Annotated in this window: 109 protein-coding genes and 6 tRNA genes (2 of these 115 only partly in view); 70 read left to right on the top strand and 45 right to left on the bottom strand. The window is 67.8% G+C overall.

The window, feature by feature from the left end; genetic code table 11:
• The 3 genes in view from dinB to F6B43_RS03285 are tightly spaced (at most 9 nt apart) and all read left to right on the top strand, a layout consistent with a single transcriptional unit that may run on beyond the window.
• A protein-coding gene (gene dinB / locus F6B43_RS03290) for a DNA polymerase IV (protein WP_150447461.1) crosses the window boundary here: on the top strand, positions 1-1,179 show its 3' portion. It extends 78 nt beyond the left edge of the window; the window shows 1,179 of its 1,257 coding nt (coding positions 79-1,257); the start codon falls outside the window, past its left edge; its stop codon occupies positions 1,177-1,179.
• A gap of 9 nt (positions 1,180-1,188) precedes the next feature.
• A complete protein-coding gene (locus F6B43_RS19825; RefSeq protein ID WP_246159771.1) occupies positions 1,189-1,509 on the top strand; it encodes a hypothetical protein in 321 nt (106 codons plus the stop codon).
• On the top strand, positions 1,484-2,077 hold the full coding sequence (locus F6B43_RS03285; protein ID WP_246159770.1) for a nucleoside/nucleotide kinase family protein: 594 nt from the start codon (positions 1,484-1,486) through the stop codon (positions 2,075-2,077). Before F6B43_RS19825 ends, F6B43_RS03285 begins: the two co-directional genes overlap by 26 nt.
• Before the next feature lie 12 nt (positions 2,078-2,089).
• Here F6B43_RS03285 and F6B43_RS03280 read toward each other — a convergent pair whose 3' ends face one another.
• From F6B43_RS03280 to F6B43_RS03255, 6 genes are all read right to left on the bottom strand, one after another.
• Positions 2,090-2,593 (bottom strand): DUF2017 family protein, encoded by a 504-nt coding sequence (locus F6B43_RS03280; protein ID WP_150447459.1) that lies wholly within the window; start codon positions 2,591-2,593, stop codon positions 2,090-2,092.
• Positions 2,590-2,889, bottom strand: a complete 300-nt coding sequence (gene clpS / locus F6B43_RS03275) for an ATP-dependent Clp protease adapter ClpS (protein ID WP_150447458.1) — start codon at positions 2,887-2,889, stop codon at positions 2,590-2,592. The genes F6B43_RS03280 and clpS overlap by 4 nt, the downstream gene beginning before the upstream one ends.
• Complete coding sequence (locus F6B43_RS03270) at positions 2,889-3,239, bottom strand: metallopeptidase family protein (protein ID WP_150447457.1); 351 nt, start codon at positions 3,237-3,239, stop codon at positions 2,889-2,891. The genes clpS and F6B43_RS03270 overlap by 1 nt, the downstream gene beginning before the upstream one ends.
• Positions 3,240-3,315, bottom strand: a tRNA-His gene (locus tag F6B43_RS03265). It abuts the gene before it with no gap.
• Between the two features lie 37 nt (positions 3,316-3,352).
• Entirely contained in the window at positions 3,353-3,979 is a 627-nt protein-coding gene (gene orn / locus F6B43_RS03260) for an oligoribonuclease (protein ID WP_150447456.1), read from the bottom strand.
• 137 nt (positions 3,980-4,116) lie between these two features.
• Positions 4,117-4,189 (bottom strand) — tRNA-Arg (locus F6B43_RS03255).
• Positions 4,190-4,394: 205 nt separating this feature from the next.
• Between F6B43_RS03255 and F6B43_RS03250 the strand changes: the two genes are divergently transcribed.
• From F6B43_RS03250 to F6B43_RS03240, 3 genes are read left to right on the top strand one after another with little or no spacing between them, the layout of a single operon-like run.
• A complete protein-coding gene (locus tag F6B43_RS03250) occupies positions 4,395-7,319 on the top strand; it encodes an alpha-mannosidase (protein WP_170285542.1) in 2,925 nt (974 codons plus the stop codon).
• A 45-nt stretch (positions 7,320-7,364) separates the two neighbouring features.
• Positions 7,365-8,687: an MFS transporter gene (locus F6B43_RS03245; protein WP_170285541.1), complete on the top strand. Its 1,323-nt coding sequence runs from the start codon at positions 7,365-7,367 to the stop codon at positions 8,685-8,687.
• Entirely contained in the window at positions 8,684-8,896 is a 213-nt protein-coding gene (locus tag F6B43_RS03240) for a methyltransferase (protein WP_150447453.1), read from the top strand. Before F6B43_RS03245 ends, F6B43_RS03240 begins: the two co-directional genes overlap by 4 nt.
• On the opposite strand, the gene yczE is transcribed toward F6B43_RS03240, so the two are convergent.
• Complete coding sequence (gene yczE / locus F6B43_RS03235; RefSeq protein ID WP_150447452.1) at positions 8,832-9,488, bottom strand: membrane protein YczE; 657 nt, start codon at positions 9,486-9,488, stop codon at positions 8,832-8,834. The two genes, F6B43_RS03240 and yczE, sit on opposite strands and share 65 nt — an antisense overlap.
• Before the next feature lie 61 nt (positions 9,489-9,549).
• On the opposite strand from yczE, the gene yczR reads away from it, so the two are divergent.
• The gene (gene yczR, locus F6B43_RS03230) at positions 9,550-10,974 is read left to right on the top strand and encodes a MocR-like transcription factor YczR (RefSeq protein WP_150447451.1); all 1,425 of its coding nucleotides are present in this window, start codon (positions 9,550-9,552) and stop codon (positions 10,972-10,974) included.
• Positions 10,975-11,003: 29 nt separating this feature from the next.
• On the opposite strand, the gene F6B43_RS03225 is transcribed toward yczR, so the two are convergent.
• Positions 11,004-11,270, bottom strand: a complete 267-nt coding sequence (locus F6B43_RS03225) for a hypothetical protein (RefSeq protein ID WP_246159769.1) — start codon at positions 11,268-11,270, stop codon at positions 11,004-11,006.
• 226 nt (positions 11,271-11,496) lie between these two features.
• Between F6B43_RS03225 and F6B43_RS19735 the strand changes: the two genes are divergently transcribed.
• From F6B43_RS19735 to F6B43_RS03205, 4 genes are all read left to right on the top strand, one after another.
• Complete coding sequence (locus F6B43_RS19735; protein ID WP_211368006.1) at positions 11,497-12,084, top strand: single-stranded DNA-binding protein; 588 nt, start codon at positions 11,497-11,499, stop codon at positions 12,082-12,084.
• Between the two features lie 41 nt (positions 12,085-12,125).
• Positions 12,126-12,656 carry a DUF6993 domain-containing protein gene (locus tag F6B43_RS19730; protein WP_246159768.1) on the top strand — a complete coding sequence of 177 codons (531 nt, stop codon included), beginning with the start codon at positions 12,126-12,128 and terminating at the stop codon, positions 12,654-12,656.
• Between the two features lie 114 nt (positions 12,657-12,770).
• Complete coding sequence (gene ettA, locus F6B43_RS03210; RefSeq protein ID WP_150447450.1) at positions 12,771-14,453, top strand: energy-dependent translational throttle protein EttA; 1,683 nt, start codon at positions 12,771-12,773, stop codon at positions 14,451-14,453.
• Positions 14,446-14,964, top strand: a complete 519-nt coding sequence (locus F6B43_RS03205) for an acyl-CoA thioesterase (RefSeq protein WP_246159767.1) — start codon at positions 14,446-14,448, stop codon at positions 14,962-14,964. Before ettA ends, F6B43_RS03205 begins: the two co-directional genes overlap by 8 nt.
• Positions 14,965-14,968: 4 nt before the next feature.
• Here the strand turns inward: F6B43_RS03205 and F6B43_RS03200 are convergent, their stop codons facing one another.
• A complete protein-coding gene (locus F6B43_RS03200; protein ID WP_150448394.1) occupies positions 14,969-15,817 on the bottom strand; it encodes an acyl-CoA thioesterase in 849 nt (282 codons plus the stop codon).
• A gap of 117 nt (positions 15,818-15,934) precedes the next feature.
• On the opposite strand from F6B43_RS03200, the gene F6B43_RS03195 reads away from it, so the two are divergent.
• Complete coding sequence (locus tag F6B43_RS03195) at positions 15,935-16,606, top strand: DUF8185 domain-containing protein (RefSeq protein ID WP_150447448.1); 672 nt, start codon at positions 15,935-15,937, stop codon at positions 16,604-16,606.
• A gap of 14 nt (positions 16,607-16,620) precedes the next feature.
• Here the strand turns inward: F6B43_RS03195 and F6B43_RS03190 are convergent, their stop codons facing one another.
• Genes F6B43_RS03190 through F6B43_RS03180 form a run of 3 tightly spaced genes read right to left on the bottom strand, consistent with a single transcriptional unit; the run spans position 16,621 to position 19,945 of the window.
• Complete coding sequence (locus tag F6B43_RS03190; RefSeq protein ID WP_150447447.1) at positions 16,621-18,285, bottom strand: FAD-binding dehydrogenase; 1,665 nt, start codon at positions 18,283-18,285, stop codon at positions 16,621-16,623.
• Positions 18,282-18,746 (bottom strand): globin, encoded by a 465-nt coding sequence (locus tag F6B43_RS03185; RefSeq protein WP_150447446.1) that lies wholly within the window; start codon positions 18,744-18,746, stop codon positions 18,282-18,284. The genes F6B43_RS03190 and F6B43_RS03185 overlap by 4 nt, the downstream gene beginning before the upstream one ends.
• Positions 18,743-19,945, bottom strand: coding sequence for a mechanosensitive ion channel family protein (locus F6B43_RS03180; RefSeq protein ID WP_150447445.1), 1,203 nt, complete (start codon positions 19,943-19,945; stop codon positions 18,743-18,745). Before F6B43_RS03180 ends, F6B43_RS03185 begins: the two co-directional genes overlap by 4 nt.
• 308 nt (positions 19,946-20,253) lie before the next feature.
• Here F6B43_RS03180 and F6B43_RS03175 point away from each other — a divergent pair, with 308 nt between their 5' ends.
• From F6B43_RS03175 to F6B43_RS03160, 4 genes are all read left to right on the top strand, one after another.
• Positions 20,254-21,093, top strand: a complete 840-nt coding sequence (locus F6B43_RS03175; protein WP_150447444.1) for an AfsA-related hotdog domain-containing protein — start codon at positions 20,254-20,256, stop codon at positions 21,091-21,093.
• A gap of 161 nt (positions 21,094-21,254) precedes the next feature.
• Positions 21,255-21,932: a TetR/AcrR family transcriptional regulator gene (locus F6B43_RS03170; protein ID WP_170285540.1), complete on the top strand. Its 678-nt coding sequence runs from the start codon at positions 21,255-21,257 to the stop codon at positions 21,930-21,932.
• A gap of 37 nt (positions 21,933-21,969) precedes the next feature.
• On the top strand, positions 21,970-23,019 hold the full coding sequence (locus F6B43_RS03165; protein ID WP_150447442.1) for an alpha/beta fold hydrolase: 1,050 nt from the start codon (positions 21,970-21,972) through the stop codon (positions 23,017-23,019).
• Between the two features lie 31 nt (positions 23,020-23,050).
• A complete protein-coding gene (locus tag F6B43_RS03160; RefSeq protein WP_150447441.1) occupies positions 23,051-23,710 on the top strand; it encodes a class I SAM-dependent methyltransferase in 660 nt (219 codons plus the stop codon).
• A gap of 24 nt (positions 23,711-23,734) precedes the next feature.
• On the opposite strand, the gene F6B43_RS03155 is transcribed toward F6B43_RS03160, so the two are convergent.
• Positions 23,735-25,075, bottom strand: coding sequence for a flavin monoamine oxidase family protein (locus F6B43_RS03155; protein WP_150447440.1), 1,341 nt, complete (start codon positions 25,073-25,075; stop codon positions 23,735-23,737).
• Positions 25,076-25,185: 110 nt separating this feature from the next.
• On the opposite strand from F6B43_RS03155, the gene F6B43_RS03150 reads away from it, so the two are divergent.
• The gene (locus tag F6B43_RS03150) at positions 25,186-26,580 is read left to right on the top strand and encodes an HNH endonuclease signature motif containing protein (protein ID WP_246159766.1); all 1,395 of its coding nucleotides are present in this window, start codon (positions 25,186-25,188) and stop codon (positions 26,578-26,580) included.
• A gap of 62 nt (positions 26,581-26,642) precedes the next feature.
• Here the strand turns inward: F6B43_RS03150 and F6B43_RS03145 are convergent, their stop codons facing one another.
• Positions 26,643-27,719, bottom strand: a complete 1,077-nt coding sequence (locus F6B43_RS03145) for a DUF916 domain-containing protein (protein WP_150447439.1) — start codon at positions 27,717-27,719, stop codon at positions 26,643-26,645.
• 87 nt (positions 27,720-27,806) lie between these two features.
• The gene (locus F6B43_RS03140; protein ID WP_211368003.1) at positions 27,807-29,786 is read right to left on the bottom strand and encodes a lamin tail domain-containing protein; all 1,980 of its coding nucleotides are present in this window, start codon (positions 29,784-29,786) and stop codon (positions 27,807-27,809) included.
• 199 nt (positions 29,787-29,985) lie between these two features.
• On the opposite strand from F6B43_RS03140, the gene F6B43_RS03135 reads away from it, so the two are divergent.
• On the top strand, positions 29,986-30,651 hold the full coding sequence (locus F6B43_RS03135; protein WP_150447438.1) for a VOC family protein: 666 nt from the start codon (positions 29,986-29,988) through the stop codon (positions 30,649-30,651).
• 122 nt (positions 30,652-30,773) lie between these two features.
• Positions 30,774-32,495 carry an AMP-binding protein gene (locus F6B43_RS03130; RefSeq protein WP_150447437.1) on the top strand — a complete coding sequence of 574 codons (1,722 nt, stop codon included), beginning with the start codon at positions 30,774-30,776 and terminating at the stop codon, positions 32,493-32,495.
• Positions 32,496-32,502: 7 nt separating this feature from the next.
• Here F6B43_RS03130 and F6B43_RS03125 read toward each other — a convergent pair whose 3' ends face one another.
• From F6B43_RS03125 to F6B43_RS03090, 8 genes are all read right to left on the bottom strand, one after another.
• Complete coding sequence (locus tag F6B43_RS03125; RefSeq protein WP_150447436.1) at positions 32,503-34,233, bottom strand: amylo-alpha-1,6-glucosidase; 1,731 nt, start codon at positions 34,231-34,233, stop codon at positions 32,503-32,505.
• 47 nt (positions 34,234-34,280) lie between these two features.
• Entirely contained in the window at positions 34,281-36,224 is a 1,944-nt protein-coding gene (locus F6B43_RS03120; RefSeq protein ID WP_246159765.1) for a glycoside hydrolase family 127 protein, read from the bottom strand.
• A gap of 4 nt (positions 36,225-36,228) precedes the next feature.
• The gene (locus F6B43_RS03115) at positions 36,229-37,047 is read right to left on the bottom strand and encodes a carbohydrate ABC transporter permease (RefSeq protein ID WP_150447435.1); all 819 of its coding nucleotides are present in this window, start codon (positions 37,045-37,047) and stop codon (positions 36,229-36,231) included.
• The gene (locus tag F6B43_RS03110; RefSeq protein WP_150447434.1) at positions 37,047-38,015 is read right to left on the bottom strand and encodes a carbohydrate ABC transporter permease; all 969 of its coding nucleotides are present in this window, start codon (positions 38,013-38,015) and stop codon (positions 37,047-37,049) included. Before F6B43_RS03110 ends, F6B43_RS03115 begins: the two co-directional genes overlap by 1 nt.
• 61 nt (positions 38,016-38,076) lie before the next feature.
• Positions 38,077-39,339: a sugar ABC transporter substrate-binding protein gene (locus tag F6B43_RS03105; RefSeq protein WP_150447433.1), complete on the bottom strand. Its 1,263-nt coding sequence runs from the start codon at positions 39,337-39,339 to the stop codon at positions 38,077-38,079.
• A gap of 85 nt (positions 39,340-39,424) precedes the next feature.
• Positions 39,425-40,447, bottom strand: a complete 1,023-nt coding sequence (locus F6B43_RS03100) for a LacI family DNA-binding transcriptional regulator (RefSeq protein ID WP_150447432.1) — start codon at positions 40,445-40,447, stop codon at positions 39,425-39,427.
• Between the two features lie 207 nt (positions 40,448-40,654).
• Positions 40,655-41,230, bottom strand: coding sequence for a hypothetical protein (locus F6B43_RS03095; RefSeq protein WP_150447431.1), 576 nt, complete (start codon positions 41,228-41,230; stop codon positions 40,655-40,657).
• The gene (locus tag F6B43_RS03090) at positions 41,227-42,078 is read right to left on the bottom strand and encodes an inositol monophosphatase family protein (RefSeq protein WP_246159764.1); all 852 of its coding nucleotides are present in this window, start codon (positions 42,076-42,078) and stop codon (positions 41,227-41,229) included. The genes F6B43_RS03095 and F6B43_RS03090 overlap by 4 nt, the downstream gene beginning before the upstream one ends.
• 103 nt (positions 42,079-42,181) lie before the next feature.
• On the opposite strand from F6B43_RS03090, the gene F6B43_RS03085 reads away from it, so the two are divergent.
• The 3 genes from F6B43_RS03085 to F6B43_RS03075 all read left to right on the top strand — a co-directional run bounded on the left by F6B43_RS03085 (position 42,182) and on the right by F6B43_RS03075 (position 44,107).
• Positions 42,182-42,257, top strand: a tRNA-Lys gene (locus tag F6B43_RS03085).
• A 162-nt stretch (positions 42,258-42,419) separates the two neighbouring features.
• Positions 42,420-42,875, top strand: a complete 456-nt coding sequence (locus F6B43_RS03080) for an SRPBCC family protein (RefSeq protein WP_150447430.1) — start codon at positions 42,420-42,422, stop codon at positions 42,873-42,875.
• 143 nt (positions 42,876-43,018) lie between these two features.
• Entirely contained in the window at positions 43,019-44,107 is a 1,089-nt protein-coding gene (locus F6B43_RS03075; protein ID WP_150447429.1) for a fatty acid desaturase family protein, read from the top strand.
• A gap of 15 nt (positions 44,108-44,122) precedes the next feature.
• Here F6B43_RS03075 and F6B43_RS03070 read toward each other — a convergent pair whose 3' ends face one another.
• Both F6B43_RS03070 and F6B43_RS03065 read right to left on the bottom strand, forming a co-directional pair.
• Positions 44,123-45,352 carry an MFS transporter gene (locus F6B43_RS03070; protein ID WP_150448390.1) on the bottom strand — a complete coding sequence of 410 codons (1,230 nt, stop codon included), beginning with the start codon at positions 45,350-45,352 and terminating at the stop codon, positions 44,123-44,125.
• Positions 45,352-45,786 carry a MarR family winged helix-turn-helix transcriptional regulator gene (locus F6B43_RS03065; protein ID WP_150447428.1) on the bottom strand — a complete coding sequence of 145 codons (435 nt, stop codon included), beginning with the start codon at positions 45,784-45,786 and terminating at the stop codon, positions 45,352-45,354. The genes F6B43_RS03070 and F6B43_RS03065 overlap by 1 nt, the downstream gene beginning before the upstream one ends.
• 99 nt (positions 45,787-45,885) lie before the next feature.
• Between F6B43_RS03065 and F6B43_RS03060 the strand changes: the two genes are divergently transcribed.
• Positions 45,886-46,638, top strand: a complete 753-nt coding sequence (locus F6B43_RS03060) for a 3-hydroxybutyrate dehydrogenase (protein WP_150447427.1) — start codon at positions 45,886-45,888, stop codon at positions 46,636-46,638.
• Complete coding sequence (locus tag F6B43_RS03055) at positions 46,635-47,534, top strand: alpha/beta hydrolase (RefSeq protein ID WP_150447426.1); 900 nt, start codon at positions 46,635-46,637, stop codon at positions 47,532-47,534. The genes F6B43_RS03060 and F6B43_RS03055 overlap by 4 nt, the downstream gene beginning before the upstream one ends.
• A gap of 23 nt (positions 47,535-47,557) precedes the next feature.
• Here the strand turns inward: F6B43_RS03055 and F6B43_RS03050 are convergent, their stop codons facing one another.
• Positions 47,558-48,346, bottom strand: a complete 789-nt coding sequence (locus F6B43_RS03050) for an IclR family transcriptional regulator (RefSeq protein ID WP_150447425.1) — start codon at positions 48,344-48,346, stop codon at positions 47,558-47,560.
• Between the two features lie 101 nt (positions 48,347-48,447).
• On the opposite strand from F6B43_RS03050, the gene F6B43_RS03045 reads away from it, so the two are divergent.
• The 3 genes from F6B43_RS03045 to F6B43_RS03035 are packed head-to-tail and all read left to right on the top strand — an operon-like array spanning position 48,448 to position 51,115.
• Positions 48,448-49,233: a CoA transferase subunit A gene (locus tag F6B43_RS03045; RefSeq protein ID WP_150447424.1), complete on the top strand. Its 786-nt coding sequence runs from the start codon at positions 48,448-48,450 to the stop codon at positions 49,231-49,233.
• A 3-nt stretch (positions 49,234-49,236) separates the two neighbouring features.
• Positions 49,237-49,887 (top strand): 3-oxoacid CoA-transferase subunit B, encoded by a 651-nt coding sequence (locus F6B43_RS03040; protein WP_211368000.1) that lies wholly within the window; start codon positions 49,237-49,239, stop codon positions 49,885-49,887.
• Between the two features lie 43 nt (positions 49,888-49,930).
• Entirely contained in the window at positions 49,931-51,115 is a 1,185-nt protein-coding gene (locus F6B43_RS03035; RefSeq protein WP_150447423.1) for an acetyl-CoA C-acetyltransferase, read from the top strand.
• A gap of 12 nt (positions 51,116-51,127) precedes the next feature.
• Here F6B43_RS03035 and F6B43_RS03030 read toward each other — a convergent pair whose 3' ends face one another.
• Positions 51,128-51,382 (bottom strand): hypothetical protein, encoded by a 255-nt coding sequence (locus F6B43_RS03030; protein WP_150447422.1) that lies wholly within the window; start codon positions 51,380-51,382, stop codon positions 51,128-51,130.
• Positions 51,383-51,478: 96 nt separating this feature from the next.
• Here F6B43_RS03030 and F6B43_RS03025 point away from each other — a divergent pair, with 96 nt between their 5' ends.
• From F6B43_RS03025 to serA, 11 genes are all read left to right on the top strand, one after another.
• The gene (locus tag F6B43_RS03025; RefSeq protein ID WP_150447421.1) at positions 51,479-52,984 is read left to right on the top strand and encodes an alpha,alpha-trehalose-phosphate synthase (UDP-forming); all 1,506 of its coding nucleotides are present in this window, start codon (positions 51,479-51,481) and stop codon (positions 52,982-52,984) included.
• Positions 52,981-53,778 carry a trehalose-phosphatase gene (gene otsB / locus F6B43_RS03020; RefSeq protein WP_150447420.1) on the top strand — a complete coding sequence of 266 codons (798 nt, stop codon included), beginning with the start codon at positions 52,981-52,983 and terminating at the stop codon, positions 53,776-53,778. The genes F6B43_RS03025 and otsB overlap by 4 nt, the downstream gene beginning before the upstream one ends.
• Before the next feature lie 9 nt (positions 53,779-53,787).
• On the top strand, positions 53,788-55,509 hold the full coding sequence (gene ilvD, locus F6B43_RS03015) for a dihydroxy-acid dehydratase (protein ID WP_150447419.1): 1,722 nt from the start codon (positions 53,788-53,790) through the stop codon (positions 55,507-55,509).
• Positions 55,510-55,578: 69 nt separating this feature from the next.
• Positions 55,579-57,387 carry an acetolactate synthase large subunit gene (locus F6B43_RS03010; RefSeq protein WP_150447418.1) on the top strand — a complete coding sequence of 603 codons (1,809 nt, stop codon included), beginning with the start codon at positions 55,579-55,581 and terminating at the stop codon, positions 57,385-57,387.
• Between the two features lie 2 nt (positions 57,388-57,389).
• Entirely contained in the window at positions 57,390-57,899 is a 510-nt protein-coding gene (gene ilvN, locus F6B43_RS03005; protein ID WP_150447417.1) for an acetolactate synthase small subunit, read from the top strand.
• A gap of 71 nt (positions 57,900-57,970) precedes the next feature.
• On the top strand, positions 57,971-58,996 hold the full coding sequence (gene ilvC / locus F6B43_RS03000; protein WP_150447416.1) for a ketol-acid reductoisomerase: 1,026 nt from the start codon (positions 57,971-57,973) through the stop codon (positions 58,994-58,996).
• Between the two features lie 101 nt (positions 58,997-59,097).
• Entirely contained in the window at positions 59,098-59,502 is a 405-nt protein-coding gene (locus F6B43_RS02995) for a DUF6855 family protein (protein WP_150447415.1), read from the top strand.
• 14 nt (positions 59,503-59,516) lie between these two features.
• A complete protein-coding gene (locus tag F6B43_RS02990; RefSeq protein WP_150447414.1) occupies positions 59,517-60,068 on the top strand; it encodes a DNA polymerase III subunit gamma/tau in 552 nt (183 codons plus the stop codon).
• Complete coding sequence (locus F6B43_RS02985; protein ID WP_150447413.1) at positions 60,065-60,418, top strand: bacitracin resistance protein; 354 nt, start codon at positions 60,065-60,067, stop codon at positions 60,416-60,418. The genes F6B43_RS02990 and F6B43_RS02985 overlap by 4 nt, the downstream gene beginning before the upstream one ends.
• Before the next feature lie 29 nt (positions 60,419-60,447).
• Positions 60,448-61,254 (top strand): CPBP family intramembrane glutamic endopeptidase, encoded by an 807-nt coding sequence (locus F6B43_RS02980; RefSeq protein WP_150447412.1) that lies wholly within the window; start codon positions 60,448-60,450, stop codon positions 61,252-61,254.
• A gap of 156 nt (positions 61,255-61,410) precedes the next feature.
• Positions 61,411-63,015 (top strand): phosphoglycerate dehydrogenase, encoded by a 1,605-nt coding sequence (serA, locus tag F6B43_RS02975; RefSeq protein ID WP_150447411.1) that lies wholly within the window; start codon positions 61,411-61,413, stop codon positions 63,013-63,015.
• Between the two features lie 24 nt (positions 63,016-63,039).
• On the opposite strand, the gene F6B43_RS02970 is transcribed toward serA, so the two are convergent.
• On the bottom strand, positions 63,040-63,585 hold the full coding sequence (locus F6B43_RS02970) for a TetR/AcrR family transcriptional regulator (RefSeq protein ID WP_150447410.1): 546 nt from the start codon (positions 63,583-63,585) through the stop codon (positions 63,040-63,042).
• 66 nt (positions 63,586-63,651) lie between these two features.
• On the opposite strand from F6B43_RS02970, the gene F6B43_RS02965 reads away from it, so the two are divergent.
• From F6B43_RS02965 to F6B43_RS02950, 4 genes are all read left to right on the top strand, one after another.
• Positions 63,652-65,211, top strand: a complete 1,560-nt coding sequence (locus F6B43_RS02965; RefSeq protein ID WP_150447409.1) for an MFS transporter — start codon at positions 63,652-63,654, stop codon at positions 65,209-65,211.
• A gap of 74 nt (positions 65,212-65,285) precedes the next feature.
• Complete coding sequence (locus F6B43_RS02960) at positions 65,286-66,380, top strand: 3-isopropylmalate dehydrogenase (protein ID WP_246159763.1); 1,095 nt, start codon at positions 65,286-65,288, stop codon at positions 66,378-66,380.
• A 49-nt stretch (positions 66,381-66,429) separates the two neighbouring features.
• Positions 66,430-67,530, top strand: coding sequence for a branched-chain amino acid aminotransferase (locus F6B43_RS02955; protein ID WP_150447408.1), 1,101 nt, complete (start codon positions 66,430-66,432; stop codon positions 67,528-67,530).
• 13 nt (positions 67,531-67,543) lie between these two features.
• Entirely contained in the window at positions 67,544-68,308 is a 765-nt protein-coding gene (locus tag F6B43_RS02950; protein ID WP_150447407.1) for a fumarylacetoacetate hydrolase family protein, read from the top strand.
• Positions 68,309-68,342: 34 nt separating this feature from the next.
• Here the strand turns inward: F6B43_RS02950 and F6B43_RS02945 are convergent, their stop codons facing one another.
• Positions 68,343-69,419: an aminotransferase class V-fold PLP-dependent enzyme gene (locus F6B43_RS02945; RefSeq protein ID WP_150447406.1), complete on the bottom strand. Its 1,077-nt coding sequence runs from the start codon at positions 69,417-69,419 to the stop codon at positions 68,343-68,345.
• A 148-nt stretch (positions 69,420-69,567) separates the two neighbouring features.
• Positions 69,568-70,152, bottom strand: coding sequence for a hypothetical protein (locus F6B43_RS02940; protein WP_150447405.1), 585 nt, complete (start codon positions 70,150-70,152; stop codon positions 69,568-69,570).
• Positions 70,153-70,282: 130 nt separating this feature from the next.
• Between F6B43_RS02940 and F6B43_RS02935 the strand changes: the two genes are divergently transcribed.
• The 3 genes from F6B43_RS02935 (at position 70,283) to F6B43_RS02925 (ending at position 72,980) form a co-directional block, all read left to right on the top strand.
• Positions 70,283-71,284: a LysR family transcriptional regulator gene (locus tag F6B43_RS02935; protein WP_246159762.1), complete on the top strand. Its 1,002-nt coding sequence runs from the start codon at positions 70,283-70,285 to the stop codon at positions 71,282-71,284.
• Between the two features lie 11 nt (positions 71,285-71,295).
• Positions 71,296-72,813 (top strand): glutamate--tRNA ligase, encoded by a 1,518-nt coding sequence (gene gltX / locus F6B43_RS02930; RefSeq protein WP_150447403.1) that lies wholly within the window; start codon positions 71,296-71,298, stop codon positions 72,811-72,813.
• Between the two features lie 95 nt (positions 72,814-72,908).
• Positions 72,909-72,980 (top strand) — tRNA-Gln (locus tag F6B43_RS02925).
• Between the two features lie 62 nt (positions 72,981-73,042).
• Here F6B43_RS02925 and F6B43_RS02920 read toward each other — a convergent pair.
• Positions 73,043-74,983: an ArnT family glycosyltransferase gene (locus tag F6B43_RS02920; RefSeq protein ID WP_246159761.1), complete on the bottom strand. Its 1,941-nt coding sequence runs from the start codon at positions 74,981-74,983 to the stop codon at positions 73,043-73,045.
• A 177-nt stretch (positions 74,984-75,160) separates the two neighbouring features.
• Between F6B43_RS02920 and F6B43_RS02915 the strand changes: the two genes are divergently transcribed.
• The 4 genes from F6B43_RS02915 (at position 75,161) to F6B43_RS02900 (ending at position 79,320) form a co-directional block, all read left to right on the top strand.
• Positions 75,161-75,946, top strand: a complete 786-nt coding sequence (locus F6B43_RS02915) for a DeoR/GlpR family DNA-binding transcription regulator (protein WP_150448386.1) — start codon at positions 75,161-75,163, stop codon at positions 75,944-75,946.
• Entirely contained in the window at positions 75,943-76,893 is a 951-nt protein-coding gene (gene pfkB, locus F6B43_RS02910; RefSeq protein WP_170285539.1) for a 1-phosphofructokinase, read from the top strand. Before F6B43_RS02915 ends, pfkB begins: the two co-directional genes overlap by 4 nt.
• A gap of 45 nt (positions 76,894-76,938) precedes the next feature.
• Positions 76,939-78,978: a PTS fructose transporter subunit IIABC gene (locus tag F6B43_RS02905; protein ID WP_150447401.1), complete on the top strand. Its 2,040-nt coding sequence runs from the start codon at positions 76,939-76,941 to the stop codon at positions 78,976-78,978.
• A gap of 72 nt (positions 78,979-79,050) precedes the next feature.
• Positions 79,051-79,320, top strand: a complete 270-nt coding sequence (locus F6B43_RS02900; protein ID WP_150447400.1) for an HPr family phosphocarrier protein — start codon at positions 79,051-79,053, stop codon at positions 79,318-79,320.
• Between the two features lie 57 nt (positions 79,321-79,377).
• Here the strand turns inward: F6B43_RS02900 and F6B43_RS02895 are convergent, their stop codons facing one another.
• Positions 79,378-80,016, bottom strand: a complete 639-nt coding sequence (locus F6B43_RS02895; RefSeq protein ID WP_150447399.1) for an MBL fold metallo-hydrolase — start codon at positions 80,014-80,016, stop codon at positions 79,378-79,380.
• 109 nt (positions 80,017-80,125) lie between these two features.
• On the opposite strand from F6B43_RS02895, the gene F6B43_RS02890 reads away from it, so the two are divergent.
• Positions 80,126-80,201, top strand: a tRNA-Glu gene (locus F6B43_RS02890).
• 116 nt (positions 80,202-80,317) lie between these two features.
• On the opposite strand, the gene F6B43_RS02885 is transcribed toward F6B43_RS02890, so the two are convergent.
• Positions 80,318-81,184, bottom strand: coding sequence for an SGNH/GDSL hydrolase family protein (locus tag F6B43_RS02885; protein WP_150447398.1), 867 nt, complete (start codon positions 81,182-81,184; stop codon positions 80,318-80,320).
• Positions 81,185-81,422: 238 nt separating this feature from the next.
• Here F6B43_RS02885 and F6B43_RS02880 point away from each other — a divergent pair, with 238 nt between their 5' ends.
• The 5 genes from F6B43_RS02880 to F6B43_RS02860 all read left to right on the top strand — a co-directional run bounded on the left by F6B43_RS02880 (position 81,423) and on the right by F6B43_RS02860 (position 86,850).
• A complete protein-coding gene (locus tag F6B43_RS02880; RefSeq protein WP_150448385.1) occupies positions 81,423-83,240 on the top strand; it encodes a DEAD/DEAH box helicase in 1,818 nt (605 codons plus the stop codon).
• A gap of 112 nt (positions 83,241-83,352) precedes the next feature.
• A complete protein-coding gene (locus F6B43_RS02875) occupies positions 83,353-84,441 on the top strand; it encodes a VIT1/CCC1 transporter family protein (RefSeq protein ID WP_246159760.1) in 1,089 nt (362 codons plus the stop codon).
• An 88-nt stretch (positions 84,442-84,529) separates the two neighbouring features.
• Positions 84,530-84,613: transfer RNA gene (locus F6B43_RS02870), tRNA-Leu, on the top strand.
• A 93-nt stretch (positions 84,614-84,706) separates the two neighbouring features.
• The gene (locus F6B43_RS02865) at positions 84,707-86,008 is read left to right on the top strand and encodes a M20/M25/M40 family metallo-hydrolase (RefSeq protein WP_150447397.1); all 1,302 of its coding nucleotides are present in this window, start codon (positions 84,707-84,709) and stop codon (positions 86,006-86,008) included.
• An 11-nt stretch (positions 86,009-86,019) separates the two neighbouring features.
• A complete protein-coding gene (locus tag F6B43_RS02860; RefSeq protein WP_150447396.1) occupies positions 86,020-86,850 on the top strand; it encodes an undecaprenyl-diphosphate phosphatase in 831 nt (276 codons plus the stop codon).
• A gap of 23 nt (positions 86,851-86,873) precedes the next feature.
• Here the strand turns inward: F6B43_RS02860 and F6B43_RS02855 are convergent, their stop codons facing one another.
• The gene (locus F6B43_RS02855; protein WP_150447395.1) at positions 86,874-87,737 is read right to left on the bottom strand and encodes a PAC2 family protein; all 864 of its coding nucleotides are present in this window, start codon (positions 87,735-87,737) and stop codon (positions 86,874-86,876) included.
• Between the two features lie 68 nt (positions 87,738-87,805).
• Here F6B43_RS02855 and F6B43_RS02850 point away from each other — a divergent pair, with 68 nt between their 5' ends.
• The 9 genes from F6B43_RS02850 (at position 87,806) to lnt (ending at position 97,812) form a co-directional block, all read left to right on the top strand.
• Positions 87,806-88,489, top strand: coding sequence for an HAD family hydrolase (locus F6B43_RS02850; RefSeq protein ID WP_281349491.1), 684 nt, complete (start codon positions 87,806-87,808; stop codon positions 88,487-88,489).
• On the top strand, positions 88,489-89,508 hold the full coding sequence (locus tag F6B43_RS02845; protein ID WP_150447394.1) for a tRNA (adenine-N1)-methyltransferase: 1,020 nt from the start codon (positions 88,489-88,491) through the stop codon (positions 89,506-89,508). Before F6B43_RS02850 ends, F6B43_RS02845 begins: the two co-directional genes overlap by 1 nt.
• A 9-nt stretch (positions 89,509-89,517) precedes the next feature.
• The gene (locus F6B43_RS02840; protein WP_150447393.1) at positions 89,518-90,489 is read left to right on the top strand and encodes an FKBP-type peptidyl-prolyl cis-trans isomerase; all 972 of its coding nucleotides are present in this window, start codon (positions 89,518-89,520) and stop codon (positions 90,487-90,489) included.
• Between the two features lie 50 nt (positions 90,490-90,539).
• The gene (locus F6B43_RS02835; RefSeq protein WP_150447392.1) at positions 90,540-91,535 is read left to right on the top strand and encodes a helix-turn-helix transcriptional regulator; all 996 of its coding nucleotides are present in this window, start codon (positions 90,540-90,542) and stop codon (positions 91,533-91,535) included.
• On the top strand, positions 91,532-92,494 hold the full coding sequence (locus F6B43_RS02830; protein WP_211367997.1) for a helix-turn-helix transcriptional regulator: 963 nt from the start codon (positions 91,532-91,534) through the stop codon (positions 92,492-92,494). The genes F6B43_RS02835 and F6B43_RS02830 overlap by 4 nt, the downstream gene beginning before the upstream one ends.
• Before the next feature lie 107 nt (positions 92,495-92,601).
• Positions 92,602-92,871, top strand: coding sequence for a twin-arginine translocase TatA/TatE family subunit (tatA, locus tag F6B43_RS02825; RefSeq protein ID WP_150447391.1), 270 nt, complete (start codon positions 92,602-92,604; stop codon positions 92,869-92,871).
• A gap of 38 nt (positions 92,872-92,909) precedes the next feature.
• Positions 92,910-93,692, top strand: coding sequence for a twin-arginine translocase subunit TatC (gene tatC / locus F6B43_RS02820; RefSeq protein WP_246159759.1), 783 nt, complete (start codon positions 92,910-92,912; stop codon positions 93,690-93,692).
• Entirely contained in the window at positions 93,689-96,217 is a 2,529-nt protein-coding gene (locus F6B43_RS02815; protein ID WP_150447390.1) for a DEAD/DEAH box helicase, read from the top strand. Before tatC ends, F6B43_RS02815 begins: the two co-directional genes overlap by 4 nt.
• Before the next feature lie 14 nt (positions 96,218-96,231).
• A complete protein-coding gene (gene lnt, locus F6B43_RS02810) occupies positions 96,232-97,812 on the top strand; it encodes an apolipoprotein N-acyltransferase (protein ID WP_150447389.1) in 1,581 nt (526 codons plus the stop codon).
• Positions 97,813-97,818: 6 nt separating this feature from the next.
• Here the strand turns inward: lnt and F6B43_RS02805 are convergent, their stop codons facing one another.
• The 4 genes from F6B43_RS02805 to F6B43_RS02790 all read right to left on the bottom strand — a co-directional run bounded on the left by F6B43_RS02805 (position 97,819) and on the right by F6B43_RS02790 (position 100,607).
• On the bottom strand, positions 97,819-98,202 hold the full coding sequence (locus F6B43_RS02805) for an RNA polymerase-binding protein RbpA (RefSeq protein ID WP_150447388.1): 384 nt from the start codon (positions 98,200-98,202) through the stop codon (positions 97,819-97,821).
• A 130-nt stretch (positions 98,203-98,332) separates the two neighbouring features.
• Entirely contained in the window at positions 98,333-99,133 is an 801-nt protein-coding gene (locus F6B43_RS02800; protein WP_150447387.1) for a glycerophosphodiester phosphodiesterase family protein, read from the bottom strand.
• Positions 99,130-100,095 (bottom strand): SPFH domain-containing protein, encoded by a 966-nt coding sequence (locus F6B43_RS02795; RefSeq protein ID WP_150447386.1) that lies wholly within the window; start codon positions 100,093-100,095, stop codon positions 99,130-99,132. Before F6B43_RS02795 ends, F6B43_RS02800 begins: the two co-directional genes overlap by 4 nt.
• Positions 100,092-100,607, bottom strand: coding sequence for an NfeD family protein (locus F6B43_RS02790; protein ID WP_150447385.1), 516 nt, complete (start codon positions 100,605-100,607; stop codon positions 100,092-100,094). Before F6B43_RS02790 ends, F6B43_RS02795 begins: the two co-directional genes overlap by 4 nt.
• Positions 100,608-100,738: 131 nt before the next feature.
• Between F6B43_RS02790 and F6B43_RS02785 the strand changes: the two genes are divergently transcribed.
• Positions 100,739-101,497 carry an SDR family oxidoreductase gene (locus tag F6B43_RS02785; protein ID WP_150447384.1) on the top strand — a complete coding sequence of 253 codons (759 nt, stop codon included), beginning with the start codon at positions 100,739-100,741 and terminating at the stop codon, positions 101,495-101,497.
• Positions 101,497-103,506 carry a S9 family peptidase gene (locus F6B43_RS02780; RefSeq protein WP_150447383.1) on the top strand — a complete coding sequence of 670 codons (2,010 nt, stop codon included), beginning with the start codon at positions 101,497-101,499 and terminating at the stop codon, positions 103,504-103,506. Before F6B43_RS02785 ends, F6B43_RS02780 begins: the two co-directional genes overlap by 1 nt.
• A gap of 65 nt (positions 103,507-103,571) precedes the next feature.
• Here F6B43_RS02780 and F6B43_RS02775 read toward each other — a convergent pair whose 3' ends face one another.
• The 4 genes from F6B43_RS02775 to F6B43_RS02760 form a co-directional block, all read right to left on the bottom strand.
• Complete coding sequence (locus tag F6B43_RS02775) at positions 103,572-104,132, bottom strand: HdeD family acid-resistance protein (RefSeq protein ID WP_150447382.1); 561 nt, start codon at positions 104,130-104,132, stop codon at positions 103,572-103,574.
• 109 nt (positions 104,133-104,241) lie between these two features.
• A complete protein-coding gene (locus tag F6B43_RS02770) occupies positions 104,242-105,162 on the bottom strand; it encodes an AEC family transporter (RefSeq protein ID WP_150447381.1) in 921 nt (306 codons plus the stop codon).
• Between the two features lie 636 nt (positions 105,163-105,798).
• A complete protein-coding gene (locus tag F6B43_RS20090; RefSeq protein WP_150447380.1) occupies positions 105,799-106,029 on the bottom strand; it encodes a PLDc N-terminal domain-containing protein in 231 nt (76 codons plus the stop codon).
• A gap of 94 nt (positions 106,030-106,123) precedes the next feature.
• Positions 106,124-107,026: a patatin-like phospholipase family protein gene (locus F6B43_RS02760; protein ID WP_150447379.1), complete on the bottom strand. Its 903-nt coding sequence runs from the start codon at positions 107,024-107,026 to the stop codon at positions 106,124-106,126.
• A 208-nt stretch (positions 107,027-107,234) separates the two neighbouring features.
• On the opposite strand from F6B43_RS02760, the gene F6B43_RS02755 reads away from it, so the two are divergent.
• The 4 genes from F6B43_RS02755 to F6B43_RS02740 all read left to right on the top strand — a co-directional run bounded on the left by F6B43_RS02755 (position 107,235) and on the right by F6B43_RS02740 (position 110,323).
• Complete coding sequence (locus F6B43_RS02755) at positions 107,235-107,834, top strand: TetR/AcrR family transcriptional regulator (protein ID WP_150447378.1); 600 nt, start codon at positions 107,235-107,237, stop codon at positions 107,832-107,834.
• Complete coding sequence (locus tag F6B43_RS02750; protein ID WP_150447377.1) at positions 107,831-108,322, top strand: FBP domain-containing protein; 492 nt, start codon at positions 107,831-107,833, stop codon at positions 108,320-108,322. The genes F6B43_RS02755 and F6B43_RS02750 overlap by 4 nt, the downstream gene beginning before the upstream one ends.
• A 62-nt stretch (positions 108,323-108,384) precedes the next feature.
• On the top strand, positions 108,385-109,707 hold the full coding sequence (locus tag F6B43_RS02745) for an MFS transporter (RefSeq protein ID WP_150447376.1): 1,323 nt from the start codon (positions 108,385-108,387) through the stop codon (positions 109,705-109,707).
• A 40-nt stretch (positions 109,708-109,747) separates the two neighbouring features.
• Positions 109,748-110,323 (top strand): dihydrofolate reductase family protein, encoded by a 576-nt coding sequence (locus tag F6B43_RS02740; protein WP_150447375.1) that lies wholly within the window; start codon positions 109,748-109,750, stop codon positions 110,321-110,323.
• A gap of 9 nt (positions 110,324-110,332) precedes the next feature.
• Here the strand turns inward: F6B43_RS02740 and F6B43_RS02735 are convergent, their stop codons facing one another.
• The 3 genes from F6B43_RS02735 to F6B43_RS02725 all read right to left on the bottom strand — a co-directional run.
• On the bottom strand, positions 110,333-111,094 hold the full coding sequence (locus tag F6B43_RS02735) for an SGNH/GDSL hydrolase family protein (RefSeq protein WP_150447374.1): 762 nt from the start codon (positions 111,092-111,094) through the stop codon (positions 110,333-110,335).
• A 33-nt stretch (positions 111,095-111,127) separates the two neighbouring features.
• Positions 111,128-112,165: an LLM class flavin-dependent oxidoreductase gene (locus F6B43_RS02730; RefSeq protein WP_150447373.1), complete on the bottom strand. Its 1,038-nt coding sequence runs from the start codon at positions 112,163-112,165 to the stop codon at positions 111,128-111,130.
• Positions 112,166-112,243: 78 nt separating this feature from the next.
• Positions 112,244-113,757 carry the 3' portion of a DUF885 domain-containing protein gene (locus F6B43_RS02725; protein WP_150447372.1) on the bottom strand. The gene runs 163 nt beyond the window's last position, so the window shows 1,514 of its 1,677 coding nt (coding positions 164-1,677); the start codon falls outside the window, past its right edge; its stop codon occupies positions 112,244-112,246.

Below are 113,757 nucleotides of genomic sequence, written 5' to 3'. Positions count from 1 at the left end.
GACATGGATGCGTTCTACGCATCCGTAGAAGTTCTCGACGACCCCACGTTGAGGGGCAAGCCGATCATCATCGGCGCGCCCGACGGCCGGTCGGTGGTCTCCAGCGCCTCGTACGAGGCGCGACGGTTCGGAGTGCGCTCGGCGATGCCGGTGGGGCAGGCGTTGCGCCTCTGCCCGAACGCGATCGTCGTGCTCCCGCACTTCGATCGCTACCTGGCGAAATCGGCGGAGGTGATGGAGATCTTCCACTCCTTCACGCCCCTGGTCGAGCCGCTGTCGATTGACGAGGCATTCCTCGATGTGCGCGGGGCACGACGGCTCTGGGGGAGCCCCGGCGAGATCGGCCGCGCGATCCGGCGCCGTGTGCTCGCCGAGACGGGGCTGGTCTGCAGCGTCGGAGTGGCTGCGACCAAGCATGTCGCGAAGATGGCGTCGACACTGAGCAAGCCGGACGGCATCCTCATCGTCGCAGAGGCCGACACCGCCGCCTTCCTCGCGCCGCGGTCGGTGCGGACGATGTGGGGCGTCGGGCCGAAAGCATCGGAGGTGCTCGAGTCGCGCGGGCTGCGGACGATCGCAGACGTCCGCGATGCCCCGCGTGCGTCGCTCGATCGCGCCGTCGGGGTGGCCATGGGGGACCGGCTCTGGCACCTCGCGCGCGGCATCGACCCGCGTGAGGTCTCGACGTCGCGCGTCGAGAAGAGCATCGGGCACGAAGAGACCTTCCACACCGACATCGCCGACCCCGCGGTGCTGCGCGCGGAGTTGCGTCGGCTCGCCGATCGTGTGGGTGCGCGGCTGCGCAAGAGCGGCTGGGAGGCGTCGACGATCGCCCTGAAGCTGCGATTCGCCGACTTCACGACGATCAGCCGATCGCAGACGCTCGAGGCGCCGACTGCGGTGGGCCAGCGGATCGGGGATGCCGCGCATGAGTTGTTCGACAGCATCGACCTTCACCAGCCGGTGCGCCTCGTGGGTGTGCGGGCAGAGAAGCTCCAGGAGTCCGGGGGCGCGGCGCTCGCCCTCTGGGACGACGATGAAGAGTGGCGCAATGTGGAAGGCGCGCTGGACGATGCGACCGCCCGGTTCGGAAAGGGGGCGGTCACTCGTGCCGCCTTCCTCGGCCGGACGCCCGCGATGGGTGCACTCCCGTCGCATCCGAAGCCTCCGCAGGGGTAGCGTGGGCTCATGCCCAACATCGCACTCGAGCTCGGCAAGCAGTCCGCATCATTCGGCGTGAAGAGCGCCTACGGTGAGCAGCAGGACGTCGACGGAATCCGCATCGTTCCCGTCGCCCTCACGTGGACGGGGTTCGGTGGCGGATCCGATGAGGTCGGCAACGGTGGCGGTGGGGGCGGCGGGTACGCGATTCCCCTGGGCGCCTACATCCGCCGCGGTGGAGATCTGCGCTTCGAGCCGAACATCGTCGTGTTCCTCGCCGTCGCGATCCCGTTCGTGTGGGTCGCCGGCCGCGCGTTCAGCCGTGTCGTCCGCATCCTCAAGAAGTAGCAGCGACCCGCTCGCGAACGCGCGCCATGCGGCGGCCGCGAGGATCCTCGAGGCTGTCATCGCGGTCGAGGCGGCCAATCCGGTCGTCCTCATCGACGGTCGCAGCGGATCGGGCAAGTCGACTCTCGCCAGGGAGCTCGTGCAGCGCTGGCCGCTTCGCGGACGAGTCCAGCTCGTCGGTCTTGACGCGATCTATCCGGGATGGGACGGGCTCGACGAGGGCGTGCGCACAGCGACCGACACCATCCTGAACGCGCACGCCCGAGGGTTCATCGGCGTATGGGAGCGATGGGACTGGGCGGCCTCACAGCACGCGGAAGCCCATGCCGTCGATCCGGCGCTGCCGTTGATCGTCGAGGGCTCGGGCATCCTCACCCCGGTCACCGCGCGTCTCGCGGACGTGCGTGTGTGGCTCGAATCGCCGACCGCGTCGCGCAAGAGTCGTGCGCTGGCGCGGGACGGTGAGACCTTCCGCCCGCACTGGACGCGATGGGCCGAGCAGGAAGAGCGCCATCTGACTCGCGACGATCCGCGGGCTCACGCAACCCTGACCTTCGAGATCCCTTAGCGTGCTCGGGGGTCAGTCCTCCGTGACGGCGCGCACGAGGCCATCGAGGCGGTACCCGAGCCAGTCGTAGATCCCGAAGCGCGTGTCATCCTCGTCGTGGTCGTCTTCGGTCTCGATCCCGAGGCGTGAGGCAAGGACGAGGCGGATGGCGGCCAGCGTGCGCAGCCAGGCACGCGACTCGTCCGCGTCGATCGTAATCGAGACGAGCTCGGTGAATCGCGGGTCATCCAGGGGTGTGCCGGCAGGCACGAGCACGATGCCGCCCAGCGTGGAGAGGACGATGCCCGCATCGTCGATCCGCCGCGTGATCAGATCGGTCTGTGTGACGTCTCTGAACTCGCGTGCGGCATGCGGGTCGTCGGTGTAGGCGTCGGGCACGAGTCTTGCGATCGCGGGATCGTCGGTCGGGCGAGCGTCATCGCTCGACTGGAGGAGCTCGAGGAATTGCGTCACGAGCCCAGAGAGGTGCGCCGCCTCTATCCGCGAGATCTCCAGGGTGACGAGTCTCTCGCTCATTGGGGAGCCTTTCGTACGGTCGCCCACAGACCGTAGTCGTGCATCGCCTGGGTGTGCAGTTCCATCTGTTCGCGAGCTCCTTCCGCCACGATCGCGTGCCCCGTGTTGTGCACCGCCATCATGAGCTGAGTCGCCTGATCGAGGGAGAACCCGAAGTATTCGCGGAAGACGTGCACCACGTAGCTCATCAGATTGACCGGATCGTTCCAGACCACGGTCTGCCACGGGCGCGCCCTGTCCGCCGATTCGTGGACGTGCAGATCCTCACGCGTGTCGGGGAGCGCCGCTGCCCTCATCACGCCCACCCCAGCTCGTGGAGGCGCTCATCATCGATTCCGTAGAAGTGCGCGATCTCGTGCACGAGCGTCGTATGGATCTCATCCCGGAGTTCGTCGAGGGAATCGCAGACCTGAAGGTGCGGTTCCCGGTAGACGATAATGCGGTCGGGCAGTTCGCCCGCACCGTACCGGTCGCGCTCCGTCAACGCCCACCCGTCGTAGAGGCCGAGCAGGTCGAGGCTGCCGTCCTCGGGGCGGTCTTCGACGACGAACACGACGTTGTCGAGCCCGTCGATCATATCGACGGGCAGCGAATCCAGCTCCGCGACGACGAGCGCCTCGAAGGCGGCGGCATCCGCCTCAATCATTGGGGTGAGTAACGGGGCTCGAACCCGCGACATCGGCCACCACAAGGCCGCGCTCTACCAACTGAGCTATACCCACCATGTCTCCCGCACGTGCGAGCAACCCGAAGATTCTCTCATACTTCGGGTGCAAACGCCGACACGACGGATGCGGCGACCGCACGTGCCCCGTCGCTCGTCGGCCCGGGCTGGGGCACGAACACGGCCTGCCGGTAGTAGGCCAGCTCGCGGATCGATTCGCGGATGTCGGCGAGCGCGCGGTGGCCCCCGTCCTTCGACGGAGCGTGGATGTAGGCCCTCGGGTACCAGCGGCGCGAGAGCTCTTTGACGCTCGAGACGTCGACGTTGCGGTAGTGCAGCCAGCGATCCAGCCGTGGCATGTACTTGGCGAGGAACATCCGATCGGTCCCGATCGTGTTGCCCGCGAGCGGCGCCTTGCCCTCCTGCGGGACGAACCGCTGGATGTACTCCAGCGCCAGGAACTCCGCCTCGGCGGCGCTGACTCCGTTCGGGATCTCGTCGATGAGTCCTGAGGTCGTGTGCATCTGAGTGACGAACTCGTTCATGTGCGCCAGGGCGGTGTCGTCGGGCTTGATCACGATCTGGAAGCCGGGGTCGAGCACCCTCAGCTCGAAGTCGGTCACGACGACCGCGATCTCGACGAGCTCGTCGACTTCGAGATCGAGCCCTGTCATCTCGCAGTCGATCCACACGAGTCGGTCGTTCTCAGAAGCCCCCACCATGCGCACCATCCTAATGAGCGGCGCCGACGCCGAGCCGCCGGGGTGTGTATCCAGCGCAGTCATCGCACGTTTGAACGTCGGCGGTGCGGTCTCCATCGCATCCATGACGGTCGATCGCGCCAGCTGTCGGTCACAAGCCCCCCTGGAGAGATTCGAACTCCCGACCAGCCGGGTAGAAACCGGATGCTCTATCCACTGAGCTACAGGGGGTGACCGATTCAGGGTACCCGTCGCATCGGCGGGGCAGGAAGTCGACAACCTCGGCATCCCCAAACCCCGATCGATCCATCGAGTCGGGGTTTGTGATCCGGATAAGATCACCGGAGCTGTCCGGATGGATCACCGGAACTATCCGGATGCCCGCCTGAGTCGGTGGTTCGAATCCATCCGGGGGCACAACGCACGAAAGGCACGCATGATCGGGTTCGCCGTCGAGCTCATCGGATTCGCGGCACAGCATCCTCGCGAGTACCGGCGACTGCTCAGCATCCGCTCGCGCATCTATCAGCGCGTCGCGGGGCTGAAGGCCGAGATCCTTCGGTCGGACGAGCCGATCCCGTTCGACGCGGTCGACCGCGCGGCCTTCCGTGCGCTGCGCCCAGGCACCGCGTGGGGCGGCGTGGGTGACTGCGCGTGGCTCCGGATCACCGGCGCCGTCCCCGCTGCGACGGGTGAGCTGCACCTGATGCTCGGGATCCGCGGTGAGGGTCTCGTCTTCTCGCCCGAAGGCGTGGTGCTCGATTCGGTCAGCACGGTATGGCAACAGGGCGATCTTCCCCACAGCGGCGGGAGGTTCCGTCCGGTGCGCGATGTCGATCTGTCGAACGGGCGCATCGAGCTCTACGCCGACGTCGCCTACAACGGGTTCCTGCTCTACGAGGTCGGCAAGGCCGTCTATCACGGCGCGCACCTCGCGACCCGAGACGACGAGATGTTCGCGCTGTACTACGACATGCTCACGCTGTCGGTCCTGGCCGTGTCGACCGACGACGAATCCCTGTCACGCGAGGTGCATGCCGCGCTGGATGCTGCGTACCGGCGGTTCGGGGCGGGCGATGCCGCGGGCGCGCGCCAGGCCCTCGCGCCGTCGCTCGCCGCCCCCTCCGAGAGCGAATTCGTCTACACCGCGGTCGGCCACGGCCATCTCGATATGGCCTGGCTCTGGCCGCTCCGCGAGACGCACAGGAAGGCGGCGCGGACGTACGCGAAGGCCCTCGGCAACATCGATCGCACCGATTCGCTCGTCTACGGCACGAGCCAGCCGCAGCAGATGCAGTGGATGAAGGAGCAGCAGCCCGCGCTCTTCGAGCGGCTGCGCAACGCCGCCGCGGCCGGCCGGGTGGAGCTGCAGGGCAGTTTCTGGGTGGAACCCGACACCAACCTCCCGGGTGGCGAATCGCTCGTCCGTCAAGCGCTCGTGGGCCGTCGATTCCTCCAGGACGAGTTCGCACTCGACGCGGACGACCTCAGGATGTGCTGGCTGCCCGACACCTTCGGCTACAGCGGCAATCTGCCGCAGATCCTCAAGAAGAGCGGGATGGATTGGTTCTCGACCATCAAGCTCGCGTGGAACAAGGTCAACACCTTCCCGCACCGCACCTTCCACTGGGAGGGCATCGACGGCTCATCCGTGCTCGTCCACATGCCGCCCGAGGGCGATTACAACGCCCGAGGCGCTGCCGACGGGCTTCTGAAGGGAATCGCCCAGTACCCCGAGCGCGACCTCGGAACCGCGCTTCTGGTCTACGGCTCGGGCGATGGTGGAGGCGGTCCGGGTGAGGTGCACGTCGAGGTCACCGGACGAGAGATGAATCTGCGCGGACTCCCTCGGATCGAGTTCGGGTCTGCGACGAGCTTCTTCCGCCGACTCGAGACGATGGAGATCGCACACACCCACGTGGGGGAGCTGTACCTCGAGACCCATCAGGGCACGTACACCACCCAGGCGCGGATCAAGCGGTTCAACCGCATCGTGGAGCGCAAGCTTCACAACGTCGAGTCGCTCGCAGCCATCGTGGGTGCCGACATCCGGGCCGACCTCGCCCCGATCTGGCGCGATGTCCTGCTGAACCAGTTCCACGACATCATCCCGGGTTCATCCATCGAGCGGGTGAATCGCGAGGCGGTGTCGGCGTATCGACGCATCGAGCGTGAGCTCGACGCACACCTTGGAGTGCTCATCGAAGCATTGCCGGCCGGCCCGGCCGGCAGGACCGCGCTGAACCTCACGAACTTCCCCCGTCGCGAGCACATCCGCATCGACGGTGAGTGGTTCCACGCAGAAGCCGCGCCCTACGCGGCCGCGGTCGTCGAGCCCGCGCAGCCCGCGCCCGAACTGGCCTTCACCCCCGACACGATGACGAACGGCATCCTCACGCTGCGCTTCGATGCATCGGGCGAGATCGTCTCGTGCACGGATCGCGAGGGAGCGGAGCTGGCCGGCGCAGGTCTGAACCGGCTCGTCCTGCACGACGATCCGTACCAGTTCCCCTTCGATGCCTGGGATATCGGGATGGACTACGTCGACAAGCCACCGCAGGTCCTGTCGGCCGCTCACGTTCGCACGTGCCTCGACGGTCCGACCGTCGTCCGCAGCGCTCTGTATCGGTACCCGAAGGTATTCATCGAGCAGAACGTGATCCTCGAAGCGGGAAGCGACGTGGTCCGGTTCGACACGGTCGTCACCTGGCGCGAGACGCACAAGATGCTCCGCGCCGAATTCCGCCCCGAGCACTACGGGGAGTCGGTGCAGAGCGAGATCCAGTTCGGCCACATCAGCCGCCCGACGACGGAGCGCGACTCGGTCGAGAGGGCGCAGTTCGAGATCTGCGCCCACAAGTGGATCGCGACGGATGACGGCACCGCCGGGTTCGCGCTGCTGAACGATTCGAAGTACGGGCATCGCGCGAAGAACGGGCTCATCAGCCTCAACCTGTTGCGCGCGCCCACCTTTCCGGACAAGACCGCCGATCGCGGTATCCATCGATTCACCTACGCGTTCACGCCCTACGCGCCGGCTGACCTGGGGAAGGTCATCCGTGAGGGATATCGCCTGAACAACCCGTTGGTCGTCACAGCGGGTGCAGAACTGCCGACGTTCGCATCGACGGATCAAGCGGGGATCGTGATCGAGACGATCAAGCCCGCCGAGAGCGGCAGCGGTGTGGTGCTGCGGTTGTACGAGAGCCTCGGTGTGCCGACGGTCACCCGGCTGAACGTGTCGCGGCCGTATGCGTCCGCGCGGGAGACGAATCTGATGGAGATCCCGCAGGGGGATGCCGATCTCGCCCGGCTGGAGTTCAGTCCGTTCGAGATCAAGACGATCCACCTGGAGGGCTGAGCCATCGTCCGCGCAGCGGTCCCGCAATCGGCGGTCGCGCCGGCTGTGCAACGCCGGTCGATCATCGCCGCAGGCTTCGGCCAGAACATCGTCCTCACGACGGTGACGACGTTCATCCTGGTGTACCTGCTGCAGTACGCGCACATCAGCACGCAGGGCATGGCGGTCGTGACGGCGATCATCACCGCCGCGAAGATCTTCGACGCCGTCAGCGACCCGGTCATGGGAAGCATCGTCGACATGACGCGCAGTCGCTGGGGCAAGCTGCGACCGTACATCCTGTACTCCGCCGCCCCCGTGGCCATCCTCTCGACCCTCCTGTTCTGTGTGCCGGATGGGCCGGAAGTCTGGCAGCTCGTCTTCTTCGGCGTCTGCTACTTCCTGTGGGGGTTCGCCTACACGGTGTGCGACGTGCCGTACTGGGGACTCATCGGCTCGGCGTTCCCGAATCCCACCGAGCGCACCGGGGTGATCTCTCACGTACGGGCCTTCGGGTCGATCGCCCTCGGCGTCGCGACGCTCGGAATGCCGTGGTTCGCTCGGCTGCTGAGCGGCGGCGGCGAGACCACCGGGCTCGGCTGGTCGCTCGCGGTCGGCATCGCGTCGGTGATCGGCATGGGTCTCTTCCTGCTGGCGTTCTTCAACACGCGGGAACGTCACGACCCCGCAACGCAGGAGCGACTGAGCTTCCGCGTGCTGTTCACCACACTGCTCAGGAACACGTCGCTGCTCATGGTCCTGCTGGGCTCGGTCCTGGGGTTCGGCCGCTACATCGTGCAGGCGGGGGGAGCGGTCTTCGTGGTCGTGGCCTACGGCGATGAGGCGTACTTCACCCTCGTCGGTGCGGCGATCATCGTCGGCATGGTGCTGTCCTCGTTCACCGCGCCTCTCCTGCTGAGAGTGGTCAGCGGACGCGCTGCGATCATCGGCAGCTCGTTCATCGGAGCCACCCTCTACATCGGAATGTACTTCGCGGGCTATCAGAATCTGATCGTCATGATGGTCTTCATCTTCCTCACCGGACTGACTCTCGGGATCTTCCTCGTCGTGCAGGCGACGATGATCGCCGACTCCGTCGACGACGTCGAACGGCGCACGGGCGTACGCAATGACGGCATCTCGTTCTCCACCCTCACGTTCGTCTCGAAGATCATGAACGCGCTCGCGGTGCTGGTCTTCGGCATCTTCATCGTGGTGGCCGGGTACCAGAGCGGGGTCACGGTCACGCCGCAGATGCAGCAGACGCTCTTCGTATCGATCACGCTCGTCCCGGCCCTGAGCTGCGTTTTGTCCGCCGTGCCGTTCTTCTTCTACCGGATCGGATCGGCTGGGCGTAACGTCGGAGCATCGGAAGGAGTTCGACGATGAGCGCAACCGACACGCACCACGCATTGTGGGTCGCCTACGGACAGGCGGGGGTGACCGGCACCATCCGCCGCTCCGAGAACGGCTATCTGGTCACCATGGCCCGCGCGGACGAATCTGCGGGGGTGTACCCGACGATGGAGATCGCTAAGAATGCGCTCTACTCGCGGATGACTCCGGGGAGCGACTGGCCTCAGTTCCGCCAGCACTGACCTTGAGCGCCTCGCCGCGACCCCCCGCGCGGAGCAGGGGGAGTGCGACGTGCACCAGCGGCCCGATGAGCACGGCGAACAGCACGGTGCCGATCCCGACTGTCCCGCCGAGCAGCCAGCCCACGAGCAGCACGGATGCTTCGACGGACAGCCGACAGGCCCAGATCGGCCATCCGAACCTCGCGTGCATCCCGGTCATGAGACCGTCACGAGGGCCAGGCCCGAAGCGCGCGCCGATGTACAGGCCCGAGGCGACGGCCACGAGCACGATTCCGCCACCCAGCACGGCGAACTGCGCAATCGGTCCGGAGATCGGGGGGATGACGGCGAGCGTGGCCTGCATGCTCGTTCCGACCAGCAGGATGTTGGCCACCGTGCCGACGCCCGGCTTCTGGCGGAGGGGGATCCACAGCAGAAGGACGAGCAGCCCGACGATGTTGGTGATCCAGCCGATCCCGATCCCGGTCCGCACCGACAGCCCCTGCGCGAACACCGTCCACGGGTCGACGCCCAGCCCGGCTTCGACGGTCAGTGCGCATCCGACGCCGTACAGGGCGAGGCCGACGAGGAGTTGGAGGATGCGGCGAGTCATGAGGTAATCCAATCGCAGTATTGGATCTCATGAGCAATGCCAATCACGCTACGCTGGCCTCATGGACTCTCGCATCTCGGCGCGGATGCTCTCGGCGTCGCTCGGTGGATGGCGGACCCGCGAACCCGCATACGAGGCGCTGGCGGACGGCATCCGCCTGCTGTGTCTCGACAATCGACTCGCCCCGCGGACCGCGCTCCCCGCAGAACGAGAGCTTGCAACGGCGCTCTCACTGAGCAGGACGACGGTCGCTGCCGCGTATCGCAGTCTGCGCGACACCGGCCACATCCAGAGTGTGCGCGGATCGGGAAGCATCACACTCCCGCTCGGTCGGGACGATCCAGGACGGGCGTTCTGGACCGAAGGCACGATCGACCTCCAACAGGCGAGCCCGCCGGCGTGGCCAGGGCTCGCGGGAGTGATGGCCGAGGTGGCGGCCGGCTCGGCGGCCCTCATCAGTCGCTCCGGTTACGACGTGGTCGGCAGGCCAGAGCTACGTGAAGCGATCGCCGCGCGCTACACGGCTCGCGGGATTCCGACCGACTCCGACGACATCCTCATCACGACCGGTGCGCAGAGTGCGATCCACCTGCTCGCCACGGTGCTGGTCAGCCGGGGTGATCGTGTGCTCGTGGAGACGCCGACCTACCCGCACGCCGCCGACGCCTTGCGGGAGGCCGGGGGGCGGCTCGTAGGGGTGCCCGTGACGACCGACGGAGGGTGGGATCTGGATCGGGCCGAGCAGGCCTTCGCCCGCGCGCTGCCGATCCTCGCATACCTCATGCCCGATTTCCAGAACCCGACCGGTCGCTCGATGACAGCGCACGAGCGGGAGGTGATGCTCGCGGCGGCACAACGCAGCGGAGCGATCATCGTCGTGGACGAGACGACGGCCGACCTCGACATCGATCGGGGCCCCGCGCCGGGGGTCTTCGACTCCGCCGACTCCGCAGGCGTCGTCCGGCTCGGGTCCCTCGGCAAGACCGTGTGGGGCGGCCTTCGGATCGGATGGATCCGCGCCGAACGCGACCTCGTCCGCCGGCTCGCGGCTGCTCGATCCACGCACGACCTCGGCACCCCGGAGTTCGAGCAGGCCGTCGCCGAGAAGCTCTTCGCACGCATGCCCGAGATCATCGCGCAGCGCTCGCACGTCCTCCGCGAGGGCCGCGACGCGCTCGTCACGGCGCTCGAGCGGCAGCTGCCCGAATGGAGGATCCCGAGGGTCGATGGAGGTGTGTCGCTCTGGGTGGGGTTGGATGCTCCGCTCAGCGCCGCGCTCGTGATGGAAGCCCGGTCGCGCGGGCTGCTGCTGTCAGCGGGCCCGCGCTTCTCCGTCGATGGCGGCCACGACCGGCACCTGCGGATCCCGTTCACGGCGTCGGCGGATGACCTTCGACGCGGTGCGGAGACGCTGGCGTCGGTGTGGCCGCGCGTGCGTGCCGAGGCGCCGGGAGCACTCGTGGATCGTCTCGAGACCGTCATCTGATTCCTGGCGCCGAGTGGCGTACGAACGAGTCATCGAGCGAATCGAAGGCAATCCACCGCGTCGTCGGCCGACCAGAAATCGCCGAGGTCACGGAATCCCTTCGACGCAGCGTGGTAGCGACGTGCACGGAACCGCACGGAATCGCCGAGCGACAGCGCCTGGACATGGCCGATCACGATGCCCCTGGGGTCGATCACCCGCCAGAGGGACTCGGTTACCGAGACGAGCCGCGCAGGCGTCAGGGGAGAGAGCGCGGGTGCCGCCGAGACGGGCGGTCGGTCCAGAGTGATGGTCATGTCGCCTCCTATAGTTTCGAAGATACGTGCGACCTCCGACATCGATACGACCGGGCTGTCGCCCCCTCCCCAGGCGGCCCGGAGGCCCGGGGCATCCACAAACCGGCGACGGTGCGGTGAGTGCCGGTGCTGAGTGCGCGACGGTTGTCTCGGCGCCGGTGTCCGTGGGGCACGCGGGCACCGGCGCCTCCCGGGGATCGTCCTCGGGCTGGAGAAAGGATGCGACATGAGCGACACCATCACCGTCACCGGCAACATCGCCACCGAACCCGACTACAAGCGCACCCCGGCGGGCATCACCATCACGAGCTTCCGGGTGGCCAGCAGCCAGCGGCGCTTCGACAGGAACTCGGGAACATGGGTCGACGGCGTGACGAACTACTACTCCGTATCGACGTTCCGGCGCCTGGCGGAGCACGCGTTCGCTTCCTTCAAGAAGGGCGATCGCGTGCTGCTGACCGGCCGACTCAGGCTCCGGGAGTGGGACAACGGCACGAGGCGGGGCACGAGTGCCGAGATCGATGCCGAGGCGATCGGGCACGATCTCCTCTGGGGAACCACGACGTTCGTGCGCGCGGCGCCATCGGCGAGCGCGCCGCGAAGCGATGCGCCTGGAACGGAGGAGTGGCCGGCTGCGGTCGCCGCCGCGCAGAGCGCGGACGGCCCGCTCGACCCGCACCGCGCCGATCCGCATCACGCCGCGGACGCGTGGGCCGTGCCCGGAGCCGTGAGCGGAGAGGCCCGCTCCGATCTGTCCGGTGACCTGCACGCCGAGCGACACATCCTCGTCGCGGGCGCGGATGTGCCGTTCTGAGGAGGGACGGGCTCCCATTCCCTCGGCCGTAGACTCGCTGAGTGACCCAACGTCCTGCACCTCGCCGCCCGCGTAGAGTCCGCGGCGTCGTCGTGCCGTTCACCGCGGCCATCGTGACGGCAGCACTCATCACGATCCTCTCCGGCTGTGTCTCCACAGCTCCGACCCCGTCGACGCCCGCCCCGACGGCTGAGCCGACGACGGCTGCGGGGACGGCGACCCCGGCTCCGACGCAGAGCACGGTCCTGTTCGTTCCGGGCGGAACCGCCGCAGACAACCTCCCGATCTTCACCGCGACGGTCGATTCCGTCTGGGGTTCGCCGCAGAACGTCACGGGCCGTGCCTACATCGACGCGTTGGCGGCGGTGGGCTTCGACAAAGCCGCGATGCAGCTGACCAGCGACACCACGACAGTCGGCAATCCAGCAGAGAGCATCCAGTTCTCCGTCCGATGGGGAGATCAGTGCCTCGTCGGTCAGGTGGGACCGGCGACGGGCAAGGCCGTCACCGTCATCCTGCCCGGGCTTGCGGACGGTACGTGCCTGATCGGCGCGACAGTCCCGATCGACTGACACGCAGAGACAGGCCCATCGGCCACGCGGGCAGGCAGGCTGGCCCGGAAGGCAGGCGCGCCCGGAAGGCAGGCGCGAGGCGGTGATCGATCGCGCCCGTAGACTGGAGGCGCTATGGCTGAATACATCTACCAGATGGTCCGTGCCCGCAAAGCGGTCGGCGACAAAGTGATCCTCGACGACGTCACGATGTCGTTCCTCCCCGGCGCGAAGATCGGGGTCGTGGGGCCGAACGGTGCGGGAAAGTCGACGATCCTCAAGATCATGGCGGGGCTCGACCAGCCCAGCAACGGAGAGGCGAAGCTCACGCCCGGCTTCAGTGTCGGCATCCTCATGCAGGAGCCGGAGCTCGATGAGGATCTGACGGTCCTCGAGAACGTCCAGCAGGGTGTCGGACCGATCATGGGCAAGATCGCGCGCTTCAATGAGATCTCCGGCCTGATGGCCGACCCGGACGCCGACTTCGATGCGCTCCTGGCGGAGATGGGCACACTGCAGGAAGACATCGACGCCGCCGACGCGTGGGATCTCGACTCCCAGCTCGAGCAGGCTATGGACGCGCTGCGCACGCCACCGTCGGACGCGATCGTGAAGAACCTCTCCGGCGGCGAGAAGCGCCGTGTCGCCCTCTGCAAGCTTCTGCTGCAGAAACCCGATCTGCTGCTTCTGGATGAGCCCACCAACCACCTCGATGCCGAGAGCGTGCAGTGGCTCGAGCAGCACCTCGCCAAGTACCCCGGCGCGGTCCTCGCGGTGACCCACGACCGGTACTTCCTCGACCACGTCGCCGAATGGATCTGCGAGGTCGACCGCGGCCGCCTGTACCCCTACGAGGGCAACTATTCGACATACCTGGAGAAGAAGCAGGAGCGCTTGCAGGTCCAGGGCAAGAAGGACGCGAAACTCGCCAAGCGCCTCGCCAGCGAGCTCGAATGGGTGCGCAGCAACGCGAAGGGCCGGCAGACCAAGTCCAAGTCGCGACTCGCTCGGTACGAGGAAATGGCGGCCGAGGCCGATCGCACCAGGAAGCTCGACTTCGACGAGATCGTGATTCCGCCGGGACCGCGCCTCGGCCAGGTGGTACTGGAGGCGAAGAAGCTCGAGAAGGGCTTCGATGGCCGGATGCTGATCGACGGATTGTCCTTCAGCCTGCCCCGCAACGGCATCGTCGGGATCATCGGCCCCAACGGCGTCGGAAAGACCACGCTCTTCAAGACGATCGTCGGGCTCGAGCCCCTCGACGGCGGCGATCTGAAGATCGGTGAGACCGTCGAGGTGTCGTACGTCGATCAGAGTCGCGGCGGGATCGACCCGAACAAGAACCTGTGGGAGGTCGTCTCCGATGGGCTCGACTGGATCCAGGTCGGGAAGGTCGAGATCCCGTCGCGGGCGTATGTGTCGCAATTCGGTTTCAAAGGTCCTGATCAGCAGAAGAAGGCCGGTGTGCTTTCCGGTGGTGAACGCAACCGCCTGAACCTCGCGCTGACGCTCAAGCAGGGCGGCAACCTCCTGCTGTTGGATGAGCCGACCAACGACCTCGATGTCGAGACGCTCGGCAGCCTCGAGAACGCGCTGCTCGAATTCCCCGGCTGCGCCGTGGTCATCACCCACGACCGGTGGTTCCTCGACCGCATCGCGACACACATTCTGGCGTACGAAGGCACGGAAGAGAATCCGGCGTCGTGGTACTGGTTCGAGGGAAACTTCGAGGCGTACGAGCAGAACAAGATCGAGCGTCTCGGCGCTGATGCCGCCAATCCGCACCGGTCGACCTATCGCAAGCTCACGCGTGACTGAGGCTGCCGGCCAGGTCGTCGCATCCCACCCTCGCCTCCACGTTCCCATCCACCTGCGATGGGGTGACCTCGACGCGTTCAATCATGTGAACAACACGTCGATGCTGAAGCTCCTCGAAGAGGTGCGGGTGAGGGCGTTCTGGCGACCGGCCGCAGGCGAAGACGCGCCCCCTACCGCGGTCCTGGATTCGAGTCTGCTGGCCGGGGTCCTGACCCTGATCGCCCGGCAGGAGATCGAGTACCTCGCGCCGGTGCCGTACCAGCGGCATCCCCTCGATGTGCATCTGTGGTTCGGCAAGCTCGGCGGATCCAGCATCGAGGTCTGCTACGAGGTCTACAGCCCCCGCGAGACGGCCCCCGCCCCAGGAGCGCAGACGCTGTATGCGCGCGCGACGGCGGTGGTGGTCAAAACGGATGCTCTGACCGGCCGGCCGCTGCGTCTGAGCGCCGAAGAGCGTGCGGCGTGGGCGCCCTACCTCGACGAACCGATCGTGTACGCCCACCGGCGCTGACCGGTCAGGCGTCTTGCGGAACCCGCACCATGATCTCTTGGGCGACGGTGGCGAGCAGCAGTCCTTCGCGCGAGTAGATCCGGCCGGTGGCCAGGCCCCGCCCCCCGCGCGCGCTGGGGGATTCCTGCACGTACAGGATCCACTCGTCGACGCGACCGAACCGGTGCCACCACATCGCGTGGTCGAGGCTCGCCACCTTCAGCCCCGGTCTGGCCCAGGTCAGGCCATGGGCGCGCAGGATCGGCTCCTGGATCGTCAGGTCGCTGAGGTAGGCGAGCGTGGCCCTGTGCACCGCCGGGTCGTCGGGGAGGGCGCGCCGGGTCCGCATCCAGACCGCCTGGTGCGGCTGCGCCGCGTCATCGGCCGTGAGGTAGATCGGCGAAGGGGCGTGTCTGAGCTCGACGGGGCGATCGGTGAAGATCCGCTTGGTCATGGGGTGAGCACCCTCGAGCGAGGCCTCGAAGTCGGGCAGCGACTCCGGTGCGGGTATTCCCTCGGGCATCGGGGTCTGGTGGTCGAACCCTTGATCCTCGTCTTGGAAGGACGAGATCATCGAGAAGATCGGCACACCCTGCTGAAATGCCTGCGTGCGGCGGGTGGAGAACGAGCGCCCATCGTGGATGCGATCGACCGAGAAGGTGATGCCTTGCGACGCGTCGCCGGGGCGGAGGAAGTAGCCGTGCATGGAGTGCGGGATCCGCTCCGGCGGGAGCGTCCGGGACGCGGCGACGAGCGACTGCGCGAGCACCTGACCGCCGTACACACGGCCCATCGGCATCGCCTGCGAGGCGCCCGTGAAGATGTCTTCAGACGTTCGCGCCCCCGAATCGTCGAGGTCGAGCACATCGAGCATCGAGGCGACCGGATCGAAACCCAGGGGATCGTCGGGGAGGGGGGAATCGGCGTCGGTCACGGAGTCTCCTCGTCTGGCGCCCGGATGAGTCGGAGCATCGGTTGGTAGTTTAGGCGGATGTCCGAGCGCCTTCTCTTCACCGATGCGCACGCGGCTGCCGACGCTCTCACCTTCGCGGGCCGATGTGCCCGCCTCGGTGACGGCGCCGTGCGGCTGCAGGGTGCGAACGGCACTCTGGCGATGACGGCAGCCCCGCTCGCGCCCCGCGGGCTCATGGATGCCACGCCCACCGTCCTGGTGCTGCGCGCCCACCCGGTCGACCCCGAGCTCTCGTGCGATCTGGTGGTCGAAGCATCCGCACTTCACCCCGCTTCCGACGACGCGAGGGCCGTGGTGCTGCCTGTGACGGCGCTCTCTCCCGCATGGGCAGGGATCGCCCCGCCGAGGTCGGGATGGGCGGCGGGTGCGGGGGTCCCCGCATCGGAGCTGGCTGCTCGCGCGCAGTGGGGCATCGCCGCTGTGGCCGAGGCGATGCCGTCGGACCCCGGGGAGGACCTGGTGCGCACCGTTCGTGCGCACGTGTGGGGCGAACCGGATGCTGCGCTCGGCGATCTGCCGCGCGGCGCCGCCTTCGCGGCGTTCGCCATGGGGTTCATCGTGGGTGAAGAGACTGCTCGGGTCTTCACGTCGGGCCCGTGGACGCGGTTGACACTGGATCGCGGGCACGTCCTGGTCCGTGGCCCGGTGCGCGTCGGCCTCACGGCCGTGCGCGCCACCGGTCGAGGCTGACCGGCGGTCGGGCCTCAGAGGGCCGCGGCCGCGGCACGCCCGGCGACGCGGCCGGAGAACAGGCATCCTCCGACGAACGTGCCCTCCAGCGCGCGGTAGCCGTGCACGCCGCCGCCTCCGAAGCCGCTCGCTTCACCGGCCGCATACAGGCCGGGGATCGGCTCGCCCCCGGCGCGCAGCGCGCGACCCGAGAGATCGGTCTCGATCCCGCCGAGGGATTTTCGGGTGAGGACATGCAGCTTGACCGCGATGAGCGGCCCTGAGGACGGATCCAGGATGCGGTGCGGCGTCGCCGTGCGGATGAGCTTGTCGCCGCGATACGAACGCGCGGATCGGAGCATCGCGATCTGCGCGTCTTTCGTGAACTCGTTGTCGATCTCACGATCGCGTGCTTCGATCTCGAGCCGCACTCGTTCTGCGTCGAGCGCCTCGCCTCCGGGAAGCGCGCGCATGCCCGCGATGAGCGCGTCGAGGTCGTCCCGCACGACGAAATCAGCGCCATGGTCCATGAAGGCCTGGACGGGCCCAGCTGCGCCCTTGCCGAGGCGCGACTTCAGGAGGAGCTGCACGTCCCGCCCGGTGAGATCGGGGTTCTGCTCGCTGCCCGACAGCGTGAACTCCTTCTCGATGATCTTCTGCGAGAGCACGAACCACGAGTGGTCGTACCCCGTCGTTCTCAGGTGGGCGAGCGTGCCCAGGGTGTCGAACCCGGGGAACAGCGGTACGGGCAGGCGCGTTCCCGTCGCGTCGAGCCAGACGGAGGAGGGACCGGGAAGGATCCGGATGCCGTGGCCAGGCCACACCGGATTCCAGTTCTGGATGCCCTCCACGTAGTGCCACATCCGATCCCCGTTGATGTGATGGGCTCCCGCGGCGTCCGCAACGGGCTGCATCGATCCGTCGACGTACGCCGGCACGCCGGTGATCATCGTGCCGGGCGGGGTGCCGAGGCGGGCAGGCCATTGCCGTCGGACGAGGTCATGGTTGCCGCCGATACCTCCGGACGAGACGATCGTCGCTCCCGCGCTGATCTCGAACGACCCGACCACTTCGCGTGAGCTCGCGATTCCGCGCCCCGCACCTGAAGGGGAGAGGATGTCGCCGGCGGCGCCCACGACGGTGCCGTCGGTCGTCTTCAGCGCGGTGACCTTGTGGCGAGGGAGGATCGTCAGGCGTCCGTCTGCTTCGGCCTGCTCGACGGCCGCCTGGAAGGGCGCCACGATGCCGGGACCGGTGCCCCACGTGATGTGGAACCGGGGCACCGAGTTGCCCGGGCCGAGTGCCGTGTATCCGCCGCGCTCGGCCCAGCCGACCACCGGGAAGAAGCCGACACCCTTCTCGCGGAGCCACGCGCGCTTCTCGTGGTGGGCGAAGTGCAGGTACGCGTCCGCCCACTGTTTCGGCCAGGAATCCTCCGGGCGGTCGAATCCGGCGTTTCCGAACCAGTCCTGACGGGCGAGTTCGAACGAGTCCTTGATCCCGAGACGCCGCTGCTCGGGGGAGTCTATGAAGAAGAGCCCGCCGAATGACCACCACGCCTGACCGCCCAGGTTGGAGCGAGGCTCCTGATCGACGATGACGACGCGTTTTCCCGCCGCAACGGCCTCGCCGGCGGCGACGAGACCGGCCAAGCCCCATCCGATCACCAGCACATCGGTGGTACGAGGGGCGTGGGTCATGGCGACTCCTTCGTCGTCGAGGCGTTCAGGGGAAGGGATGCCGCGGCCCGACCGTGCGCCGCGGGCCCGATGCCGGTCGGTTCGAACGTGTTGACCATCGCCATCGCGGCCCGATGCAGATAGTCCCACAGCGTCGTCTCGTGGAGCGGCGGCAGTTCGAGTGCGTCGACCGCGGTGCGCATGTGTGCGAGCCATCTGTCGCGGGCATCGGGGTTGACGTGGAACGGTGCGTGCCGCATCCGGAGGCGCGGGTGGCCGCGCTGCTCGCTGTACGTGCCGGGTCCTCCCCAGTACTGTTCGAGGAACAGCGTGAGTCGCTCTTTCGCAGGGCCCAGATCCTCTTCCGGATACATCGGCTTGAGCACCTCGTCGTCGGCGACGCCGGCGTAGAACGTGTCGACCAGACGCACGAACGTGTCGTGTCCGCCGATCTGCTCGTAGAAGCTCGACGGCTCGCTCATGGCTTCTTCTCCGAATCGGCCGAGGGTGCGTCGTCGATCTCGTCGGGCGCGACGGAGTCCGGCGAACTCTTGGGTCGCCAGACCGGCTTCGCGTCGACGTCGGCTGCATGTGCCGTGCCGTCCTTCGCCTTGGCTGCCTTGGTGGTGGGCGTCTTCGTGCTGGACGTCTTGGCAGTGGGCACCTTAGCGGTCGCGACGGTCGGATTCGGCTTGGTCCTGGGTGGGTTCGCGCCCCGCACGCGTCCGGCTCCATCCAGCCCGGTCAGCGTGATGGAGTTGAGCTGGGGGAGTTGCAGACCGAGTTCGTCGATCGCGTGCTTCAGCCGCATCCGCAGTTCTCGGGCCACGTCGTCCTTGGCATTGGAGCGGGTCTTCATGACGAGTCTGATCACGAGCGCGTCGCCCGAGACGGATTCCAGACCCCACACCTCGGGGGCCTCGATGACGCGCGTGCGCCACTTCGGGTCGTGGGCGAGATCTTTCGCGGCGCCCAGCATGGCACTCTCGACCTCCGAGATGTCTGCGTCGACGGGAACGGCAAGGTCGATGATGACGCGCGACCACCCTTGCGACATATTGCCGATGCGCAGGATCTCGCCGTTGCGCACGTACCAGAGCGTTCCGTTCACGTCGCGCACGTGCGTGACGCGCACGCTCACGTATTCGACGATTCCGGTTGCGAGGCCGAGATCGACGACGTCGCCGATGCCGATCTGGTCTTCCGCGACGATGAACATGCCGTTGAGGACATCTTTCACGATGTTCTGCGCGCCGAAGCCGAGGCCCGCGCCGACGGCGGCGGTGAGCAGTGTGAGCGAGCCGAGTGCCGTCGGGGCGAGCACGTTGATGGTCAGCAGGATCGCTATCACGAAGATCGTGACGTTGACGATGTTCTTGAGGATCGTGCCGAGGGTGCGTGTGCGCTGAACGAGACGGACCGCCGCGAGCGGCGAGCGCTCGAGGGCCTGCGTGTCGTCGACCTGCGCCTTGTCTTTCGCGCCGTTGACGATCCTCGACACGACGCGATGTATGAGGCGCCGCAACAACCACGCGAGCAGGATCGCGACCACGACGATGATGACCACGGTCAGGAGATTCCAGCCGAGGTCGGTGAAGAACTTGCCCACGTCTCCCCAGAAGACGCCCCAGTCGACGGACTGGGCCGCAGGTTCGGTGGTTTCGAGGGGAACGCTGATCATTGCATCGATCCTAACGATGGACGCCTCTGCGGCGCCTGTGCGGTCGGGCGACCGGTCTCAGAGAAGGGGCGGCTAGCTCGCTCACGCCATCGCCGAGCGGCCTTCGCCCGGCCGGGAGCGTCGACACTACGACACTAGGCGCGCTTGCAGCCTGCATCAGCTGGTGACGGCATCCAACATCACTTGGGTTATGTTGGATGAGAGCATGGCGTCGTTCGCGATGAGGGACCTGGGGTCGAACCGTGTCCGTTGCGCTCGAGCTAGTTGCGTTTGGCTGACCATTTAAGACTGAGGCGTGCGGGTGCCGATTGATTGACCAGCGGGCGGTCCACCGCACACGAGACGACGAGGTCTTTCTTGTTGATGCGGTGGTTGCGGGCGATCGCGTGAGCGCGTCAGGTGTGATCTCGTCTGGGCATAGTCGAATGCTGCGTTCCGGTGGACGCTTGCCGGGCATCTTGGTACTCGAGATCTTTCGCCAAGCCGGGTTTCTGATGGCGCATGAGGCAGCGGGGATGCCGTTCGGCTGGCATCTGGTCACGTCCCGAGTCGAGATGGTTTGGCGGGCGGGTCCGCCCCACGTCGCCTCGAATTCGGCGTTCGCATTCGAAGTCACTGGCGAAGTTGGCGTGGAGCGTCGTGGCGGTGAACCTTGCTATCTTCAGTTCACAGCGGAGCTTGCTAGCGCGGGGCGAGTCATCGCCACGGGGACGATTGAGGCGTATTCGTTGGCGCCGGATCGCTATCAGGCATTACGGCGCCATGCACTCGTCGCACCTCATGCTCACCTCGTTGCGGATACACAGAGTAATGACGACGGCTCTCCCGGAAGGGTGGTGGGTTGGGATGACTCCGACCCGTTCCTATTCAACCGCCCCGGAGATCATGTCGTGTCTATGGCGTTGATCGAGGCAATCCTCGCGGCGGCCGAAGCTCATTCTTCGGGTCGGCCGACTTCCGTGGAAGTGGAGTTTCTGCACTTTGCCGAGCGCAACTCACCCGTGTATCTTGCCCCGCCGCAGAGGCGGGGAGGCGATGACGTGTGGGAGCTGCATCAAGACGATCGACTTATCGTTCGCGCGTTCACCCGTTGTGACACCCCGGAGATGGCCCCCGAACAAGTGTCGGGGGACAACCCACCCTCGTGAGTACGTGCGCTCAGCAAAGGAGGATCGGAGGCCGAACCAACCCGCTACGGTAGATACCGTAAATTGTATTACTATCAAGCGGATCAGTTATGGGAAGGTGGCGAGCCGATGCGCGCGACGGACAGGCGAACAGTGTGAAGGAGCCCACGCAAGGACGAGCAGTGCGAACGCGGCAGCGGATCATCATCGCCGCCGCTGAAGTTGTCAACGAGTCGACCTTCGACAAAGCAGGGCTGGTCGACATCGCTGCGCGCGCCGGAGTCACCACCGGAGCGTTCTACTTCTACTTCGACAACAAGGAAGACATCGCGCACGCGGTCATCGAATCGCAGAACGCGTACTCGCAACGTAAAGCAACCAAGATCGTGGACGAGGGCCACTCCCTGATCGAGACGCTTCTGCGGGTTTCGGCGGATTTCACCTACGACATTCTGGAGGATCCGCTCGTCCGCGCTGGAGCCCGCCTCACCAGCGAGGTTCTCGCTCTCAGCCGGCCGCCATTGCAGCCTTTCACCGAGTGGGTTGCGTTCAACACGCACCTCCTCGACGTGGGCCGAAACGAGAACGTCATCGACCGTGACCTGAACACCCACAACGCCGCAGAGTTCATCGTCGGAAGCTTCACCGGTCACTATCTCCTTTCCACGCTGCTCCACGATCTCGCGGGGTTGCCCCGACGCATCTTGACGATGTGGGAGCTCTTCTTGGACGCCGCAGCTGTCACACCCGACACCTGGAAAGAGCGTGCGCACGACTTGTTTCTCGGCCGCCCCGCACCTCAACCACTGAACATCGAGCAAGCCACCGAGCGTCACCTCGCGACCGCGCATCTCCTCTGACGGCGCGCGCGGGGCTTCGGCGGCCGATAATGAGCACGTGCAGCAGCGGATCGCGAGCGTCGACACCGCCGACGGCACCGAGCTCGCCTACGCGACGATCGGCTCGGGCACTCGTCCGGTGCTCTACGTCAGCGGGTGGCTCAGTCACCTTCAGCTCGGGTGGGAGCAGCCCGCGGAGCGGGCTTTCTACGAAAGCCTCGCCGAGGGGTGCCGGCTCATCCGGTACGACCGCGCGGGGTGCGGTCTGAGCGAGGCGTCCGATCGACCTCCGTCGATGGAGGGCGAACTCGCCCAGCTCACCGCAATCGCCGAGGTTCTCGGCACGGAGCAATTCGACATGATCGGCGTGTCATTGGGGGCCCCTGTCGCGGTCGCGTGGGCGGCGCTGAACCCCGACCGTGTGCGACGGCTCGTGCTGTACGGCGGGTGGGCGGACGGGTCGCGGATCGCCGAGCCGGACGTGCGCGACCATATCCTCGGGCTGGTCGAGTCGCACTGGGGGCTCGGGTCCGACGTGCTGACCGACATCTTCGCACCGGACTCCGACGCGGCCACGCGGAAGGAGACCGGGCGCTACCAGCGGGCGAGCTCGTCCGCGACGACCGCCCGTGCGCTCCTCGCGCTGAGCTACGAACTCGATGTCACTGCATTCCTGCGCGAGGTGCAGGCGCCGACACTCGTGGTGCACCGGGAGCACGACCGCGCCGCCCCCGTCGAACAGGCGGAGGTGCTGGCATCCGGAATCCATGATTCTCGCCTCGTCGTCCTCCCAGGCCGGTCGCACCTGCCCTACGCGGGCGATGCGCAGGCGGTCGTCGCTGTGATCCGGCGCTTCCTCGGGTTGAGAGCGGCGCGACGCGGGGGCCGCATCCTCACGCCACGTCAGACCGAGGTCGCCGCGCTCGTCGGTGCGGGCCTCACGAACCGCGAGATCGCGGCCCGGCTGGGGATCGAGGAGCGGTCGGCCGAGGGGCATGTCGAGCGGATCCGGATGCGTCTGGGATTCCATTCGCGAACCCAGATCGCCGCGTGGTACGCGACGCACGCCGGCGACTCGGGGGCTGAAGTGAGGTATTTCCACGCCTGACCGCTCGTCGTGAACCGCGCATCGTGGAGTGATGATCGATTCGAAAACCACCCCGACGGCCCTGTTCGAACAGCACGCGCTGCGCGGGAGATTCAATGCCGCGTTCTTCCGTACGATGAACCCCTACCTGGAGAAGTCGCTCGGCCCGCACAAGCGGCGGGTCTTCGCCGACCTTCCCGACGAGGTCGTCGAGATCGGTGCGGGCACGGGCGCGAACCTGCGCCACCTCGCGCCGGGTTCAACCCTCATCGCGGTCGAGCCCAACAGATTCATGCACCAGCCGCTGCGGGATGCGGCGCGACGACACGGGGTGCATCTCAATCTCCGCGAGCGCATGGCGGAAGAGACCGGGCTGCTCGACCAGAGCGTCGACGCCGTCATCTCGTCTCTCGTGCTGTGCTCGGTTCTCGACCCGTCCGCAGTGCTCGCCGAGATCCGTCGCGTGCTCCGCCCCGGTGGGACGTTTCGCTTCGTGGAGCACGTGGTCGCCGCGCAGCGCACCCCGACCCGCACGATGCAGCGCATCTTTCGGCGGCCGTGGGCGTGGACGTTCGAGGGATGCTCGTGCGAGCGCGACCTCGAGAGCTCGATCCGGTCGGCGGGGTTCGCGACGGTCGAGATCGAGCGCTACCGCATCCACAGTCCGTTCATGACGTTCAATACGCAGATCGCGGGGGTGGCGACGGCATAGAGCGCCGGCGCCGCGCGGTGGATGTCAGACCGCGTGACCCGCATCGGCCCAGACATCCTCGATCGGAACGCTGTGTCCCAGCACCCGCTCGGCGGCCCGATGCCCCGAGAGCATCGCACCGGGCACGGTCGCGGGGTCATCGGTCCAGGTGGCCTCACCGGCCAGGTGCAGCACCCCGCCGACGGGCTCAGCGAGGTCATCGTGGTCAGCGGTCTTCGATCCGACCGCCATGTAGGCATAGGCGCCGTGCGAGAACGGATCGTCCTGCCAGTGGGTGATGCGGACGCTGGTCGGCTCCTCGACGCTCTCGCCGTACAGCCGTCGGAGCTGCGCGAGCACGGCGTCCACGATCTGCTCGTCCGGCCACGAGCGGATCTGCCTAGCCGCCTCGCCTGCGGCGAAGGTGAGCAGCGTCGGCGTGCCGTGGAGCTTCGTGAGGTCGTACCAGGAGTGCCACCACCGACTCTCCGGACCCTGCTGGCGGATGCCGTAGAACCCGTCGTCCCACCACTTCGTGGGGAAGCGCAGGATGATCTTCTCGAATGCGTTCATCGGAAGGCGTGAAAGGGCCGCGCCGATCGCCGGGGGCAGCGGCGGATCGATGACGAAGTCCGCCGCTGTCAAGACGCCCACCGGCACAGTCACCACGGCGGTGTCTGTGGAGAACTGTCCGCGGTCGGTGTCGATGATAACGCCGTCCGGAGACCACGACACGCGCGTCACAACGGTCGTCAGACGTACGTCGAGGCCTTCCGCGATGTGCTCCGGTAGGCGGGCGTACCCGTCGGGGAACACGACCTCGTCACCGTCGACGGTGTCGTCGTCGAGGCCGTGCGCGCCCAGATCGCCGATCCATGCGCCGTACTGCTCCTCGGTGCGATGCTGCAGGTATTCGCGCACCCGCTCGACGCGTTCATCGTCCCAGCCCTGGGCTGCCAGCGCGATTTCGGTGACGTCCTGGTACGAGGCATCCTCGGCCGACTCGGCGATCACATCCTTGAGGGTCGCGTCGAGGGAGTGGATATCGTCGGCGAAGCGCTGGGATTCGGCATCCGTCAGTCGTTCGCCCTCCGGGCCGAAATAGACCAGAGGGCGGCTGTCGGGCTGATATCCGCCGACGGTGAACTCCACCATCGGCATCCCGAAGGCCGCGGCCGCGGCGGCGACGGGCGAGTCGTTGATGCCATGGATCCAGGACGCGCCGAGATCTGTGACGAGACCGTCGGTGCGATCGGTGTGCATCCGCCCCCCGATGCGGTCGCGAGCCTCGAGGACGACGACCCGCCGGCCGGCGCGCGTGAGAAGCTTCGCAGCCGTGACACCGGCGATTCCCGCACCGATCACGATCGTGTCGAACTCGTTCATGGGGTGTCCCTCTCTCGGCAACTCCCTCGAAGGTATCGGGGCGGACGTGAGCGCGCGAGCAGTTCGTCCCGTCGAGGTGTCGTGTCGGAGGTATGTTCTAATCTCGAAACATGGAGATCGACGTGAGGGCAACGCCCGATGAGTGGACGGTCCCGCCCGTGCCGGACGCGCTCGATCTCGTCGTCGAGGCGGCGTCGATGATCTCGATCATGACGGCTCAACAACTGCAACGGGTCGAGGTGATGCGTCGCGAAGCGCTCGCTGATGCGACGAGACACGGCTACGCGTTGAATGAGGTGATCGAGAGATCCGTCCGGCTCGAGCTCGCGGCGGCGTTGTCGATCACCGAGGCAGCGGCCGGTGGGCTGATCGCCCAGGCCGATGCTCTCGTGAACCGTTACCCCGCTGCTCTGGATTCGCTCGCCGGAGCGCGGATCACCGCGCGCCATGCGTCTCTTCTTGTGGAGATGTTGGACGGTGTCGATCCCGCGCTTCGCGACGAATTGGCCCCTCGGGCGGTGGCGTTGGCAGAGGCACAGCCGGTCGGCACGTTTCGACGCCTCTTGCGGAAGCTCGTCGACTCGGCGCAGGCGTCGACGCTTTCCGAGCGCGCTGAGGAGGCCCTGCGGACTCGACGTGTGAGCGTGCAGCCGGTCGCCGACGGGATGGCCGATCTTCTGCTGCGGATGCCCGCCGTCGAGGCATATGCCGCGTTCGCGCGGGCGACGGCCACCGCGAAAGTCCTGGCGGTCGTCGAGGGCGAGGAGCGCACGCTCGATCAGTTGCGGGCCGACGTGCTCTCCGACCTGCTGATCGACGGCGAGACCTCTTCGCTGGTGCCGGGTGTTCACGGCATCCGCGCCACGGTCGCGGTGACCGTGCCGGTGCTCGCCCTACTCGACGATGAGTTCGCGGCCACCCCGGACGGAGTCGCGACGGTGGAGGGCGTCGGTCCGATTCCGATCGAGCGTGCGCGTGAACTCTGCGGCGGGGCAACGGACTGGATGCGGGTGCTCACACACCCCGAGACCGGAGTCGTGCTCTCGGTCGGGCGTGACTGCTATTCACCGCCGGCGTCGCTGCGCCGACTCTTGAAATGGCGGGCCGAGACGTGCATGGCGCCCGGATGCAACATCCCGGCGTCGCGCTGCGAGATCGATCACACCCTCGCCTGGCAGGACGGTGGGACGACCTCCCTCGGCAATCTGGCGCCGCTGTGCAAAGGGCATCACACCGTCAAGCATCACGGGCGATGGCGTGTGGAGCAGGTCGCTGAGTCCGGTGGGGGTCTCTTGTGGGTCTCGCCGGCAGGACGGCGGTATCGCACAGACCCGGAGCGGCGAGTGCCCGACTGGCGAGTAGCGGAGCGGCGGGTGCCCGACTGGCGAGAGCCAGAACGGGGAACGCCGGACTGGCGAGAGCCGGTGCGGGCAACGCCGGATCGAAGAGTGCCGGATCGAAGAGTGCCGGTCTTCCGAGACGATGGATCGCCTCCACCGTTCTGAGGTACACGATCGCCTCCGCGGGGAAGTAACGAACGAGTTCTGGTCCCGGCATCCGGCGTGCGTCACGCCGGCGTGCGCGTTCCCTCGCGTTCGGTCGCGAGGGCCGCATCCACTGCGGCCTGCACGCGCGCTGCTTCGGCCGCACGTGAGGCAGTGCGCCTGCGACGCCCGAACCAGATGGCAAGCACAGCGATCGCGGCGATCACCGCCACCAGCACGAGGAGCGACCACGGGACTGCCGGCGAGACCGCCTGAACGCGCACGTCCGCCAATTCGGGTGACTCTCCGGCGGTGAGCAGCTCGGGCGCCATCCGGGGGGTGATCGTCGCCGTCGTGAACAGAGCGAACGCGGGAACCACACCCTCGACCTGCTGCGTGACCTGCCAGCTCTCGCCGGGCAGCACCTCGGGGGCGGATGCCAGCGCCGGCGACGGCGCGTTGAACAGCCCGAACGGACCCGTCAAGACGATCGACTGCTCCGCAGAAAGTCGCACGTTGCCCGTGTTGCGGAGAGTGTACGTGATGGTCGCGGCTCCCATCGCGAAGGGGTTGAGGCTGCCCGAGTACTCGACCTGCAGACCCTCGATCGACAGCGCAGGAGCGAGGTCACCGGTGACGCGCACGTGCATCCGGATACCGAGCCTCCGGTCGACCGTGATGCCCGTCGTCGTCGCCGTGCGCGTGAGCACGGTGAGCACGGCACCGCCGTAGTCGCCGGGAGTGACGTCCGCCGGAACCGCCACCGAGAAGGGAACCGAGAGCGCCTGCCCCGCGGGCACACTCACGTGCGACGCGGCGAACGTCACCCAGACGCCGACCCCCTTCGGCGTCTGGGCCAGGGGTGCGGCATCGAGCTCTCCGCTTGTGTTCGTGAATCCATCGGCGGCGTAAAGGTCGAGCTCGAGTGGGCTGTCGTTGTAGTTCGAGATGATGATCGCGTCATCGATACGGCCGCCGGGGTCGACGGTGATGTCATAGTTCTGTCTGCCCGCGCTCTGGGCGGTGTCGCCCGTCCGTACGCCCCAGGTCACGTCGTCGGGACCAGGCGTTGTCGCCGCGAGTGCGGGCGAGACACCCGTCAGACCGACGAGCGCGAGGGATGCCGCGATGACGGCGGCGAGACGGATGCGGCGGAGCAAGGGTGGTCCTTCGAAAGCAGTGCGGGGGAGTGCGAGAAGGTCGGGGCGGGCGCGGGAGCGCCCACCCCGACCCGGGGGTGACGTCGATCAGCTGAGGCCGGTGAGCGTCAGGGTCGCCGTGTAGGTTCCATCGGTGACGTCGATCGGGATCTTCAGCTCGAGGCCGGCGCCGAGCTTTGCCGAGCCCTTCGCGTGACCGGCCGGAGCCGATCCGAGCGTCGCCGAACCCGCCAGGCCCGGTCCACCGTCGAAGGCCGGCGCTACCGGCGCACCGGCCACCGCGCCCGCGCCGGGCGCGATGATCGACGGCGTCCAGCCGAGGTTGGCACCCGAGAAGGTGGTGACTCCCGAGGTGAACGCACCCACCTGGCCCGAGATCGACCAGGAAGGCGCGGTGACGCGAGTGTCTGTGACCTTGATCGGGTTGATGGAGCCGGTCGCGGTGAAGTGGTCGCCGCTGTTGACGGCGGTGCCGAGGTCGACGACGCCGTTCGTACCGTCGATGCTCCAGATGAACTCACCCGGACCGGAGAGGGGAACCACGACCTGCAGCTGCTGCGACTGGCTGTCCGGACCCGAGCCGAGGGGAGTGCAGTCGATCGTGCCCTCTCGCAGCGCGATGCCGTTGAGGTTGTTGTCGTCGGCCCAGAAGACCGGCTTGGTCCCGTCGACGCACAGCGCCTGCGGAGCGGTGGTGAAGCCCTCGTTGTTGGAGTCCAGCAGACCGGCGGGCCGGTCGTACGTGATCGTCTTGGCGAAGTTTCCATCCGTGCCGATGTCGAACAGAGCGAACTTTCCGCCGCACGTGTCATCGCAGACCGCCCAGACCGCCGCCTTCTCGGCGTCGTACTGGACCTCCATGACGCCGTTGGGGAATCCGGTGGCGATCGTGGCCACGAGCGTGAACTTCGAGCCGTCGGTCTGGTCGAGAGCGAAGGCGTAGACCGACCCGGTTCCCTCGAGGCCGACGAAGTAGAGACCGCTGCCGTGACCTGCGTAGGTGGCCGGGTCATACGTAGCGCCCGTGGCGTTGTCGCGGAAGCCCTTGCCCACGAGGTACGAGTCGGGAACGAACGTGATGCCCTCCAGGCCCAGGTTGGCGCCCACGGTGGGCAGGGCTGGAGCGAGGTTCCACTCGATGGATGCGGTCAGTTCTGTGCCGGTGGTCGAGTCGTAGCGCAGCACTGCCGGCCGACTGACGCTGTTGGCGCTGTTGTTGCGCTCGGAGGACACGAACAGGCCGTGGTCGGTCTGGACGACGCCTTCGGCATCGACGTCGCCGGTGCCGTTCGGGTAGCGCAGGGCTTTGCCCGTCTCCCAGCCGGATGCCGGAACCCACGTCGTGCCCGACTTCTGCAGTGCGAACAGTGCGCCGGGGCCGTTCCGAACGGCCCAGAGCGTGTCGGCGGCGCCGGCGGTGCCGAGCTCGTAGCTCAGGCCGCTGAGGTTCGACGAGAACGGAGCGAAGTTCGGCACGTTCGCGTCGACAACGGTGGAGCCGCCGGGCCAGGGCGACGTGACGGGATCCGTCGGTGCCGGGTCGGTCGGATCCGTCGGGTCGGTCGGGGTCGTCGTTCCGCAGACGTTCGCGGCACCCTTCGAGGGCGTCGTGTTGACGACGAACGCGCCGGTGCCATCGTCGCAGCGACCCCAGGTGGCGGGGTAGACCGAGTCGCTCGGCCAGGTATAGCCGTCGATCAGCGTGGTGTTGTCCGGCAGGAAGAGGCGCGCGGCGTCGCCGCCCTTTCCGAGCCCGAACACCGAACCCACGTCGAATGTCGCGTAGCCGCCCGCGGCGATCACGGTGCCGGCGGGAATGTCGAAACGGCTCGTGTTCTTGTCGTCCTTCAGGATGTATCCCGAGGCGTCCACGGGAGCCGTTCCCGTGTTCTTGATCTCGATCCAGTCCGCGGGGACGCCGCTCGCGTCGACCTCGTTGACCACGAGGGTCGGCAGCGTGTCTGCGGACGCGGCGCTGAGCGTGAGGGGCGTGACGACCGCGGCGAACGATGTCGTCAGTGCCGCTGCGGTGAGGGCGGCCAGGATCGGCCGTCGTTGTCTTCTCATGTCGGGGAAGGTCCAGTCCGTGTAGGTGTCGCGTGATCGGGCTGTCCCACGCTTTCGGGTCCGGGCGAAACGGAAGGTTCGATCAGGCAAACAGCAGGTGTCTTCGAACCGAACGTCGGGTGCCGGACGTCTACCGGATGTCGGATGCGGTGGCTAACGTGTGGCGCACACCTACTCGCGCCGCATCGAGGAGCGGACCATGCCTGAGGACGACGACTCCGAGCACATCACGAGCGCAGACTTCCGCGCATCGCCCGGCGTCGATGACTGGCGGGTGACATTCGCAGGACCGCAGACGCACTATCCGTGCCCTGACCTTGCCACCGGGCTGCGGCTCGTCGAGGCGGCGGTCGATGCGTCGGCGGAGACGGGGGTGGCGCCGGATATCGACCTCCGACCGGAGGGCGTCTCGGTCGTCATCCGGCACGACATCGAAGTGAAGATGACGCGCGCGGGTGTCGAACTCGCGCAGCGCATCTCGCGATCGGCCGCGGGGCTCGGTCTCACGGCCGACATCTCGCGCATCCAGTCGATGCAGCTCGCGATCGCTCAGGGCGCGGATGTCGACGTGCAGGACTTCTGGGTCACTGCCCTCGGCTATCGGCTTGTGATGGACGGCGAGGCGATCGACCCCCTCCGCCGCAATCCACCGCTCTGGTTCCACCGCCTCGAGTCCGGCGTGAACGGCCGCGGTCGCACGCATATCGACGTGTCGATTCCCGCAGGCCTCGCTCATGACCGGGTCGACGCAGCACTGGCTGCCGGAGGTCGACTCGCGCCGAGCTCGAACGTGCCAGCGTGGTGGAGCCTCGCCTCGCCGGACAACCACGGCGTCGATATCGCGGCATGGCCGGATGGTGGCTGAGCGGCGATGCCGAGGCGCTCGTCTTCGTGGACGCATTCATCCCCGATGAGGGGGCTGGTGTTGCGATGATGGGATGTCGCGATGAATCCGCCGCGACACACTCACCGACGAGGAACGTGCCGATGACCCACTCGCTCAACGCCGAGAGGTTCCGCGATGCGCGCGACCGCCTGGTCGCCACCCGCGAAGACTACGACGCCGCCACGGCAGAATTCGCCTGGCCGCAGATCGACGGCCCCTTCAACTGGGCGATCGACTGGTTCGACGCGTTCGCGCGCGGGAACGACGAGCCCGCGCTCATCGTTCTAGAGGAGGACGGCGGTCGCACCACGCGCTCCTTCGCTGAGATGGTGACCCGGTCTGATCAGCTCGCTCGCTGGCTGGCAGAGCGAGGTGTCTCGCGTGGCGACGCGGTGCTGCTGATGCTGGGCAACCAGGTGGAGCTGTGGGAAGCGATGCTCGCGCTCACCAAGCTCGGTGCCGTCATCCTGCCGACGACCCTGGCGATCGGCGGCGCCGACCTCGAGGATCGTCTCGTGCGCGGATCGGTGACGCACGTGATCGCGGCCGGCGACCACGCGGACAAGTTCTCGGGCCTGTCGGTGGAGGTCGCGGGCATACGCGTGGGGGAGGGACCGGAGGATTGGGTCGACTATGCAGACGCGTTCGCGATGACGAGCGAACGGATGCCGCACCCAGGCACTCTCGCGCACGACCCGCTGCTGCACTACTTCACGTCGGGGACGACGAGTCGGCCGAAGCTCGTCGAGCACACGCACGTGTCTTACCCCGTCGGCCACCTCACCACGATGTACTGGCTGGGCCTGCGCCCAGGCGACATCCATCTCGCCATCAGCTCACCAGGATGGGCGAAGCACGCGTGGAGCTGCTTCTTCGCGCCGTGGATCGCCGAGTCCACGATCTTCGTCTACAACTACGGCCGCTTCGACGCGGACCGGATGCTCCAGACCATCCGTTCGGAGGGCATCACGTCGTTCTGCGCACCGCCGACCGTATGGCGCATGCTGATCCAGGCGGACCTGTCGGGTGGACCCGGTGCCCTCCGGGAAGTCGTATCGGCGGGCGAGCCCTTGAACCCCGAAGTCATCTCCCAGGTGCGGGGCCATTGGGACCTGACGATCCGGGACGGCTACGGCCAGACCGAGATGACGGCGGTGATCGCGAACTCTCCCGGTCAGCCGATCAAGGAGGGTGCGATGGGGCGCCCGATGCCCGGTTGCCCGATCGTGCTGATCGACCCGCTCACGGGCGAGGAAGCGGCCGAGGGCGAGATCTGCATCGACCTTTCCCAGCATCCGACGAACATCATGACCGGCTACGTCGCCGATCCGGACCGCAATGCGGAGTCGACGGCGGGCGGCTACTTCCACACGGGCGACATCGCGTACCGGGACGACGACGGCTACCTCACGTACGTCGGTCGTACGGACGACATCTTCAAGGCATCCGACTACAAGATCAGTCCGTTCGAACTCGAGAGCGTTCTCGTGGAGCACCCGGCCGTCGTCGAAGCGGCGGTCGTCCCCGCCCCCGACGCGATCCGCCTCGCCGTGCCGAAGGCCTATGTCGTGCTGGCTGCAGGTGTCGAGCCGACCACCGAGACGGCGCACGACATCCTGCTGTACGCGCGGAACCATCTCGCGCCGTTCCAGCGGATCCGGCGGATCGAGTTCTTCGATCTGCCCAAGACGATCTCGGGCAAGATCCGGCGCGTCGAGCTTCGTCAGCGCGAGGAGCGCATCGCTCGCGGCGAGGAGGTCGGCGACGAGTGGCGCGACGACCAGATCCGCGACGCACCGATCGAGGGCGACGCTCGGGAGTAGCGGTCGGTCAACCCTGTCCGGGCCCAGCACCTTCGCGTGCGGCATTGCCGGCGAGTACGAGGTAGACGCTCGCCGTCCAGGTGTACGCGCGGTCTCGGAGCCCCTCCCCGGTCACCGCGTCGAAGTTCTCGGCGAAGCCGGAGCGCTCGCACAGGGCGCGGAAGCGCGCGCTGACGAGGGCGGCCAGTTCGGTGCGCCCCGCCGCACGTAGACCGTCCTCGATGAGGAGCGTCGCAGGAGCCCAGATGGGGCCGCGCCAGTATCCGTCGCTCTCATACTCGGCGGAATCGAGCAGCTGTGTCGCGAGACCCCACTCGGTGAGGTGAGCCTCGATTCCGCGTGCCAGCTGATCGATGACGTCTTCCGGCAGCCGCGGCGACGCGAGGATCGGGAGCAGGGTGAGCAGGCTCGACCGCTTGCCGATCCGCCCCGAGAGCGCCCCCACGGCGAAGAAGCCCGCGTCGTCGTGCAGCTCATCGAGCAGGGCATCCCGGATGCCGCGACCTGCCTCTCGCCATGCGTCGCCGTCGCCTGTGTCCAGCTCGTCGGAGAGCTGCGCGAGCACGTCGATCTGGATCACGAGGAACGCGGCGAGGTCCGGGGCCTCGATCACACGGTCGTGATCGAACGCGGTCGAATTATCCCATCCGCTGTCGTTGCCGTGCTGGTAGTACGGGAGGGCGTGGCCGGGCGCCCGGCGGTGATCCAGCCAGAAGCGCGTCCAGCTCGATATCCGGTCGTACAGCTCGATGAGCTCGCCGTGCGTGAGGTCTCGCGGGAGCCGTTCGCGCAGGCGAGCGAGCGCCCACCCGTGAATCGGAGGTTTGACGAAGTTGTAAAGCACCTCCGAGTGTGCGATCGAGTCGGGCATGGCGCCGCTCTTGTCCTGATGGTCGAACGGAGCGAGGAACTGGTCGAGGGCGAGATCGGTCAGACCGGGCGCGAGCGCGAGCGCGTTGAAGGCGTGGTCCCAGCTCCAGAGCTTGTCCATCCAGTGCTTCGACATGAGCACGGACTCCCGGCCGAGGAATCCTCCGGGCGCGACCGTCGCCGACCAGAGCACGTAGCAGGCGAGTGTGGCGGCCGGGGTGGCGTTGGTCCGCCACGGCGCGATCGCATCCACGTACGCGCGGAAGTCCGTGGCCGCGCGTTCGACGATCGCCTCGAAATCGTCGACGCTCGTGTACGGCGTCCGTGCCGCATCGATCTGCTCGATGACGACCTCCCACCCGTCCATCCCGGAGATGGTCAACGAGCGGTCCGCCTCGCCGAGCGCCTGATCCCCGATCGCGTCGATCGACCCGCTCAGACTCGTCACGCGGTAGCGACGACCCGTCTCGTACGACGTGAAGATGTACGAACCGTCCTGGGGATCGCGCAGCAGGTACGAGCCCGTGAACGACGTGAGGGAGTGGGTGGCATCGGTGATCCTCACATCCATTCCGCGGCCGCGCAGACGCAAAGCGGTCGTGCTCTCGAAGACCGCCTCGGCCGTGCCCTGGCCGTCGGCTTTCCACGTGAGCAGAGTGGGGTCGGCGGTGAGCGTGCATTCGATGCGGTCGCCCTCGCGCAGAGGAACGAGGGCGAGGACGGCATGCATACCGGTCACATGCGAGACCAGGTGGATGTCGTCAGCCGTGCGGTGCAGCCCGACGACCGGAGAGAGATCGAGCCACGACCCGCGTCGGCTGAAGGGAATCTCGCGCACATCGAACGAGGGGAGGGGCTCGGTGGGCAACGGGTGCCTTTCCTTGGTGTCGGGAGCCGGCGAGGGCGGTGGGGAATCTACCTGACGGCAGTGGCGACGGGCAGGAACACGCGCATGATCGACGGACCGCGCTCGGCCCAACGGTGGTACGGAATGAGCGTGAGGTCGAATGACCGGCCGGGCGCCGCATCCGTCCGCGCGCCGTACGGAACCGCGCTTGGCGCGGAAGCCGCGCGGGCGATCGCGGTGGCGGCGACGCGTGCGCCGTCGCCGTCGGAGGTCAGGGCAGCCGAGGCGTCGATGCGGACGTCTTCGAGCCGGACGCCGGTCGGCAGATCCGTCGACTCCGCACACAGCACGAGCGGACCCCTCTCGACGGCGACTGTACCGCGGACGGCGTCGATGCGGTCATCCGGCCAGGTGAAACGAGCCGTCACGTCGAGATCGAGGTCGACCGTGTCGCCCGAGGTGAATGCGCGAGTGACCTCGGCCCATCCCGGCGCCACGGGTGTCGCGGCCGAGCCCGAGACGGCGACGTCAGCTGTGCGAGCCCATGCCGGCACGCGAAGACGCAGCGTACGCATGCCCTCAGGCGCATCGATGACGGTGAGGCGGATGCGCCCGTCGTCGGGGTAACGCGTTTCGACCCGCAGAACGAAACCGCCGAGCCGGATCTCGCCCGGCGCGTACTGCAGGACTTCGAGCGCATCGCCACCCACCGCCGCGAAGTAGGCGGGCAGGGATGCCATGGTCCGGGCGATGTTCGTCGGACAGCACGACACTTCGAACCAGGGCGCTCGCACGCCGCCCTCGGCGCGGGTGTTGACTCCGGCGCGGGGGGTGCTTCCTGGCTCGCGCTGCTGGAGCGGGTTGGCGTAGAAGAAGGCGCGCCCGTCGACGCTGGGGGAGGTCGCCACGATGTTGTACATCGTCCGTTCGATGAGATCGGCATACACGACGTCGCCCGTGGCGAGGAACAGGCGCCAGGAGAACATCACCGAGGCGACGCCCGCGCACGTCTCGCAGTACGCCCGATCGGCCGGCAGCTCCCAGTCGTCGCCGAAGCCCTCGTCCTGATGCCGCGAGCCCATCCCGCCCGTGAGGTACGTGCGGCGCTCGACCGTTCGTGCCCACTGGCGCTCCAGCGCATTCAGCAGGTCGCGATCCTCACCGTCCACCGCCACATCGACCGCGCCCGCGGAGAGGTAGAGCGCCCGAACCGCGTGCCCGCGCAGGGCGTCAGCGTCACGAACCGGGGTGTCGTCCTGGAAGTACTCCGCCGAGAGCAGCGGACGGACCGGGAGTGAACCATGACCGCGCCTGTCGATGAACAGCCGCGCTTGCTCCACGTAACGGTCGTCGCCGAGGGCGCGCCCGAACTCGGCGAGTGCGACCTCGATCTCGGGGTGGCCGCAGATGCCTGCCCTCCCGTCTGCCCCGAACTCACGGCAGACGTGATCCGCCGCCCGTCGTGCGACCTCGACCAATGCGTGCGGCCCCGACGTGCGCATCCGGGCTACCGCGGCCTGCAGCAGGTGACCGATGTTGTAAAGCTCGTGTCCCATCGCGAGATCGGTGTAACGATCGTCGAGTCCGGGGTGTCCGAAGGCGGTCGACAGGTAGCCATCGTCGTCCTGAGCCGCCGCCACGCGTTCTACGAGATCGTCGTAGGTGCGCGCGAGCACGTCATCCGGACGACGGGCCAGCTCCCACGCCATCGCCTCGAGGAGCTTGTAGATCTCGGAATCCGAGAACTGCCATCCTGCCCTCGCGATCGTCACCTCGCCGCGGGCGATCCGGTCGAAGTTCTCGAGCCAGCCGAGCCGCTCCATCCACTCCAGGCAGTGGGCGAGCGTGGCGTCGGCGTTCGTCGTCTGCCGACGCCCCCAGAAGCTGTCGCCGTCGAGCGAGATATCGGTGATCGCGGCGCCCCGCCGTGACGAGCGCGCGGGATCGACGGGCACGGCCTTCAGCGGGGCCGATCGCTCCAGAGCGAGTTCGGCGGGGGAGGGAGACGTCACGGGGTCAATCCTTCACAGCGCCGGCGGTGACGCCGGCGGCGACATAGCGCTGCGCGATGATGAGCAGGATGGCAGCGGGGATCGACGCCACCACGGCGGTGGCCATGATGGCGTTCCACTGCGTCGTATTGTTGCCGATATACGCGTAGATGCCCAGCGTGACCGGCTTCAGCGCGCTGTTGCGGGCGAGTGTCGAGGCGAAGACGAAGTCAGACCATGCCCAGAGGAACGCGAACAGCGACACCGTGATGATCGAGTTGCGGCTCATCGGCAGTACGACCGAGACGAACGTCCGCCACGCATTCGCGCCATCGACGCGAGCAGCCTGCAGGAGTTCTCGCGGCAGGCCGCTCATGAATGCGGTGAACAGGAGCACCCCGAACGGCACGGCGACGGTGGAGTCGGCGAGGATGAGGCCGCCCACGCTGTTGAGCAGCCCGAGACGGACGTAGATCGCGTAGAAGCCCATCGCCATCACGACGGCGGGGATCATCTGTGCGACCAGGAGCACGAAGTTCAGCGTCCGGCCTCCGCGCATGTTCAGGAGGGCGATCGCGTACCCGGCGGGGGCCGCGATCACGACGGTGAGGACGACACAGCCCAGGCCGATGAGGAGGCTCGTGCCGAGGTTCGGCAGCTGCTGGCGGAAGACCGCCTCGAAACCCTCGAATGTGGGATTGATCGGAAAGAGATGCGGCGGGTCGAGCCGGAGGTCCTGCGTCCGGGTCAGCGACACGTTCAGCATCCAGTACACCGGGAAGAGCATCAGCGCGGTGAAGATCACGCCGAGCACGACCTTCCACCACGAACGTCGGACGGTCATCAGTTCACCTCACGGCGCTGAGTGCGCAGATAGAAGAATCCGAAGATCAGGGCGATCACGATGAGAAGGTTGCCGACGGCTGCGGCAGGCGAGAATGCCGGCTGCCCGGTTCCGAACGCTTCGCGATACGACCACACGGCGAGCGTCGTGGAGGAGTTGGCCGGGCCGCCCGCGGTCATGATCCAGATGATGTCGACGACTTTCAGGGTGTACACGAGGCCGAGCAGGATCGTGATCGCCGACACCGGGCGCAGGAGCGGAAACGTGATGCTCCAGAACTGCCGCCAGGCTCCGGCACCGTCCAGCGATGCCGCTTCGTAGAGGTCGCCGGGGATGTTCTGCAGGCCCGAGTAGAGAATCACGAGGTTGAAGGGGATGCCGAGCCAGATGTTCGCGATGATGACTGCGGTGAGCGCGGTCTGGGGTGAGGTGAGCCAGTTGATGGACTGGCCGCCGAAGGCGGTGATCACCGAGTTGACGACGCCGTTGTCGCTGTTGAGCATCCATGACCAGGTCGATGCGGACACGATCAACGGAAGCAGCCACGGGACGAGGAACAGCGCCCTGAGCACCCCGGACAGCGGGAAGTTGTTGCGGAAGAAGACCGCCAGTGCGAGACCGATCGTGTACTGGAAGAACAGCGAGATGGCGACGAAGAGCGCGGTGTTCGCGAGTGCCTGCGCGAACAGGGGCGAAGTGAGCACCGTGATGTAGTTGTCGAACCCGACGAACTCCGCGTTGCCCTGTACGAAGGCCTTGATCGTGTAGTCGTGCACGCTGAGGTCCACGCTGCGGATCAGCGGGTAGACGTAGAACACGAGCAGATACGCGATCAGCGGCGCGGCGAATCCGAACGCGATCCAACGGGATCCGTAGATGTGGCTCGGCCGTCGCTTCGTCGGCGCCGGGACCACGACGCTCACCGTGTCGGTCGACGGCGCGTTCGCGCTGGCGAGTGAGGTGCTCATGATGTTCCTTCCGGGCCAGGGGCGGGAGCCGCGGCTCCCGCCCCTGGCCGAGGGGCTGGGACTACTTTCCGGATGTCGCCGACGCGGCGGCCGTCTGTGCCGCGGTGAGCGCATCCTGCGGGCTCGCCGCACCAGACAGCGCGCTCTGCACGGCGGTCCAGAGCTGCTCCGAGATCAGCGGGTAGTCGGTGCCGAGGTTGTCACTCGTGCGGCCCTTCGCCGCATTGACGGCGTCGACCCACGTCGAGAGCTCGGGGTCCTTCGTCAGGAGCTGATCCTGGCCCTCCTTGGTCGGCGGGATGTAGTACGCGAAGGTGTTCGCGGTTTCGACGAAGCCTTCGGGCGTGGTCATGCACTCGATGATCTTCCGAGTGGTGTCATAGCGTGCGGTGTCCTGCTGCACCGGAGCGATGATGAACTCGCCGCCGGTCGGGGCGGCTGCAGCGCCCCCGTTCTTGGCCGGAAGCGTGATCACGCCGGTCTTGAACGGTGCACCCGCGGCGCTGTTTACCTGCCACGTACCATTCTCGGCGAAGGCGAAATCGCCGGTGAGGAACTGCTCCCACACCGTGTTCTGCGAGTTGGTGATCACCGAGTTGGGCGCATAGCCCTTGTCGAGCCAGCTCTTCCACAGGCTCAGAGCGTCGACAGCCTGAGACGACGAGAGGTCGGTCAGCTTCGCGCCGGCACCCCAGAACCACGGAAGGAACTGGAACGACCCCTCTTCCGTGTTGATGCCGGCGAACGTGATGCCGGTCTTGCCCGCGGCAGCGACCTTGGCGAGCGCAGCATCCAGGCTGGCCCAGTCCGTGATCGTCGCGGGGTCGACGCCTGCGGCGGACAGGATGTCGGCGTTGTAGTACAGCGCGAGGGTGTTGGCGCCGATGGGGATGCCGTAGGTCTGACCGTCGAGTTCGCCCGCGGCCAGGAGGTTGGGCTCGATCGCCGAGGTGTCGAGCCCCAGCTCGTCGACCGTCGTGACCATACCCGTTTGGGCGAGAGTGGACACCGCGGGGTTGTCGAGCAGGATGACGTCCGGCGATGTGCCCTCCTGTGCGGCGAGCAGCGCCTGGTTCGTGAGGGATGTGGTGTCGTAGGCGGTGCGCTGGATGGTCACGCCCGCCTCCGTGCCGCACGCCTGCACGCGGTTGTCCCAGTCTGAACCGGCCGTGTGCTGGGGGTACGGATCCCACCACGTATAGGTGGATGAACCGGCGGCGGACGCATCGCCGCCGCTGCTCCCACCGGCGCAGCCGGCCAATGCGCTGACGGCGACAGCTGCCGTCACGAGCGCCAGGGGCGCGCGCAGCTTCTTGGTGATCATGTGATTCTCCTCATTGAACGGGTGGGACCACCGACTGTGGGGCCCCGGGTGAGACGGGATGTTGCGGGGTGATGCGGGTTGGGTACTACGGGTGGACAGGGGGCGCGGCGATGCTGCCGCGGTCCTGGATTGCGGGCGGGATGAGTTCGACACGGTGGGTGGAGGGGGCGTCTCGGTGCTCGATCCTGGCGACGAGCTGCTCGACGGCACGTCGACCGAGTTCGTCCGCGGCCGAGTCGATCGCGGTGTAGGGGAGCGAGAAGGTACGGGCGAAGTCGTCCGAGTAACGGCCGATGACCGAGATGTCTCGCGGCGCCGACATCTCGCGTTGGTGGAGCACGGTCGGCAGGGCCGCGGCCGCGGCCTCGTTGTTGAGGAGCAAGCCTGTCGCCGACGGGTGAGCATCGAGGAAGCGGTGCAGATCGTCGCCGATCGCGGGTTGCGTCGATGACCCGAAGTACGTGTGGATGGTGATGCCGAGTTCGGCGGCGCGTTCCCGCGCGCTGTCGGCGAGTCGCCAGACGTACGCGCCACCCCGCTGGACCACGTGCTCGGGCTGAGAGACGAGGATGAGTTCGGTGTGGCCGAGCTCGCTCAGAGTGTCGACCATCACCCGGCCGGTCGCTTCGAAGTCGAGGTCGAACACATCCACACCGGTCGTGTCGTGGGGGAGCCCGATCAGAACGCCGGGCTGACGGGCGGTACGCAGGAAGGGCAGGCGATCGTCGTCTTCGGCGACGTTCAGGAGCACGAATCCGTCCGCCATGCGGGAGTCCGAGATGCGGGTGAGGGCGGCGTACCCGTCCTCCTCGGAGACGAGGAGCGTGTCGTAGCCGAGGTCTCGAGCCCGATTCGTGACCCCCAGGATGTACTGCAGCATCGCGGGAGCGAACTCGTCGGGGAGGAACCGGCCGAGCAGTCCGAGGACCCTCGTCTGGGATGTGGCGAGCGCACGCGCGCCGGCGTTCGGCGTGTATCCGAGTTCCTCGACCGCTTGACGAACCTTCTCCCGTACTTCGGGCGAGATTGTCCGCTTGCCGGACAGAGCGTACGACGCCGTGCTCCGGGATACTCCCGCTGCCTGTGCGACGTCACCGATCGTGACCATATGTGGATGCCCCATTGCGCTCTGTCGACGGTGCCGACGGTCTTGATGGTCTCGACCGTGTCAACGACGTCGACCATGTCAACGACGTCGACCATGTGATCAATGTCGACCATGTGATCAATGTCGAACCGGTTCGATTCGAACCGGTTCGACGATAAAGCAACGTCAGCAGGAATGCAAGAGGCTCAGAGAGAGAGTCGGGTCGGGTCAGCCGGCGGGCGGCCATTGCACGAGCAGAAGGCCCTGCTTCGTGTCGGCGTACTTCACGAAACCGTCACCGAACAGGTAGGTCAGCCCGTACCCCTGGTCGTCGGTCGCGATCGCGGTCGAGGCGTTCTCCGTGAGGTAGACGCCTGCGGGCGCGTCCTCGCGCTTCCAGCCGGCCGCGATCAGATCGGTCTGTGCGGTGGTGGCGGCCGTCGGCGTGATGGGTGCCCAGCCGAAGATCTGCACGTGGTCGGTCGCGGTGGTGTAGTCGCCCCACGTGCACTGGATGCCGCCGGTGATCTCGACGCCGTCGACGCGGAGCGCCTCCGACTTGAACGACCAGCCGACCTTCTGGAATTCGGCGACCACGGATGCCGGGATGATCGTCGTGCAGTCGGGGTCCGGAGTCGGGCTCGCCCCCGGTCCGGCGGTCGGGGCCGGGGAGGTGGGGGCGGGGACATCGCCGGTCTGTGCGTTCGACGGATCTGCCGAGGGCGTGGAAGCGCAGGCGGTGAAGATCGCCGCAGAGCCGGCGATGAGCAGGACAGCGCCGATCCTGGCGAACGAGCGTGTCATCGAGAAGACTCCGTCGGGATAGTGGCGGACTCGTGCAAGAGGGCGAGGAATTCGTCGTGCAGGATGCCGTTGGTCGCAAGTGATGACCGCTCCGAGATCGACGCGCTGCCGTCGTATGCGGTGAAGCGTCCGCCTGCCTCGGGGATGATGACAGCGTACGGGGCGATGTCGTACTCCTTGACCCCGAACTCTGCGACGAATTCGAGGCGACCTTCCGCCAGGAGCATGTAGGGCCACGCATCGCCGTACGCGCGGTCGCGCCACACCGTCGTCGTCAGACGCTCGAGTGCTGCCAGCTCGCCGGCCTCCCGCCACTGCGCGATGCTCTGGAAGCTCACGCTCGCGTCGGCGATCGCGTCGACCGATGACACGGCGAGGCGGCGGGGTTCCGCATCCTCCGCTCCGGTCCATGCGCCCAGGCCGGTGGCTCCCCACCAGCGGCGCCCGATCGCGGGCTGGCTGACCACGCCCACCACAGGGGCGCCGTCGATCGCCAGCGCGATGAGCGTCGCCCACATCGGGATGCCCTTGAGATAGTTGGCCGTGCCGTCGATCGGGTCGATGATCCACTGGCGATGCGTGTCGCCCGCCGCGCCGAACTCTTCACCGAACACGCCGTCGCCGGGCCGCTCCGCTTCGAGGACCGCGCGGATCGCACGTTCGGTGGCGAGATCGGACTCGGTCACGTGAGTGGCGTCGGACTTGAGCGTGACGTCCAGGTCGGCGGCGTCGAAGCGTGCCATCGATACGGCGTCCGCCGCATCCGCGAGCCTCAGCGCGAGCGCGAGATCGTCGGCGATGGACGGTTCCGCCGCAGCGGCTGGGTGCGACGGAGGGGGGAAGGTCACCCTTTCGAGGATACCGCAGGGCCTCGGCTCGATTCGCGGGCAGCGGCATCGTGATGCTAATGTTGACCCTCGGTTCGCCTCTCTCCTGAGTCGCGCGAACCATGCACCTCTAGCTCAATCGGCAGAGCAATTGACTCTTAATCAATGGGTTCAGGGTTCAAGTCCCTGGGGGTGCACCAGCCAAGGGCCCTCTTCCTCGTAACACGAGGAAGGGGGCCCTTGACGTCCGCCGGGTCAGCTCCGGCGCGCCTTCACGGACCCCATGCCGATGTCAACCCCCCGCGATCCGAGGCTCGTTGGGGCTGAATGAGAGCATCCATCCCGTCCGAAGGAGCACTCCCGTGTCGCAGATCATCGAGACCATCGACGTCGACGTCCCCGTGTCGACCTCATACAACCAGTGGACGCAGTTCGAGAGCTTCCCGAAGTTCCTCGACGAGGTCGAGTCCATCACGCAGCTGGACGACACCCACACGCACTGGAAGGTCAAGGTGGGTGGGGTCGAGCGCGAGTTCGACGCCGAGATCACCGAGCAGCACCCCGACGAGCGCGTGGCATGGAAGAGCACGGGCGGCCAGACCGACCACGCCGGGGTCGTCACCTTCCACAAGCTCACCGACACGTCGAGCCGCGTCACCGTGCAGCTGGACTGGGAGCCCGAGGGCTTCCTCGAAACGGTGGGCTCCCTGCTGGGCGCGGGTTCGCACGCCGTGAAGAAGGACCTCAAGAACTTCAAGGAGTTCATCGAGTCGCAGGGCTCAGCAGCCGGGGCGTGGCGCGGCGACGTTCAGGCGTAGCAGCGCGCTGGAGTGACTCGAACGGGCTTCGCGAAAGCGGGGCCCGTTCGGCATTGCGGCGGGCAGACCGACGGGAAGATGTGAACGCACTCAGCGTCCAGGCGTAGCGTCCGGATCAGAGCACACGACCGAAGGAGGTCGTCATGTCTGCCGAACGCATCATTGCGACACACCCACGCACAGCGGCGATGACACGCGGAGGCAGCGACTTCACTCCGCTGGCGAAACAGATCCGGGATGCCGGACTCCTCCGCCGCCGATACGGCTACTACTGGACGAAGCTCATCGCCGTCCCCCTGGTCGTGGGCGCGCTCGTGGTGTGCTTCATCTTCGTCGGCGACACCTGGTGGCAGCTGTTCACGGCGGCGGGTTTCGCGGTGCTGTTCACCCAGATCGCCTTCCTCGGCCATGATGCCGCGCACCGGCAGATCTTCCTCTCGGGGCGGTGGAACGACTGGATCAGCCTCATCCTCGGCGATCTGTTCGTCGGCATGAGCTACGGGTGGTGGCAGCACAAGCACACGCGCCACCATGCCAACCCCAACAAGGAAGGCGCCGATCCAGACATCGACCTGCCCGTCATGTCGTTCACTCCCGAGCAGGCCGCGCGGCGGCGGAACGCCGCAACGACATGGCTCATCCGTCACCAGGGAGTGTTCTTCTTCCCGATCCTGCTCCTGGAGGGACTGTCGCTGCACGCCTCGAGCGTTCGACGCGTTTCGCAGCGCCAGCACATCGACAGGCGGTGGGTCGAGATCGCCTTCCTGTTCGTGCGGATCGGCGGGTTCGTGACCCTGATCTTCCTGGTGCTCTCGCCCGGAATCGGCTTCGCATTCCTCGGAGTCCAGCTCGGACTCTTCGGGTTCTACATGGGCGTCTCGTTCGCGCCCAACCACAAGGGCATGCCTCTCGTACCCGCGGGCCTCCAACTCGATTTCCTCCGCCGCCAGGTGATGATGAGCCGCAACGTCCGAGGGAACCGCTTCGTCGACGTGCTCCTGGGCGGCTTGAACTATCAGGTCGAGCATCACCTGTTCCCGTCGATGCCACGCCCGCACCTGCGCCGGGCCGCGCCGGTCGTCGCCGAATACTGTCGACGCATCGGCGTTCCGTACACCGAGGCAGGGCTGTTCGCGTCGTACGCGATCGTGGTGCGGTACATCAATCGTGTCGGTCTGGGGGAGCGCGATGCGTTCGCGTGCCCGCTGATCGTCGAGCGCCTGTCGATCTAGCAGCGCACGGCGCCGTCAGGCCGCGTCGCCGACGAGCACCGCCGCACCCTCATCGGCCGCATCGGCCTCGCGCCCGTCGATCGGCGCGAGAACGCGACGCCCGACGGCGATCACGACAGCCGCGATGACGACGGATGCCGCGGCGAACACGTACGGCACGGTCGGGCCGTAGAGGTGCCACAGCAGGGCGGCGATCGGGGGAGCGGCCGCACCGCCGAGGAATCGCACGGCGGAATACGACGAGGACGCGACCGCGCGGGGCAGATCGGTGGCTTCCATGACCGACTCGGTCAGCACCGTGTTGAGGACGCCGAGGAAGAGTCCGCCGACGACGATGCACACCACGAGCGCCCATGCCGTGCTCACGAACACACCCGCCGCGACGAGATCGAGGGCGAGGAGGGGCAGCATGATCAGCAGGATCGTCGTGCGCGGCATCCGTCTCGTGAGGATCGGGGCCACCCACACGCTCGTGACCGCGAGGCCCACGCCCCAGGCGAAGAACGTCAGTCCGAGCCCCATCGCCGAGAAGCCCAGCGGGAAGGGCGAGAAGGCGAGCAGCACGAAGAAGCCGATGTTGTAGAACAGTGCAGCGATCGCGAGCACCGCCAGTGCCGGCCTTCCGAGTGCCTTGATGGGTGCCGAGAGCGGCACGGGAGCGCGCTTCTCGCCGCGGGTCTTCAGCAGGACGGCGATCGCGATGAAGGCGACCGACATGAGCACGGCCACGCCGAAGAACGGTCCGCGCCAGCTCACCTCGCCGAGCAGGCCACCGAGCAGCGGACCGACGGCGATGCCCAGCCCGAGGGCTGCCTCGTAGAGCACGATCGCCGCACCGCTGCCGCCGGAGGCCGCTCCCACGATGGTCGCCAGGGCGGTCGAGATGAACAGGGCGTTGCCGAGACCCCAGCCGGCGCGGAAGCCGATGACGGCGTCGACGCTGCCGCTGAGAGCGCAGGCGAGCGCGAAGACCACGATGAGTGCCAGGCCGATCAGGAGGGTGGCCTTCACGCCGATACGGCTGGACACCCAGCTCGTGATGAGCATCGCGAGGCCGGTCACGAGCAGATAGCTCGTGAAGAGCATCTCTGTCTCGACGGGGCTCGCCTGCAGCTGGTCGGCGATCGCGGGCAGGATGGGGTCGACCAGGCCGATGCCCATGAACGCGACGACGCACGCGAAGGCGACGGCCCACACCTGCATCGGCTGCCGCCAGATGCTCGAGGTGGGCGCGGCGTGCGCCATCATCGTGCTGCTCCGACCGGCGCGGTGGTGCGAGCCGAGAGGATGTCGGCGACGCGCGCCAGGGCATCCCAATCTTCGTCGTCGAGATCGGCGAACCGAGGCTCGAGCGCATCCCGCAGCTGCACGAGCCAGGAGTCCAGCGCGCGCGCCCCGTCCTCGGTCACGGCCACCACGGTCGCACGCGAGTCGGACGGGTCGGTCGTGCGCTCGACGAGCCCCGCATCGGCGAGCTGCCCCACCAGGCGGGTCATGCCGGGCTGGGTGACACGGCTCGCGGCGGCGAGTTCTCCGAGCCGGATGGGGCCTTCCGAGCGCAGGATGCTGAGGGTGCGCCACTGCGCGGCGGGCGCGTCGTTTCCGGTCTCGCTCGCGGCGATGCGGGTCAGCGCGTGAGCCGCAATCACGATCCGTTCGATGTCGTGGGATCTACTCATACCCAAAGTATATACCTAAGGTATGGATACTCGGCGAGTCCGCCCGCATCCACGAGACTGTGATCGGCGCCCGGTGCATCCGGAGGACAGGAGACAGAAATGACCGAACAGGACCTCGCGGGCAAACGGGCGCTCGTCACGGGAGGAGCAAGCGGAATCGGGCTGGCGTGCGTGCGCGAGTTCGCCTCGCGCGGCGCACACATCGTGATCGCCGATCATCATGTGTATCTGACCGAATCGATCGCCGAAGAGGTCGGCGGCGACGCCTGGCTCGTCGATCTTGCCGACACGTCCGCGATGGAGGAGCTCTCGCTCGACGTGGACATCCTGGTCAACAACGTCGGCATCCAGCATGTGAGTCCTATCCCCGAGTTCGAGCCCGAAACCTTCCGCCTCATGCTGCGGCTCATGGTCGAGTCGCCGTTCCTTCTGATCCGCGCCGTGCTGCCGGGGATGTATCGCCGCGGGTGGGGTCGGATCATCAACGTATCGAGCGCACACGGGCTCCGGGCGAGCGCCTTCAAGTCCGCGTATGTGACGGCCAAACATGCGCTGGAAGGACTCTCGAAGGTGACAGCGCTCGAAGGGGCGCCGCACGGAGTGACGAGCAACTGCGTCAACCCGTCGTATGTGCGCACGCCGCTGGTCGAACACCAGATCGCCGATCAGGCGCGGGTGCACGGCATCCCGGAATCCGAGGTCCTCGAGAAGGTCATGCTCACCGAGAACGCGATCAAGCGGCTCATCGAACCCGACGAGGTCGCGTCGCTCGTCGGCTGGCTCGTCTCCGACAGGGCGGGCATGGTGACGGGCGCGTCGTACACGATGGACGGCGGATGGACAGCCCGATGAGCAGGTACCGCTCCGTCGATGTCCCGGTCGACGGAGGAGCGCTGCGCGTCGGCGTCTGGGAACCGCGGCACGACGCGCCTGACGCGCCCGCCGTGCTGCTCATCCACGGGGTGACGGCATCCCACCTCTCGTGGGCGCTCGTGGCGGACCGGTTGCCGGACCTGCGGCTCATCGCCCCCGACCTCCGTGGCCGAGGCCGCAGCAACGCACTGCCGGTCTCGGCCGGTCTCTCCTCGCACGCCCGGGACCTCACCGCGGTGCTCGACGCGCTCGACGTCGATCACGCTCTCGTCGTGGGCCACTCGATGGGGGCGTTCGCCGGTCTCGTCCTGGGTGAGGAGCACCCCGAGCGGGTCACGCGGCTCGTGCTCGTGGACGGCGGCCTCCCTCTCGATCTGCCGGCCGGACTCGCTCCGCAGGACGTCGTGCGCCTCGTGCTCGGCCCCACCGCAGAGCGACTCGCGATGCGGTTCGCCTCCGTCGATGCATATCTCGACTTCTGGCGGGCCCATCCCGCGTTCGCCCGGGACTGGTCGCCGGCCCTGGAGGCATACCTGGCCTACGACCTCGTCGGCGACCGGCCCGACCTGCGGCCGGCGACCACGCTCGCGACGGTGGAGGCCGACTCTCTCGACCAGAACACCGGGAACGCCATCGCCGACGCGCTCGCGGGGCTCCGACATCCGACACTCCTGATGACGGCCGAGCGCGGGCTGCTCGACCAGGTGCCCGCCCTGTATGCCGCAGACCGGCTGCCCGGACTCGTCGCGGCTTACCCGGGCCTCAGGCACGTGCCCGTGGCGGACGTGAATCACTACACGATCGTGCTGTCGGATCGGGGAGCGGATGCTGTGGCTTCGGCCGTCCGCGAAGAGCTCGGCGCATCAGCGGTATGAGGTCGTCGCCGCGCCAGACCTCGTCACCGCACGAGCGCGACGCGTGTCGTGAGCTGATGCGCGTGCGCCAGGAGCGTGCGGCCGAGGTCGGCGAGGCGGTCCGGGCCGAAACGGAACTCCACGCCGGTGATACTGAGCGCCCACTGCGGGTGGCCGTCGCGATCGAACACTGCGGCACCGAGCCCGAAGCTGCCTTCCACGATCAGTCCGGGGTTGAGCGCGAAGCCACGTTCGCGGGTTTCGCGCAGACGCGCCTTGAGACGGGGTTCCTCGTGGGCTGGCCCCCAGCGCGCGGGCAGCTCGGGGTGCCGATCGAGGTACGCGTCCACATCGTGGGGCGGCAGGAACGAGAGGATCGCGAGCCCCGCCGAGGCGACCCCGAGCGGGAACCGCACGCCCTCCGCCAGGACGAACGATCGGATCGGGAAGCTCCCCTCCTCGCGCATGATGCACACCGTCTCGTCCCCCCGACGTACTGACAGGAACGCACTCTCCTCGGTGCGGACCGCGAGAGAACGCACGACGTCGCGGGCGATTCCGGTGATGTCGTAGCGGGATGCGGCAACCGTGCCCATCAGATAGAGCTCCGGGCCCGGCAGCCACCGCCCCGTCCGATCGTCGTGGTCGACGAGCCCCTCGACCCGCAGCGCGGTCAGCAGACGGTGCGTCGTGGGACGTGTGAGCGCGGCGTCGAGCGCGAGCTCCGAGACGCCCACCCCGTCGGCACCCCCCGCGGTGACCAGGCGCAGAAGGCGGGCTGCACGTGCGACCGACTGCGCCCCTGGGACGCCTTTCGATGACTCGCTGTCCACGATATGGACAGTACGCGCAGAGATCTCCACATGGCAACCGGCTGCGTGGGCGTGCCGGCGATGACGTGCAGGATGGGTGGACGAGACATGAGGGAGTGCCCGTGATCGACAAGACGTACGGCTCGGCGGCGGAGGCCGTCGCCGACATCCAGGACGGTGCGACCCTCGCGGTCGGCGGGTTCGGGCTCTCCGGAAACCCGACTCTGCTCATCGAGGCGCTGCTCGCCCAGGGCACGCGCGACCTCAGCATCGTGAGCAACAACTGCGGCACCGACGACTGGGGGCTCGGCATCCTGCTCAACGCCAAGCGCATCCGCAAGATGACCTCGTCGTACGTCGGCGAGAACAAGGAGTTCGAGCGGCAGTTCCTGTCGGGCGAGCTGGAGCTCGAACTCACTCCGCAGGGCACCCTCGCCGAGAAGCTCCGCGCGGGCGGGTCGGGGATCGCGGCCTTCTTCACGCAGACCGGCGTGGGCACGCAGGTGGCGGAGGGTGGACTCCCGCGCCGTTACGACGGGTCGGGCGGGATCGCCGTGGCCTCGCCGACGAAAGAAGTGCGATTGTTCGACGTCGGCGGCGAGCCCCGCGACTTCGTGCTCGAGGAGGCGATCCAGACCGACTTCGCCCTCGTCCATGCGCTCCGAGGAGACCGCCACGGCAACCTCGTCTTCAACAAGGCGGCCCGCAACTTCAACCCGCTCGCCGCAATGGCGGGCCGGGTCTGCATCGCCCAGGTCGAAGAACTGGTGGAGCCCGGCGGGCTCGATCCCGACAGCATCCATCTGCCGGGCGTCTACGTGCACCGCATCATCGAGGTGGGAACCGGGATCGACAAGCGCATCGAACGGCGCACCGTCTCGGCCTCGCCGAACCACGAGAAGGCCTGAGCCATGGCACTGACAAGAGACCAGATGGCTGCGCGTGCGGCCGCCGAACTCGCCGACGGATCGTACGTGAACCTCGGCATCGGCCTGCCCACCCTCGTGCCCAACCACGTGCCCGCAGGCGTCACCGTCGTGCTGCAGTCGGAGAACGGTATCCTCGGCGTCGGTCCGTACCCGACGGACGAGCACGTCGATCCCGACCTGATCAACGCGGGCAAAGAGACCGTCACCGTCCTTCCCGGGGCGGCCTACTTCGACTCGGCGACGAGCTTCGGGATGATCCGCGGGGGCAAGATCGACGCGGCGATCCTCGGCGCGATGCAGGTGTCGGCGACCGGCGACATCGCGAACTGGATGATCCCGGGAAAGATGGTGAAGGGCCCCGGCGGCGCGATGGACCTCGTGCACGGCGCGGGGAAGGTCATCGTGCTCATGGAGCATGTCGCCCGCGACGGGTCGCCCAAGATCGTGGACGAGTGCTCGCTCCCGCTCACCGGCAAGGGGGTCGTCGATCGCATCATCACCGACCTCGCGGTGATCGACGTGACGGCGGATGGCCTCGTCCTGGTCGAGACCGCGCCGGGCGTCAGCGTCGACGACGTCGTCGCGGCGACCGAGCCGCCGCTCATCATCGGGCTCTCCGCGCCCGCTCGTTGAGCGAGCGAAGCGAGACGAAACGCCTCATCAGAAGGAGCAGATCATGATCCAGGACGACATCGTCATCGTGGCGGCCGCACGCACGCCGCAGGGCCGCCTCAAGGGTCAGCTCGCCGCGTTCAGCGCCCCCCAGCTGGGCGGATTCGCGATCAAGGGAGCGCTCGAGGCCGGAGGCATTCCGGTGGACCAGGTGGGCGCGGTCATCGTCGGCCAGGTGCTTCCGGCCGGATCGGGACAGAATCCGGCGCGTCAGGCCGCCATCAACGCCGGCCTCGGCTGGGACGTCCCCGCCTCCGGAGTCAACAAGGTGTGCCTTTCGGGTCTCACCGCCATCATCGACGCCGCCCGGATGATCCGCGTGGGCGATGCGAAGGTCGTCGTGGCGGCGGGCATGGAGTCGATGACCCGTGCGCCCCACCTGCTGATGGGCTCGCGCGACGGGTGGCAGTACGGCAGCGTCGAGGTGCTCGACCACATGGCGTACGACGGCCTCACCGATGCGTACGACCGTGTCAGCATGGGCGCGTCCACGGAGGCCCTCAACGGAAAGTACGAGGTGACGCGCGAGGAGCAGGATGCCGTAGCCGCCCGCTCTCACCAGCGCGCCGCCGCCGCGCAGGCCGACGGCGTCTTCGATGCCGAGATCGTGACCGTCGAAGTGCCGCAGCGGCGCGGAGACCCGATTCTGGTGACGACGGATGAGGGCATCCGTCCTGACACGACGGTCGAGACTCTCGCAACTCTGCGCGCCGCCTTCACGGAGGGCGGCTCGATCACGGCGGGCAACTCATCGCAGATCTCGGACGGCGCCTCGGCGGTGATCCTCACGACGCGCGCACATGCCGACGAGAACGGGTGGCCCGTCCTCGCCGCCGTCGGTGCTTCGGGGCAGGTCGCCGGTCCGGACAACTCGCTGCACGCCCAGCCCGCTCACGCGATCGCTCGTGCGCTCCAGAAGCAGGGGCTCACCGCATCCGATCTCGACTTCGTCGAGATCAACGAAGCCTTCGGTGCGGTCGTCGCCCGATCCCAGCGCGAACTGGGTCTGGACGACGACGTCGTCAACATCCACGGGGGCGGGATCGCCATCGGGCATCCGATCGGCGCGTCCGGCAATCGCCTCGCGGTGCACGCGGTGCACCAACTGCTGCGGCGCGGCTCGGGAATCGCGGCCGTAGGCCTGTGCGGTGGCGGCGGTCAGGGGGAGGCGCTGATCCTCACCCGCTGACGCACCGAGGGTTCAGCTGTGTCGCAGGTGCCGCTCGGCGAGCTTCCGCTCCTTGCCCGAGACCGGAGAATCCGCCGAGACGAGGTGCCCGCGCGACGCCCGTCGCGCGTCGACGATGGCGCCGATCGCCAGCGCGAACGTGATTCCCCAGCTCAGCCATGCGAGCGCCTCCCGCCAGGTGAACTCCGAATCCCGCGCTCCGCGCAGGAGGGTGATCCCGCTGAAGACGGCGCTGATGATCCCGGTTCCGAAGAGGTACTTGCGCATCCCACCACGCTACAGCGACCTGGCCGGGCGCGGCCACGGGGGCGGGCGGCGCGCTGCACGCTGTTAGCCTGAAGAACGATCGAAACAGGAGAACCCGTGCCTCAGGCAGAACTGGTCGTCGTCGCCAACCGCCTCCCCGTCGACCGGGTGGAGGGTGCCACGGGTGACGACGTCTGGCGCCGTTCGCCCGGGGGTCTGGTCACCGCACTCGAGCCGCTCATGCGCCGTGAAGACGGTGCGTGGGTGGGCTGGCCCGGTCAAGCGGGACTGGATATCGAGCCGTTCGACTTCGAGGGCACGCATCTCGTGCCCGTCCCTCTGTCTGAAGAAGAGGTGCAGCTCTACTACGAGGGCTTCTCCAACGACACGATCTGGCCGCTCTATCACGACGTGATCGCGGAACCCCGCTATCGCCGCGTCTGGTGGGATGCGTACGTGAAGGTCAACCGCCGGTTCGCGGAGGCCACGGCATCCGTCACCGCCGAAGGCGGCACCGTGTGGGTGCAGGACTATCAGCTCCAGCTCGTGCCTCGCATGCTCCGGGATCTGCGGCCCGACCTCACGATCGGGTACTTCCACCACATTCCCTTTCCGGCATACGGGCTCTTCTCGCAACTGCCCTGGCGGCGCCAGGTGCTCGAAGGACTCCTCGGGGCCGATGTCGTCGGATTCCAGCGTGTGGCGGATGCCGGAAACTTCGCTCGCGCGATCCGCCGTCAGCTGCGCTATGTGACGAAGGCCTCCGGGATCACCGTCCCGGAGCGGGACGGTGAGACGCGCAACGTCCTGGCCAAAGCGTTCCCGATCTCGATCGACACCGCCTCGTACGTCGAACTCGCCCAGCGGGCGGACGTGCGGGCGCGGGCGGCCGAGATCCGCGAGAGCCTCGGCAACCCGTCCAAGATCCTGCTCGGGGTCGACCGGCTCGACTACACCAAGGGCATCAGGCACCGCCTCAAGGCCTTCGGCGAGCTGCTCGAGGACGGACGACTCTCGGTGGAGGACGTGACGCTCGTGCAGGTCGCCAGTCCGAGCCGCGAGCGCGTCGAGGCGTACGTGCAGCTGCGCGACGAGATCGAGCTCATGGTCAGCCGCATCGGCGGCGATCGCGACACGATGGATCACACCGCGATCCGCTACCTCCACCAGGGCTACCCGCGCGAAGAGATGGTCGCGCTGTTCCTCGCCGCCGACGTCATGCTCGTGACCGCACTGCGGGACGGCATGAACCTCGTCGCCAAGGAGTATGTGGCAACGCGCACCGACAACAGGGGAGTGCTGATCCTGAGCGAGTTCGCCGGTGCCGCAGACGAGCTCGGTACGGCGCTGCGCATCAACCCGCACGACATCGACGCGCTGAAGGACACGATCGTGCGCGCGGTCGAGATGCCCCCCGCGGAGCAGGGTCGTCGCATGCGCGCGATGCGGCGCAAGGTCATCGAGAACGACGTCCACGCATGGTCGTCGTCGTTCCTCGACGCCCTCGCGAATGCACGCGCGCACAAAGACGACGAACCAGACGGCGAAGAACCAGACGGCGAGAAGCTCGACGGCGAACAAGCAGCCGACGAAGAGAGTGAAAGCGGAGAGGGCAGCGCATGACCGCGGTCGAGAGCCCCGAACAGGTTCAGGATGAATTGCGCAGGGTCGCGGCATCCGATCGCCTGCTGGTCGCGCTGGATTTCGACGGCACGCTGTCACTCCTGCAGGACGAGCCCATGCAGGCCCGGATGCTGCCGGAGTCGCGTCGCGCGGTAGAGGCCCTCCTCGCGACGCCCGACACGGTGGTCGCCCTGGTCTCCGGCAGGAGCCTGCACGACCTTCAAGAGATCTCCGAACACACCGAGGACTCCGAGATCCTGCTCGCCGGGTCGCACGGCGTGGAGTACTGGTACCCCGGCGAAGGCGCCGTCGACCCGGTCGACGACGATTCCGAACACGCGCTGCGCGATCATCTGCGCGAATCGGCGATCGCCGAACTCGGTGACCTCGAGGGCATCTGGGTCGAGCCGAAGACGTTCGGCTTCGGCATCCACACGCGGATGGCGTCTGACGAGGATGCCGAGCGGGCATGGCAGTACGCCGATGCACTCGTGTCGCAGAACGCCCCGCACTGGCGACGCCGCACGGGACACAACATCGTCGAGTACTCGTTCCGGCACGAAGGCAAAGACAGCGCGATCGCCTCGCTGCGCGAACGTGTCGGCGCGACCGCGGTCGTGTTCGCCGGCGACGACATCACCGATGAGGATGCGCTGGCGAAACTCGGACCGAGCGACCTCGGGATCCGCGTGGGCCAGGGGAGGACATCGGCGCGCGTGAGGGTGATGGATACCAAAGAACTGGCCGCGGCGTTGTCGGCCCTGGCTGAGATGCGCGCCTCCGGGCGGGAATAGACTTTCACAATGCCTGAGTCCGCTCCCTCTGCCAGCGTGCCCGAAATCGACATCAAACCCCGCAGTCGCGTCGTCACGGATGGCATCGAGGCCACCACGTCGCGCGGCATGCTCCGTGCGGTCGGGATGGGGGATGAGGACTGGGACAAACCCCAGATCGGCATCGCGAGTTCGTGGAACGAGATCACGCCGTGCAACCTCAGCCTCGACCGTCTTGCGCAGGGCGCGAAAGAGGGTGTGCACTCCGGCGGTGGCTACCCGCTGCAGTTCGGCACGATCTCGGTCTCGGACGGCATCTCGATGGGCCACGAGGGCATGCACTTCTCCCTTGTCTCACGCGAGGTCATCGCCGATTCGGTCGAGACCGTGATGATGGCGGAGCGCCTGGACGGTTCCGTCCTGCTCGCCGGTTGCGACAAGTCGATCCCGGGGATGCTCATGGCCTCGGCGCGCCTGGACCTTTCGAGCGTGTTCCTGTATGCCGGCTCGATCGCGCCGGGCTGGGTGAAGCTCAGCGACGGCACCGAGAAGGACGTCACGATCATCGACTCGTTCGAGGCGGTCGGCGCGTGCCTGGCCGGCAAGATGAGCGAAGCCGACCTCAAGCGCATCGAGTGCGCGATCGCCCCCGGTGAGGGCGCGTGCGGCGGCATGTACACCGCCAACACGATGGCATCCGTCGCCGAGGCCCTCGGTCTGAGCCTGCCCGGCTCCGCCGCGCCACCCAGCGCCGACCGCCGCCGCGACTATTACGCGCACCGCTCCGGCGAGGCTGTCGTGAATCTGCTGCGCCTGGGCATCACGACCCGCGACATCCTCACGCCCGAAGCGTTCGAGAACGCGATCGCCCTCGCGATGGCGCTCGGCGGGTCGACGAACGTCGTGCTCCACCTCCTCGCGATCGCTCGCGAAGCGGAGGTCGAGCTCACCCTGCACGACTTCAACCGCATCGGCGACAAGGTGCCGCACGTGGCCGACATGAAGCCGTTCGGCAAGTACGTCATGAACGACGTCGACCGGCACGGCGGCATCCCTGTGATCATGAAGGCGATGCTCGACGAAGGCCTCCTCCACGGCGACGCGCTCACGGTGACGGGCAAGACGCTCGCCGAGAACCTCGCCGATCTGAACCCCGACCCGGTCGACGGCACCGTCATCCACACGTTCGACAACCCGATCCACAAGAGCGGCGGAATCACGATCCTGCACGGATCGATCGCCCCCGAGGGCGCGGTCGTCAAGTCGGCCGGATTCGACGCCGACGTGTTCGAGGGCCCCGCTCGCGTGTTCGAGCGCGAGCGCGCCGCGATGGACGCGCTCGAGGCCGGACAGATCGCCGCGGGCGACGTTGTCGTGATCCGCTACGAGGGCCCCAAGGGCGGCCCCGGCATGCGCGAGATGCTCGCGATCACCGCGGCCATCAAGGGCGCGGGGCTCGGAAAAGATGTACTACTCTTGACGGACGGCAGATTCTCAGGCGGCACAACCGGCCTGTGCATCGGCCACATAGCACCCGAAGCGGTGGACGCTGGTCCCATCGCCTTCGTGCGCGATGGTGATCTGATACGGGTCGATATCGCGGCTCGCACTCTCGACCTACTCGTCGACGAGGCTGAGCTCGACTCCCGCCGCTCTGGCTGGGAGCCACTGCCCCCGCGCTATACCCGTGGCGTTCTGGCCAAATACTCCAAGCTCGTGCGCTCCGCAGCGGAGGGCGCGGTCACAGGGTAGCCAGCCCTGGTGGTCGTCTCGTTCCCGACCGGCCACCGACATCCGACTCTCTGTCAGAGGATCCCCACAATGTCTGCCGAAAACGCGTCGGCCGTTCCGCGGCCGCCCTCCCGTCCCGCCCCTGCACTCGCGCCGGTGCTCACCGGCGCCCAGGCGGTCGTCCGCTCGCTCGAGATGCTCGGTGTCACCGACGTCTTCGGGCTGCCCGGCGGCGCGATCCTTCCCGTCTACGACCCGCTCATGGACAGCTCGGAGCTGCGCCACATCCTGGTGCGTCATGAGCAGGGCGCCGGTCACGCCGCCGAAGGCTACGCCTCGGCATCCAACCGGATCGGCGTGGCGATCGCGACCTCCGGTCCCGGCGCCACCAACCTCGTGACGGCGATCGCCGATGCCTACATGGACTCGGTGCCGATCGTCTGCATCACCGGGCAGGTCTTCTCCAACCTCATGGGCACGGATGCCTTCCAGGAGGCCGACATCGTGGGCATCACGATGCCGATCACGAAGCACTCGTTCCTCGTGAAGAAGGCGGAGGACATCCCCGGCGCGATCGCCGCGGCGTTCGAGGTGGCCGGCACCGGGCGCCCCGGTCCCGTGCTCGTGGACATCACCAAGGACGCCCAGCAGGCCGAGGCTCCGTTCGTCTGGCCGCCGAAGATCGACCTGCCGGGCTACCGGCCCGTGACCAAGGCGCACGGCAAGCAGATCCAGGCCGCCGCGCAGCTGCTCGCCGAGGCCAAGAAGCCGGTGCTGTACGTCGGAGGCGGAGTCATCCGCTCACAGGCGTCCGCCGAGCTGCTGGCCCTCGCCGAGTCGACCGGAGCTCCGGTGGTCACCACGCTGATGGCCCGCGGCGCATTCCCCGACTCGCACGCCCAGCACCTCGGGATGCCGGGAATGCACGGCACCGTGCCCGCGGTGCTGGCTCTGCAGGAGGCCGACCTGCTCGTCTCGCTCGGAGCCCGGTTCGATGACCGCGTGACGGGCAAGGCATCGCTGTTCGCGCCGAATGCGAAGGTCGTTCACGTCGACATCGATCCCGCCGAGATCGGCAAGATCCGTGCCGCTGAGGTCCCGATCGTGGGCGATCTGAAAGACGTGCTCGTCGATCTCGAGGCCGCGTACCGGTCGGCGAGCGCCCGTGCTGCACCCGACACCGAGGAGTGGTGGTCCTACCTCGACGGGCTGCGCGCCGAGTTCCCGCTCGGCTACACCCAGCCGACCGACGGCCTCATGTCGCCGCAGTACGTCATCTCACGGATCGGTGAGATCACCGGGCCGGAGGGCGTGTACGCCGCCGGCGTCGGCCAGCACCAGATGTGGGCGGCGCAGTTCATCAAGTACGAGCGGCCCAACGCCTGGCTCAACTCCGGGGGAGCGGGCACGATGGGGTACGCGGTTCCTGCCGCGATGGGGGCGAAGGTCGCCGAGCCGGACCGCCACGTGTGGGCCATCGACGGAGACGGCTGCTTCCAGATGACCAACCAGGAACTGGCCACCTGCGCGATCAACAACATCCCGATCAAGGTCGCGATCATCAACAACTCATCGCTCGGCATGGTGCGCCAGTGGCAGACGCTGTTCTACGACGGCCGCTACTCGCACACGAGTCTCAACACCGGTCATGGCACGGTGCGCATCCCCGACTTCGTGAAGCTGGCGGAGGCGTACGGATGCCTCGCGATCCGCGTCGAGAAGGAGGAGGACGTGGATGCGGCGATCCGCACGGCTCTCGAGACGAACGACCGCCCCGTGGTCATCGACTTCGTCGTGAGCGCTGACGCGATGGTGTGGCCCATGGTTCCGCAGGGCGTCAGCAACAGCTACGTCCAGTACGCGCGCGATCACTCGCCCGCATTCGATGAGGAGGCCTGATCATGCCCAGTCACGTGCTGAGCCTCCTCGTGGAGGACAAACCGGGTCTGCTGACCCGCGTCGCGGGATTGTTCGCGCGCCGAGGCTTCAATATCGAATCCCTCGCCGTCGGCGTCACAGAGGTTCCCGGGCTCTCGCGCATCACCGTGGTGGTCGATGTCGACGAGCTGCCGCTGGAGCAAGTGACGAAGCAGCTGAACAAGCTCATCAACGTCATCAAGATCGTCGAGCTGGATATGTCGTCGTCCGTCCAGCGCGAGCACATGCTCGTCAAGGTGCGCGCCGACAATGCGAACCGTTCGAGCGTGCTCGAAGTCGTCAGCCTGTTCCGGGCGTCCGTCGTGGACTACGCGCCGGACGCGCTCGTCATCGAGGTGACCGGCGACCACGGCAAGGTCGATGCGCTGCTGCGTGCGCTCGAGCCGTTCGGCATCAAGGAGCTGGCCCAGTCGGGTCTGCTCGCGATCGGCCGCGGCGGCAAGAGCATCACCGAGCGGGTCCTCCGCAACTGAACTCGACTTCGAGCGTTTCGACTCGCTTCGCTCGCTCAACGACCGGAAACATACAAGGAGAAACACACGCCATGACCGAGATCTTCTACGACGCCGACGCCGACCTGTCGCTCATCCAGAGCAAGAAGGTGGCCATCGTCGGCTACGGCTCGCAGGGCCACGCGCACGCGCTCAACCTGCGCGACTCGGGTGTCGAGGTCGTCGTCGCCCTGAAAGAGGGCTCGACGTCGATCCAGAAGGCCGAAGAGGCCGGTTTCGAGGTCAAGTCGGTCGCGGACGCGGCCGACTGGGCCGATGTCATCGTGATCCTCGCGCCCGACCAGCACCAGCGCGGAATCTTCGCCGATTCCATCAAGGACCACCTGGCCGAGGGTAAGACGCTCCTGTTCAGCCACGGGTTCAACATCCGCTTCGGCTACATCGACGCGCCGGAGGGCGTAGATGTCGTCATGGTCGCGCCCAAGGGGCCCGGCCACACCGTTCGCCGCGAATACGAGGCCGGTCGTGGTGTTCCCGTGATCGTCGCTGTCGAGAAGGATGCCTCGGGCCACGCCTGGGACACGGCATGGTCGTACGCGAAGGCGATCGGCGGCCTTCGCGCCGGCGGCATCAAGACCACCTTCACGGAAGAGACCGAGACCGACCTCTTCGGCGAGCAGGCCGTACTCTGCGGAGGTGTGTCCCAGCTCGTGCAGTACGGGTTCGAGACCCTCACCGAGGCGGGCTACCAGCCGCAGATCGCCTACTTCGAGGTTCTTCACGAGCTGAAGCTCATCGTCGACCTCATGTGGGAGGGCGGCATCGCCAAGCAGCGCTGGTCGGTCTCCGACACGGCGGAGTACGGCGACTACGTCTCGGGGCCCCGGGTGATCGATGCCCACGTCAAGGAGAACATGCAGGCGGTGCTCGCCGACATCCAGTCAGGTGCGTTCGCCGAGAAGTTCATCGCCGACCAGGACGCCGGCGCGCCCGAATTCCTCGAGCTGCGCGCCAAGGGCGCAGCGCACCCGATCGAGGCGACCGGTAAAGAACTGCGCGCCCTGTTCGCGTGGAAGCAGCAGGACGCCGACTACACCGAGGGTTCCGCCGCTCGCTAGTCATTCAGACCGCCGTCCGATCCGGCACGGCTCCAGGCCCGGCCATCGTCCTCTCAACCAGGGGATGGGTGGCCGGGCCGCTTCAGGTCTACGCTGACGGCATGACCGGTTCCGGAACGAAAGACGACCCGTGGCACCTGACGACGGCACCGGGATCCTCGGCGTACACGATGTACCGTGACGAGTCGGCCGACCCTCCTCTGCTGGTGTGTCAGGTCGGGTCGACGAGATTGACCTATCTCGCCACCGCGATCGACGACACCGTGGCGTGGCTGAAGGCGCAGGGGGAATGGGTCGACCTGGGTGCGACGGACGAGCAGAAGGATGCGCCCGACGGCACGCTCGAGGCCTGGGCGCGCAGCCAGTCCAACCCGGTGGGGGGCTGGTACGGCCAGCGCAAGGGCTATCGGGGCAGGTTCGGGATGTACCTGCCGCCGCTCCTGGAAGAACTCGGCCTCGTCGAACTGACACACGAGAAGCGTGGCAACCGCGTGCGCGCGCTCTGACCTACGCTGGGGGCATGACCGATCGCCGTGATGACGCCCTGTCGTGGGACGGCGACGACGACCCGACGCTCGATACCGGCATCCCTGCGGACGTGCTGGCCACGGGAGACTCAGAGCCCGAGCCTGATCCGGATCCTGCTCCTCCGGCCCTTCCCGGCGGGTTCACCGCCGTCGGCAAAGACAGCGACACTGTCGGCCGGGTCGAGGCGGACGGATCCGTCACCATGCCGACCGACCCCGTGCCGCTCGGCAATGCCGGGCTCATCACGTTGGGCATCCTGGGCGGGATCTACGCGCTCTGGACGATCGGCTGGATCATCGGCGGCCTGCGGGTGCACAGCGTGGCCGGGTTCCTCGTCTCCTCCGACGGGTCCGCGTCGCCGCTGTGGACCGGCGGAAACCTCGTCGCGGTGTGGTTGGCCGTGCTCGCACCCGCCATCTGGTTCGGTACGGTCCTCTGGCTCACGCGCGGCGCTCGGCCGTGGCTGAAGTGGATTCTCCTGTTCGTCGGGGCCGTCCTGCTTGTGCCATGGCCGTTCATCATGGTCGGGGCGGTGGGCGCATGACCGAGACACCTTCCGCGCCTACGCGGCGTTCTGCGGCGCTTCCGGTGTGGGTCATCGCGACGATCGCGGGCATCTTCGGACTGCTCTACGCCTACGTCGTCTGGAACGCGGCGACTCTGCTCGCGTACCAGGCGAGCGGCGTGCTCGGCATCAACGGGCTGGGATGGCTCGTGCTCGTCCTCGCAGTGCTCTTCCCGATCATCGTCTTCGCGATCGCCTTCGCGGTCGGCTGGCGCCGCCAGGCCATTCCCTTCGCGGGGATCCTGTTGACGGGGCTGGGGCTTGTCGCGGTGTTCTGGGTCAACATCCTTGCGTACGCGTATGCGTACGGCGGGTCGCTGCTGGGCTGAGGTCAGCCGATTTCGAGGCGGGGAATCAGGTGGGCGAGAGTGAGACCCCGACGGCCGTGACCGGTCGCACTCCGACCGGCGCCATGACCGCGGTCGCGGTCTTCCTTCTCGTCGAGATCCTCATCGCCACGCCGCTCTACGTCCTCCTCTCGCTCCGCATCGCGGATCCGATGCTGCTGGTCGTCGCGGTGATGGTGAGCCCCGCCGCTGCCGCCCTGCTCACCTGGGCGATCACGGGAGTGCGCCCGCGAGTGGGGCCGCTCCGCGTCTGGCCGATCCTGGCAGGCGCCTCGATCGGTTTCGTGGTCGCCTTCGCCTACTGGATCGGGTCGCTGGCGCACGTGTTCACGCCCACGGGGATCGACCCCTGGATCACGCTGGTCGGCCTGCCCGTCTCGGTCGTTCTGGCAGCCGGTGAGGAACTGGGATGGCGGGGGATGCTGCTGCCCCAGCTGCGCCGACGATTCCGCTTCGCGTCGGCGAACGCGATCGTCGTCGTCATCTGGGCGCTCTTCCACGTGCCGATCGTGGTCGCCGGCGCGTACGGCGACCTCGCCGGGCTCCCGTGGATGTTTCTGATCGTCGTCCTGTTCTCATTCCTCATCGGCACGATCTGGGAGTACGGCGGCGGTGTCGTGATGGCATCGCTCGCTCATGGGGTGTGGAACCTGGTGATCCAGAGCTTTCTGGCGACGGCCTTCGTCGAGAACATCCCCTACGCCGCGGGGGAGTTCGGCTGGTTCCCCGCGATCCCCCTCGCCCTCATGCTCGCCGGGGCACTCGTCTTGCGCACACTGCGCCCGCCCCGGCGTCCACCGCTCGACGATCTCGCCTGACGCCCGGGGGCAGCGACGCCCGGCCGCGCGCGCCGTCATACAGTCGGGTCGCGCACGCGCCCCACGGTAGGCTGAGAGGCGCTGAGCCCCCCTTCGCGTGCGGCGCGGCATCCGCTCTGCTTCGCGCATTCGCGCACCGCCCCGAAGGAAACATCCGTGACCAAGCCTGTCGTGCTGATCGCCGAAGAACTGTCTCCCGCCACGATCGACGCGCTCGGTCCCGACTTCGAGGTGCGCACCGTCGACGGCACGGATCGTCCTGCGCTGCTTTCCGCCCTCGCGGGCGCGAGCGCAGTGCTCGTGCGCTCGGCCACGAAGATCGACGCCGAGGCGATCGCCGCAGCGCCCGTCCTGAAAATCATCGCGCGCGCCGGTGTCGGCCTCGACAACGTCGACATCAAGGCCGCCACGACCGCCGGTGTCATGGTCGTGAACGCCCCGACCTCCAACGTGATCTCGGCCGCCGAGCTCACCATCGGGCACATCCTCTCGCTCGCGCGCCACATCCCTTCGGCGAACGCCTCGCTCGCCGAAGGCAAGTGGAAGCGCAGTGCGTACACCGGCATGGAGCTGTTCGAGAAGACCGTCGGCATCGTCGGACTCGGTCGCATCGGCGGACTCATCAGTGAACGCCTGCGCGCGTTCGGGGTGCGCGTCGTCGGCTACGACCCCTACGTGACCCCCGCGCGCGCCCAGCAGCTCCAGGTCGAGCTCCTGTCGTTCGACGAGGTACTGCGCCAGAGCGATTTCGTGACCGTGCACATGCCCAAGACGCCCGAGACGACCGGCATGATCGGCGCCGAGCAGCTCGCGATCATGAAGCCGACCGCCTACGTGATCAACGTCGCACGCGGCGGGCTCATCGACGAGGGAGCGCTCTACACGGCGCTCACCACCGGAGTGATCGCCGGCGCCGGGCTCGATGTCTTCACGTCTGAGCCGCCTCAGCCCGACTCCAGCGCATCACGCCTGCTGGAACTGCCGAATGTCGTGGTCACCCCGCACCTCGGGGCGAGCACCGATGAGGCACAGGAGAAGGCGGGCGTCTCGGTCGCGCGCTCCGTCAAGCTCGCGCTCGAGGGCGACCTCGTCCCGGACGCGGTCAACGTGGCCGGTGGCATCATCGACCCGTTCGTGCGCCCCGGGATCGCCCTGGTCGAGAAGCTCGGTCAGTTCTTCACCGGACTCGCACAGGGAGCCCTGACGAGCCTCGACATCGAAGTGCGGGGCGAGCTCGCCGCGTACGACGTGAGCGTGTACCGGCTTGCGGCCCTGAAAGGGATCCTCACGAACATCGTGAGCGACAATGTCTCCTACGTGAACGCGCCACTGTTCGCGGAGCAGCGCGGCATCGAGACCCGCATGATCGTCGAGGCCGAGAGCCCGCTCTACCGCAACCTGACGATCCTCCGGGGGACCCTGTCCGACGGCACGACGCTCACGGTCGCCGGAACCCTCGCCGGGACGCGGATGGTGCCGAAGGTCGTCGGCATCAACGGATACGAGATCGAAGTGCCGTTCGAGCGGTACCACATCGTGATGCGGTACGCGGATCGGCCGGGCATCGTCGCGATCTACGGCCAGCGTCTCGGAGATGCCGGAATCAACATCGCCGGCCTCCAGGTCGCGCACCCGGATGCGAGCGGCCGCGCACTCTCGGTGCTCACGGTCGACTCACCCGTCCCGGACGAGATGCTCGCCGAGCTGCACGACGCAGTGCACGCCGACCTCTTCCGGCAGATCGAGATCGTCGAAGCGTAGTCGCGAGCTCGCGACCGTCGACGTTCAGCGACTGGTCGCGTCGCGCACGAGCGCGATGAGCGCATCGAGATCGGCCCCCGTCGGCACCGGCCCCGGCACCCCGCCGACCGTCAACGCGTTGTTGAAGTAGAGGCCGTCGCTGACGAGCATGATCAGCTGCAGGGCGGTCTCGTCCTTGGCCTCGGACCGCATCGCGTCCTCCCACAGGAGGCGGAGATCGCGGAGCGCGTCCGACGCGGCGGGATGCCCGTTCTGGGCCAGCCGCGACAGTGCGATGATCGTGCGGTCAAGCGCCGTCCCCGTCATGATCGACGTGCGCATGAACGCCGCGACGGGGCCGTCCGGTGCGGACCTGATCTGTTCGATGTCCTCGAGGGACAGCACGCGGAGGCGTTCGATGAGTCCCTCGACCAGGGCTTCTTTCGAGCCGAAGTGGTAGAGCAGCCCGCCCTTGGACACACCGGCCCGGCGGGCCGCAGCATCCATCGTCGCCGCGCGTTCGCCGTCTTCCACCAAGAGCGCCTCGAATGCGTCGAGGACGCTCTCTCGGGCGCGGGGTGGTCGGCTCATGGGGTCGATCGTATCGACCGTGGGCGGGGGAGTCTGATACTATACCGGCTGGACGGTTTATAAATCATGACTTCAACACTCACTCAGGACATCGCCATCGCAGAGGCAGAGAGCACCCGCGTCGGCTGGCGCGGCTGGGCCGCGCTTGCGGTACTCATGCTGCCGGTGCTGCTCGTCTCGGTCGATAACACGGTGCTCAGCTTCGCGCTGCCCCAGATCGCGCTCGACCTCGAGCCCACCGCGACCCAGCAGCTCTGGATCATCGACTCTTACCCTCTGGTCCTCGCCAGCCTGCTGGTGACGATGGGCGTGCTCGGCGACCGTTTCGGGCGCCGGAGGATGCTGCTGCTCGGCGCCGCCGGCTTCGGTGTCGTCTCGGCGCTCGCGGCGTTCGCGCCGAGCGCGGAGTGGCTCATCGCCGCCCGTGCGGGAATGGGCATCTTCGGGGCGATGCTGATGCCCGCCACGCTCTCGCTGCTGCGGAGCGTCTTCACCAACCGGGATCAGCGCCGGCTCGCGATCGCGATCTGGGCGGCGGGCTTCTCGGCCGGCGCTGCCCTCGGACCGGTGGTCGGCGGCATCCTCCTGGAGCACTTCGCCTGGGGCGCCGTCTTCCTGATGGCCGTGCCCGTGCTCGTGCCGCTGCTGATCCTCGTGCCGATCCTGGTGCCCGAGAGCCGCGACCCCGCGCCGGGCCGGTTCGATCCGCTGAGCGTGGTGCTGTCGCTCGCCACGATGGTGCCGATCGTCTACGCCATCAAGGAGTTCGCGGTGCACGGCGCCGAAAGCGCTCTCCCGCTCGTGCTCGTCGTGATGGGCCTCGTGTTCGGCGTGTTCTTCGTGCGGCGGCAGAACCGCCTCGAGACCCCGATGCTCGACATGCGACTCTTTCGACGTGCCGCGTTCACGGGGTCGGTGCTGGTCAATCTGCTCAGCGTCGTCGGCCTCGTAGGCTTCCTCTACTTCGTCGCGCAGCATCTGCAGCTGGTCGTCGGGCTCCCGCCGCTCGAGGCCGGCCTGGCCCTCGTCCCCGGGCTGCTCGCGATGATCGTCGCAGGCATCGGCGTCGTGCCGATCGCGAAACGCATCGCACCACGCGTGATCGTGCCGATCGCGCTCAGTTTCTCGGTGCTCGGCTACGTGCTCGTCGGCGTCGCGGCCGGCACAGGCGAGCTCGGCCTGCTGATCCTCGCCTTCGTGTCTCTCGGAGCCGGGATCGGTTCGGCCGAGACCGTCTCGAACGAGCTGATCCTGGCGAGCGCCCCCCCGGCGAAAGCGGGCGCTGCCAGCGCTGTCTCCGAGACGGCCTACGAGCTGGGCGCGGTCCTCGGTACGACGATCATCGGCGGGCTCCTTGCGGCGTTCTACCGTTCGAGCCTCGTGCTGCCCGCAGGACTTCCCGCTGCCGCGGCCAACGCTGCCCGTGAGACGCTCGCGGGTGCCGTAGCTGCATCCCACACCCTCGACGAGACGATGGGACAGGCGCTGAGGGACGCTGCGGCGCACGCTTTCGACGCGGGTGTCGGTGTCACCGCGCTGATCGGGGCCGGACTCATCGTCATCGCCGCGGCGATCGCCGCGCTCACCCTCGGCGGTCGCGCTCAGCACGCACCCGTGGAGCACTGAGCCGGCGCTCGGCACGCGGCCCCGACGCGTCCCGATACGCTGGCAGTGACATCCGGCAGTGACGGCTGCGGGCGATGACCATCTCTGAGCAACAAGGGAGCGCAATGGCGGGCGTGCAGGACAAGACGGTGAAGCTGGCCGTGATCGCCGGCGACGGAATCGGGCCCGAGGTCATCGCCGAAGCCGAGAAGGTGCTGGATGCGGCGACCGCGGGCTCCGGCATCCTGTTCGAGAAGACCCGCTTCGCACTGGGTGCTGCCCGGTTCCTCGAGACGGGGGACACCCTCACCGACGAAGACCTCACCGCGATCAAGAGCCACGACGCGATCTTGCTGGGCGCCGTCGGGGGAGTGCCGGGGGATGCGCGGCTGAAGAACGCCAACATCGAGCGCGGGCTCCTGCTCAAGCTCCGCTTCGAGCTGGATCACTATGTGAATCTGCGTCCGTCGAAGCTGTACCCGGGCGCGCCCGGCCCGCTCGCGGCGCCGGGAGACATCGACTTCGTCGTCGTCCGCGAAGGCACTGAGGGGCCGTACGTCGGCAATGGCGGGTCGATCCGCCGCGGCACGCCCCACGAGATCGCGAACGAGACCTCGGTCAACACGGCCTTCGGTGTCGAGCGAGTGGTCCGGTACGCGTTCGATCTCGCCGAACGGCGCCGCAAGAAGCTCACCCTCGTGCACAAGACGAACGTGCTCGTGCACGCCGGAGCGATCTGGCAGCGCATCGTCGACGAGGTGGCGCGCGAGCACCCGCACGTCGCCGTAGACTATCTGCACGTCGACGCGGCAACGATCTTCCTGGTCACGAACCCGGGCCGCTTCGATGTGATCGTCACCGACAACCTCTTCGGCGACATCCTCACGGACCTGGCCGGCGCCGTCACCGGTGGCATCGGTCTCGCCGCATCCGGCAACATCAACCCGGACGGCGCGTTTCCCTCGATGTTCGAGCCCGTCCACGGATCGGCGCCCGACATCGCAGGCCAGCAGAAGGCCGACCCCACGGCCGCGATCCTCTCGATCGCGCTGCTTCTCGATCACCTCGGACTCCGAGAGGAATCCGCTCGCGTGACCCGCGCGGCGGAGGACGACATCGCCGCACGAGACGGCGCAGCCAGAACGACCGCGCAGATCGGCGACTCGATCGCATCACGGGTTCGGGCGTAGCCTGGATTTACCGCTCGCTTCTCGCGAGCACGACACGCATGGATGTGAAATGACCCTCATCGACACCGAGACCGGGCTCCCGCCGCTCGAGTTCGCCGTGACCAAGAACCTCGCCGCCACCTCGGCGGCGCAGCGCGAAGAGCTGCTGCGCGATCCGGTCTTCGGCACCGCCTTCACCGACCACATGGTCGACATCTGCTGGTCGGTCGGCGGCGGGTGGCACCGCCCCCGCGTCCAGCCCTACGGACCGATCGCGCTCGACCCGGCCGCTGCGGTGCTGCACTACGGGCAGGAGATCTTCGAGGGCATCAAGGCCTATCGCCACGAGGACGGCTCGATCCACACCTTCCGGCCACGGCAGAACGGCCTACGCCTGCAGCGCAGCGCGCGCCGCCTCGCGCTGCCCGAACTGCCGGTGGAGTACTTCATCGAATCGCTGAAGGCGCTCATCTCCGTCGACGGCGCGTGGGTGCCGGCCGCGGCCGATCAAAGCCTGTACCTGCGGCCGTTCATGTTCGCCAAAGAGGCATTCCTCGGGGTCCGCCCGGCGAACAAGGTCAACTACTACGTGATCGCGAGCCCGGTGGGCCCCTACTTCAAGGGCGGTGCGAAGCCGGTGTCGATCTGGCTGAGCGAAGACTACGCGCGCGCGGGCAAGGGTGGTACGGGGGCGGCGAAGACCGGTGGCAACTATGCCGCCAGTCTGCTCCCGCAGGCGGAGGCCTACGAAGAGGGCTGCGACCAGGTCGTGTTCCTCGACCAGGACGGCAACGTCGAAGAGCTCGGCGGCATGAACATCGTGTTCGTCTACAAGGACGGCACGCTCGTGACGCCGCAGTCCGACTCGATCCTCGAGGGGATCACACGCGACTCGCTCCTGCAGCTCGCTGCCGATCGCGGCCACAAGGTGGTGGGGCGAAACGTCTCACTGTCCGAGTGGCGCGAGGGCGTGGCCTCCGGCGACATCGTCGAGGTGTTCGCCTGTGGGACAGCCGCGGTGGTGGCGCCCATCGGGCTCCTCAAGGGCAAGAGCTTCTTCGACGAGCAGCCGCTCGGCCCGCTGGCCATGTCGCTGCGCGAAGAGCTCACCGACATCCAGTATGGACGCCGCGAAGACACGCACGACTGGCTGCTGCGGCTCGACGGCTGACTAGGCTTGAGGGGTGAGGATCGCCCGCTTCAGTCACCAGAACGCCATCCGTTACGGGATCGTGGATGCGGGTGAGCTCGTCGTGCTGGACGGCGACCCGATGTTCGCGGGTTTCCAGACGACGGGTGAGCGCGTGCCGCTCGGCGACATCTCGCTGCTCGCGCCCGTGATCCCCCGGTCGAAGGTCGTCTGCGTCGGCCGCAACTATCGCGAGCACGCGGCGGAGCTCGGCAATGAGGTGCCCGCCGAGCCGATGCTGTTCTTCAAGCCGAACACCGCAGTGATCGGTCCCGGCGATGCCATCGTGCGCCCCGTGCAGTCGTCGTTCACAAGCTTCGAGGGCGAGCTCGCCGCCGTCATCGGTCGCATCGCGAAGAACGTGCCGGCCGCGGACGCGCTCGATTACGTGTTCGGCTACACGATCGCCAACGACGTGACCGCACGCGACCTGCAGAAGACCGATGGCCAGTGGGCACGGGCGAAGGGCTTCGACACGTTCTGCCCGCTCGGCCCTGCGATCGAGACCGAGTTCTCGTTCGACGATGCGCGGATCGTCACGCGCCTCAACGGCGAAGTGAAGCAGGACGGCCCCATCAGCGACATGATTCACTCCGTCGCCGACATCATCGCCTACGCCTCGGCCGCCTTCACGCTGCTCCCGGGCGATGTGATCCTCACGGGTACCCCGGCGGGCGTCGGCCCGTTCGTGGGTGGTGACGTCATCGAAGTCGAGATCACGGGCCTCGGCATTCTGCGCAACACCGCGCGCGACGCCTGACCGCGCCCCCTCGCAGGCCTGGGAAGGGTCCGGCTCAGCGTCCGAGCGCCCGCAGGGCGAGGTCGACGTCCGTCGAGTCGTTGAAGAGGTGGAACGCGACCCTCGCGCGTCCGGCACGCCCCGATGCGGTGATGCCTGCCGCGGTGAGACGGGCGAGATCGCACCCGTCGCGATCGACCCACGTGACGATCGCGCTCGGCCGGTCGGGTGTGCCGAGGCTCATCGCCTCACGGAAACCGGTGGCGAGGCCCGTCGCATGCGCGTGGAGTGCGTACGGGTCGAGATCGGCGAACAGCCTCAGCGCCGGCGCGGCGCCGATGAACGCCTGCCAGGCCGGCGAGAGGTCGAAGCGCCGCGCGTCCGCCGCCAGTTCCACCTCGTGGCCGTAGCACGACGTCCACGGGTCTTCGCCGGCGTACCAGCCGGCGAAGATGGGCCGCAGCGTCGCGGCGAAATCGGGCGCGAGGGCGAGGAAGGCCACCCCGCGTGGCGCGCAGAGCCATTTGTAGGCGTGGCAGACGACGGCGTCGAACATTCGGGCATCGACGGGCAGCCAACCCACCGCCTGAGTGGCGTCGCACAGCGTCCGTGCGCCGTGGCGGCGCGCTGAAGCCGTGATGGCGTCTGCGTCGGCGACCTCGCCCGTCGCGGATTGCACCAGCGAGAACACGACGAGGTCGGTGTCGGAGGTGACCGCGTCGGCAAGCCCTGCGAGCGGAGCGGTCCGCACCCGGATGCCCCGACCGGCGTGGACGAACGGGAGCACGATCGACGAGAAGTCGCCGTCGGCGCAGAGCACCACGGCGTTGTCGGGGAGTGAGCCGGCGACGAGCGCGGCCATCACGGACGCCTGCGAGCCGATCGCGACCCGCTCCGGCTCGGCCCCGACCAGCCGCGCGAACGACGCACGGCTGCTTTCGACCGCGGCCGAGTATGCCATCACATCGGGGTGACCGGCCGCGGCGGCCTCGAGGTCGTTCTGCACCGCCCGCCGCGTAGAACGCGTCGGAAGCCCCGTGGTGCAGGCGGCGAGATAGCCGCGCCCACCCAGGAACTCCGCCCGTGCGGACTCGGCGAGAACCCGCTCGTCCACCACGTCCGCGACATCCATGCATCCAGCATCCGGCGTCGCGACTCAGTGGTCTACGGCAGGTTTTCTATGCGATTCATGCTGTCCCGTGATGCGTTGTCAGGGCCACATCTGTACAGCGAGGTCGGACAGCAGCTGACCGCCGTTCATGCTGTCCCGTGATGCGTTGTCAGGGCCACATCTGTACAGCGAGGTCAGAGAGCAGCTGACCGCCGTCGACATTCACCGCCGACATGAAGATCCAGGCGTTGTCGCGCGCGTAGATCGTCTCCACCGCGTCGGGTGTGCCCATCCCGCCGGGAACGGTTTTCGTGCAGAGCGGGTTGCCCGCGCGCGCGACGCCGCACGAGTAGCCCTGCGCGGTGAGCCCTGCGACCGCTGTCGTCACCGACTGGGGAGTGGCTTCGCTGATGAGCAGGAGGATGCCGGTGGCATCGCCTTCGATCCAATCGCAGCCGAGCTTCAGGGTGGCGCCGTCCGGCGCGGGTCGGACGAACCCGGTGCCGTCGCCCTGGAGGGTCATGCCGTCGACCGTGTCCTTGCGCGAAGCCGCCGTGCCCACCGCGGCGCAGTCCGTCGGAAACGTCGCGGTCTTGGCGACCGTGGGGGTGGGACTCGGCGTGGGCGTCGAACTGGGCGTGACGGTCACGGTCACGGTCGGCGCCGCGGACGGCGTGGCGCTCGCGCAACCGGCGAGCGACACAGCGGCGACGGCGAAAGCGATCAGAACGGCGGCGGCACGGGGGCGGATCATCGGCGTCTCCTGGGTGCGAACGACAGGTCTGGCCTGAGCATATTGGTCGGGAGAAGGACTGCAGGACTCGACACTTGCCACTTCGCACTGATCGCGCAGAGATCCATGCGTCCACGTTATGCTCGGGCGCGTGACCGGGTTCGACGACGCCGAGATCGACGCGCACACACTCCGCGTCGTCAAAGCGATCGCCGATCTCGGCTCGATCACTGCCGCGGCGGAGGCCCTCGGGTACAGCCAGCCGGCGATCAGCCAGCACGTGAAGCGGCTGGAAGCGCGTCTGGGTGTTCCCCTGCTGGAGCGAGTGGGACGCGGCGTGCGCCTCACCGCAGCGGGCCGGATCCTCGCGCGACATGCCCCGGCGGTCACGACCGCGCTGGATGCGGCGGCGGGGGAGATCGCTGAGCTCCGTGGCCTCCGGGCCGGCCGTGTGCGCCTGGTCGCCTTTCCGTCGGCTTCCCCGACGGTGATCCCGCTGCTGCTCGCCGACCTCGCTGCCCGGCACCCCGGGGTCGAGGTCACATATGTCGAGGCCGAACCGCCCGAGGCGGTCGCGGCCGTCCGGGAGAGCCGAGCCGACATCGCCTTCACGTTCAGCTACCCAGGCGATCGCGATGATCCGCACCGATCGAGCGCAAGCGGGCTCGCGGTGCGCACGGTCGGCCACGATGATCTGGTCGCGGTGCTCCCGGAAGACCATCCCGCCGCGGACTCCGGCGTGATCGACCTCGCGACGCTGTCGGACTCTGCCTGGATCGCAGGATGCCCGCGCTGCCGCGGCCACCTCCTCGAGGTGTGCGGGCGGGCCGGGTTCGTGCCGCGGATCGCCGTCGAGACCGACAATTTCGTCGCCGTGGAGGGCCTCGTCGCCCGCGGCATCGGCGTGGCCACCCTCCCCAGGATGGCCGTCACGTCGTTTCCGCAGCTGCCGGGGATCGCGATCCGCTCGCTCCCCGCGGGCGAGGTGCGAAGCCTCCACATCGTGACCGCGCACCGGGCCGACCGCGTGCCGGCGGTTCGGGCGGCACTGATCGCGCTCGAGAGCGCGATCAGAACCTCGCTGGAGGGCCCGGAGGATCTCGGGACCCTCGGGGCGGCTGAGCCCCCGGAGCGGAGAGGCCCCCGCACCTAGACTGGATCGCGATGTCTTCCTCACCAGATCCCCGCACCACGACCGCCACCGGAGCCGACGTCCGCGTCCGATTCTGCCCGAGCCCGACGGGTCTGCCGCACGTCGGACTCATCCGTACGGTGCTGTTCAACTGGGCGTACGCACGCCACAACGGCGGCGCTCTCGTCTTCCGCATCGAAGACACCGATGCTGCGCGTGACAGCGAAGAGAGCTATCAGCAGTTGCTGGACGCTCTCCGCTGGCTCGAGATCGATTGGGACGAGGGCGTGGAGGTCGGCGGTCCGCACGCACCCTACCGGCAGAGCCAGCGGCACGACCTGCACCTCGAGGTGCTGGACAAGCTCAAGGCCACCGGGGCGGTCTACGAGAGCTATTCCACCGCCGAAGAGATCGACGCGCGAAACGATGCCGCGGGCCGCGCGCGCCAGCTCGGCTACGACAACTTCGACCGGGATCTCACCGACCAGCAGCGCGCAGCGTTCCGCGCAGCGGGCCGCGAACCCGCCTGGCGACTCCGCGTTCCCGATGAGGACCTGACATATGTCGACCTCATCCGCGGCGAAGTGACCTTTCCCGCCGGATCGTTCCCCGACTTCGTGCTCGTGCGTGCCGGTGGCATCCCGCTGTATCCGTTCGTGAATCCGGTCGACGACGCCCTGATGGGCATCACCCACGTCATCCGCGGGGAGGATCTGATGCCGTCGACGGCGCGTCAGCTCGCTCTTTACGGAGCGCTCGTGGATGCCGGAGTGACGACGTTCATCCCGCGCTTCGCGCACATGCCGCTCGTGCTCGGCGAAGAAGGGAACAAGAAGCTGTCGAAGCGCGACCCGAAGGCCGACCTCTTCCTCCAGCGCGAACGCGGCTTCATCCGAGAGGGCCTGCTCAACTACCTCGCACTGCTGGGCTGGTCGATCGGCCCCGACCGCGACGTGTTCTCGCTCGACGAGCTCATCTCGGCGTTCGACATCGTGAACGTCAACCCGAATCCCGCCCGGTTCGACCAGAAGAAGGCCGAGTCGATCAACGGGGATCACATCCGGATGCTGGAACCCGCCGACTTCGCCGCGCGTCTCGTGCCGTATCTCGCCTCCGCGGGCATCGTGGCGGAGCCTCCGACAGCCGAGCAGGACGCGATGATCGCGGCATCCGCACCGCTCGTCCAGGAGCGCATGCAGGTGCTGGGCGATGCTCCTGGGCTTCTCGGGTTCCTCTTCACGACCGCGATCGAATACGCCGACGACGCGCTGGCGTCGCTGCCCCCGAACGCGGGGGAGGTGCTGGTCGCCTCGGTGGGGGCGCTCGAGCTCGTGCCCGGGACGGAGTTCACGGCGGCCGCGATCCAGGATGCTCTCTCCGCGGCGCTCATCGAGGGCCTCGGCCTGAAGCCTCGCATCGCCTACGGGCCCCTGCGCGTGGCGCTGAGCGGACGGCGGATCTCACCGCCGCTGTTCGAATCGATGGAGCTCCTGGGCAAAGAGGAGTCGATCCGCCGGCTCGGCGCGCTCGTGGAGCATCTCGCGCGCTGAGTGCCCGCACTCGCTCTGGGTCGGCGTGCTCGGTTTGGTGAGGTCGTTCGCTTCGTCTAGACTTGACCCTTGGCACGGGCTGTCGCCCACCGCCTTGGGGTATGGTGTAATTGGCAACACGGAGGTTTCTGGTACCTTTGTTCTTGGTTCGAGTCCAGGTACCCCAGCAAGAAATAGCCCCGCTCAGCGGGGCTTTTCTTTTGCCCGGAAAGGGCATCGGGCGGACTCGTCACGGGGAGCAGTCGTAGATGCCCGTCCCTGAGAGATCTGCGACGGCTGTGCAGTTCTGCGCGACCCACGCGCGGATCTGTTCCGACGAGGTGGCGGTGCTCGACACGGTCGTCGCCCCGATCAGGTCGGGGGCATACACATAGCGCAGTGCGCCATCCGTGACGAGCGTGCGGAACGCGTCGAGAGTGGGCACGGGGTCGCCTGAGTTGAAGCCGCCGATCGGCAGCACCGATTGGCCACCGGAGTCGAGGATGATCGTCGCCGCGATCTGCGCGCCGAACGCAGCGACGAGGTAGCGAGCATCACCCCTGTGCTGCTCGAGCCAGTCGAGCGAAGAGGCGGCGATCCGTCCGCCGCTCCCACCCGGACCCCCGGCGCCGCCCGGCGGTCGTGCGCCCTGCGATGCGCCGCGCGGGGTGCCCTGCGGCACTCCCTGTGGGGCTCCTTGCGCGCTGCCCCCACCCCCGGCACGGGATCCGAAGGGGTTACCGCCGCCGAAGGAGACCTCGGCGACCCCGCCCGCGACAGGGTTGGTCGAGCTCGGGTGCGACATCGACACCACCGACCACGCCGCGGGGGTGAGAACGAGAGCGACCGCCGCGAGCAGCGCGGTCCAGATGCGCACGAGCGACCCACGCCGTCGCTCTGCGACGAGGAGGCCGATCGCGAGCGCTCCGAGGATCGCCTGGATGACCGCGACGACGATCGAATAGCCCCCGTAGAACGCACCGATCGCAAGCGCGCTGATCCCGGCGACGGCGATGATGCCCGCCTGGGCCCACACCTTCCGCTTGTGTCGCGCCTGTGCGAAGGCGAGGCCGACGGCGAGAGCCATCGGCACGGCGAGCGCCGCCGTGTAGAACTGGTGCATTCCGGCCACGGCGGAGAACATCGCGAGGAACGTGACCAGCCAGACGCCGACGAAGACCGTGATGGCGGCGGAGAATCGGAGCACGGCCAGCACGACGACACCGAGTATCGCCGTCGGGATCATCCAGGCGATCTGACCGGCGACCTGCTCGTTGAAGAGCCGGAGGACTCCCGCCGAGCCGGAGAACGGCGGTGTGAACGACCGGTAGGCCGCAGCATCTGCCGTGTCGGTCCCAAATCGGCCCAGTCCGTTGTACCCGAACACCATCTCCCACGGATCATTGTGGAGAGTGCTGCCGATGTAGGGGCGCTGGGCTGCCGGGATCACCGCGACCACGACGATCCAGCTCACGGATGCGGCGAGGCTGACGACGCCGGCGACCGCGGTCTGCCATAGCTTTCGCAGGAACGGCTGCTTCGTGCAGAGGAACCCGGCGGCGAGGGCCGGCCAGATCGCCCACGCCTCGAGCATGTACGTCTGGAACGAGAGAGCGACGAACAGGCCTGCCGCGGTCAGCCAGCCGAAGCTCCGTCGCTGGAGGGCCTTCGCAGACGCCCACGCGGTGAGGGCGAGACCGAGGACGAAGAAGCTCTCCGGCTGGTTCGACCGCGACACCGCGATGAGGATCGGCGTGCTCGCCATCACGGCGCCCGCGATGAGGCCCGCGGTGGGGCTGAGCAGACACTTCGCCGTCACGGCCACGATGAGCGTCGCAGCCACCGCGGCAAGCGAATTGGGGAGGATCACCGCCCAATCCGAGAATCCGAACACCTTCACGAAGAGCGCGGGTACCCAGAACGACCCGGGGATCTTGTCGAGTGTGACGGTGCCGGAGGGGTCGAACGAGCCGAAGAAGAAATTCGACCAGTTCTGGCTCATCGAGAGGGCGATCGATGCGTAGTAGTCCGAGCGTGATCCCGTCCAGACGTCCCATCCTGCGACGAACGCGGTCACGACGCCGAGCATCGTGAGCCCGGAGTGCCACGAACTCCATCGCGGGGGGCGTGCCACCGCGTGCGGCGGCGCAGTGCGCTCATCGATCGGCGCGGGGACAGCGAACGTGGTCACATCGGGACAGTAGGACGCGAAGTCGGCGGTGAGCCCTGCACGGCTTGTGAATGCGCTATGCCCGTTGCGCCGCATTCCCACTCCGACGGTGGGTAATTCTTCGAATGGTTTGCATCTGGCTCTTGTGAATGTCTGCATATGTGTTGTACTGTGTGGGAATTCCAAGGAAGGATGACGATGTACGCAACGGAGCGGCAGGAACTGATCGAGCGAATCCTGCTCGACGAAGGCCGCGTCGCGGTCCTCGAGCTGGCCGGGCGTTTCGACGTCACCACCGAGACGGTCCGTCGCGATCTGGACGCCCTCGAGAAGGCGGGCGCCCTGCGCCGGGTTCACGGTGGTGCCGTGGCGCTCGAACGGGGCAGCACCTCCGAGCCGTCGATCGCCGATCGCGCGCATCAGCGCAGCGCTGCCAAGCGCGCCATCGGACTCCGGGCGCTGGATGTGCTGGGCGACGGGTTCCGCGGATCGCTCTTCCTGGATGCCGGCACCACCACGGCAGCCGTAGCCGACCAGCTCGTCGCGCGGCTCTCCGCCACACGCGGGACCGCCGAGGTCGTCACCCACTCGCTCACCCTCGCTTACGCGCTGGCCCCCGCGGACGCCCTTTCTCTCTCGCTCGTCGGCGGACGCGTGCGCGGTGTCACGGCCGCGGCCGTCGGCGCTGACACGGTACGGGCGATCGAGGGGTATCGCCCCGACATCGCGTTCGTCGGCGCCAACGGCGTCTCGGCCGGCTTCGGCATCAGCACGCCCGATCCCGAGGAGGCGGCCGTGAAACGCGCGATCGTGCGGTCCGCGCGCCGGGTGGTCGTCGTGGCCGATGCCGCGAAGCTCGGGCGTGAGCTGCTGGTCTCGTGCGCGCCGCTGTCCGCCATCGACCTCCTCGTCACCGACGCCGAACCCGACGACGAACTGGCCGCTGCCCTCGCTGAGGCAGGAACGGAGGTGTGGGTCGCATGATCGTCACCGTCACCGCCAATCCCTCCATCGATCGCGCGGTGCGCCTTGATGGGCCGCTCGTTCACGGGGAGGTGCAGCGCGCACTCGATGCGCGTGAGGACGCCGGCGGCAAAGGCGTCAATGTGGCTCGCGCCCTGCGGTCGGCGGGCGTCGAGACGATCGCCGTCGTTCCCTGCGCCGATGACGACCCGTTCCGGCTGCTGCTCGAACACGAGGGCGTACCTGCTCGGCGGGTTCCTGTCGCGGGCCGGGTCCGAGCCAACCTCACCATCACCGACCCCGACGGCACCACGACCAAGCTCAACATGCCGGGGCCGCGACTGAGCGAGACCGAGACGTCCGCTCTGGTCGAGGCCATCTCCGTCTCGGCAGAGGGCGCCGAGTGGATCGTGTTCGCCGGATCGCTTCCGCCCGGTGTGGGCGACGACTTCTACTCCGTCGCGATCGCGGCGGTGCGCGAACGCTGGGGAGCACGAGCGCCGAAGATCGCCGTGGACACGTCAGGTGCCGCCCTCGAACGCGTCGTGGCCGGCGGTCGTCCTGATCTCATCAAGCCCAACGAGCTCGAACTCGCCGAGCTCGTCGGCGAGACACTCGACGGCGGCACAGACGTGATCGCATCGTCTGCGCGACTCGCGCACCTGCTCGTTCCCCACCGCGTGGGAGCCGCGCTCGTCACGCTCGGCGGCGACGGCGCGCTCCTGGTGGCGCCCGACGGCGTGCTGCGTGCACATGCTCCCCGCATCACCGTGGCCAGCACCGTGGGCGCCGGCGACAGTTCGCTGGCGGGCTACCTGATCGCCGACGTCTCCGGAGCCGACGCCACCGCGCGCCTGCGCCGCGCGGTGAGCTACGGAGCTGCCGCAGCATCCCTTCCCGGTACGCAGATACCCACACCGGGCGACATCCCCGCGTGGGACATCGCCGTCGAACCCTACGCGTCCTGATACCCCCGCCTCACCACTCCTCACACGACCACGGAGGTCAACGAAATGTCCGAAATCATCACTCCAGCGCTGGTGTCGCTCGACGTCGGCCTCGGTGCCGACAAGTCGGCCGTCATCCGCACGCTGGCCGAGCGCGTCGTCGCACAGGGCCGCGCCGTCGATGCCGAGGCCCTGTACGCCGACGCATGGGCACGCGAGCAGAAGGACGAGACCGGCCTTCCCGGCGGCATCGCGATCCCTCATGCTCGAAGCGCATCCGTGACCGAACCCACGCTGGCCTTCGCCAGGCTCACGCCGGGTGTCGACTTCGGCGCGCCGGACGGTCCCGCCGACATCGTCTTCCTGATCGCCGCTCCGGCCGGCGCCGACGAGGCCCACCTCGCCGTGCTGTCCAAGCTCGCGCGCAGCCTCATGCGCCCCGACTTCACCGCCGGCCTGCGCGCCGCGACGACCTCCGACGAAGCCGTCGCGATCGTCCGCGGAGCCATCGACCCGGAGGCGGCCCCGGCGGCTGCCGCCGCACCCGCAGCGGCACCCGCCGCCGCCGTCAGCACCGACGCCACGTCGATCAACGGCCACCCTGCCCGCATCGTCGCGGTCACCGCGTGCGCCACGGGCATCGCACACACCTTCATGGCGGCCGACGCGCTCACCGCAGCCGGGAAGGAGGCAGGGATCGACCTGTCGGTCGAGCCTCAGGGTTCGAGCGGCTACCAGGCGCTGCCGCAGTCCGTCATCGACAACGCGGACGCGGTCATCTTCGCGGTGGACGTCGACGTCCGCGAACAGTCCCGATTCGCGGGCAAGCCGGTCATCCGGTCAGGTGTCAAGCGGGGGATCGAGCAGCCCAAGCAGATGCTCGCCGAGGCGATCGCCGCCGCCAAGAACCCCAACGCCGCGCGCGTGAGCGGCGACGCCTCCACAGCAAGCACCTCGACGGGCGCCCCGGTGTCGTTCGGCGCCCGCATCCAGCGCATCCTGCTCACGGGTGTGAGCTACATGATCCCGTTCGTCGCCGGCGGCGGATTGCTCATCGCCCTCGGATTCCTTCTCGGCGGTTACGACGTGACCACCGACGCCAGCAAGGTGATCATTCAGAACTCCCTCTGGGATCTTCCCGCGGGAGGCCTCGGACAGTATCTCGGTTCGGTCTTCTTCATGATCGGCGCCACGTCGATGGGCTTCCTCGTCTCCGCCCTCGCCGGCTACATCTCGTTCGCGATCGCCGACCGACCGGGCATCGCGCCCGGGTTCGTCGCCGGTGCGGTCGCCGTGCTGATGCAAGCGGGCTTCATCGGCGGAATCGTCGGCGGTCTCCTCGCCGGTGTGGTCGCGTGGTGGCTCGGGCGCCTGCCTGCACCTCGCTGGCTGCGCGGCCTGATGCCCGTCGTGATCATTCCGCTGGTCGGTTCGATCGTGGCCTCCGGTCTGCTCGTGCTGTTCCTGGGCCGTCCGATCGCGACTCTGATGACCTGGCTGACCGACTGGCTCACGAGCCTCACCGAGTCCGGCGGCGCAGCCATCGGGCTGGGCATCATCCTCGGACTCATGATGTGCTTCGACCTCGGCGGGCCGATCAACAAGGTCGCGTACTCGTTCGCTGTGGCAGGCCTTGCCGCCGGCTCGGCGTCCAACCCCGCGCCGCTCCTGATCATGGGCGCGGTCATGTGCGCAGGCATGGTGCCGCCGCTCGCGATGGCACTGGCCTCGACCGTCCTTGCTCGCAGGATCTTCACCCCGGTCGAGCGCGAGAACGGGAAGGCGGCGTGGCTCCTCGGAGCCTCCTTCATCTCCGAGGGCGCCATCCCGTTCGCCGCGGCCGATCCTCTGCGCGTCATCCCGGCCTCGATGGTCGGCGGTGCGGTCACCGGAGCGCTCTGCATGGTCTTCGGCGTGCAGTCCTACGCCCCCCACGGAGGCATCTTCGTGCTCTTCGCGATCCAGCCGATCTGGGGCTTCCTCATCGCCCTGGCCGCCGGCACGATCGTCTCGGCATTCCTGGTGGTCGCGCTCAAGCGCTTCGTCGCCCCGAAGGAGCTCGAAGAGGCCGAGCAGAACCTCGCCGCGGTCGCCGTTCCGGCCTGACCGCTCGCATCCGCATGCGCCATGCGGAATGCTGTTCATGAGCCGTACGCAAGAAAGAGCAAAGGAGTTCCCATGGCAGAGCGCCAGGCCACCATCGCGAGCAGTTCCGGACTGCACGCGCGTCCCGCGAAGCTATTCGTGCAGGCGGTGCAGGAGAAGAAGATCCCCGTCACCATCGCCGTGGAGGGCGGCCCAGACCTCAACGCGGGCAGCATCCTCTCGCTCATGGGGCTGGGAGCGTCCAACGGCACGGTCGTCACGCTCAAGGCTGAAGGCGAGGGCGCCGATCAGGCACTCGACGAGCTCGTCGAACTGCTCGAGACCGACCTCGACGCGCAGTAGCGCACGAACGACGGATGCCGCGGCCAGAGCTGGTCGCGGCATCCGTCGTTTCGCGGGTCAGATGTCTGTGGAGTCGTCCGGGTCGAGCGCGAGGAACTCGCCGCCGCCCTGCTCCACCGCCCACTTCAGCCGCGCCCTGTGCATGTCGCGTCCGATGACCGACAGTGTCATGTCGTGCGTGCCGAAAGCCATGCGCGGCGCCACGGCGAGCACGAAGTCCATCGCCTCTCCGACCTTGAGCCACGGGCCCCCCAGGGGAGCGGCGAGCAGATCGACCTTGACGCCCTTCGGTGCGTCGAACGAGTCGCCCGGATAGTAGAGCGCGTCGTTCACGAGCACCCCGACGTTGTCGATCACCGGGATCGACTCGTGGATCACGGCGTGCGTGCCCCCGAAGAACTTCAGGGTAAACGGCTCGAGCTCGAGGGTGTCACCGGGAGCCACCACGGTCACGTCGTACCCCGCGGCTGCGTCGGCGAGGCCCTGCGGGCCGTAGATCGGGATGCCGGGCACTGCCTTGATGATCCGGTCGAGCTGATCGGGGGTCCAGTGGTCGGGATGCTCGTGCGTGATGATCACCCCGACGGCCCGCGAGATGTCGATGAGAGGGTTGGTGAAAGCGCCCGGATCGATGATCAGCATTCGTCCGGAGTCTTCGACGGTCAGGCAGGCGTGTTCGTGCTTTGTCACTCGCATGCGTCGAGTCAACCTCGCGGCGACGGGTCGGGCAAGGCGCAACGTCGAATGCGGCCTCGATTTTGTCGCCCTCCGGGCGCCATGGCATACTTGTACGGTTGTACTGCGCGGCCCCATCGTATAGCGGCCTAGTACGCCGCCCTCTCACGGCGGTAACGCGGGTTCGAATCCCGCTGGGGTCACCACGAAAGATCGCCCTCCGGCTTGCCGGGGGGCGATCTCTGCTTTTCTGCCATCATTCTCCACTGCACAGACGCCTACGAGGGCGCGAACGACGGAGCGAGGGTCCGAATCGGCATCGTCAGACGAGCTCACCCGGTCCGGCCGCATCATCCCGCCCCGGTGCGAGAGTGATGATCGGGAGAGGTTCGGGGCGTTTCGCCTTGATCGCGTCTCCGGACGACTCGTTTCGCAGTCGGCGGAGCACCCACGGCATCAGGTGCGCACGCGCCCACACGAGGTCACCCGCACGCGCCTCACGCCACGTCGTGCGCGGCAGGGGATCGGGCTGCATCGGCTGCAGGTCGTTGGGGACGTTGAGCGCCCGGAGCACCATCCTTGCGACTTCGTGGTGACCCAGCGGGTTGTAGTGGAGCCGGTCGTCCTCGAAGAACCGAGGGTCCTGCACCTCCTTGAGCGCCCACTGATCCGCGACGATGCAGTCGTACTTCTCAGCGATGGCGCGGATGTTCTCGTTGTAGATCGCGACTTTGCCGCGGAACAGCCGGAGAGCCGGAGTGAAATTCGTATCGATGCCCGTGAACACGACGATCGTGGCGCCGTCGCGGCTGAGGCGCACCACGGCGTCTTCGAACTTCGCGGCGATCTCGTCGGGGTCGGTGCCGGGGCGGATGACGTCGTTGCCGCCGGCGGAGAACGTGATCAGGTCGGGCTTGAGAGCGAGGGCGGGCTCGATCTGTTCGGCGCAGATCTGCGCGATCAGCTTTCCACGGACGGCGAGGTTGGCGTACGCGAAGTCGGGCACCTGCTGCGAGAGCACCTCGGCGACGCGATCAGCCCAGCCCCGATGGCCGTCGGGGGAGCCGGGCTCGGGGTCGCCGATCCCCTCGGTGAACGAATCCCCGAGCGCGACGTAGCGTCGCCAGGGGTGCGGCGAATCGTTGTCGGCCGACGGGGCGGCCACCACGGAATCGTCTGAAGGGGGCATGTCATCTCCTCGGATCGCGGCCGACACCGAGCCTACTCGCGCCGTCGGACGGTGACCGCTCCGCCCCTCACAGGGAGACTTCCATGTCGCGGCGCTCGTCTACAGTGGTGAGTCGTTGCGCGCGAGGGGTGCCGACGCGGGAGGTGGATGTGCGGTGTACGAAGACCCGCCCGTAGCACCGACGCCCGGCTTCGCGGAAGAGACCGGCAGCGCCGAGGGGGTCGAGGCCCCCGAGCGGATCGAGACCGCCGAGCATCTGGGCGGATTCGCCGCAGAGCACCTCTCACCGTCGTATCCGCAGCGCGCTCCGTGGGGTACGGCGCAGCGACTGCGCGCGTGGCAGGCGGAGGCGCTGGACCTGTACTTCCGGCTCGATGGGCCCGACGGGCCCGGTTCGGGTCCGCGCGACTTCCTGGCCGCGGCGACGCCGGGCGCAGGCAAGACCACGTTCGCACTCAGGCTGGCCAGTGAGCTCATGCGCCGGCGCGTCATCGATCGGATCGTGGTGGTCGCACCGACCGAGCACCTGAAGACACAGTGGGCGGATGCGGCGGCCCGCGTCTCGCTCCGGCTCGATCCGGCCTTCAGCAACCGGCACTCCGTACCGGCTCGCCACTTCCACGGGGTCGCTGTGACGTACGCGCAGGTGGCGGTGAAATCTTCGGTGCACGAGAGCCTGATCCTCGACAGACGCACGCTCGTGATCCTCGACGAGGTGCACCACGGCGGCGATGCGCTCAGCTGGGGCGAGGCCCTGCGCGATGCATTCGCCCGGGCGACGCGCCGGCTTCTGCTCTCGGGCACTCCGTTCCGCAGCGACACGGCGCCGATCCCGTTCGTGGAGTATCACCCCGACGAGAACGGAATCCGGGTATCGCGCACCGACTACAGCTACGGCTACCGGCGCGCCCTGGAAGACGGCGTCGTCCGCCCCGTCATCTTCATGGTCTACGCCGGACAGATGCGGTGGCGCACAAAGACCGGCGACGAGATGGAGGCCCAGCTCGGGCAGGACAACACGAAGGACATCACGGCACAGGCGTGGCGCACCGCGCTCGACCCGCAGGGCGACTGGATCCCCGCAGTGCTGCGGTCGGCGGATCGCCGGCTCACCGAGGTGCGCGAGCAGATTCCGGATGCCGGCGGCCTGGTGATCGCGACCGATCAGACTGCCGCGCGCGCCTACGCCGAGATCCTTCGGGAGATCACGGGTCAGGCGCCCACCGTCGTGTTGTCGGACGAAGCGGAGTCGTCCGCACGGATCGACGCCTTCTCGACGGACTCGAGCAGGTGGATGGTCGCCGTCCGCATGGTGTCCGAGGGGGTAGACGTCCCGCGGCTCGCCGTCGGTGTCTATGCGACGTCGGCGTCCACGCCCCTGTTCTTCGCGCAGGCGATCGGCCGATTCGTGCGTGCGCGCCGTCGCGGAGAGACCGCGAGCATCTTCCTTCCCAACGTTCCGTCGCTCCTGGCGCTGGCGGGCGAGCTCGAGCGCCAGCGCGACCACGCGCTGGATCGCGACGGCGACGGCGACGAATGGAACGCCGAAGAAGACATGATGGATGCCGCAGAGCGGGAAGACTCAGCATCCGACTCCCTTACGGAGGAGTTCACCTATCAGGCCCTCGGTTCGCTGGCGCACTTCGACCGGGTGCTGTTCGACGGCAAGGAATTCGGCCAGCTCGCCGTGCCGGGAACTCCGGAGGAGGAGGAGTTCCTGGGGCTGCCGGGGCTCCTCGAGCCCGAGCACGTCCACGAGCTCCTCATGCAGAGGCAGGCACGACAGGGGCGGCATCGCAGCGTCCGCGAGGCGAAGGAGGGGAGCGGGCCCGGACAGACGGCGCCCGCGCTCCCCGCCGCTCTGCACCGATCCCTGAAAGAGCAGCGCCAGCTGCTGAACAGCCTGGTCGGGCTCTACGCGCGCCAGACCGGCGACTCGCACGGTGCGGTCCACACCGAGCTGCGCCGTATGTGCGGGGGGCCCGCTGTCGCGCAGGCGACCGTGGCCCAGCTGCAGGCGCGGATCGATGCGCTCCGCTCGCGGATCCGGTCCTGAGGGGGGCGCGGTTCGGAGCCCCGAAATGCTGGCAATGCGCGTCCTGGCGCGACCGGAGACCGTCCCGCTCGTTAGCGTGGAAAGGTTCCCACCCCACCGCCTGGAGGCCACATTGAGCGCGCCCGCCGTCCCGACCGCCCGCGACCGGAAGCGCTGGGCGCGCTACCTCGTGAATGAGCGTGCCGAGGCTGCCGTCTACCGGCAGCTCGCCTCGCGACGTTCGGGTGAGGAGCGCGAGATCCTGCTCGCACTGGCCGATGCCGAGGGGCGCCACGAGGAGCACTGGCTCACGCTGCTCGGGGGCGAGCCGGCAAGGCCCCCTCGCCCCGATGCCGGCACTGTGGTCCTCGCCTGGATGGCGAAGCGTTTCGGGTCCATCTTCGTCCTCGCGCTCGCTCAGAACGCGGAGGGCCGGTCGCCCTACGAGAGCGAGCCGTTCGCGACCCCGAGGATGGCCGCAGATGAGAAGATCCATCACGAAGTCGTGCGCGGACTCGCGGCGCGCGGACGACGGCGTCTGTCCGGCACATTCCGGGCAGCGGTGTTCGGGGCGAACGACGGTCTCGTCTCCAACCTCGCACTCATCCTGGGTATCGGGGCCACCGGCGCCGCGCCGCAGTTCGTGCTGTTCAGCGGAGTCGCCGGCCTGCTTGCCGGAGCACTGTCGATGGGTGCCGGCGAGTTCGTGTCCGTGCGATCGCAACGCGAGCTGCTCGAGGCCACCGAGCCGAACAACTTCGCCGATACGGCCCTCCCACATCTCGATCTCGATGCGAACGAGCTCGCGCTCGTCTACCGCACACGCGGTATGGCCGAAGTCGAGGCTCTCGACACCGCGCGGCGCATCATCGCCGAGGCGCACGACGCGGATCAGAGCACGCCCTATCAGCGTCCGATCGAACTCGCCGACGACCACGAGGTCGTCGGTGGTGCGTGGGGTGCCGCGCTCTCCAGCTTCCTGTTCTTCGCGTCGGGCGCGATCATCCCCGTGCTGCCGTGGCTGTTCGGCCTCTCGGGGCTCGCGGCCGTGGTGACCGCGCTCGTGCTGGTGGGCGTCGCCCTGATGTCGACGGGGGCGATGGTGGGCCTGCTGTCGGGTGGCCCGCCGCTGCGTCGCGCGCTGCGCCAGCTGTTGATCGGATATGGCGCCGCCGCGATCACTTACCTGCTCGGACTGCTTTTCGGGGTGTCGATGGGCTGATCGCCTCCCGCGCCCGCGCCCGGCTCGATTCGGGCGGGCGCGGTGAACGTGATAATGTCGATCTTCGGTTGGAGACAACCTCACCCATGCGCGGGTGGCGGAATAGGTAGACGCGCTAGCTTGAGGTGCTAGTGCCCGAAAGGGCGTGGGGGTTCAAGTCCCCCCTCGCGCACGAACGAAAAGGGCCCCGATAAGGGGCCCTTTTCTCGTTGATGGCGCCGTTCGTGAAACGGCGCTGCAACAGTGGGCCGGTAGGTTTGTCGGCATGCCTTCGCTCGACGAGTCCCTCCCCGAGGTGGTGCGCATCGCCCGTGATCTGATCCGGTTCGATACGACCAACTACGGCGGCGGCCGAGCTCACAGCGAGCGCGGCGCGGCGGAGTACGTCGGCGCCTTCCTCGCAGGGCTGGGGCTGGAGCCCGAGTACTACGAGGCTGTAGAAGGCCGAACGAACGTAATGGCGCGCGTCCCCGGTCGGGACCCCGGCAAGCCCGCACTCGTTCTGCACGGGCATCTCGACGTCGTTCCTGCCGTGGCTGAGGACTGGAGCGTCGACCCCTTCGCCGGCGAGATCCGCGACGGGATGCTGTGGGGCCGGGGCGCGGTCGACATGAAGAACATGGACGCGATGATCCTCACCGCCGTCGCCGACATCCTGCGCGCGGGGCAGCTGCCGGAACGCGAGCTGATCCTCGTCTTCTTCGCCGACGAGGAGAACGGCGGCGTCGAAGGTTCGACGCTCGTGGTGGCTGATCGTCCGGAGTGGTTCGCGGGGGCGACGGAGGCGATCAGCGAGGTCGGCGGCTACTCGATCACCGTGGGTGAGCGCAGCGCCTACCTCCTGCAGGTCGGCGAGAAGGCCCTGATCTGGATACGGCTCGTCGCCCGAGGGCGGGCGGGGCACGGCAGCCGATTCCATCCCGACAATGCGGTCACTCGTCTCGCCGAAGCAGTCGTCGCGATCGGGCGCACGGAATGGCCGGTCCGGCTGACAGCCACGACGCAGCAGCTCCTCGATGCCCTCGCGGGTCTCATCGACGCCGAGGGGGTTGATCCCGACGCTCTTGCCGACGCCACGGGTGCAGCATCCGCCTTCATCCGTTCCACTCTGCGCACGACGACCAACCCGACTGTGCTCTCGGCCGGCTACAAGCACAACGTCATCCCCGACCGCGCGGAGGCGCTCATCGACGTGCGCGTCCTGCCCGGCACAGAGGATGCGGTCCTCGCCGACCTCCAGCGCATCGTCGGCGATGACATCGCGATAGAGATCGTCGTCCGCGACGTCGGGCTCGAAGTGCCGTTCGAGGGCGACCTCGTCGACGCCATGGTCGGCGCGCTCGGGCGGCACGACCCGGGGGTACCGGTCATCCCGTATCTCCTCGGCGCCGGCACCGACAACAAGGCGCTCTCCCGTCTCGGCATCGCCGGGTACGGCTTCGCACCGCTGCGGCTGCCCGCCGATCTCGACTTCACCGGGATGTTCCATGGTGTCGACGAGCGCGTGCCGATCGATGCTCTTCTTTTCGGGCAGCGCGTGCTGACCGACTTACTACGGACCTACTGAGAGGCGCTCACGTGCACTTCGTCGAGGCGATCATCATGGGACTCGTTCAGGGTCTCACCGAGTTCCTGCCGGTCTCATCCAGCGCGCACCTGCGCATCCTGGGCGCGTTCCTCCCGGGCGCGCAGGACCCGGGCGCAGCGTTCACCGCGATCACACAGATCGGCACGGAGGCGGCCGTCGTGCTGTTCTTCTGGCGAGACATCGCGAGGATCATCGCGCAGTGGTTCCGCGCTCTGTTCGGCCGGATCCCTCGTAACGATCCCGACGCACGGATGGGGTGGCTCATCATCATCGGCAGCATCCCGATCGTGGTGCTCGGGATCGCCTTCCAGGATCAGATCGAGACGGTCTTCCGCTCGCTCTGGCTGGTTGCGGGCATGCTCATCCTGTTCGGTGTCCTCCTCGGTATCGCCGACGCCGTGGGGGCCCAGAAGCGCAAGCTCGGTGACATCACCTATCCGAAGGGCATCATCTTCGGTTTCGCGCAGGCACTCGCCCTGATCCCCGGCGTCTCACGTTCGGGCGGAACGATCACCGCGGGGCTGTTCATGGGCTTCGAGCGCGCCGCGGCCGCGCGCTATGCGTTCCTCCTGGCGATCCCGGCCGTCTTCGGGTCCGGTTTCTATCAGCTGTACAAGAGCAAAGACGCCGTGGGGTCCTACTTCACGCTCGGCGAGACGGCCGTCGCGACCGCGGTGGCGTTCGTGGTGGCACTGGGCGTGATCGCGTTCTTCATGAACTACATCTCGAAGCACAGCTTCCTGCCCTTCGTGATCTACCGCGTGGCGCTCGGCTCGACGGTGCTCGTGCTGCTGGCGACGGGGGTCATCGCGGCGAACTGACGGTGCGGCGGGAAGGGATGCCGCTACCGTCGCGGGTCGTCGCGTCCCGGCTTGGTCGGTCCGTCGCCGCCTCGGCGCAGGTACCGCTCGAACTCCTGCGCGATGGCATCGCCCGACGCCTCGGGCGAGTCCCAGGTATCGCGGGTGCGCTCGAGTTGGCGGATGTACTCGGTCATCTCTTCGTCGTCGGCCGCTGCCGCATCGATGGACGCCTCCCACGCCACCGATTCGGTCGCGAGGTCGCCGCGGGGGATCTGCGCCCCGGTGAGGTCCTCCAGTCTGTCCAGCAGAGCGAGAGTCGCCTTCGGCGAAGGGGTGTGGCCCGCGACGTAGTACGGCACGCTCGCCCACAGGCTTGCCGCAGGGATGCCGGCGGTGTCGGCCGCGTGACTGAGCACGCTCAGGATTCCGACGGGCCCCTCGTAGGTGCTCCGCTCGAGGTCGAGCGATGAGCGTACCTGCTCGTTGTCGCTGCCCGCGAAGATCGAGATGGGACGCGTGTGCGGTACATCCGACATCATCGAGCCGAGCCCGACGAACCCTGTGATGTCTTCGCGCAGAGCGACGTCGACGAACTCGGTGGCGAAGGCCTGCCATGCCCTGGCCGGTTCGACACCCGTCAGCAGCCACACCTGGGTGCCGCGCAGCGCCTTGGTCGGCCGGAGCAGAGTCGCTTCGGGCCAGCGCAGCACGCGCGCACCGTCCGCGTCGCTGACCATCTGCGGGCGCGTGTACTGGTAGTCGAAGTACAGTTCGGGATCCACGGAGAAGACGGGTTCATAGGAGCCCTTCTCGCGCAGGAGCGAGATCGCCGCCGACGCGGCCTCGCCCGCGTCGTTCCAGCCATCGAACGCCGCGACCAGCACCCTGCGACCCAGTCCGTCCACGCGACCTCCTCCGTTCGGTGCCTCCAGGATAGGCGCAGGCGCCCGACGCGGGGCCGTAGCATTGCCCGGTGAGCAACACGACAGCACCGGCGGCCGTCCTGTGGGACATGGACGGCACCCTCGTGGACACCGAACCGTACTGGATGGCTGCCGAGACCCCGCTGATCGAGAGTTTCGGCGGCACGTGGTCACACGAGCAGGCACTGCAGCTGGTGGGGATGGGGCTCGAGGACTCGTCCCGCATCCTGCAGGACGCGGGCGTCCGGATGCAGGTGCACGAGATCATCGACCACCTCACGAGTGACGTGATGGGCCGGCTCGCCGAAGACGGCATCCTCTTCCGCCCTGGCGCGCGCGAGCTGCTCGCGGAACTGCGCGCCGCAGGAATCAAGACGGCGCTGGTGACCATGTCGATGCGCCGGATGGCCCAGACCGTAGTCGACCTCATCGACTTCGACGCTTTCGATGTCGTCGTGGCAGGTGACGACGTGACCCGCCCGAAGCCCTTTCCGGACCCCTATCTGCAGGCGTGCGCCCTCCTCGGCGTCGAGGCGGCTGACTGCGTCGCGATCGAGGACTCGCCCAACGGGCTCCGCTCTGCTCTGGCATCCGGCGCGTCCTCCATCGGCGTGCCTCTCATGGTGTCGTTGGCGGGGGTCGGCGCTCATGCGATCTGGCCCACTCTCGAAGGACGCACCGTGGCGGACGTCGCGGAGTTCCACGCCGCACGCACCAGACGAGGAGCCCAGTGATGACCGCAGACCTCCTTCGCCCGAGCGGACCGTTCCGAGTGGGCGACCGCGTGCAGCTGACGGGGCCGAAAGGTCGGATGCACACCATCACGCTCCGCGACGGCGGCGAACTGCACACCCATCACGGCGTGCTCAAGCACGAAGCGCTCATCGGACAGCACGACGGATCCGTGGCGACCAACAGTGCCGGTCACGAGTACCTGGCACTGCGACCGCTCCTGCGGGATTTCGTGATGTCGATGCCGCGTGGAGCGGCGATCGTGTATCCGAAGGATGCCGCGCAGATCATCTCCGAAGCGGACATCTTCCCGGGCGCCGTCGTCGTCGAAGCCGGCGTCGGATCGGGCGCCCTGTCGCTCTGGCTGCTGCGCACGATCGGTGCGACCGGACGGCTCACCTCGTTCGAGCGACGCGCCGAGTTCGCCGAGGTGGCCACGGCGAACGTCGAGACCTTCCTCGGGGCGGCACCGGAGAACTGGGCCGTGGTGGTCGCCGATCTGGCGACCGAGCTGGCGGCGACGGTGGCACCGGCATCCGTCGACCGCGTGGTCCTGGACATGCTCGCGCCGTGGGAGTGCATCGATGCGGTCGCCGACGCGCTGGCACCAGGGGGAGTGGTGCTCTGCTACGTCGCCACGGCCACGCAGCTGAGTCGGGTCGCAGAGTATCTGCGGGGCACCGGTCTGTTCACCGAGCCGTCGGCGAACGAGACGATGGTGCGTGGTTGGCATGTGGAAGGCCTCGCCGTGCGGCCCGATCATCGCATGGTCGCCCACACGGGGTTCCTGATCTCGGCGAGGCGCCTCGCGCCGGGCGTGGTCCCCCCGGAGGTCAAGCGCCGCGCGTCGAAGTCGAGCTATGGCGACGAGGACGTCGAGCTGTGGACGCCGGGGGCGGTCGGAGACCGCGACATCACCGACAAGAATCTGCGCAAGCGCGTTCGCGAGGCGCAGCGCGCCGCGCAGGGCGCTCGAGAGGCGTCCGCGTCCGGTTCGGGAGCCTCCGAGGCGAGCGCCTAGACTGTTCCGGTGCGCAAGATCCCTGCTGTCGTCGCGGCCCTCGGGCTAGCCGCGCTCGCCCTTGCCGGATGCTCCTCGTCGGGCCTCGGGGCGGCTTCGTGCCCTCGTCCGAGCGCCACGGCTTCCCCCGCGCTCGACGGCGTCACGGTGTCGGGCACCCCGGACGCCGCGCCGGACGTGTCGATCAACACGCCGTTCCACGTCGACACGACCGCCGTCGAAGACGTCGTCACCGGCACGGGCACCGCGATCGTCGATGACGAGCAGCTCGTGGTGCTCGATATCACGGTGTTCAGCGGAGTGACCGGCGAGAAGCTCATCTCGACGCCCTACGACGGCGACCTCTCGCGAGTCTTCCCGGTTTCGGAGTGGGTGAAGTCGTTCCCGAGCTTCGCGGATGCGCTGCACTGCGCGACCGAGGGATCCCGCATCGTCGTCGGGCTCGCGCCGGGTGACATCGAGCCCCAGATCATGACCAGCACTCTGGCACTGAACGAGAGCGATTCCGCCGTCGCCGTCATCGATGTCCGCAAGGCTTTCCTGACGAAGGCCGACGGTGCCGACCAGTACAACGACGCACTGGGCATGCCCACTGTCGTTCGTGCGCCCGACGGGCGCCCCGGCATCATCGTGCCGGACGCGACGCCCCCCAGTGACCTGGTCGTCCAGACGATCAAGAAGGGCGACGGCGCCGAGGTGACCGGTGATGTACCGGTGCGGATCGCCTACACGGGAGTCACGTGGGCCGGCCGCAAGGTGTTCGACACGACATGGGGCGGTGAGCCGCCCTCGGTCACGCTCAGCACTCTGGTTCCCGGCTTGGCCGAGGGTCTGAAAGGCCAGACGGTGGGGTCTCAGGTGCTCGTCGTGGTGCCGCCGGATCAGGGCTACGGTTCGACCCAGAAGGGGAGCGTCCCCCCGGGCTCGACGCTCGTGTACGTCGTCGACATCCTCGGACTCGACCAGGCTCCGGCGAATTAGCACACCAGGCACCCGCACGTCGGCAACCAGAACCCGGACGGAGGAGGACAGTGCCCGCGAACGCGCCAGCGAAGAACCCTCCTGAGGAGCGGCTCGTCAACCTTGTCGTCGCCCTGATGGCCACCGAGCAGGGTCTGACGAAAGACACCATCCTGACGTCGGTCGCCGGCTACCGCGAACAGTCCGACGCGGGGGCATCCAAAGACGCACTCGAGAAGATGTTCGAGCGCGACAAGGAGAGCCTGCGGGGGCTCGGTGTGCCGATCGAGACGATCGGCGACTGGGCTGATCCCGACGATCTGCGTGAGGCCCGCTATCGGGTGCCGACGGCGGAGTACGAGCTCCCCGAAGACATCGTGTTCACCCCGGCCGAGATCGCGCTGCTGACGCTCGCCGGCGGGGTGTGGAGCCAGAGCTCCATGTCGGCCGACGCGCGCAGCGGGCTTCGCAAGATCCGCGCACTCGGTATCACCGTCGACGAGCCGATCATCGGGTATTCGCCGAAGATCAGCGTGCGTGAACCCGCCTTCCCCGGGCTGCAACAGGCCATCGAGCAGACTCGTGTCGTCGCGTTCCGCTACCTCAAGCCCGGCGACCAGTCGCCACGGCTTCGTCGTTTCCAGCCCCTCGCGCTCGTGGAGTACGAGGCGCGGTGGCATGTCTACGGCGTCGACCTGGATGCGGCGGCCGATCGCACGTTCCTCCTCTCGCGCATCGTCGGAGATGTCGAGATCACGCGTCAGTCGTTCGATCGGTCCGCTCTCGATCACGCCGGGGACCGCGCGCTGGCGGGCCTCGAGCGGGTGGCAGAGAGGCAGCGCGCTCTGCTGGAGGTCGACCCGGGCACCGAGGCATCCCTTCGCCTGGGTCGGCGCGGAACGCCCGCGGAGCAGGGCATCCGGGTGCCGTACGTCGACGTTCACGTGTTCGCCGACGAGCTCGCCTCGTACGGCCCCGAGGTGCGCGTGGTCGAACCCCTCGATCTGCGTGCCGAGGTGATCGCCCGGCTCGCGGCGGCACGGGCGCTCAACGGGGAGCGCACGTGAGCGCCCGCAAACCGCTCGTCGCGACGGATCGGGCGGCGCTCATGCTGCAGCTCGTGCCGTACCTGATCGGCAAGGGTGAAGTGTCGATCGCCGAGGCGGCCGACGAATTCGACGTGACGCCCGCGCAGATGCGCTCGATGGTGGAGAAGCTCACCGTGATCGGCCTGCCCGGAGACGGCGGGTTCTGGCAGATGGCCAATGAGCTCTTCGACATCGATTGGGACCTCCTCGACGAACGCGATCTCATCGTGATCACGAACACGGTGGGACTGGAACGATCGCCCAAGCTCACGGCGCGCGAAGCGGCTGCCCTGCTGGCGGGACTCCAGCTCGCGCGAACGCTTCCGGGGTTCGGCGACAACGACCTGTTCGAAGGCCTGCTCGCAAAGCTCTCCCGCGGCGCATCGGGCACGCCGGTCGAGGTGATCGTCGCGCCCGGGCCCGTCGATGCCGTGCGCGATGCCGTTGCCGCCGCGCTCCGGCAGGGAGTGGCAGTGTCGTTCACCTACAAGGCGCCGGACGCCCCGCCCACCATCCGCACGGTCGACCCGGTCAAGGTGCACATCGCCAACGGACAGTGGTACTTACAGGGCTGGTGCCACCTCCGCCAGGCGATGCGCACGTTCCATCTCGACAGGGTGAGCCAACCCGAGCTCACTGATATACCGATCACGCACGGTCAGGAGCCGGTGCCTGCGCTGTTCGCGCCGGGCGAGGACGACATCGTCGCCCGCATCCGCTTTCCTGCCTCGGTCGCCCCTCTGCTCGGTGACTACCTGGATCGTGCGGAGGTGCAGACGGACGGCGAGCAGTCCATCGCGACGATGCGCGTCGCCGACGAGCACACGCTGCGGCGCCTCGCGGTGCGCTTCGGCGGCGATGTCGAGATCCTCGAGCCGGAAGGTGCACGGCGCGCCGCCGCGGCGTGGGCGGAGTCAGGCCTCGCGCAGTACCGCTGAGCGACCGCACCTTTGCGATTCCCCGGTATCTGCCATGGATGCTCGCGCTTCGGTCCCTTCCGCGGGTGGCGCGTTACACTGGGTTCACGCTCTCGGAAGGAACGACCATGTTGCAAGGACTTACAGGATGGCATTTCCTGATCATCCTCGCGGTGATCCTCCTCATCTTCGGTGCGGCCAAGCTGCCGGCGCTCGCCAAGAGCATGGGTCAGTCCGCCCGGGTTTTCAAGGGTGAGATGAAGGCCATGAAGGAAGAAGACGCCGCCGCCACCACGTCCGAGACGGTCGCGGCACCCGGCGTGGTGCCGGCGCCACCGGCGACGACGGTTGCGCCTGATGCTCCTGCCGCGCGCGGCAGCGTAGAACCCAAGTCCTGACCACCCTCGTGGCGACGCCAAAGACGTCGCGCCTCGGCATGCCCGACGCCCCTCGTCCCGAGAAGCGGATGTCGCTCGGGCAGCACCTCGTCGAGCTGCGCAAACGCCTGCTGATCAGTGCCATCGGTCTCGTCGTCGGCATGGTGATCGCATTCTTCTTCGCTGAGCCGATCATCAATCTGCTCACCGTTCCGATCAACGTGATCGCGGAGCGCACGGGCAAAGCCGTACTCAACTTCGATACCGTGACGGGCGCGTTCGATCTGCAGATCCGGATCGCTTTCGCCGTCGGACTCCTGATCTCGTCACCCGTCTGGCTTTCGCAGATCTGGCTGTTCATCTCGCCGGGCATGACCCGCAAAGAGGTGCGTTACACCGCGGGGTTCCTCGGCGCCGCCATCCCGCTGTTCTTCGCGGGCGCATACGCGGGCTGGCTCGTCATGCCGCACATCATCGAGCTCATGTCGAGCTTCGTGCCGGACGGTGCAGCGAACTTCTTCAAGTACGACTACTACTACGACTTCATCCTCAAGCTTCTGCTCGTCGTGGGGGTCGCGTTCGTCCTCCCCGTCTTCCTGGTCCTTCTGAACTTCGCCGGAATCATGAGCGGCATGGCGATCCTGAAGGGCTGGCGGGTCGCGATCCTCGCGATCGTCATCTTCACTGCCCTGGCGACCCCGGCCGCCGACGTCATCTCGATGTTCCTGCTCGCGATCCCGATGCTCGTCCTGTACTTCGCGGCCGTGGGCGTCGCGTTGATCTTCGACCGTCGGCGCAGCAGGAGAGATGCGGCGATCCTCTTGCCCGGGACTCCCGAGTGAGTGACCCCACCCCCGCGGAACGGTTCGCGAGGGCGAGGGAGAAGCGCGAGCATCCCCTCACGGCGGCCTTCGCGGCATCCCAACGCTTCGATCTCGACCCCTTCCAGATCGCGGGCTGTCAGGCGCTCGAGGACGGGCGCAGCGTACTGGTGGCGGCGCCGACGGGCGCGGGCAAGACGATCGTCGGAGAGTTCGCCATCCACCTGGCGATGCGCGAGCCCGCTGTCGCCGGGCACGGCGACAAGGCGTTCTACACGACGCCGATCAAAGCTCTTTCCAACCAGAAGTTCCACGAACTGCAGGACGTGTACGGGGCGGAGAACGTCGGACTCCTGACCGGTGACACGAACATCAACGGCAATGCCCGCATCGTCGTGATGACCACCGAGGTGCTCCGCAACATGCTCTACGCGGATTCGCCGGCCCTCAGGGGCCTCAGATTCGTCGTGATGGACGAGGTGCATTACCTTGCCGATCGCTTCCGCGGAGCGGTGTGGGAGGAGATCATCATCCACCTTCCCCCCCGGGTGCGTCTCGTGTCGCTGTCGGCCACCGTGTCCAATGCGGAGGAATTCGGCGACTGGCTCGACACCGTCCGCGGCGATACCGAGGTGATCGTCTCCGAGATCCGCCCGGTTCCCTTGGAGCAGCACGTGCTCGTGCGCGGCGACCTGCTCCCGCTCTTCGACGATCGCGCGGGGATCGCCACGGCCCAGGTGAACCAGGAGCTCATGCGCATCCGGTCGGTGAAGGGGCCGAACTTCGAGAACAACCGCCGTGCGCAAGAGATGCGCAGCTCGTCGGCGAGGAACGGCGGGCGCGCCGAGGCGAACGCACGATTCCCGGGCGGTGGGCGCCGTCCGCACAAGGGTGGCCAGCGCCCGGTGCGTTCGGCCAACGTGCAGCGGATCGAGCGGATCGATCGCCCCGACGTCGTGCGCCTTCTGGAACGCGCGAACCTGCTCCCGGCGATCTTCTTCATCTTCAGCCGGGTGGGCTGCGACGCCGCGGTGCAGCAGGTCCGGCGCTCGGGGGTGCGCCTCACGAGCGACCAGGAGCGCGCCGAGATCCGGGAGATCGTCGACGACCTGACTCGGACGCTCCTCGAGGAGGATCTCGCCGTCCTGGGGTACTGGGAGTGGCGCGAGAACCTGGAGCGCGGCGTGGCGTCGCACCACGCGGGACTGCTTCCCGCCTTCAAAGAGGTCGTCGAACAGCTCTTCCAGCGCAAGCTCGTCAAGGTCGTCTTCGCCACCGAGACGCTCGCCCTCGGGATCAACATGCCCGCGCGGACAGTGGTTCTGGAGAAGCTCGAGAAGTTCAACGGCGAAGCGCGCGTGGCGATCACCTCGGGCGAATACACGCAGCTCACCGGGCGGGCGGGGCGACGCGGCATCGACGTCGAAGGTCACGCGGTGATCCAATGGACCGAGAGTCTGGACCCGCAGCAGGTCGCCGCTCTCGCATCGAGACGCACCTATCCGCTGAACTCGAGCTTCCGTCCGACCTACAACATGGCAGTGAATCTGATCGACCAGTTCGGGCGTCCGCGATCGCGCGAGATCCTGGAGTCGTCGTTCGCCCAGTTCCAGGCCGACCGCGCCGTCGTCGGCCTCGCACGGCAAGTGCGCGAGGCCGAAGAGTCGCTGGCCGGCTACCAGAAATCGATGACGTGCGATCGTGGCGATTTCGCCGAGTACTCCGGCATCCGACGTGAACTGAGCGATCTGGAGAAGCTGAACCGCAAGGATGCGACGGCCAGTCGCGCGGCACGGGAGCAGCGCCAGCGGCACATCGCGACCCTCCGGCGACGGATGCAGAGACATCCGTGTCACGAATGCCCAGAGCGCGAGCAGCACGCGCGGTGGGCCGAGCGCTACTGGAAGCTCAAGCGGACCGTCGACCAGATGCGGCGTCAGATCGACACACGCACGGGCACCGTCGCCCGGATCTTCGATCGCGTCGTGGATGTGCTGACCGAGCTCGACTACGTCCAGGTCGACGATGCGGGAGCGACGAGCCTCACGCCGGCGGGTCGCACGATGCGTCGGATCTACGGCGAGCGCGACCTCCTGGTCGCAGAATCTCTGCGACGGGGGCTGTGGGACGAGCTGGATGCGGCGTCCCTGGCCGCCCTCGCCTGCTGCCTCGTGTACGAACCTCGGCGCGACGAGGCGGGTCCGGGGGAGCGGGGGCTCCCGCGGGGCGCGTTCCGCTCGGCGCTGGACGCGACGCAGGACCTCTGGCAGCGACTGGACGACCTGGAGCGTGACAACCGGCTGCCCGGCTCGGAGCCGGTCGCGATGGGTCTCGCGCAGGCGATGCACTCGTGGGCGCGCGGGGGCGCGCTGGATCGAGTTCTCATCGAGGCAGACATGGCCGCGGGCGACTTCGTGCGATGGACGAAGCAGACGATCGACCTTCTGGATCAGCTCTCGCTCGTCGCGGATGCGCGTCTGGCCGCCACTGCGCGCAAGGCGCTCGACGCCGTGCGTCGCGGGATCGTCGCCTACAGTTCCGTCTGACTTAGGGTTGTCGGGTGCCCCTCGCCGACGCTCCGAAGCCTCTCCTCCCGCTCTGGGCAGGCGTGCTCACCTCGGTGGCCGGAGGTCTGCTCCTCACGACCGCGTTCCCGGCGCTCGGCTGGTGGCCCATGGCGTTTCCCGCTGTCGTGCTCGCGCTCGTGGGGCTGATCGGCCGACGGCTGTGGTCGTCGGTGCTCGTCGGCTTCGCCTTCGGGGCGTCGTTCTTCTTCGTGAACCTCTACTTCACGGCCCGCTACCTCGGACCGGTTCCGTGGGTGGCGCTCTCGATGCTCGAGGCGCTCCTCACCGCGGCGGGCGCGGTGCCGATCGCGCTCGCCTACCGCTGGGTGCCGCGGATTCTGCGCTCGACCGCCGCGCGCCTCATCGTGCTCCCGATGCTGGTCGCGGGGCTCTGGACGATGCGCGAGCAGGTCATCGGCTCATGGCCGTACGGCGGCTTCCCGTGGGGCAGGATCGGGGTCACCCAGGTGAGCAGCCCGCTCGCCCACATCGTGTCGTGGGTGGGCATGTCGGGGCTCACGTTCCTGATGGTGCTGTTCTGCGCGGCAGCGATCGAGTACGTGCGACTGGGGCGCTTCCGCGCCCCGCTCACGGTCGTGCCCGCGGTTGCGGTCGCGGTCCTGCTTCTCGTCGTCCCGCAGTTCCCGACCACTGTCTCGGGGTCGCTGCGCGTGGGCGCTGTCCAGGGCAACGGCCCCGCCGGGTACTTCGATGTGCGCACGACCCAGAACGAGGTGCTTGCCGCGCAGCTCGAGGCCACGGAGCCGCTGATCGGCCAGCCGATGGACGTGCTGCTGTGGCCCGAGGGGGGCGTCGACTCCGATCCCACGACCAGCGCGACCACCGCCGTCGTGCTCAACGACCTCTCGAGCCGCGTCGGTGCACCCCTGATCGTCAGCGCCGTCACCGGGCGCGACGGGCTGTACTACAACTCGTCGCTGCTGTGGGAGTCCGGCGCGGGCGCCGTGCAGACGTATGACAAGCGGCATCCGGTCCCGTTCGGCGAGTACGTTCCGGACCGCGCGTTCTGGGAGCCGTTCGCGCCCGACCTGATCGGCCTGATCGGGCGCGAGTACACCCCGGGCACGGCGGCACCGTTCTTCGATCTGAACGGCGTCGGCGTCGGCCTCGCGATCTGCTTCGACGTCATCTACGACGACGTGATCTGGGACGGCGCGCAGGACGGCGCCGAGATCTACATGTTCCAGACCAACAACGCCGATTTCCGGGGCACGGACGAGAATCTGCAGCAGCTGGCGTTCGCGCGCATGCGCGCCATCGAGACCGGGCGCTCCGTGGTGAACCTCTCGACCGTGGGGACGAGCCAGGTGATCGCGGCGGACGGATCGACGATCGATGGGCTGCCCGCGGATGTCGCGGGCCAGATGCTCACCGACGTACCTCTGCGCACCGGGCTCACGCCCGCGGTCATGATCGGTCCGGCCGTGAAGATCGTGCTCGGGTGGGGCAGCATCCTCGCGCTGTCCGCCGTCGGGATCGGTGTCGCCATCACCCGCCGCCGCCACGCCGAGACGCCGGCCCCCGAAGGGACCGGCGTCTCGAAGAATGCGTGAGGCGCGTCAGGCGCTGATCTTCTGGCTGGCGACGTCTTCGCCGGCGCCACGACGGGCGCGAACGTAAGCAAGGCGCTCTTCCAGGAGCTCTTCGAGCTCGGGGAGGCTGCGCCGCTCGAGGAGCATGTCCCAGTGCGTGCGCGCCACCTTGTCTTCACTGTGGTCGACCGTGGCGGTGCCGTCTCCGATACGGAGGAGCGACTCGGAGCCGCATGTGCGGCACTCCCAGGCCTCGGGCACCTCGGCGTCCGCGGCGAATGTCATCGTCGTGTCACGCCCGCAGACGGTGCATCGGTATGTGTGCTGAGCTCGCTCATGGAACACGACGCCGTCTTCGCTTTGTAGGCTCTGGGCGCCGAGTCGGATGCCGCGCAAGCTGCGATCTGCCATTGTATGGTCCTCTCGTTGCTGTTCAGGTATAACGTCGCCACCTGAGCAGATCATCCGAACCACGCACCCTGTGGACTCATTCACAGTGGATGCACAGCGGGTGGCGCGTGGATGCGGCTCGCGGTGCCGACTAAGGGTGCCCGGGGGGACCGGCCAGTGCGCGAAGGGCGACATCGGCGCGATCGGTGACGATGCCGTCGACCCTCATCGACACCAGCCTGCGCATGTCGTCCGTGTCATTGATCGTCCACACGTGGACCTCCACGCCGTGGCGATGCGCGGCGTCCAGCAGTCGGGGAGTGACGACGCGCAGCCGACCCTGCCGCTCGGGCACCTGCAGAGCGTCGATGTCGCGCAGCGCTCGGCCGATCAGGCTCTTCGAACGGGTGGCGAGAGCCACGAGCAGTCGCGCGATGGTCGCGGTGCCGGCGGAAGTCGCGGGACGGATGCTGCTCCCTGCGCGCGCGGTGGCGTCCAGCGCCTCGCGGCGCCGTGCATCAGAGAAGCTCGTCAGCAGCACCCGGTGAGCCTGCGGTGCCACGATCCGACCCACTTCGCCGGCCGCGCCCTCGGCTTTCACATCGAGGTTGAATCGCACGGCGGGGAACGCGTCCAGCGCCTGGCGGAGCGTGATGAGGCCGCCCCGGTCGGCCATGAGCCGCTCCAGTTCGCGAAGAGACACGTCGGCGATCGCCCGAGGATCGCCGGTGACCCGAGTCAGATCAGGGTCGTGGAAGAGCACGACGACATCATCGGCGGTGAGGTGGCAGTCCGACTCGATGTAGGTCGCTCCGGCCGCGTGCGCGGCGGCGACCGCAGCGAACGAGTTCTCGGCAACGCCCTGGGCGGCAGCCGCAGGCGTCACGAGCCCGCGATGCGCGAGCACTCGCGGTGTCGCCGAACCGGCGAACCAGGGGTGCGCAGACGTCACTGGGCCGGTTGCGTGGGCTGTGCAGGTTCGGAGCGCGGGGGAGCGGGCGGACCTGACAGCGGTGCTTTGCCGGTGCCGACGAACCCGTTGGCGACATTCTTCAGCGCCTCGGTGAGTTCGCTGGGAATGATCCACAGCTTGCTCGACGCGCTCTCGGCGATCTTCGGCAGGGTCTGCAAGTACTGGTAGGCGAGCAGCTTCTCGTCGGGGTCGCCCGCGTGGATCGCGCTGAACACCGTCTGGATCGCCTCGGCCTCGCCCTGTGCCCGCAGCACCGCGGCGGCCTTGTCGCCCTCGGCGCGCAGGATCTCGGCCTGCCTCGCGCCCTCGGCGGTGAGGATCGCGGACTGCTTCGTTCCCTCGGCGGTCAGGATGAGAGCACGGCGGTCGCGCTCGGCGCGCATCTGCTTCTCCATCGAGTCCTGGATCGACAGCGGCGGGTCGATGGCCTTGATCTCGACGCGTCCGACGCGGATGCCCCATTTGCCGGTCGCCTCGTCGAGCACGATCCGCAGCTGGCCGTTGATCTCGTCGCGGCTGGTGAGGGCTTCCTCGAGGTTCAGCCCACCCACCACATTGCGCAGCGTGGTGGTGGTGAGCTGTTCAACCGCCCCGAGGTAGTTGCGGATCTCATAGGTGGCGGCACGAGCATCCGTCACCTGGAAGTAGATGACGGTGTCGATCGAGACGACCAGGTTGTCTTCCGTGATGACCGGCTGCGGCGGGAATGAGACGACCTGCTCACGCATGTCGATGAGGGGACGGACCCGGTCGATGAACGGAACGAGGAGGTTCAACCCCGGCATGAGGGTCTTGTGATACCGGCCGAGGCGCTCCACGACGCCTGCGGTGGCCTGCGGGATGATCCGGATCGACCGGATGATCACAACCAGCACGAAGATGAAGACGACCGCGGCGACCACCCAGCCGATGGTGGTCGGGATGATGGCGTCGGGATTCATGGAAGCGTCTCCTCGTGGGATGTGGCGTCGTGAGTCGGATCGTCGGGAGAAGTGAGGTCGCGGGAGGTCACGAATGCGGTCGCCCCGTCGATGCGGCTGACGCGGACGTGCATTCCTGGCTCGAGAGTCGCGCTGCCGTCGATCCGCGCGGTCCAGACATCGCCGTTTGACAGCTTGACCTGACCGCTCGTAGACGACACGGTCGAGGTCACTTGGCCTGCCAGGCCGATGAGCGCAGCGATATTGCTGAGCGCGGGATCTTCACCGCGGCGCAGCCGCTTGAGCAGCGGAGGGCGGAGGAACAGCACGAGGACGGCGGCCACGATCGCGGCGATGACGACCTGCAGCCACAGGGGCGCGCCGACCAGATCCGAGCCCAGTCCCGCGACACCACCGATGCTGAGCATCAGGAACGTGAAATCGAGGGTGAGCATTTCGATCACCAGAAAGACCAGGATGAGTACGAGCCACCCGATCCAGGCGAACTGCTCGATGGTCTGGATGAGATCCACGATTGCGCCTCCTCGTCCCTCTCGAACCTAGCACGGCAGGATCGGGGCGGCCCCGGCTTGGTAGGGTCGAGGGGCCGAGCGCGAGGCGACGAAGCCCTCCGCGCGTCCTCTCGAAATTCCTGGAGCCTCCTGTGTCTCAGACCCTTCCTCCCGGCTCGCTCGCGGGCAAGACCGCGCTCGTGACCGGCTCGTCGCGCGGAATCGGCGCCGATACCGTGCGCTACTTCGCCGAGGCCGGCGCGAACGTCGTGGTCAACTATCGCAACAAGGCTCCGCGCGCGGAGAAGCTCGGGGCGCAGCTGCGGGAGATGGGTGTCGAGGCGCTCGTCGTGGGTGCCGACCTCACCGACCCTGCGTCGGTGCAGGCGCTCTTCGCCGAAGTGGAGCGGGCGTTCGGGTCACTGGACATCCTGGTGCTCAATGCGTCGGGCGGGATGGAGTCCGGTATGGCGGAGGACTACGCGCTGACGCTGAATCGCGATGCGCAGGTGAGCGTGCTCCAGACCGCGTTGCCCCTGATGGGCGAAGGGTCTCGCGTCGTGTTCGTGACGAGTCATCAGGCTCACTTCATCCGCACCACCGCGACGATGCCCGAGTACGAACCCGTCGCCCGGTCCAAGCGGGCGGGCGAAGACGCTCTGCGGGAGCTGATCCCCGACCTCGCCGCCCGCGGCATCGGTTTCGTCGTCGTCTCGGGCGACATGATCGAGGGCACGATCACCGCGACGCTTCTGGAGCGCGCGAATCCAGGAGCGATCGCGGGTCGCCGTGAATCCGCCGGCCGTCTGTACAACGTGGGAGAGTTCGCCGCCGAAGTCGCTCTGGCGGCGGTCGATCCGGTTCCCGCGGACAACACTCGCCTGGTCGGAGATACGACGGACTTCGCCTGATGCGTGCGTCCGACATCGAGAAGCTGGTGGCGCTCTCACGCCCGAACCTCTCGCCCACGGGTGATTTCGTCGTGTTCGCCGCGTCGCGGCCCGACATCCGTGCGAACCAGAACGTCGGCCAGCTCTGGCGGCTCGACCTCGACGATCACTCGCCGGCGCCGCGCCGTCTCACCCGCGGTGCGGCCGACAGCGCGCCTCGTCTCTCGCCGGACGGGGCGGTCGTGGCGTTCCTTCGCGCCGATGCGAAGAAGCGAGCGCAGCTGCACGTCGTCGCCGCCCACGGCGGCGAACCGGTGCAGGTCACCGATCAGCCCCTCGGCGTCGGCTCATTCGCCTGGTCGCCGGACGGCGGGCGAATCGTCTTCACCGCGCGCGTGCCCGAGAGCGGGCGCTACGGCAGCATCGAGGGATTGGATGCCGCGGCAGAGGCCCCTCGTCGCGTGACCGGTGTGCGGTGGCACGCCAACGGGATCGGCTACACGCTCGACCGGCCCGCCCACGTGTTCGTGGTGGATGCTCCCGACCCGGGTGCCGAGCCGCTGTATGCAGCGGCTCCCGCAGTGCTCGCCGAGGGTGCGACCGCACCCGCAGCAGTGCGCGTGCCGGCCGCGCCGACCGCACTCACATCCGGCTCGCACGATCACGGGGGAGTGGTCTTCACCCGCGACGGCACGGAGGTGCTCACCACGGTGGACGAGGTCGAGCCGCTGCGACGCGACCTGCGTTCGCGGATCGTCGCAGTGCGGGTCGACGGAACGGGGGAGCGAGAGGTGCTCGGCCGCGAGGCGAACCTCTCGGTCGATGACGTCGCCGTCGCCGATGACGGGACGATCGCGATCCTCGCCGCCGACGTGGGACCGGAAGGAAGGGATTTCGTCGCTCCCGGGGTTGCTCTCTGGATCGTCGAGCCGAGCGGCCCGCGGAGGCTGACGGATCCGGAGGCTGCCGACCTCGGCGAAGCCGGCAGCCACATCACGCCGATCGGCACGCAGTTCCTCGTTCAGAACCGCACACGCGGACGCGTGCATCTGCTCTCGGTCGCCCGTGACGGCAGCACGACGGACGTGTCGACCGGAGACGTCGAGGTCACCGGCCACGACGCGGTGGCCCGCGCCGACTCGCCCGGCGGCGTGCGGGTCGTCGCCGCGCTGGCGGACGCGACATCGTTCGGCGATCTCGTCGTCGTCGGTGAGGGCATCCGCACGGACTTCGGTGGCGCGCTGCGCGACGCCGGACTCGTCGCCCCGCGCGAGATCGCGGTGGAGGGTCGCGACGGGTACCGCGTGCACGGCTGGGTTGCCGCGCCGGGGGGCGAGGGGCCGCATCCGGTGATCCTCATGATCCACGGCGGTCCATTCGCGAGCTACGGCATCCACCCGTTCGACGAGGTTCAGACGCTCGTCGACGCCGGATACGCGGTCGTCTACGGCAACCCCCGAGGATCAGCGGGCTACGGGCGCGCGCATGGGCGCAGCATCCGGCAGGCCATGGGTACTGTCGACTTCGCCGACGTGATCGATCTGCTCGAGGGCGCGATCGCCTCCGACGCGTCGCTCGACGGGTCGCGCGTCGGCGTGATGGGCGGATCGTACGGCGGGTACCTCACCGCATGGGTGATCGCACACGATCACCGCTTCGCCGGCGCGATCGTGGAGCGCGGGTTCCTCGACCCGGTGTCATTCCAAGGTACGAGTGACATCGGCTCGTTCTTCGGGGACGAGTATGTGGGGACGGATGCTGCGGCCATCGCGCGGCAGAGCCCGATGGCGGTCGTCGATCAGGTGACGACGCCGACCCTCGTCGTCCATTCCGAACTCGACTACCGCTGCCCGCTCGAACAGGCGACGCGGTACTACTCGGCGCTGAAGCGCTCCGGCACCGAGGCCGAGATGCTGATCTTCCCCGGTGAGAACCATGAGCTCTCGCGTGCCGGACAGCCCCGTCACCGTGTCGAGCGCATCGACGCGGTGCTCGATTGGTGGGCGCGGCGATTGCCCGTCGTCCGCTGAGTCCCCTCCAACAGAACGGCCCCCGGACGCGTCCGGGGGCCGTTCTGTTGCAGAGCGTCGGAGCGTCAGAGCGAGTCGATGCTCTTGAACGTGAAGGCGCGAACGATCTGGATGATGCCGAGCACGATCAGCGAGATGCCGATGAAGAGCCACAGGATCGCGATGTACAACGGCGAGAAGAGAAGAACGATACCGGCGATGATGCTGATGATCGCGAAGAAGACGGTCCACCCCTTCGATGCGGCGTCACCGAGTGTCGACAGCGAGACGATTCCTTCGACGATCCAGACGATACCGATGATGATGCCGAGGAAGATGGCGAGTGTCACGGTGGTGGCCGTGAGATTTGCGAACGCGATGATGCCCGCAATGATGAACAGGATTCCGAGCACGATGTGGCCGATGCGCGACCAGCCGCCCTTCGTCTTGGAGAAGATACCGAGTCCGGCATATACCAGTCCGGCGGCTATCGCGTAGATCGCGATGATCGCCGTGACCACCTGAGCGCTGTGCCCGGGCCAGACGAGGATGAGGATGCCGACGATGAGGGCGATGACGCCACCGATGCCGAGCGCCGTACGGATTCCGTTGACTGCCGACTTCTCGGCGGAGGATGCTGTGGACATGCGAGGTCCCTTTCTGGGAAATACCTGGGAGGCGGCTACAGCATAGTCCCGATCCTCGACGCGGTCATGGCAGTACACGCCGGAATGACGCGGGATGACGGGGGAGTGCTCAGCCGAGGACCGCGACGGCGATGAGCAGCACGGGGATGCATCCGATCGTGGTGAGGAAGATCGTGTCGCGCGAGATCAGCTCGCCGACGCCGAAGCGCTGCGAGTAGTTGAAGACGTTCTGGGCCGTGGGGAGAGCTGCCAGGACCACGACGATGAGCACATCGCCGGGAGAGAGATGGAAGGCGAACGCTCCCACCGCCCACGCGACGAGCGGCATGACGAGGAGCTTGAGCGCCGAAGCCATGATCACGTCTCTCCGGCGCCCGCCTGCACCCAGCACGCGCCGACCGTACAGCGACATCCCGTAGCTGATGAGCAGGACGGGAACGCAGGCGTTTGCGATGAGCTCGGCGGGCGCCATCACGATCGGCGGAAGGTCGAGTCCGGTGATCGACACGAGTGTCCCGAGGACGGAGCCGATCACGATGGGGTTCGACACCGTCCGCCGCAGGATGGGCAGGATGGCGCGTTGGCCGGAGGTCGCCGCATCCAGAACGGACATCGTGATCGGAGTGAACACGAGCAGCTGCATCAGGATGACGGGAGCGGGGAATGCCGCGCTGCCCAGGAGGTACAGCGACAGGGGGATGCCGATGTTGTTCGAGTTGACCTGCCCGGCCGAGAGTGCGCCGATCACCGTCTCGCCCACGGAGCGCTTCCATGCGAAGCGTGCGATGAGAACGTAGATGACGATCACCGAGATCGCGGCGATCGCCGAAACAGGCAGCAGCGCGGAGAACAGCGTGTGCACATCGGCCTGTGCGAGCACGACGAACAGCAGGAACGGCGACAGGACGTAGAAGGTGATCTTGCTCAGCACGGGAATCGCATGCGGACCGAGCAGGTCGATGCGCCCGAGGATGTAGCCGACGAGGATCGCGAGGCCGACCACCACGAATCCGGTCAGCGCATCGAACATGCTCCGAGCCTATGGCTGGCGTCAGGCTCGTACGTCCCGTCTCACCCCGTCGCTTCTTCGGAGATCTGCGGTTCTTCGGAGATCTGCAGTTCTTCGGATCAATCCGGCTCGGGTACCCCTCACCTGTGCAGATATCCGAAACTGTGATCACCGATAATGCACATTATGTCAGTTCGGATCGACGAATTACATCGACCTCCGCCACGTTGGCTGGTCCGCGGCAGTGCCAAGTATCCGATCCTCCCGCGACCAGAGAAATCGGATGCTGTTCCAAGAGCGGAACCAACTGGACAAACTGCAGCGTCAACGGTTGGTTCACTGGCGTGACATTGGCGTTCTACGCAGACATGAGGGTTGGCAGTCCTACCATCGGAGAGCCCGGACGCATCAACTCCTACTGGGCACCGACGGTCGGTTGCGTCCCGCCGCTGTCCTGCACGACCCCCACATTTGAACTCCTTCGATCCACACAATCTGGCATCTCCCCTGCTCAGGTGAACATCGTCACTACATGGAGCGGAATCGGCACCGGAACGACAAGGCTCGCACTCTATGTGAAGGACGGCGCGGCGTACACCAACTGACGGAAGGGGGTAGCGGGAGTCAGAGTCGCGCGCTCACGTCCCATCCGATGAGTCAGGCATCGCCAGCATTCTTGGACTGTGGGCGGCCGACGAACAGCCAGGCCGCAGCACCAAGGACCGGGAACGCAGCAATCGCAACTGTCCACACAGCCAATGCCAAAGGACGAAGGTGGTCCCGGCCCCGGAATAGAGACACGAGCGCAGTGAATGCGCAGATAGCGATGGCCGCTACGGTTATGGACCATGCCAGCGAGAATCCCGCAGGCAGGAGAGGATTGAGCATTACAGCATACTATCGCTTTGAGGAATCCTAGTATTCATCGCAAGCTGGTGTGTCACGGGGCTGGGTCTGATCCCCGTTGGGGGTGAAGCCGAGCTCACGGCCAGAACCCGGCCAGGTGCGGAGCGAGTGATCGGCCCTGTGCGTATCCCCCGCGGGCGGCGGGAAGCCGGGTGGCAGGATCCAGCGCATTCGCGGTGAACACGTCACCAGAACGCGAGTCGGGGTGCACGATCTCGACCTCGCTCCCGCCGTCACGAAGCTCGGCGACCTGGGTCGTCAGATCCATGCCCCACTCCCCCGGCGTCCGCGACCGACCGGCGAAGGGGTCGAGCACAACGACGCGCTGACATCCGGTCGCCAGGTCCGCGTTCGAGCTGCGGCGATATGCGCCGTTGATGTAGCGATCATCGCCGATCGGATAGGTCCCGCCGAACCCGTTACTCGTGCTGGCGGCGACGGCGTCGACCAGCTCGATCCCGCTCTGCCGGTCGAAGACCACGGGCTCAGCAGTCCGTGCGTCGACGGCCGTGATGAGGACCCGCTGCTCGGGCCACTCATGTCGGGCGAGTCGCGCCGCGACGATGTCGCGCCAACGATTCGGGTGGGCGGGCACGTCTCGTTCCCGTGCGGCCGCGCACATCCGTCGGCGCCAGTCTGCAGCATCCGTGCTTGCGGCGATGATCTGCTCCGACCAATCCACGGAGGCGGGGCCCGCGAGGTGAGCCGGCCGGGATCGGCCGCTCCCCTGGGCTGCCGGTGAAGGCGTGAGTATCGCGGCGAGCAACTCGGTGAGCGGTACGCCGCTCGTGATCTGGGCGGCGGTCGTCGACCCTGCGGAGGTGCCGATGACGACATCGGCACGCGTGAGATCGACGCCGCCTTCGAGGAGACCGGCGACGACACCGATCTGCCAAGCGTTGCCCGCCGCTCCGGCGCCGGCCAATACCAGGGCTGTCGACGCAGCAGTTGTTGCGGAGGAGAGAAGTGAATGGTTCATTCGGCACCCTTATGGGATAGGGGCGCTCCCCGCGACGCGTGCGTCAGTCGCGCGATCGTGAACTCGAAAGGGCGCCCGTCATGGGCATTGTGCGCATCGGGCTCACCTCCTCGAATCGTGCCACGTTCGACCGTCACGATATCGCCGCCGAACGCACGTCGCAACCGAATACCTATAGATGTTCACCTATAGGTATTAGGCTATCGATATGGATCGGATAGCCCTCACCTCCGCGGCGGTGATCGCCGAGGCCGCCCTCCTCGCAGACCGGCACGGATTCGGTGCGGTATCGCTGTCGGAAGTCGCGCGTCGCCTCGGGGTCAAGACGCCGAGCCTCTATTCGCACGTCCGCGATCTCGCGGCCCTGCACGATGGGATCACCGCACTCGCTCTCGAGGAGATGGCGGATCGCGTCTCGACGGCGATCGCCGGTCGGTCGCAAGGTGACGCCCTGCGCGCCTACGCGGACGTGCTGCGCGGATACGCCCAGGAATCCCCCGGCCGATGGGACTCGCTGCAGCGGAGAACAGGCATGGGTGCGGTCGACTCGAGCGCGGCCCGCTCATTCGTCGCGCTCACGGATGCGGTGCTCCGGGGTTACGGCCTCTCCCCCGTCGCTCGGGTCCACGCGACGCGCATGCTCGGGAGCACGATCAACGGTTTCATCGCACTGGAGCGCATCGGCAGCTTCGACCATCGCGACCCCGCGCCCGAGACGTCGTGGGCCATCGCCCTCGACTCGCTGCACGTGATCTTCACCGAATGGTCACGGGCCGCTCCCCCGCACGCTGAGGACACTCCGACATGAACCCCCTCTCCGAAACGCTCATCCGCGGCGCGTTCGTCAATGCGTCCGTCCGCGAACGCAAGGCGATCTCGATGCCCACAGATCTGGACGAGCTCTCGTGGGATCGCCTGTCGTACCTCGGGTGGCGTGACGCCAAGTCGCCGCAGTTCGGCTACGCCGTGGTCGAGATCGATGAAGAGCCGTTCGGCGTCATCCTGCGCGCCACCGATGCGAAGTTGCGCGCCCGTGCGCAGTGCTCCTGGTGCGAAGACGTCACGCTCCCCAACGACGTCGTCTTCTACAGTGCGAAGCGCGGCGGAGCCGCGGGTCGCAGGGGTGACACAGTCGGAACACTGGCGTGCGCGAACTTCGAGTGTTCCGCGAACGCCCGCAAGCTCCCCCCGATGGCCTACCTGGGCTTCGACGCGGAGGCGGCGCGGGATCGGCGGATCGAGGCCCTCGGCGAGCATGTCCGCGCCTTCGTGCGCCTCGTGCGGGACGGCGACTGATCCGAGCCCCTGGCACCGGACGATAGTCTGGGGGTGCTCCCCTCCCCCGATCCCGGATCGCCGTGACTATTCCCATACGCACGTCTCCGTCGTGGCGGGCGTGGCTCATCTGGGGAGTCGCGGTAGCGGCCTACGTGCTGGCGGTGACGAACCGCACGTCGCTGGCTGCGGTCGGTGTCGACACCGCCGACCGTTTCCACGTGGATGCCTCGACCCTGTCGCTGTTCGCGGTGCTCCAGCTGGGCGTTTACGGGTTCATGCAGATTCCGGTCGGCGTCTGGCTCGACCGTGTGGGCGCGCGCCCCATCATCACCCTCGGGATGGTGCTGATGGCCACAGGTCAACTCGTCATCGCCTTCTCTCCGAACGTCGGCGTCGCGATCGTCGCACGCATGCTGATCGGTGCGGGCGACGCCGCGGTTTTCCCGAGCGTTCTGCGGGTGATCGCGACGTGGTTCCCCTCGCAGCGCGCCCCGATCATGGTGCAGGTGACCGGGATCTTCGGTCAGCTCGGGCAGATCATCGCGATCATCCCGCTCGCCGCGCTGCTGCACGCCACGTCGTGGTCGATCACGTTCGGCAGCATCGCCGGGCTGGGCCTTCTGTTCGCGGTCCTCGTCTTCGGCGTGATCCGCAATCACCCGCCGGATCGCGCGTCGGATGTCTCGGTCAACACCGATACCGGCGCGGTCCGCGTGGTCACCTCCGCGATCGACAATCGCGTGGGGATCCGAGCGGCGTGGTCGCATCCAGGGACTCGCCTCGCGTTCTGGTCGCATTTCACGACCCCGTTCGCCGGCACCGCGTTCGTCATGCTCTGGGGAATCCCGTTCCTGACGGCGGGCGAAGGGCGCACCCAGGCGGAGGCTGCCGGGATCACGACCGTGCTCGTGCTCACGAGCATCGCGATCAGCCCCGTCATGGGGGCGCTTTCCACGCGCATTCCCCACATGCGCTCCCGCGCGCTCGTGCTCCCGACGATCGGCGTGCAGATGGTGGCGTGGCTCGTCGTGATCGCATGGCCCGGGCCCGCTCCGCTCTGGCTGCTGTTCGTGCTGGCCATCGCCCTGGCCACGGGCGGCCCCGCATCCATGATCGCGTTCGACCACGCGCGCACGCACAACCCGAGTCATCGCCTCAGCACCGCTACGGGCATCACGAACGTTGGCGGGTTCCTCGCCGGTCTGATCGCGATCTTCTTGATCGGTCTGGCGCTGGATCTGCAGGGCGCCGGAACGCCCGGCACCTTCACGCTGGAGGCGTTCCGGCTCGCGTTCCTCACCCAGGTCCCGCTCTGGCTCGTCGGTTCCTTCTTCATCGTGCGCGAGCGCAAGCGCACGCGCATCAGGCTCGGGCTGGACCAGCCGCGCCGCCCACGTCGCTGAACCGGTACGCATGTCGGATGCTGTGGCTACCGTGGCAGCCATGCCTCGCACGATCTTCTACACGGCGACGACGCTCAACGGCTTCCTCGCCGACGATTCGGACTCGCTCGACTGGCTGTTCCGTGTGCCGGGCGGCGAGAGCGCGGAGACGGGCGACACCGGCTTCGCCGACTTCCTCGCGAACGTCGGCGTCATTGTCGAGGGCTCAACGACCTACGAGTGGGTCGTCGCGCACGAGCGGCTGACCGAGCATCCCGAGAAATGGCAAGAGTTCTACGGCGCACGGCCCACCTTCGTCTTCACGACTCGCGATCTCCCGCGTGTCGCCGGCGCCGACGTCCGGTTCGTCCGCGGCTCGGTAGACGAACACTGGGATGAGATCGCAGCGGCCGCAGGTCACCGCGACGTGTGGCTCGTGGGCGGCGGCGATCTGGTGGGTCAGTTCGCGGACGCGGGGCGTCTCGACGAGCTGCGGGTGTCGGTTGCCCCCGTCACGCTCGTCTCGGGTCGTCCGCTTCTCCCCCGGCGGATCGAGTCGAATCGGCTGCGCCTCGAATCCGTGGATCGCACCGGTCAATTCGCGAGGCTCGTCTACTCGGTCGCCCCACCCGCCTGACCTGCCGAGTCAGGCCGTCGGCGTCAGTTCGACCCACTCCGCGTACTTCGGTTCTCGTCCGTCACCGGAAGAGGTTCCCGTGAGGCGCCGGCGAACCCACGGGCCGAGGTGATCACGGTAATACGTGCGCGCATCCGGCCGCACCGCCTCCGGGAGTTCGGGAAGCGACCACCACTCCGCGGGCGGCTCCAGTCCGAGGGCGGAGAGCACCCGCGCCGCGACCCGGTGGTGGCCGCGCGAGTTCATGTGCAGCCGATCTTCCGACCAGTACGTCGGGGTCGAGAGCTCGCGATCGGGCCAGTTGAGCGCACGGATGACATCAGATCGATCCGCGACGCGCGCCACGACCGCCTCCGAGAGGAGATCGCCGCGGCGCTGGATGAGCGGCGAGAGCGGGAGCTGCGCGGACGGATTCGCGCCGGAGAGGAGGAGGAGGGTGACGCCTTCTTCGTCACAACGCCGGAGCACTCGGCTGAATGCGTCAGCGATATGCGCGATGGACGTGCGCGGACGAAGCATGTCGTTGCCGCCGCCGTTGAAGGACAGATGGGTCGGCTTCAGCGCAAGGGCCGGCTCGAGCTGCTGCTGCACGATCGGCCAGGCGAGCTTGCCGCGGATCGCGAGATTGGCGTATTCGATCGGCTCACGCGAGGCGTCGGCCCACCCCTGCGCCGCGATGTCTGCCCAGCCGCGCACGCGACCGTCCGGGAGGTCGTCGCCGACGCCCTCGGTGAAGGAGTCGCCGATCGCGACGAATCTGACGGAGGCCACGACTCCAGCCTACGTTCCGTCAGAGCGCGACACTCACGCGAGCAGGTCGTGCACGATCGGAGCGACCTTCGTGCCGTACAGCTCGATCGATCGCATCATCTTCTCGTGCGAGAGGGTGCCGGTCGAGAACTTCATGTCGAACCGGGCCACACCCAAGGTCTGCACGGTCGCGGCGATCTTGCGAGCCACCGTCTCGGGCGAACCCACGTAGAGGGCACCCTCCGGGCCGACATCGTGCTGGAACCGCATCCGGCTGTACGGGGGCCAGCCGCGCTCGCGCCCGATCGTGTTGTTCATCGACTCGAAGCCCTCATAGGCCTCGTCCCACGCCTGCTGATCGGTCTCGGCGATGTGGCCGGGCGAATGAACGCCCACGGGCAGGGTCTCGCGCCCGAACGAATCGAGAGAGCGGTGGTACAGGTCGACGAAAGGGCGGAAGCGATCGGCGGGGCCGCCGATGATCGCGAGCATCAGCCCGTAGCCGTATCGTGCGGCCCGTACCACCGACTCCGGGGATCCGCCCACACCGATCCACGCCTTCAGTCCGTTCGCGGTCTTGGGGAACACGTCTGCGGCGTCGAGTGCGGCGCGGGTGGTGCCCTGCCACGTGACGGGCTTCTCCGTCATCAGCTGGTGGAACAGATCGAGTTTCTCCTCGAACAGCACCTCGTAGTCGCGCAGGTCGTACCCGAAGAGGGGGAAGGACTCGATGAACGATCCGCGCCCCAGGATGACCTCGGCTCGCCCATTCGATACGGCGTCGAGGGTCGCGAAGCGCTCGTACACCCGAACCGGATCGTCGGACGAGAGGACCGTCACCGCGGTACCCAGGTGGATGCTCTCGGTGCGCGCCGCGGCCGCCGCCAGCACGATCTCCGGGCTCGAGATGGCGAACTCGCGCCGGTGGTGCTCCCCCACCCCGAAGAACGCCAGTCCGACCTCGTCGGCGAGTACCGCTTGATCGACGACATTGCGGATCGTCTCCGCTCCGCTCACGAATTCGCCGTTCTGGTCGCGGGTGATGTCGCCGAACGTGTCGAGTCCGAGATCGACGGTGGTGGGTGCGGTCATGTCAGGCATCCTTTTCATTCATACGCATGTAAACGCAGGATGCTGTCCATCATTCCCTGCGCACGGCCCGCCCGACGATCAGCTCTCGAGCAGGGCTTCGCGCAGCGTGTCCAGGCCCACTCCCCCCATGTCGAGGGCGCGCTTGTGGAAGTCCTTGATGTCGAACGCGTCGCCGCGCGCGGCCTTGTAGTCGTCTCGCGCCTGCTCCCAGATGCGCTGGCCGACCTTGTACGACGGCGCCTGTCCCGGCCATCCGAGGTAACGGTTCACCTCGAACTTCACGAACTCGGGGGGCATGTTCACATTCCGCATCATGAACTCCAGCGCGTACTCGGCGTCCCACGTTCCCGTGCCGTCGAGGCGGGGCTTTTCGAGGTGAACGCCGATGTCCAGCACCACGCGGGCGGCGCGCATACGCTGGCCATCGAGCATCCCGAGGCGGTCTGCCGGATCGTCGAGGAAACCGAGATCCTCCATCAGTCTCTCGGCGTACAGCGCCCACCCCTCCGCGTGGCCCGACGTGCCGGCCAGAAGACGACGCCACGTGTTCAGCTCGGCCCGGTTGTACACCGCCTGCGCGATCTGCAGGTGATGGCCTGGGACGCCCTCGTGGTAGACCGTCGTCAGCTCGCGCCACGTGTCGAACGTGTCGACGCCCTCCGGAACAGACCACCACATGCGCCCAGGGCGTGAGAAGTCGTCGGTGGGACCGGTGTAGTAGATCCCGCCCTCGTTCGTCGGCGCGATCATGCATTCGAGCTTGCGGATGGGTTCGGGGATGTCGAAGTGGGTCTTACCGAGCTCCTCGATCGCGCTGTCGCTGGTGACCTGCATCCACTTCTGCAGTTCGTCCGTGCCGTGGAGCTTGCGGCTGGCGTCCTCCTCGAGGAAGGCGATGGCCTCTTCGACCGATGCGCCCTCGAGGATCTCGTTCGCGATCGCCTCCTGCTCGGCCACCATGCGCGCGAGCTCCTGCACGCCCCATTCGTACGTCTCATCGAGGTCGATCGTGGCACCGAGGAAGCGCTGCGACTGCAGGGCGTAGAGCTCGCGCCCGACAGCATCCTTGTCCCCTGCGACCGGTGCAAGCTCTCCGGTGAGGAAGCTCGCGAGGCCGTCATACGCGACGCGGGCCGCGTTGGCATTGTCGGCGAGCTCGCGGGCGAGGGATGCCGGCAACTGCCCCTCCTCAGGGCTCGCGTCGCTGGCGAAGGAGGCGAAGAATCCGGTGTCGGCGGTGTATCGCGCGATCTGGGTCACCACCTCGGTCACCTGCCGGCGGGCCGGAACGATGCCGCGGGCGATGCCCTCGCGAAGAGTGGCGATGTAGCCGTCGATCGCCGCGGGCAGTGCCTTCAAGCGTTTGGCGATCACGCTCCAGTCGTCGGTGGTCGCGGTCGGCATGAGGTCGAAGACCGCACGGATGTCTTGCGCGGGCGAGGCGATCACGTTCAGGTCGCGCAGGTGCCAGCCCGACGCGTGCAGCTCGAGGTCGAGGCGCAGATCGCGGCTGAGGTCGGCCTTGGTGATGCGGTCGATCTCATCGACGGGCTCCGCCGCCTCGAGAGCGTCGAGAGTCTGGCGCGCAGCCG

The organism is Microbacterium rhizomatis, from assembly GCF_008710745.1.
Lineage (GTDB): Bacteria > Actinomycetota > Actinomycetes > Actinomycetales > Microbacteriaceae > Microbacterium > Microbacterium rhizomatis.
Note: the sequence above shows the minus strand (reverse complement) of the source record. Positions and strands in the feature narration are given on the sequence as shown.

Excerpts from the sequence above, each read along its gene's own strand:
- F6B43_RS02995 (WP_150447415.1), top strand. The coding sequence starts at position 59,098 with ATGACCGGTTCCGGAACGAAAGACGACCCGTGGCACCTGACGACGGCA.
- yczR (WP_150447451.1), top strand. The coding sequence starts at position 9,550 with ATGGACTCTCGCATCTCGGCGCGGATGCTCTCGGCGTCGCTCGGTGGA.
- F6B43_RS03065 (WP_150447428.1), bottom strand. The coding sequence starts at position 45,786 with ATGAGTAGATCCCACGACATCGAACGGATCGTGATTGCGGCTCACGCG.
- F6B43_RS19825 (WP_246159771.1), top strand. The coding sequence starts at position 1,189 with ATGCCCAACATCGCACTCGAGCTCGGCAAGCAGTCCGCATCATTCGGC.
- F6B43_RS03035 (WP_150447423.1), top strand. The coding sequence starts at position 49,931 with ATGATCCAGGACGACATCGTCATCGTGGCGGCCGCACGCACGCCGCAG.
- gltX (WP_150447403.1), top strand. The coding sequence starts at position 71,296 with ATGTCTTCCTCACCAGATCCCCGCACCACGACCGCCACCGGAGCCGAC.
- F6B43_RS03250 (WP_170285542.1), top strand. The coding sequence starts at position 4,395 with ATGATCGGGTTCGCCGTCGAGCTCATCGGATTCGCGGCACAGCATCCT.
- F6B43_RS03105 (WP_150447433.1), bottom strand. The coding sequence starts at position 39,339 with ATGATCACCAAGAAGCTGCGCGCGCCCCTGGCGCTCGTGACGGCAGCT.
- F6B43_RS02915 (WP_150448386.1), top strand. The coding sequence starts at position 75,161 with ATGTACGCAACGGAGCGGCAGGAACTGATCGAGCGAATCCTGCTCGAC.
- F6B43_RS03060 (WP_150447427.1), top strand. The coding sequence starts at position 45,886 with ATGACCGAACAGGACCTCGCGGGCAAACGGGCGCTCGTCACGGGAGGA.
- F6B43_RS02750 (WP_150447377.1), top strand. The coding sequence starts at position 107,831 with ATGAACCCCCTCTCCGAAACGCTCATCCGCGGCGCGTTCGTCAATGCG.
- F6B43_RS03135 (WP_150447438.1), top strand. The coding sequence starts at position 29,986 with ATGCCTGAGGACGACGACTCCGAGCACATCACGAGCGCAGACTTCCGC.
- tatC (WP_246159759.1), top strand. The coding sequence starts at position 92,910 with ATGCCCGACGCCCCTCGTCCCGAGAAGCGGATGTCGCTCGGGCAGCAC.
- F6B43_RS03280 (WP_150447459.1), bottom strand. The coding sequence starts at position 2,593 with ATGAGCGAGAGACTCGTCACCCTGGAGATCTCGCGGATAGAGGCGGCG.
- F6B43_RS02780 (WP_150447383.1), top strand. The coding sequence starts at position 101,497 with ATGCGTGCGTCCGACATCGAGAAGCTGGTGGCGCTCTCACGCCCGAAC.
- F6B43_RS03190 (WP_150447447.1), bottom strand. The coding sequence starts at position 18,285 with ATGACCCACGCCCCTCGTACCACCGATGTGCTGGTGATCGGATGGGGC.
- F6B43_RS03160 (WP_150447441.1), top strand. The coding sequence starts at position 23,051 with ATGATCGATTCGAAAACCACCCCGACGGCCCTGTTCGAACAGCACGCG.
- F6B43_RS02740 (WP_150447375.1), top strand. The coding sequence starts at position 109,748 with ATGCCTCGCACGATCTTCTACACGGCGACGACGCTCAACGGCTTCCTC.
- pfkB (WP_170285539.1), top strand. The coding sequence starts at position 75,943 with ATGATCGTCACCGTCACCGCCAATCCCTCCATCGATCGCGCGGTGCGC.
- F6B43_RS02795 (WP_150447386.1), bottom strand. The coding sequence starts at position 100,095 with ATGAATCCCGACGCCATCATCCCGACCACCATCGGCTGGGTGGTCGCC.
- F6B43_RS03185 (WP_150447446.1), bottom strand. The coding sequence starts at position 18,746 with ATGAGCGAGCCGTCGAGCTTCTACGAGCAGATCGGCGGACACGACACG.
- F6B43_RS02730 (WP_150447373.1), bottom strand. The coding sequence starts at position 112,165 with ATGACCGCACCCACCACCGTCGATCTCGGACTCGACACGTTCGGCGAC.
- otsB (WP_150447420.1), top strand. The coding sequence starts at position 52,981 with ATGACCGCGGTCGAGAGCCCCGAACAGGTTCAGGATGAATTGCGCAGG.
- orn (WP_150447456.1), bottom strand. The coding sequence starts at position 3,979 with ATGGTGGGGGCTTCTGAGAACGACCGACTCGTGTGGATCGACTGCGAG.
- yczE (WP_150447452.1), bottom strand. The coding sequence starts at position 9,488 with ATGACTCGCCGCATCCTCCAACTCCTCGTCGGCCTCGCCCTGTACGGC.
- F6B43_RS03030 (WP_150447422.1), bottom strand. The coding sequence starts at position 51,382 with ATGCGCAAGTACCTCTTCGGAACCGGGATCATCAGCGCCGTCTTCAGC.
- F6B43_RS02955 (WP_150447408.1), top strand. The coding sequence starts at position 66,430 with ATGACCCTCATCGACACCGAGACCGGGCTCCCGCCGCTCGAGTTCGCC.
- F6B43_RS02945 (WP_150447406.1), bottom strand. The coding sequence starts at position 69,419 with ATGGATGTCGCGGACGTGGTGGACGAGCGGGTTCTCGCCGAGTCCGCA.
- F6B43_RS03115 (WP_150447435.1), bottom strand. The coding sequence starts at position 37,047 with ATGACCGTCCGACGTTCGTGGTGGAAGGTCGTGCTCGGCGTGATCTTC.
- F6B43_RS02900 (WP_150447400.1), top strand. The coding sequence starts at position 79,051 with ATGGCAGAGCGCCAGGCCACCATCGCGAGCAGTTCCGGACTGCACGCG.
- F6B43_RS02770 (WP_150447381.1), bottom strand. The coding sequence starts at position 105,162 with ATGTTCGATGCGCTGACCGGATTCGTGGTGGTCGGCCTCGCGATCCTC.
- F6B43_RS03150 (WP_246159766.1), top strand. The coding sequence starts at position 25,186 with ATGGAGATCGACGTGAGGGCAACGCCCGATGAGTGGACGGTCCCGCCC.
- F6B43_RS03155 (WP_150447440.1), bottom strand. The coding sequence starts at position 25,075 with ATGAACGAGTTCGACACGATCGTGATCGGTGCGGGAATCGCCGGTGTC.
- F6B43_RS02970 (WP_150447410.1), bottom strand. The coding sequence starts at position 63,585 with ATGAGCCGACCACCCCGCGCCCGAGAGAGCGTCCTCGACGCATTCGAG.
- clpS (WP_150447458.1), bottom strand. The coding sequence starts at position 2,889 with ATGAGGGCAGCGGCGCTCCCCGACACGCGTGAGGATCTGCACGTCCAC.
- F6B43_RS03140 (WP_211368003.1), bottom strand. The coding sequence starts at position 29,786 with ATGAGAAGACAACGACGGCCGATCCTGGCCGCCCTCACCGCAGCGGCA.
- F6B43_RS03180 (WP_150447445.1), bottom strand. The coding sequence starts at position 19,945 with ATGATCAGCGTTCCCCTCGAAACCACCGAACCTGCGGCCCAGTCCGTC.
- ilvN (WP_150447417.1), top strand. The coding sequence starts at position 57,390 with ATGCCCAGTCACGTGCTGAGCCTCCTCGTGGAGGACAAACCGGGTCTG.
- F6B43_RS19735 (WP_211368006.1), top strand. The coding sequence starts at position 11,497 with ATGAGCGACACCATCACCGTCACCGGCAACATCGCCACCGAACCCGAC.
- F6B43_RS03075 (WP_150447429.1), top strand. The coding sequence starts at position 43,019 with ATGTCTGCCGAACGCATCATTGCGACACACCCACGCACAGCGGCGATG.
- F6B43_RS03010 (WP_150447418.1), top strand. The coding sequence starts at position 55,579 with ATGTCTGCCGAAAACGCGTCGGCCGTTCCGCGGCCGCCCTCCCGTCCC.
- F6B43_RS02755 (WP_150447378.1), top strand. The coding sequence starts at position 107,235 with ATGGATCGGATAGCCCTCACCTCCGCGGCGGTGATCGCCGAGGCCGCC.
- F6B43_RS02940 (WP_150447405.1), bottom strand. The coding sequence starts at position 70,152 with ATGATCCGCCCCCGTGCCGCCGCCGTTCTGATCGCTTTCGCCGTCGCC.
- ilvC (WP_150447416.1), top strand. The coding sequence starts at position 57,971 with ATGACCGAGATCTTCTACGACGCCGACGCCGACCTGTCGCTCATCCAG.
- F6B43_RS03055 (WP_150447426.1), top strand. The coding sequence starts at position 46,635 with ATGAGCAGGTACCGCTCCGTCGATGTCCCGGTCGACGGAGGAGCGCTG.
- ilvD (WP_150447419.1), top strand. The coding sequence starts at position 53,788 with ATGCCTGAGTCCGCTCCCTCTGCCAGCGTGCCCGAAATCGACATCAAA.
- F6B43_RS02960 (WP_246159763.1), top strand. The coding sequence starts at position 65,286 with ATGACCATCTCTGAGCAACAAGGGAGCGCAATGGCGGGCGTGCAGGAC.
- F6B43_RS02805 (WP_150447388.1), bottom strand. The coding sequence starts at position 98,202 with ATGGCAGATCGCAGCTTGCGCGGCATCCGACTCGGCGCCCAGAGCCTA.
- F6B43_RS02775 (WP_150447382.1), bottom strand. The coding sequence starts at position 104,132 with ATGTCCACAGCATCCTCCGCCGAGAAGTCGGCAGTCAACGGAATCCGT.
- F6B43_RS02845 (WP_150447394.1), top strand. The coding sequence starts at position 88,489 with ATGACCGCAGACCTCCTTCGCCCGAGCGGACCGTTCCGAGTGGGCGAC.
- F6B43_RS03100 (WP_150447432.1), bottom strand. The coding sequence starts at position 40,447 with ATGGTCACGATCGGTGACGTCGCACAGGCAGCGGGAGTATCCCGGAGC.
- F6B43_RS03225 (WP_246159769.1), bottom strand. The coding sequence starts at position 11,270 with ATGACCATCACTCTGGACCGACCGCCCGTCTCGGCGGCACCCGCGCTC.
- F6B43_RS03200 (WP_150448394.1), bottom strand. The coding sequence starts at position 15,817 with ATGCTCGATGTGCTCGACCTCGACGATTCGGGGGCGCGAACGTCTGAA.
- F6B43_RS20090 (WP_150447380.1), bottom strand. The coding sequence starts at position 106,029 with ATGCTCAATCCTCTCCTGCCTGCGGGATTCTCGCTGGCATGGTCCATA.
- F6B43_RS03195 (WP_150447448.1), top strand. The coding sequence starts at position 15,935 with ATGTCCGAGCGCCTTCTCTTCACCGATGCGCACGCGGCTGCCGACGCT.
- F6B43_RS03095 (WP_150447431.1), bottom strand. The coding sequence starts at position 41,230 with ATGACACGCTCGTTCGCCAGGATCGGCGCTGTCCTGCTCATCGCCGGC.
- F6B43_RS02985 (WP_150447413.1), top strand. The coding sequence starts at position 60,065 with ATGACCGAGACACCTTCCGCGCCTACGCGGCGTTCTGCGGCGCTTCCG.
- F6B43_RS02990 (WP_150447414.1), top strand. The coding sequence starts at position 59,517 with ATGACCGATCGCCGTGATGACGCCCTGTCGTGGGACGGCGACGACGAC.
- F6B43_RS03270 (WP_150447457.1), bottom strand. The coding sequence starts at position 3,239 with ATGATTGAGGCGGATGCCGCCGCCTTCGAGGCGCTCGTCGTCGCGGAG.
- F6B43_RS02895 (WP_150447399.1), bottom strand. The coding sequence starts at position 80,016 with ATGCGAGTGACAAAGCACGAACACGCCTGCCTGACCGTCGAAGACTCC.
- F6B43_RS02965 (WP_150447409.1), top strand. The coding sequence starts at position 63,652 with ATGACTTCAACACTCACTCAGGACATCGCCATCGCAGAGGCAGAGAGC.
- F6B43_RS03130 (WP_150447437.1), top strand. The coding sequence starts at position 30,774 with ATGACCCACTCGCTCAACGCCGAGAGGTTCCGCGATGCGCGCGACCGC.
- F6B43_RS03070 (WP_150448390.1), bottom strand. The coding sequence starts at position 45,352 with ATGGCGCACGCCGCGCCCACCTCGAGCATCTGGCGGCAGCCGATGCAG.
- tatA (WP_150447391.1), top strand. The coding sequence starts at position 92,602 with ATGTTGCAAGGACTTACAGGATGGCATTTCCTGATCATCCTCGCGGTG.
- F6B43_RS03240 (WP_150447453.1), top strand. The coding sequence starts at position 8,684 with ATGAGCGCAACCGACACGCACCACGCATTGTGGGTCGCCTACGGACAG.
- ettA (WP_150447450.1), top strand. The coding sequence starts at position 12,771 with ATGGCTGAATACATCTACCAGATGGTCCGTGCCCGCAAAGCGGTCGGC.
- F6B43_RS03110 (WP_150447434.1), bottom strand. The coding sequence starts at position 38,015 with ATGAGCACCTCACTCGCCAGCGCGAACGCGCCGTCGACCGACACGGTG.
- F6B43_RS03040 (WP_211368000.1), top strand. The coding sequence starts at position 49,237 with ATGGCACTGACAAGAGACCAGATGGCTGCGCGTGCGGCCGCCGAACTC.
- F6B43_RS02865 (WP_150447397.1), top strand. The coding sequence starts at position 84,707 with ATGCCTTCGCTCGACGAGTCCCTCCCCGAGGTGGTGCGCATCGCCCGT.
- F6B43_RS02905 (WP_150447401.1), top strand. The coding sequence starts at position 76,939 with ATGTCCGAAATCATCACTCCAGCGCTGGTGTCGCTCGACGTCGGCCTC.
- F6B43_RS02885 (WP_150447398.1), bottom strand. The coding sequence starts at position 81,184 with ATGCCCCCTTCAGACGATTCCGTGGTGGCCGCCCCGTCGGCCGACAAC.
- F6B43_RS02760 (WP_150447379.1), bottom strand. The coding sequence starts at position 107,026 with ATGAACCATTCACTTCTCTCCTCCGCAACAACTGCTGCGTCGACAGCC.